Annotated in this window: 99 protein-coding genes, 2 pseudogenes and 1 riboswitch (1 of these 102 running past the window's edge); of the genes and pseudogenes, 69 read left to right on the top strand and 32 right to left on the bottom strand. The window is 68.4% G+C overall.

From position 1 onward, the window contains the following. The 6 genes and pseudogenes from BM394_RS13465 to BM394_RS13490 all read left to right on the top strand — a co-directional run. A pseudogene (locus BM394_RS13465) lies at positions 1-416 on the top strand (RNA-guided endonuclease InsQ/TnpB family protein); the annotation flags it as partial. A 148-nt stretch (positions 417-564) separates the two neighbouring features. Further along, positions 565-1,527 (top strand): FAD-dependent oxidoreductase, encoded by a 963-nt coding sequence (locus BM394_RS13470; RefSeq protein ID WP_092978400.1) that lies wholly within the window; start codon positions 565-567, stop codon positions 1,525-1,527. A 120-nt stretch (positions 1,528-1,647) separates the two neighbouring features. After that, positions 1,648-1,757: riboswitch (TPP riboswitch) on the top strand. Positions 1,758-1,791: 34 nt separating this feature from the next. After that, on the top strand, positions 1,792-2,847 hold the full coding sequence (locus BM394_RS13475; RefSeq protein WP_217643501.1) for a thiamine ABC transporter substrate-binding protein: 1,056 nt from the start codon (positions 1,792-1,794) through the stop codon (positions 2,845-2,847). A gap of 92 nt (positions 2,848-2,939) precedes the next feature. Further along, positions 2,940-4,499, top strand: a complete 1,560-nt coding sequence (locus BM394_RS13480; RefSeq protein WP_092978882.1) for an ABC transporter permease — start codon at positions 2,940-2,942, stop codon at positions 4,497-4,499. After that, positions 4,499-5,635, top strand: a complete 1,137-nt coding sequence (locus BM394_RS13485; RefSeq protein WP_092978406.1) for an ABC transporter ATP-binding protein — start codon at positions 4,499-4,501, stop codon at positions 5,633-5,635. The genes BM394_RS13480 and BM394_RS13485 overlap by 1 nt, the downstream gene beginning before the upstream one ends. A gap of 65 nt (positions 5,636-5,700) precedes the next feature. After that, complete coding sequence (locus tag BM394_RS13490; RefSeq protein WP_092978408.1) at positions 5,701-6,528, top strand: class I SAM-dependent methyltransferase; 828 nt, start codon at positions 5,701-5,703, stop codon at positions 6,526-6,528. Positions 6,529-6,596: 68 nt separating this feature from the next. Here BM394_RS13490 and BM394_RS13495 read toward each other — a convergent pair whose 3' ends face one another. Both BM394_RS13495 and BM394_RS13500 read right to left on the bottom strand, forming a co-directional pair. Next, entirely contained in the window at positions 6,597-8,819 is a 2,223-nt protein-coding gene (locus BM394_RS13495; protein ID WP_092978410.1) for a terpene synthase family protein, read from the bottom strand. A 312-nt stretch (positions 8,820-9,131) separates the two neighbouring features. After that, positions 9,132-12,035 carry a helix-turn-helix transcriptional regulator gene (locus BM394_RS13500; RefSeq protein WP_245780179.1) on the bottom strand — a complete coding sequence of 968 codons (2,904 nt, stop codon included), beginning with the start codon at positions 12,033-12,035 and terminating at the stop codon, positions 9,132-9,134. A gap of 373 nt (positions 12,036-12,408) precedes the next feature. Between BM394_RS13500 and BM394_RS13505 the strand changes: the two genes are divergently transcribed. After that, entirely contained in the window at positions 12,409-13,902 is a 1,494-nt protein-coding gene (locus BM394_RS13505) for a S8 family serine peptidase (protein WP_245780180.1), read from the top strand. 109 nt (positions 13,903-14,011) lie between these two features. Next, entirely contained in the window at positions 14,012-15,877 is a 1,866-nt protein-coding gene (locus BM394_RS13510; protein ID WP_092978414.1) for a M14 family zinc carboxypeptidase, read from the top strand. A 158-nt stretch (positions 15,878-16,035) separates the two neighbouring features. Here the strand turns inward: BM394_RS13510 and BM394_RS13515 are convergent, their stop codons facing one another. Genes BM394_RS13515 through BM394_RS13525 form a run of 3 tightly spaced genes read right to left on the bottom strand, consistent with a single transcriptional unit; the run spans position 16,036 to position 19,021 of the window. Continuing rightward, the gene (locus BM394_RS13515; protein WP_092978416.1) at positions 16,036-16,896 is read right to left on the bottom strand and encodes an ABC transporter permease subunit; all 861 of its coding nucleotides are present in this window, start codon (positions 16,894-16,896) and stop codon (positions 16,036-16,038) included. Next, a complete protein-coding gene (locus BM394_RS13520) occupies positions 16,893-17,873 on the bottom strand; it encodes an ABC transporter ATP-binding protein (RefSeq protein WP_092978418.1) in 981 nt (326 codons plus the stop codon). The genes BM394_RS13515 and BM394_RS13520 overlap by 4 nt, the downstream gene beginning before the upstream one ends. Then, a complete protein-coding gene (locus tag BM394_RS13525) occupies positions 17,873-19,021 on the bottom strand; it encodes a LolA family protein (protein ID WP_092978890.1) in 1,149 nt (382 codons plus the stop codon). The genes BM394_RS13520 and BM394_RS13525 overlap by 1 nt, the downstream gene beginning before the upstream one ends. A 215-nt stretch (positions 19,022-19,236) precedes the next feature. On the opposite strand from BM394_RS13525, the gene BM394_RS13530 reads away from it, so the two are divergent. The 4 genes from BM394_RS13530 to BM394_RS13545 all read left to right on the top strand — a co-directional run bounded on the left by BM394_RS13530 (position 19,237) and on the right by BM394_RS13545 (position 22,778). Beyond that, positions 19,237-19,944: a response regulator gene (locus BM394_RS13530; protein WP_092978892.1), complete on the top strand. Its 708-nt coding sequence runs from the start codon at positions 19,237-19,239 to the stop codon at positions 19,942-19,944. A 120-nt stretch (positions 19,945-20,064) separates the two neighbouring features. After that, the gene (locus tag BM394_RS13535) at positions 20,065-21,396 is read left to right on the top strand and encodes a sensor histidine kinase (protein ID WP_245780182.1); all 1,332 of its coding nucleotides are present in this window, start codon (positions 20,065-20,067) and stop codon (positions 21,394-21,396) included. 98 nt (positions 21,397-21,494) lie between these two features. Beyond that, positions 21,495-22,352 carry a (deoxy)nucleoside triphosphate pyrophosphohydrolase gene (locus BM394_RS23035; protein ID WP_217643502.1) on the top strand — a complete coding sequence of 286 codons (858 nt, stop codon included), beginning with the start codon at positions 21,495-21,497 and terminating at the stop codon, positions 22,350-22,352. Between the two features lie 120 nt (positions 22,353-22,472). After that, positions 22,473-22,778 (top strand): YciI family protein, encoded by a 306-nt coding sequence (locus tag BM394_RS13545; RefSeq protein ID WP_092922188.1) that lies wholly within the window; start codon positions 22,473-22,475, stop codon positions 22,776-22,778. 224 nt (positions 22,779-23,002) lie between these two features. Here BM394_RS13545 and BM394_RS22455 read toward each other — a convergent pair whose 3' ends face one another. Further along, the gene (locus BM394_RS22455) at positions 23,003-23,191 is read right to left on the bottom strand and encodes a hypothetical protein (protein ID WP_130468088.1); all 189 of its coding nucleotides are present in this window, start codon (positions 23,189-23,191) and stop codon (positions 23,003-23,005) included. Positions 23,192-23,479: 288 nt separating this feature from the next. On the opposite strand from BM394_RS22455, the gene typA reads away from it, so the two are divergent. The 8 genes from typA to dapC all read left to right on the top strand — a co-directional run bounded on the left by typA (position 23,480) and on the right by dapC (position 32,599). Further along, positions 23,480-25,387 carry a translational GTPase TypA gene (gene typA, locus BM394_RS13555; RefSeq protein ID WP_092978423.1) on the top strand — a complete coding sequence of 636 codons (1,908 nt, stop codon included), beginning with the start codon at positions 23,480-23,482 and terminating at the stop codon, positions 25,385-25,387. A gap of 282 nt (positions 25,388-25,669) precedes the next feature. After that, on the top strand, positions 25,670-27,385 hold the full coding sequence (locus BM394_RS13560) for an ABC transporter family substrate-binding protein (protein ID WP_245780183.1): 1,716 nt from the start codon (positions 25,670-25,672) through the stop codon (positions 27,383-27,385). Positions 27,386-27,491: 106 nt separating this feature from the next. Then, a complete protein-coding gene (locus tag BM394_RS13565; protein ID WP_217643516.1) occupies positions 27,492-28,712 on the top strand; it encodes a threonine synthase in 1,221 nt (406 codons plus the stop codon). A gap of 56 nt (positions 28,713-28,768) precedes the next feature. Next, entirely contained in the window at positions 28,769-29,704 is a 936-nt protein-coding gene (mshB, locus tag BM394_RS13570) for an N-acetyl-1-D-myo-inositol-2-amino-2-deoxy-alpha-D-glucopyranoside deacetylase (RefSeq protein ID WP_092978425.1), read from the top strand. After that, positions 29,694-30,080, top strand: coding sequence for a hypothetical protein (locus tag BM394_RS13575; RefSeq protein ID WP_092978427.1), 387 nt, complete (start codon positions 29,694-29,696; stop codon positions 30,078-30,080). The genes mshB and BM394_RS13575 overlap by 11 nt, the downstream gene beginning before the upstream one ends. Before the next feature lie 6 nt (positions 30,081-30,086). Continuing rightward, positions 30,087-30,956: a hypothetical protein gene (locus BM394_RS13580; RefSeq protein WP_092978429.1), complete on the top strand. Its 870-nt coding sequence runs from the start codon at positions 30,087-30,089 to the stop codon at positions 30,954-30,956. Positions 30,957-31,136: 180 nt separating this feature from the next. After that, positions 31,137-31,457 (top strand): ferredoxin, encoded by a 321-nt coding sequence (gene fdxA / locus BM394_RS13585; protein WP_092625686.1) that lies wholly within the window; start codon positions 31,137-31,139, stop codon positions 31,455-31,457. Further along, positions 31,454-32,599 (top strand): succinyldiaminopimelate transaminase, encoded by a 1,146-nt coding sequence (dapC, locus tag BM394_RS13590; RefSeq protein WP_092978431.1) that lies wholly within the window; start codon positions 31,454-31,456, stop codon positions 32,597-32,599. Before fdxA ends, dapC begins: the two co-directional genes overlap by 4 nt. A gap of 186 nt (positions 32,600-32,785) precedes the next feature. Here dapC and BM394_RS13595 read toward each other — a convergent pair whose 3' ends face one another. Next, positions 32,786-33,766 (bottom strand): CHAD domain-containing protein, encoded by a 981-nt coding sequence (locus tag BM394_RS13595; protein WP_092978433.1) that lies wholly within the window; start codon positions 33,764-33,766, stop codon positions 32,786-32,788. A gap of 149 nt (positions 33,767-33,915) precedes the next feature. After that, on the bottom strand, positions 33,916-34,905 hold the full coding sequence (gene dapD / locus BM394_RS13600; protein WP_092978435.1) for a 2,3,4,5-tetrahydropyridine-2,6-dicarboxylate N-succinyltransferase: 990 nt from the start codon (positions 34,903-34,905) through the stop codon (positions 33,916-33,918). 139 nt (positions 34,906-35,044) lie between these two features. On the opposite strand from dapD, the gene dapE reads away from it, so the two are divergent. Then, positions 35,045-36,136: a succinyl-diaminopimelate desuccinylase gene (gene dapE, locus BM394_RS13605; protein ID WP_092978900.1), complete on the top strand. Its 1,092-nt coding sequence runs from the start codon at positions 35,045-35,047 to the stop codon at positions 36,134-36,136. Positions 36,137-36,229: 93 nt separating this feature from the next. Here dapE and BM394_RS13610 read toward each other — a convergent pair whose 3' ends face one another. After that, positions 36,230-37,234 carry a slipin family protein gene (locus BM394_RS13610; protein ID WP_175530098.1) on the bottom strand — a complete coding sequence of 335 codons (1,005 nt, stop codon included), beginning with the start codon at positions 37,232-37,234 and terminating at the stop codon, positions 36,230-36,232. Between the two features lie 254 nt (positions 37,235-37,488). Here BM394_RS13610 and BM394_RS13615 point away from each other — a divergent pair, with 254 nt between their 5' ends. The 6 genes and pseudogenes from BM394_RS13615 (at position 37,489) to BM394_RS13640 (ending at position 40,942) form a co-directional block, all read left to right on the top strand. Continuing rightward, positions 37,489-38,358, top strand: coding sequence for an LOG family protein (locus BM394_RS13615; protein ID WP_217643503.1), 870 nt, complete (start codon positions 37,489-37,491; stop codon positions 38,356-38,358). Between the two features lie 23 nt (positions 38,359-38,381). Further along, a complete protein-coding gene (locus tag BM394_RS13620; protein ID WP_092978437.1) occupies positions 38,382-38,951 on the top strand; it encodes an LOG family protein in 570 nt (189 codons plus the stop codon). A gap of 132 nt (positions 38,952-39,083) precedes the next feature. Further along, positions 39,084-39,419, top strand: a complete 336-nt coding sequence (locus BM394_RS13625; RefSeq protein WP_092978439.1) for a PadR family transcriptional regulator — start codon at positions 39,084-39,086, stop codon at positions 39,417-39,419. Between the two features lie 35 nt (positions 39,420-39,454). Then, positions 39,455-39,757 (top strand): annotated as a pseudogene (locus tag BM394_RS23940) (DivIVA domain-containing protein); the annotation flags it as partial. A 157-nt stretch (positions 39,758-39,914) separates the two neighbouring features. Further along, entirely contained in the window at positions 39,915-40,376 is a 462-nt protein-coding gene (locus tag BM394_RS13635; RefSeq protein ID WP_092978444.1) for an SRPBCC family protein, read from the top strand. A gap of 5 nt (positions 40,377-40,381) precedes the next feature. Continuing rightward, positions 40,382-40,942 (top strand): DNA-3-methyladenine glycosylase I, encoded by a 561-nt coding sequence (locus tag BM394_RS13640; protein WP_245780204.1) that lies wholly within the window; start codon positions 40,382-40,384, stop codon positions 40,940-40,942. A gap of 85 nt (positions 40,943-41,027) precedes the next feature. Here the strand turns inward: BM394_RS13640 and BM394_RS13645 are convergent, their stop codons facing one another. Then, the gene (locus BM394_RS13645; RefSeq protein ID WP_092978452.1) at positions 41,028-41,816 is read right to left on the bottom strand and encodes an enoyl-CoA hydratase-related protein; all 789 of its coding nucleotides are present in this window, start codon (positions 41,814-41,816) and stop codon (positions 41,028-41,030) included. Positions 41,817-42,265: 449 nt separating this feature from the next. Here BM394_RS13645 and BM394_RS13650 point away from each other — a divergent pair, with 449 nt between their 5' ends. Both BM394_RS13650 and BM394_RS13655 read left to right on the top strand, forming a co-directional pair. Beyond that, entirely contained in the window at positions 42,266-42,433 is a 168-nt protein-coding gene (locus tag BM394_RS13650) for a DUF3117 domain-containing protein (protein WP_019853228.1), read from the top strand. Positions 42,434-42,628: 195 nt separating this feature from the next. Further along, the gene (locus tag BM394_RS13655) at positions 42,629-44,203 is read left to right on the top strand and encodes a leucyl aminopeptidase (RefSeq protein WP_175530099.1); all 1,575 of its coding nucleotides are present in this window, start codon (positions 42,629-42,631) and stop codon (positions 44,201-44,203) included. A gap of 302 nt (positions 44,204-44,505) precedes the next feature. Here the strand turns inward: BM394_RS13655 and BM394_RS13660 are convergent, their stop codons facing one another. The 4 genes from BM394_RS13660 to sigE form a co-directional block, all read right to left on the bottom strand. Next, positions 44,506-44,913: a sec-independent translocase gene (locus BM394_RS13660; RefSeq protein WP_092922154.1), complete on the bottom strand. Its 408-nt coding sequence runs from the start codon at positions 44,911-44,913 to the stop codon at positions 44,506-44,508. Between the two features lie 90 nt (positions 44,914-45,003). Further along, entirely contained in the window at positions 45,004-46,356 is a 1,353-nt protein-coding gene (locus BM394_RS13665; RefSeq protein ID WP_245780184.1) for a S1C family serine protease, read from the bottom strand. 445 nt (positions 46,357-46,801) lie between these two features. Continuing rightward, positions 46,802-47,545: an anti-sigma factor family protein gene (locus BM394_RS13670; RefSeq protein WP_175530100.1), complete on the bottom strand. Its 744-nt coding sequence runs from the start codon at positions 47,543-47,545 to the stop codon at positions 46,802-46,804. Further along, positions 47,542-48,216 (bottom strand): RNA polymerase sigma factor SigE, encoded by a 675-nt coding sequence (gene sigE / locus BM394_RS13675; RefSeq protein ID WP_092978459.1) that lies wholly within the window; start codon positions 48,214-48,216, stop codon positions 47,542-47,544. The genes BM394_RS13670 and sigE overlap by 4 nt, the downstream gene beginning before the upstream one ends. A gap of 598 nt (positions 48,217-48,814) precedes the next feature. Between sigE and BM394_RS13680 the strand changes: the two genes are divergently transcribed. Continuing rightward, the gene (locus tag BM394_RS13680) at positions 48,815-49,360 is read left to right on the top strand and encodes an O-methyltransferase (protein WP_092978908.1); all 546 of its coding nucleotides are present in this window, start codon (positions 48,815-48,817) and stop codon (positions 49,358-49,360) included. A 320-nt stretch (positions 49,361-49,680) separates the two neighbouring features. On the opposite strand, the gene BM394_RS13685 is transcribed toward BM394_RS13680, so the two are convergent. The 3 genes from BM394_RS13685 to BM394_RS13695 form a co-directional block, all read right to left on the bottom strand. Next, positions 49,681-50,820, bottom strand: coding sequence for an Mrp/NBP35 family ATP-binding protein (locus BM394_RS13685; RefSeq protein ID WP_092978463.1), 1,140 nt, complete (start codon positions 50,818-50,820; stop codon positions 49,681-49,683). Between the two features lie 96 nt (positions 50,821-50,916). After that, complete coding sequence (locus tag BM394_RS13690) at positions 50,917-51,465, bottom strand: DUF1003 domain-containing protein (protein WP_092978465.1); 549 nt, start codon at positions 51,463-51,465, stop codon at positions 50,917-50,919. Further along, positions 51,458-52,756: a magnesium transporter MgtE N-terminal domain-containing protein gene (locus BM394_RS13695; RefSeq protein ID WP_165400682.1), complete on the bottom strand. Its 1,299-nt coding sequence runs from the start codon at positions 52,754-52,756 to the stop codon at positions 51,458-51,460. The genes BM394_RS13690 and BM394_RS13695 overlap by 8 nt, the downstream gene beginning before the upstream one ends. A gap of 247 nt (positions 52,757-53,003) precedes the next feature. On the opposite strand from BM394_RS13695, the gene BM394_RS13700 reads away from it, so the two are divergent. The 6 genes from BM394_RS13700 (at position 53,004) to pstB (ending at position 59,363) form a co-directional block, all read left to right on the top strand. After that, on the top strand, positions 53,004-53,963 hold the full coding sequence (locus BM394_RS13700) for an HpcH/HpaI aldolase/citrate lyase family protein (protein ID WP_092978913.1): 960 nt from the start codon (positions 53,004-53,006) through the stop codon (positions 53,961-53,963). 383 nt (positions 53,964-54,346) lie between these two features. Continuing rightward, a complete protein-coding gene (locus BM394_RS13705) occupies positions 54,347-54,826 on the top strand; it encodes an HAD family hydrolase (RefSeq protein WP_092978467.1) in 480 nt (159 codons plus the stop codon). A 421-nt stretch (positions 54,827-55,247) separates the two neighbouring features. Next, positions 55,248-56,342 (top strand): phosphate ABC transporter substrate-binding protein PstS, encoded by a 1,095-nt coding sequence (locus BM394_RS13710; protein ID WP_092978469.1) that lies wholly within the window; start codon positions 55,248-55,250, stop codon positions 56,340-56,342. A 115-nt stretch (positions 56,343-56,457) separates the two neighbouring features. Further along, the gene (gene pstC, locus BM394_RS13715) at positions 56,458-57,405 is read left to right on the top strand and encodes a phosphate ABC transporter permease subunit PstC (RefSeq protein WP_092978471.1); all 948 of its coding nucleotides are present in this window, start codon (positions 56,458-56,460) and stop codon (positions 57,403-57,405) included. Then, the gene (pstA, locus tag BM394_RS13720; RefSeq protein ID WP_092978473.1) at positions 57,405-58,493 is read left to right on the top strand and encodes a phosphate ABC transporter permease PstA; all 1,089 of its coding nucleotides are present in this window, start codon (positions 57,405-57,407) and stop codon (positions 58,491-58,493) included. The genes pstC and pstA overlap by 1 nt, the downstream gene beginning before the upstream one ends. A 90-nt stretch (positions 58,494-58,583) precedes the next feature. Beyond that, complete coding sequence (pstB, locus tag BM394_RS13725) at positions 58,584-59,363, top strand: phosphate ABC transporter ATP-binding protein PstB (protein WP_092625764.1); 780 nt, start codon at positions 58,584-58,586, stop codon at positions 59,361-59,363. Positions 59,364-59,490: 127 nt separating this feature from the next. Here the strand turns inward: pstB and BM394_RS13730 are convergent, their stop codons facing one another. Next, on the bottom strand, positions 59,491-60,867 hold the full coding sequence (locus tag BM394_RS13730; protein ID WP_092978917.1) for an MFS transporter: 1,377 nt from the start codon (positions 60,865-60,867) through the stop codon (positions 59,491-59,493). 224 nt (positions 60,868-61,091) lie between these two features. Here BM394_RS13730 and BM394_RS13735 point away from each other — a divergent pair, with 224 nt between their 5' ends. From BM394_RS13735 to BM394_RS13755, 5 genes are all read left to right on the top strand, one after another. Beyond that, positions 61,092-62,312, top strand: coding sequence for a cytochrome P450 (locus BM394_RS13735; RefSeq protein ID WP_092978475.1), 1,221 nt, complete (start codon positions 61,092-61,094; stop codon positions 62,310-62,312). A gap of 5 nt (positions 62,313-62,317) precedes the next feature. After that, positions 62,318-62,965, top strand: a complete 648-nt coding sequence (locus BM394_RS13740) for a TetR/AcrR family transcriptional regulator (protein ID WP_092978477.1) — start codon at positions 62,318-62,320, stop codon at positions 62,963-62,965. Positions 62,966-63,027: 62 nt separating this feature from the next. After that, on the top strand, positions 63,028-63,228 hold the full coding sequence (locus BM394_RS13745; RefSeq protein WP_092978479.1) for a ferredoxin: 201 nt from the start codon (positions 63,028-63,030) through the stop codon (positions 63,226-63,228). After that, a complete protein-coding gene (locus tag BM394_RS13750) occupies positions 63,225-64,412 on the top strand; it encodes an NAD(P)/FAD-dependent oxidoreductase (RefSeq protein ID WP_092978481.1) in 1,188 nt (395 codons plus the stop codon). Before BM394_RS13745 ends, BM394_RS13750 begins: the two co-directional genes overlap by 4 nt. 94 nt (positions 64,413-64,506) lie before the next feature. After that, on the top strand, positions 64,507-65,748 hold the full coding sequence (locus BM394_RS13755) for a cytochrome P450 (protein WP_092978919.1): 1,242 nt from the start codon (positions 64,507-64,509) through the stop codon (positions 65,746-65,748). 210 nt (positions 65,749-65,958) lie between these two features. Here the strand turns inward: BM394_RS13755 and BM394_RS13760 are convergent, their stop codons facing one another. Next, positions 65,959-66,621, bottom strand: a complete 663-nt coding sequence (locus BM394_RS13760) for a pentapeptide repeat-containing protein (protein WP_092978484.1) — start codon at positions 66,619-66,621, stop codon at positions 65,959-65,961. Positions 66,622-66,879: 258 nt separating this feature from the next. Here BM394_RS13760 and BM394_RS13765 point away from each other — a divergent pair, with 258 nt between their 5' ends. The 3 genes from BM394_RS13765 (at position 66,880) to BM394_RS13775 (ending at position 72,443) form a co-directional block, all read left to right on the top strand. Next, a complete protein-coding gene (locus BM394_RS13765) occupies positions 66,880-70,455 on the top strand; it encodes a patatin-like protein (protein WP_092978488.1) in 3,576 nt (1,191 codons plus the stop codon). Positions 70,456-70,630: 175 nt separating this feature from the next. Further along, positions 70,631-71,575 (top strand): CPBP family intramembrane glutamic endopeptidase, encoded by a 945-nt coding sequence (locus tag BM394_RS13770; RefSeq protein ID WP_092978490.1) that lies wholly within the window; start codon positions 70,631-70,633, stop codon positions 71,573-71,575. A gap of 343 nt (positions 71,576-71,918) precedes the next feature. After that, positions 71,919-72,443 carry a YflT domain-containing protein gene (locus BM394_RS13775; RefSeq protein ID WP_092922102.1) on the top strand — a complete coding sequence of 175 codons (525 nt, stop codon included), beginning with the start codon at positions 71,919-71,921 and terminating at the stop codon, positions 72,441-72,443. Positions 72,444-72,769: 326 nt separating this feature from the next. On the opposite strand, the gene BM394_RS23040 is transcribed toward BM394_RS13775, so the two are convergent. The 3 genes from BM394_RS23040 to BM394_RS13790 form a co-directional block, all read right to left on the bottom strand. After that, positions 72,770-73,606: a CAP domain-containing protein gene (locus BM394_RS23040; RefSeq protein ID WP_092978493.1), complete on the bottom strand. Its 837-nt coding sequence runs from the start codon at positions 73,604-73,606 to the stop codon at positions 72,770-72,772. 953 nt (positions 73,607-74,559) lie between these two features. Then, entirely contained in the window at positions 74,560-75,645 is a 1,086-nt protein-coding gene (gene corA / locus BM394_RS13785) for a magnesium/cobalt transporter CorA (RefSeq protein ID WP_092978921.1), read from the bottom strand. 569 nt (positions 75,646-76,214) lie between these two features. After that, positions 76,215-76,643 (bottom strand): NUDIX domain-containing protein, encoded by a 429-nt coding sequence (locus BM394_RS13790; RefSeq protein WP_175530101.1) that lies wholly within the window; start codon positions 76,641-76,643, stop codon positions 76,215-76,217. A 145-nt stretch (positions 76,644-76,788) separates the two neighbouring features. Between BM394_RS13790 and BM394_RS22840 the strand changes: the two genes are divergently transcribed. From BM394_RS22840 to BM394_RS13810, 5 genes are all read left to right on the top strand, one after another. Next, on the top strand, positions 76,789-76,950 hold the full coding sequence (locus tag BM394_RS22840) for a hypothetical protein (RefSeq protein ID WP_175530102.1): 162 nt from the start codon (positions 76,789-76,791) through the stop codon (positions 76,948-76,950). 156 nt (positions 76,951-77,106) lie between these two features. Beyond that, a complete protein-coding gene (locus BM394_RS13795; protein WP_092978498.1) occupies positions 77,107-77,679 on the top strand; it encodes a PH domain-containing protein in 573 nt (190 codons plus the stop codon). Between the two features lie 199 nt (positions 77,680-77,878). Continuing rightward, a complete protein-coding gene (locus BM394_RS13800; RefSeq protein WP_092978502.1) occupies positions 77,879-78,757 on the top strand; it encodes a PHP domain-containing protein in 879 nt (292 codons plus the stop codon). Positions 78,758-78,840: 83 nt separating this feature from the next. Then, positions 78,841-79,674, top strand: coding sequence for a RecB family exonuclease (locus BM394_RS13805; protein ID WP_092978925.1), 834 nt, complete (start codon positions 78,841-78,843; stop codon positions 79,672-79,674). Between the two features lie 3 nt (positions 79,675-79,677). Then, complete coding sequence (locus tag BM394_RS13810; protein WP_245780187.1) at positions 79,678-80,115, top strand: hypothetical protein; 438 nt, start codon at positions 79,678-79,680, stop codon at positions 80,113-80,115. Positions 80,116-80,443: 328 nt separating this feature from the next. On the opposite strand, the gene BM394_RS13815 is transcribed toward BM394_RS13810, so the two are convergent. Together BM394_RS13815 and BM394_RS13820 are read right to left on the bottom strand one after the other, a co-directional pair. Then, positions 80,444-81,652 (bottom strand): Rv3212 family protein, encoded by a 1,209-nt coding sequence (locus BM394_RS13815; protein ID WP_092978507.1) that lies wholly within the window; start codon positions 81,650-81,652, stop codon positions 80,444-80,446. 182 nt (positions 81,653-81,834) lie between these two features. Next, a complete protein-coding gene (locus tag BM394_RS13820) occupies positions 81,835-83,463 on the bottom strand; it encodes a DEAD/DEAH box helicase (RefSeq protein ID WP_245780188.1) in 1,629 nt (542 codons plus the stop codon). Between the two features lie 745 nt (positions 83,464-84,208). Between BM394_RS13820 and BM394_RS13825 the strand changes: the two genes are divergently transcribed. Next, positions 84,209-84,928: a ferritin-like fold-containing protein gene (locus tag BM394_RS13825; RefSeq protein WP_092978512.1), complete on the top strand. Its 720-nt coding sequence runs from the start codon at positions 84,209-84,211 to the stop codon at positions 84,926-84,928. 256 nt (positions 84,929-85,184) lie between these two features. Then, entirely contained in the window at positions 85,185-85,409 is a 225-nt protein-coding gene (locus BM394_RS13830; RefSeq protein WP_092922084.1) for a DUF3107 domain-containing protein, read from the top strand. Between the two features lie 147 nt (positions 85,410-85,556). Here the strand turns inward: BM394_RS13830 and BM394_RS13835 are convergent, their stop codons facing one another. Together BM394_RS13835 and BM394_RS13840 are read right to left on the bottom strand one after the other, a co-directional pair. Continuing rightward, on the bottom strand, positions 85,557-85,910 hold the full coding sequence (locus tag BM394_RS13835; RefSeq protein ID WP_092978517.1) for a DUF4873 domain-containing protein: 354 nt from the start codon (positions 85,908-85,910) through the stop codon (positions 85,557-85,559). Positions 85,911-86,122: 212 nt separating this feature from the next. Then, positions 86,123-86,854, bottom strand: a complete 732-nt coding sequence (locus BM394_RS13840; RefSeq protein ID WP_092978521.1) for a TetR/AcrR family transcriptional regulator — start codon at positions 86,852-86,854, stop codon at positions 86,123-86,125. Positions 86,855-86,930: 76 nt separating this feature from the next. Here BM394_RS13840 and BM394_RS13845 point away from each other — a divergent pair, with 76 nt between their 5' ends. The 3 genes from BM394_RS13845 to BM394_RS13855 all read left to right on the top strand — a co-directional run bounded on the left by BM394_RS13845 (position 86,931) and on the right by BM394_RS13855 (position 89,313). Beyond that, complete coding sequence (locus tag BM394_RS13845; RefSeq protein WP_092978526.1) at positions 86,931-87,830, top strand: AurF N-oxygenase family protein; 900 nt, start codon at positions 86,931-86,933, stop codon at positions 87,828-87,830. Next, a complete protein-coding gene (locus BM394_RS13850) occupies positions 87,827-88,738 on the top strand; it encodes an alpha/beta fold hydrolase (protein WP_092978528.1) in 912 nt (303 codons plus the stop codon). The genes BM394_RS13845 and BM394_RS13850 overlap by 4 nt, the downstream gene beginning before the upstream one ends. 215 nt (positions 88,739-88,953) lie before the next feature. After that, positions 88,954-89,313 carry a hypothetical protein gene (locus BM394_RS13855; RefSeq protein ID WP_092978530.1) on the top strand — a complete coding sequence of 120 codons (360 nt, stop codon included), beginning with the start codon at positions 88,954-88,956 and terminating at the stop codon, positions 89,311-89,313. A gap of 84 nt (positions 89,314-89,397) precedes the next feature. On the opposite strand, the gene BM394_RS13860 is transcribed toward BM394_RS13855, so the two are convergent. Next, positions 89,398-90,033: a TetR/AcrR family transcriptional regulator gene (locus BM394_RS13860; protein WP_092922066.1), complete on the bottom strand. Its 636-nt coding sequence runs from the start codon at positions 90,031-90,033 to the stop codon at positions 89,398-89,400. 453 nt (positions 90,034-90,486) lie between these two features. Here BM394_RS13860 and BM394_RS13865 point away from each other — a divergent pair, with 453 nt between their 5' ends. The 4 genes from BM394_RS13865 (at position 90,487) to BM394_RS13880 (ending at position 95,080) form a co-directional block, all read left to right on the top strand. Continuing rightward, on the top strand, positions 90,487-91,467 hold the full coding sequence (locus BM394_RS13865; protein WP_092978533.1) for a DUF3152 domain-containing protein: 981 nt from the start codon (positions 90,487-90,489) through the stop codon (positions 91,465-91,467). A gap of 341 nt (positions 91,468-91,808) precedes the next feature. Beyond that, positions 91,809-93,011, top strand: coding sequence for an adenylyltransferase/sulfurtransferase MoeZ (gene moeZ / locus BM394_RS13870; protein WP_092978535.1), 1,203 nt, complete (start codon positions 91,809-91,811; stop codon positions 93,009-93,011). Positions 93,012-93,401: 390 nt separating this feature from the next. After that, positions 93,402-94,208 carry a TIGR02569 family protein gene (locus BM394_RS13875; protein ID WP_092978538.1) on the top strand — a complete coding sequence of 269 codons (807 nt, stop codon included), beginning with the start codon at positions 93,402-93,404 and terminating at the stop codon, positions 94,206-94,208. A 44-nt stretch (positions 94,209-94,252) separates the two neighbouring features. Beyond that, positions 94,253-95,080, top strand: a complete 828-nt coding sequence (locus BM394_RS13880) for a uroporphyrinogen-III synthase (RefSeq protein ID WP_092978932.1) — start codon at positions 94,253-94,255, stop codon at positions 95,078-95,080. Between the two features lie 95 nt (positions 95,081-95,175). Here the strand turns inward: BM394_RS13880 and BM394_RS13885 are convergent, their stop codons facing one another. Continuing rightward, positions 95,176-95,475 carry an MGMT family protein gene (locus BM394_RS13885; RefSeq protein ID WP_092978541.1) on the bottom strand — a complete coding sequence of 100 codons (300 nt, stop codon included), beginning with the start codon at positions 95,473-95,475 and terminating at the stop codon, positions 95,176-95,178. A 91-nt stretch (positions 95,476-95,566) separates the two neighbouring features. Between BM394_RS13885 and BM394_RS13890 the strand changes: the two genes are divergently transcribed. The 3 genes from BM394_RS13890 to BM394_RS13900 all read left to right on the top strand — a co-directional run bounded on the left by BM394_RS13890 (position 95,567) and on the right by BM394_RS13900 (position 103,046). Beyond that, positions 95,567-98,791 carry an ATP-dependent helicase gene (locus BM394_RS13890; protein ID WP_092978543.1) on the top strand — a complete coding sequence of 1,075 codons (3,225 nt, stop codon included), beginning with the start codon at positions 95,567-95,569 and terminating at the stop codon, positions 98,789-98,791. Between the two features lie 32 nt (positions 98,792-98,823). Continuing rightward, the gene (locus BM394_RS13895; protein WP_342752715.1) at positions 98,824-102,282 is read left to right on the top strand and encodes an ATP-dependent helicase; all 3,459 of its coding nucleotides are present in this window, start codon (positions 98,824-98,826) and stop codon (positions 102,280-102,282) included. 149 nt (positions 102,283-102,431) lie between these two features. Beyond that, positions 102,432-103,046, top strand: coding sequence for a hypothetical protein (locus BM394_RS13900; RefSeq protein WP_092978545.1), 615 nt, complete (start codon positions 102,432-102,434; stop codon positions 103,044-103,046). A 16-nt stretch (positions 103,047-103,062) separates the two neighbouring features. Here BM394_RS13900 and BM394_RS13905 read toward each other — a convergent pair whose 3' ends face one another. The 3 genes from BM394_RS13905 to BM394_RS13915 all read right to left on the bottom strand — a co-directional run bounded on the left by BM394_RS13905 (position 103,063) and on the right by BM394_RS13915 (position 105,438). Then, on the bottom strand, positions 103,063-103,629 hold the full coding sequence (locus tag BM394_RS13905; protein ID WP_092978547.1) for a hypothetical protein: 567 nt from the start codon (positions 103,627-103,629) through the stop codon (positions 103,063-103,065). 64 nt (positions 103,630-103,693) lie between these two features. Further along, the gene (locus tag BM394_RS13910) at positions 103,694-104,065 is read right to left on the bottom strand and encodes a DoxX family protein (RefSeq protein WP_092978551.1); all 372 of its coding nucleotides are present in this window, start codon (positions 104,063-104,065) and stop codon (positions 103,694-103,696) included. A gap of 206 nt (positions 104,066-104,271) precedes the next feature. Further along, positions 104,272-105,438 (bottom strand): glycoside hydrolase family 43 protein, encoded by a 1,167-nt coding sequence (locus BM394_RS13915; RefSeq protein WP_245780189.1) that lies wholly within the window; start codon positions 105,436-105,438, stop codon positions 104,272-104,274. Positions 105,439-105,896: 458 nt separating this feature from the next. On the opposite strand from BM394_RS13915, the gene BM394_RS13920 reads away from it, so the two are divergent. The 3 genes from BM394_RS13920 to BM394_RS13930 all read left to right on the top strand — a co-directional run bounded on the left by BM394_RS13920 (position 105,897) and on the right by BM394_RS13930 (position 107,550). Beyond that, complete coding sequence (locus tag BM394_RS13920) at positions 105,897-106,883, top strand: potassium channel family protein (protein WP_342752716.1); 987 nt, start codon at positions 105,897-105,899, stop codon at positions 106,881-106,883. Positions 106,884-107,056: 173 nt separating this feature from the next. Next, on the top strand, positions 107,057-107,311 hold the full coding sequence (locus BM394_RS13925; RefSeq protein ID WP_092978944.1) for a hypothetical protein: 255 nt from the start codon (positions 107,057-107,059) through the stop codon (positions 107,309-107,311). Between the two features lie 5 nt (positions 107,312-107,316). Beyond that, positions 107,317-107,550, top strand: a complete 234-nt coding sequence (locus BM394_RS13930) for a hypothetical protein (protein WP_245780190.1) — start codon at positions 107,317-107,319, stop codon at positions 107,548-107,550. Between the two features lie 18 nt (positions 107,551-107,568). Here BM394_RS13930 and BM394_RS13935 read toward each other — a convergent pair whose 3' ends face one another. Beyond that, the gene (locus BM394_RS13935) at positions 107,569-108,681 is read right to left on the bottom strand and encodes a neutral zinc metallopeptidase (protein WP_092978553.1); all 1,113 of its coding nucleotides are present in this window, start codon (positions 108,679-108,681) and stop codon (positions 107,569-107,571) included. 361 nt (positions 108,682-109,042) lie between these two features. Between BM394_RS13935 and BM394_RS13940 the strand changes: the two genes are divergently transcribed. The 5 genes from BM394_RS13940 to BM394_RS13960 form a co-directional block, all read left to right on the top strand. Further along, positions 109,043-109,495 carry a hypothetical protein gene (locus BM394_RS13940; RefSeq protein WP_092978556.1) on the top strand — a complete coding sequence of 151 codons (453 nt, stop codon included), beginning with the start codon at positions 109,043-109,045 and terminating at the stop codon, positions 109,493-109,495. A gap of 247 nt (positions 109,496-109,742) precedes the next feature. Continuing rightward, complete coding sequence (locus BM394_RS13945; protein ID WP_092978558.1) at positions 109,743-111,065, top strand: M16 family metallopeptidase; 1,323 nt, start codon at positions 109,743-109,745, stop codon at positions 111,063-111,065. Then, on the top strand, positions 111,062-112,429 hold the full coding sequence (locus BM394_RS13950; RefSeq protein WP_092978560.1) for a M16 family metallopeptidase: 1,368 nt from the start codon (positions 111,062-111,064) through the stop codon (positions 112,427-112,429). Before BM394_RS13945 ends, BM394_RS13950 begins: the two co-directional genes overlap by 4 nt. Continuing rightward, on the top strand, positions 112,426-113,373 hold the full coding sequence (gene nudC / locus BM394_RS13955) for an NAD(+) diphosphatase (protein WP_175530103.1): 948 nt from the start codon (positions 112,426-112,428) through the stop codon (positions 113,371-113,373). The genes BM394_RS13950 and nudC overlap by 4 nt, the downstream gene beginning before the upstream one ends. A gap of 178 nt (positions 113,374-113,551) precedes the next feature. Further along, a protein-coding gene (locus BM394_RS13960) for an ATP-dependent DNA helicase UvrD2 (RefSeq protein ID WP_092978562.1) crosses the window boundary here: on the top strand, positions 113,552-115,343 show its 5' portion. It continues 329 nt past the right edge of the window; only the first 1,792 of its 2,121 coding nucleotides appear in the window; it begins with the start codon at positions 113,552-113,554; its stop codon lies beyond the right edge, outside the window.

Genomic DNA, 115,343 nt, shown 5'->3' on the forward strand with positions numbered 1-115,343 from the left:
CTCAACGTGTCCGGCATGACCAGCAGCGCGAAGGGCACCACCGACAAGCCCGGCCGCAACGTCAAAGCCAAGGCCGGACTGAACCGGGCCGTCATGGACGCCGCGCTGGGCGAGTTCCGGCGCCAGCTGGAATACAAGACCACCCGCGCGGGCAAGACCCTGGCCGTCGTGGACCGGTGGTACCCGTCGTCGAAGACGTGCTCCGCGTGCGGACACCTGCTGCCGAGCTTGACACTCTCCACGCGGGCATGGACGTGCCCCGACTGCGGCACCCGGCACGACCGGGACCACAACGCCGCGAAGAACATCCTTGCCGCTGGTCGAGCGGTAGCCGGGCCATAGTCCGGCGAAGCCTGTGGAGCCGGTGTGAGTCCGCAAGGGTCTCCTCCCTTCGGCAGTCGGCTGTGAAGCAGGAACTATCGGGCGCGAGCCCGATGGGAATCCCCGCCCCCCAGGGCGCGGAGGAAGTCAATTCGTTCGCGTCGCGCGTCCGGCGGGCGAGCGTCGGTATCCGTGCCCGCGCGGAAGGTGTCCCGCCGACTCGCCCGGTGCTATCGTCAGTCAATGAATGGTCGATCGCCGAGGGTTCTGGTCATCGGTGCCGGCGTTTCCGGGCTCACCACGGCCGTGTTGCTCGCCGAACGCGGCTGTCACGTGCGTATCAGAACCACGGAGTATCCCGGCGAGACCACCTCGGCGGTGGCCGGGGCGATTTGGGGACCCATCTCGTCGGGTCCCCGTGAGCGCACCGTCGCCTGGGCGCGACGCTCCCACGGTCGGTTCCTGGAACTGGCGAACGAGCCGGGCACGGGAGTTCACCTGGCCCTCGGCACGGTGGCCAGTCGGGAGCCGATCGCCGCGACACGGCCCGAGGAGACCCGGCTGATGACGGATCTGCGTGCCTGCGAGCCGGGCGAACTGCCGCACGGGTTCACGGCAGGCGCGCGGGCCACGCTCCCGCTGATCGACATGCCCCGCTATCTGGACTACCTCACACGTCGGTTCCGCGAGGCGGGTGGTGAGCTGCTCCGCAGCCAGGTGCCGAGCCTCTCGGACGCCGCCGGGGAGAGCCGGATCGTGGTCAACTGCACCGGGGTGGGAGCACGTGAGCTGGTCGGTGACGCCGGTGTGCTGCCCGTGCTCGGGCAACACGTGGTCGTGGAGAACCCGGGGATCGCGGAGTACTTCGTCGAGCTCTCCGAGAGCGGCCGGTGGGCCAGTTACATGCCGCACGGCGATCGGCTGGTGCTCGGCGGTGTCGCGGTGCCGTACGCCTGGGACCGCGTTCCGGACAGGGAGGTCACGGCGGGAATCCTGCGTCGCTGTGCCGAGATCCGACCCGAGCTGCGCGACACACCCGTCCGGGAGGAGATCGTCGGCCTGCGCCCCAGGAGCGAGAGCGTACGGCTCAAGGTGGAGCACTACGAAGGCGCCCGCATCGTGCACAACTACGGCCACGGCGGCGACGGGGTGGCCGTCTCCTGGGGATGCGCCCACGAGGCGGCCGAGTTGGCCACGGACGAGTAGCGGTGCGATTCTCATCGGGAGCTTCCGCGAGGTGCGTCGCCGGTAAGAGCGGGTCAACGGAGCCCAACCGGAGTGAATCGCTCTCGGGTCCCGGCCGGGATCGTGCGATGCAGTAGACTTCCGGTTCGCCACGGGAGTCCAGTGCGCTGGGCTGAGAGGAGGACACGGGGTCCTCGACCGTCCTACCTGAACCGGGTAATGCCGGCGCAGGGAGGCGTGCGATCAGCTCGGTGTCGCACTCGTGGTGTGACCACGGGAGGATCGTTGAGACGCAGTACCGCACGTCGAACACGTGCAACGCTGGCAGTGGCAGTCACATTACTGGTGGCCGGATGCTCACTCATGGGCACCGGCCGTGACTCGCAGGCCCCCACCGTGACGCTGGTCACGCACGACTCGTTCGTGATCGGCGACGAATTACGGAAGAGGTTCCAGCGGGAGTCCGGCTACCGGCTCCGAGTCCTGCGCAAGGGAGACGCGGGCGAACTCACCAACGAGCTGGTGCTCACCAAGGACGCCCCGATCGGCGACGTCGCCTTCGGCGTCGACTCCACGTACCTCTCGCGCGCCGTCGACAACGGGGTGTTCGCCTCCTACCGCCCCGAGGGGGCGGGCCGCATCCCGATCAAGTACGGCTACGGCGCCAACGACAGCCCGACACCAGTCGACGCGGGCGACGTCTGCGTCAACATCGATCTGCGCTGGTTCGAACAGCACGACCTCGAACCGCCCGCCGAGCTCGCGGATCTGGCCGAGCCGCGCTACGCGGGCTTGTTCGCGGTTCCCGATCCGGCTACCTCCTCGCCCGGTCTGGCTTTCCTGCTCAACACCGTGTCCACGTTCGGTGAGCAGGGGTGGCAGAACTACTGGCGAGAACTGCTGGACAACGACGTTCGCATCTCCTCGGGCTGGCAGCAGGCCTACAAGCAGGACTTCTCCGGCTCGTCCGGCGGTGGGTCCCGTCCGATCGTGCTGTCCTACGCATCCTCACCCGCCGCCGAAGTCGGCCGGAACGGAAAACCGCGCACCAAGGCACTGCTGGACACGTGCTACCGCCAGATCGAGTACGCCGGTGTCATCGACGGGGCCACGAACCCCAAGGGAGCGCGGGAGCTGATGGACTTCCTGCTCTCGTGGAAGTTCCAGCGCCGGATGCCCGAGCAGATGTACGTCTATCCGGTGCTCATGGGAGTTGAACTGCCGGAGAGCTGGCAGGGAGTCGCCCCGCGACCGTCCGGCCCCACCGAGATGAGGCCGCAGCGGGTGGAGCGCGACCGCGCCGAGTGGATACGCCAGTGGCGGTCCCTGACGAACCGGTGACGGGCGACGATGCCTCGGTGAACGGGGCGACGGCGAACAAGGCCGGGCCCGACGGCACCGCGGTTTCCGGTCCGCGCGGGCACGCCGCGTTCATCACCGTGGGCGCCGCGCTGGTGCTGGGGTTTCTCGGCGTCTTCTTCGCGTGGCCGGTGGTGGCGATCCTGCGCCTCGGACTGGGCTCGGGCCTCGGTGCGGTACTGACCGCTCCGGAAACCTGGCGGATCGTCGCCTTCACGCTCGGCCAGGCGGCGGCCTCCACCGTCCTGGCGATCGTGGCCGGGATGCCGCTGGCCTACCTGCTCGCGCGGGTGCCCGTGCCGGGAAAGGCCCTGCTGCGCGCCCTGATCACCGTCCCGTTCGTACTCCCCACCCTGGTGGTGGGAATGGCCTTCCGCGCTCTGCTCGGCACCGCCGAGCCGAACGCTTGGGCGATCGTGCTCGCCAACGCGTTCTTCAACGTCGCCGTGGTCGCCCGGACCGTCAGCGGACTGTGGACCCAGCTCGACCCGAGAGCGACCGACGCGGCCCGCAGCCTCGGGGCGGGGCCCTTCCGCGCTTTCCGCACCGTGACGCTACCCGCGTTGCGCCCCGCGCTGTGGTCGGCCGCGGCGGTGGTCTTCCTGTTCTGCTCCACCAGCTTCGGCGTGGTGCTGGTACTGGGTGGCGGGCGGTACCGGACGCTGGAAACGGAGATCTACCTGCGCACCGTGCGGCTGCTCGACCTGTCCGGCGCGGCCGCGCTGTCGCTGCTGCAGTTCGCGGCGGTGCTGGCCGCGCTGGCCGTCGCCGCGGTCGCCCGAGGCCGCAGGGAGAACGTGCTCGCACTGCGCCGGTCGCGAGCCGCCGTACGACGCCCGAGCGGCGTCGAGTGGGTACCGGTGGGCTGCGGGGTCGTCGTGCTCGGAGCTCTGGCCGCTCCGATCGTCGCCCTGCTCGTGCGTTCGGTGAACGCGCGCGGTGGTTGGAGTCTGGCCGGCTATCGGGCGTTGTCCGGCACCGGGGGAGTACTGGACGTGTCGGGGTGGCAGGCCGCGTGGAACTCGCTGCGCACCGCCACCGACGCGACGTGGATGTCGTTGCTGCTCGGTGTGCTCGCCTGCCTGGTGCTGACGAGTCTGCGCAGCCGGTGGGCGGCGGAGCTCATGGACGCCGCCCTGATGCTCCCGCTGGGAGTCTCCGCCGTCACGGTCGGGTTCGGCTACCTCGTCACGCTACACGTGCTGCCCGGCGATCTGCGGACCTCGCCGCTGCTGGTGCCGTTCGCCCAGGCCCTGGTGATCACGCCGCTGGTGATCAGGACGATACTGCCGGTCCTGCGCTCGGTGGACCGACGGGTGCGTGCTGCCGCCGCGACGCTGGGGGCCGGACCGTGGCGGATCCGTCGCGAGGTGGACCTGCCACTGGCGGGACGGGCGGTGGTCACCGCAGCGGGCTTCGGTTTCGTCGTCGCACTGGGCGAGTTCGGCGCCACCGGTTTCCTGGCCCGCCCGGAGGCGCCGACACTTCCGGTGGCGATCAGCACGCTGCTCAGCCGGCCCGGCGAGCTGAACACCCAGATGGCCTACGCGGCCTGTGCATTGCTGATGCTGGTCACCGCCGGGGCGGTGCTGGTCATCGAAACCCTGCGTTCCGATTCGTCGGGGGAGTTCTGATGCGTTCCGCACTCGGGTCCCGGAAAACAGCGGCGGTGCCGGAAAACCGCCGTGAACCGGACGACGGCCTGCGACTGGAAGGACTGACGGTGCGCTACGGCGGCACCACGGCACTGTCCGGTGTGCACCTTCACGTGCCACGCGGCGAGGTGCTGGCCGTGCTGGGGCCCTCCGGCTGTGGCAAGACCACCCTGCTGCGGAGCGTGGCCGGACTGGAGCGTCCTTCGGAAGGACGGATCGCCTTCGACGGTGTCGAGCTGTCCGGGGTGCCGGTGCATCGCCGCGGTTTCGGCATGGTCTTCCAGGACGGCCAGCTCTTCGGACACCGCGACGTGGCGGGCAATGTGGACTTCGCGCTGCGGATGCGATCGGTCGGCAGGCGCGAGCGCCGCGAGACGGTGGCGCGGCTTCTCGAACTGGTCGGGCTGGCCGGTTACCAGGATCGACGAGTCACCGAGTTGTCCGGTGGGCAGGCGCAACGGGTCGCGCTGGCTCGGGCGCTGGCCGCCGAACCCCGGTTGCTGCTGCTCGACGAACCGCTCTCCGGGCTGGACCGGATGCTGCGGGAACGGCTGGCCGTGGATCTGGCACGTGTGCTCGACCGGAATCGGATGACCGGGGTGCTGGTGACCCACGACCACGACGAGGCATTCACGCTCGCCGACCGGATAGCGGTACTCGTGGCGGGGCGGATCGAACAGCTCGACACCCCGTGGCGCCTCTGGCACCGGCCCGCCACCGAGGGGGTGGCACGCTTCCTGGGCTGCGGCACCATTCTGTCCGGTCTCGCCGATGAGGAGACGATCCGCTGTGAGATCGGTACGCTGCCCCGTCCCTCGGACTGCCCCGTGGGGACAGTCCGAATCGGACTTCGTTCTGCGGGACTGCGGGCCGCTCCCGCCGGAGAGGAAGCCCCGGCCGGGCAGTCCCGTGCTGTGGTGCGGGAGCGGGTCCATCGGCACGACCACGTGCGCTTGACGGTGACCGTGCCGGACGCGCCGCGGCTCGAACCGCTGGAAGCCGTCACCTCGCTCGACGACGTCCCCCACCTCGACGAGGAGGTGACGCTGACCCTCGAACCGAACGGGACGGCCCTGATCACCGAAGAGTTCCGGCATGAGGGGAAGATCCGTTGAGTGCGGACGAAACGTCGTCGAAAACGGCTTGCCCGGAAGGCGCGATTCGCACGTATGATCCCGCTATGCGCGAGGCCCGTAACACTGCCGATCTGATCGACGAGAACAGACGCCACTGGGAAGAGCGGGTTCCGCTTCACACCGCGAGCACGTTCTACGACCTTGACGGCTTTCGCGCGGGAGATGAGGTCCTCGACCGGTTTCAACTCGAGGAAGTAGGTGACGTCGCCGGTCTGGAGCTGGCCCATCTGCAGTGTCACATCGGATTGGACACACTGGGATGGGCGCGTCACGGGGCTCGCGTCACCGGTCTGGATTTCTCCGCCTCGGCGATCAGCACCGCGACCGACCTCGCCACCCAGGTAGGACTCTCCCACCGGGCGCGTTTCGTAGCCGCCGATCTCTACCAAGCGGTGGACGAGCTCGGGGCTGGGGAGTTCGACATCGTCTACACCGGCAGTGGTGCCCTGATGTGGTTGCCCGACATCGCTCGGTGGGCGCGCATCGTGGCAGGGTTGCTGCGTCCCGGCGGTCGACTCCATCTGGCCGAGTTCCATCCGTTGACCGAGATTCTCGACGACGAACAGGGCCTTACCGTCAACCGCGACTACTTCACGCGTCATCCCCGTACCTACGACTCACCGGGCTCTTATGCCGACTGGGAAGCCGAGACCGCGCACAACACCGTGACCGAGTGGCACCACACCCTCGGTGACGTCGTCAGTGCCCTCGCGGGTGCCGGGTTGCGGATCGAGTTCCTGCACGAGCACGACACGATTCCGTTCCAGCGCTACGCGACGCTGGTCCACGACGGTTCGCACTTCCGCTACCCCGGGCGATCGGCACGCTCGCCGCTGATGTACTCGCTGGCCGCCGCCAAACCCGCACGGTAGTCCGTTCCTGTGCGAGGATCTGCCGTCCCGGCGCTTCGGGGACCGGGACGAACAGTCCTCCCGGCCTGTCAGGCGATCCGGGCGGCGGCGGTTCCCAGGCCGGTGGGTCCGAAGCCGAAACCGAAGGGGTTCGCGACACGTCGCAGTTCGGCCTCGGTGTAGCGCACACAACGGCGGTGCCACTCCAGGATGCCCGACATCCAGTCCTGCAGCTCCGCCACGTGACGCTCCAGCTGGCGCCGCACGTCCTCGTCCAGATCGAACTGTTCGTACAGCCCGGGCAGCTCGTTGGCGATGATGTGCTGGAACTGGGCCATCCGGGAGTTGGCCAGCTCTCCCACGACATCGCGTGCACGTTGCTGGTCGACTCCCAGGAAGTTACGCACCACCAGCACCATGTTGTGCAGTTCGCCCTCGAACTCGATCTCCTTCTGGTAGGAGAACAGATCGTTGACGAAACAGGCGAAGTCCTGTGCGGCGGTGTCCAGTTCCCGCAGCGTGCGGGTGCGGTAGATCTCCGGCGGGACCGAGTTCTCCGCCGAGAGACGGGACAGACTCATGGTCATGTCCGAACCGAACGTCCTACGACGCATCTCGATGTAGTCCACCGGGTCCGGTATCCGGTTGGCGGTCTGGTTGTCCAGTTCCCAGACCCAACTGGACGTCATGTTCAACACGGCCTCGCGGAACTCGCCACGGGCGGCGGGGGACAGCGGTGTGGCGGTGCGTTGCCACAGGTCGGCCAGGCCGCGTTCGACCGGATTGTTCGGTTCCGGTGTGCCGCTCATGTCCAACGGCATGAAGGCAGGGAGCCGTGCGTCCTGGTGCTTGGCGGCCGCCACGTTGCGGGTGGTCCCGAACACCAGCGGGTAGTAGTCGTCACCGTAGGTTCCCCAGGCCAACCAGTCCGAGGACAGCTCGAGCTGGTCCAGCTCCGCGTCGGCGTGGATCATCGAGGCGCAGTGCGGCAGATCCAGATTCACGAAACGTTCTTCGTCCCAGACGCCGCCGAGTTCCACGCCGGGCACCGAGTCGAACATTCCCATACGGCGCGCCCAGTCGACCGCGTAGACGCGTGCCGTGTCGATGTGTCGACTGGTGCGGAAGGCGTAGGGCATGTCCAGCTCGGGGAGGGGAAGCGGTCCCACTCGCTCGAACGGTTGGTGGGAGTGCTGCCGCGAGCGGTGCGCCATCCCGATCGTCGCGGTGGAAGTGTGCAGCCTGCTCGCCGAGGTTCCCAGCCCGTTCGGGCCTCCCAGTACCCCCAGCACCGGGCTGTCCCGGGTTTCGAGCTGTTCGTTGGTGTAGCGACTGGACGTGGCGTGCCATTCGTGGCCGCCGGACTGCCAGTCCTGCAGTCCTTTGACGTAGGCCGCCACTCGGGCCTGCTCCTCGACGGGGAGACCGTTGTCGGCGAACAGCGCGGGAACGTCGTGCAGCGCAGAGTTCTCGAACCGCTGCAGCCGGGAGGTCAGCAGGTCGTTGACCAGCTCGGCCGCCTGCTGGGTGGAGCAGTCCAGGAATCGTTCGAACACCAGCACCGCGTTGGAGTTCTCGCCTTCCTCGGCGACCTCCCGCTGGTAGGAGAACAGGTCGTTGCGCAGGTGCACCGCGTCCGAGAAGCTGTCGGACAGCACCTCGATCGGGCGAAGAGCGGTGATGTGGTCCGGTAGCTCCGCCTTGACGGCGCACTCCACCAGGTTGGCCGACCACGGCGCGCCACCCACCCTGCGCCGCATCTGCATGTACTCGATCGGATTCGCGATCCTGCCCCGGGTTATGTTGTCCAGTTCCCACATCGACTCGACCATCAGATTGTGGGTGCTGCGGGTGAATCGCCTGCGCCAACCGCCCGACATCGACGGTGCGGTGCGCTGCCAGAGATCGTGCAGGCCCGCCTCAGCGGCGTTGGCGGGTTCCGGTGCCTGCTGGTCGTCCTCGGGCATGAACAGGTCCAGCCGGTCCAGGTACCGCTGTGCGCCGCGCAGGTCCCGGGAGTACTTGAACTGCTCGAGGAAGTCGTCGTCGAAGAAGAACACCCACACGTACCAGTCGGTGATCAGATCCAGCATCGGTCCGTCACAGTCGGGGTGGGTGTAGGCGCACATCAGCGCGTAGTCCATCTTCTCCAGCGCCTGCCGGTCCCAGATCACACCACCTCCCGGTTTGGGAGCTTCCAACATGCCCATCCGCTCCGCCCACTCGGCGCTGTGCCTTCGGGAACGTTCCAGGTGCGGATTCAGCCGGGCGGGGTGGGGCAGGTAGAACTCCGGGTAGGTGAAAGCGACCATCGGTACGCCTACTCTGTCGACTGCGGGATGCCGAGGAGCAGGTTGGCAATTCGGAGTAGTGCGTTGCTACGGCCATCCGAGCGATGCTCATGTTCTATCGGGTGATGTTCATCAGCCGATCGAACCAATCGAACAGTGCCCGTCGGCGGCCGTTCCCCGAAGTCCTGCTGGCTGCCACCTCGATCGCCACGACAGCCGCCCCTCGTCGGCGCGTTTGATGGGAAAGACCGGTGCTCGTTCCGTACCGCCGCGGAAACCGATCGCCCGACACCGGCGATCCGGTCCGCCGGGAAGAACGGCGGGGCGGAGGAGTCAGACTCGGCGGTGGTCCGGCGAGCGGTGTCGAAGTTGCTCGCGGGAACCGAGCTTGAGCTTGCGCAGCACGTTGGCGACGTGCTGCTCGACCGTGCGCGTCGAAAGGAACATGACCCGCGCGATCTCGCGATTGGTGTTTCCGTCCCGGACGAATCGACACACCTCTTCTTCCCGAGGCGACAGCTGCTCGCCGTATCCACGTCTGCCGCGCCGCGAGGACTGCGTGACACCGTGCTCCCGCAACGCGTACCGGCAGCGGGCGGCGTCATGGGTGGCCCCGAGCGCGTCGAACTCCTCGGCCAACGCTCCGAACGCCGCGGGATCCGCACAGCCGTCCGCCGATTCCGCGGTCCTGTCCCGGTCAGTTCGGGCACGCTCGACGCGCCATCGGCACAATCGCTCCGCCGCGAGCGCGGCGAAGTACGGCGCGGGTAGGTTGACAGCACGATCACGTGCCTCTTCCAACAACCGGCCTGCTCGTTCGTCCCCGCACCGCGCCGCCAGCAGACCACGGCACATCGGACGCGCGGCCCTCGCGGCCGGAGCGTCGAGGCCGGCCACCGCCGTGTCGAACGTTTCGGCCACCCGCTCGGCCGCCGCCACGCGTCCGACCCGCAGTTGAGCCGCGACGGCTCCGGGAACCAGTTCGGCGGCCCAAACCCACGCCTCTTTGCGGCGCACCAGTCGGATACCGATATCCGCGATCTCCGCGGCCCTGTCGTGCTCCCGCTGCGCCGACAGCATACGTAACGTGGCCGCATAGGCGTTGACGACCACGGGGGCGTAGGCGTTGTTCGGCTCGTCCATACCGGTGTCACGCAGATGTCGTTCGGCACGCTGCCACTGTCCGGTCGCCACGGCCAGGCATCCCATGATCAGGGAGAGTTCGCTGGCCACGGGCAGCAGGTCGCGGTACTCCTCGTGCAACGTCGCCGCGCGTTCGGCCAGGCCGTGCCAATGGCCGGTCACCCAGTCCAGATGTGCTCGTGTCGCGCGTGCCGTACTGACTATGAACGGTGCTCCGCAGTCGTTGGCCAGGCGGATCCCGCTGTTCAGATAACCTCGCGCCGTTTCGAAGTGGCCGACCCAGGAACAGGAATCCGCGATGTTGCAGTGCGCCCTCGCGAGATCGCGTTGTTCGTGTGAGGTGTCCGTGCTCGTGGGCAGCCGTTCGATCGCCCGCCACGCCGAGGGCTCTCCGATCATGAGTTGGGCCGGCGCGTTGTTGGCGAGCATGCTCAGTCGAAACGACGCATCGGGCTCGTCCTCGACGGCCCTGTCGACTTCACCCATCCAAGCCCGATGTTCGCCGAGTGCGACGGCACCGATGTAGGGCTGCGCGAGCACCGACATCGCCTTCACCCACAGTTGGGGGCGCCCGGTCAGCTCGTCGATAGCGTTGGTGATCGCGGTGCGGCCGGATTCGAGTCCACCGGACTGTCTGCTGAGCAGCAACCCCAGTGCCAGCCGTACCTCACCGCGTACCGAGGCGGGCAGGCGAGAGTCGGAGAGCAGCCGCTCCAACGCCGCCGTGACCTCGTGCTGATTGAGGCCGGTGTAGGCCACCCGGCTCAGTTTGCCCGCGAGCCTGCCCACGTCCGACGGGGCGAGGTCTGCTTCGTCGAGCAGCGCCTGTAGCGAGCTCGTCGCCGTGGCCGCGTCACCGACTTCACCCGCCTGGTCGGAGGCGGCTTCGGCGTAGTACAGCCAATCCTCGTGTGCGCCCGCGTATCGACTGTGCTCGGCGAGCCGCACCAGCGGTTGTGGGACGGCACGAGCGAGCTCGGTCGCCGCGCGCGCGTGCAGCCGCTCCCGATCGGGGCCGGGTAGCGTCCAGTACACGGCCTGGCGTGCCAACGCGTGTCGGAACCCGTAGCGCGCTCGACCGCATTCGAACAGGATTCCGGCTTCGATCGCTTCGGTCAGGGCGGCACGTACGTGCTCAGCGGAAAACGCCGTCATATCGCCGAGCAGCCGCGTCGAGGCCGGGATTCCCAGTACGGCGGCTGTCTGGGTGGTACGTCTGGCGGAGTCCGAGAGTCGGGACAGCCGCTCCAGCGCGGCTTCGCGGAGCAGCGCTGGCACCTCGGCCTCCTCCAGCAGGCGGCGTGCCCGAACACCGTCCGTTCGCACCGCTCCCGCCGGATCACGCAGTGCCCGAAGTGTTTCCTCCAGCACGAACGGGATGCCCGCGGTTCGTTCGTGGAGCCGTGCGGCGAAGTCGGGTGAGACGAAGCAGTCACCGAGGATGGCGGCGGTCAGCCGCTGCACGCCGGACACGTCGAGCGGTCCGACGACGACCGTGGCGGTTTTGTCCGAAGCGGATGAACGGCAAGCGGGACCGAGCGGCATGCCGCCCGCTACTTCCTCGCGTCGATAGGTGACCAGCAGCGTGAAGTGACTCGGCAGTTCGGCCAGCAGGAAGCGGAGCAGATCGCGCGAATCCTCGTCGGCCCAGTGCAGGTCCTCGACGATCAGCACGGTGTGACCGAACGCGTCGAGCAACTCGCGAACCGCACGGAAGAGGCGGTGCCGTTCGGCACGTGTGTCGTGGAGTTGTTCCGGGGCCGGTGGCAGTATCCCGGCCAGTTCCGGAAGGTAGCTCCGCAGTACCCCCGTCACCGGACTCAGCTCGGTGACGGGGGTGATTCGGTTGCCCGCCGCGCGCAGTGCGTCCAGTAGGACACCGTAGGGGAACGGTTCGCGCATGGGTTGGCAGTGCGCGGTCAGGAATCGTTTTCCCGCCAGTCGGGAGTGCTCGATCAGTTCGTGCACGATGCGGGTCTTTCCGACACCCGCTTCACCTTCCACGAAAATCGCCGAGGGTGAGTCGGTCGCGTAATCGAGCAGCGTGTTCAGTTCCGCCGTTCGGCCGACCAGTACCGGTGAGGTCGTGCGCACCGTCGTGTGGTGAGAAGTGTGCCCAGCGGAAGAACGTACCGCGTTCGCCATACAGCCTCCGGTGACTACGCCGAACGGTGCATGAAGTGTGTCACCAACCATAGCCACACCTTCGTGTGAAGGTAACCCACTTTAGATTGATATCCGCCCCGGAATTCTCGCCTTAAATACGTATCGGTACGTAGTAGTCCCCGGATTGTTCCTAGCGGTTTCACCTCCAAGAGTGATCTATCGCGTGGCACTGAGTAAGCGTTAATCGGTTGCCGCGCCGTATCGCACACCAGATCGATGGCTATTGGAGCACCCGATGAAGGAACACCGTCGGTCCCTGAGACGCACCGCGGGGGCGTGCGCGTTGTCAGGAGCCACTGCCGTGGCCGCATTCGCGGCGGGTGGCACCGCTGTCGCTCAACAGTCCGCGGCGGACGGCCAGATCCGAGGTCTCGACGACCCCGCTGCCATCTCGGAGAACTACATCGTCGTATTCGAGGACGGAGCCGGGACGCGGTCGGTCGGCGCCAGGGCACGCTCGCTTTCCGACGAACACCGCGGGCAGTTGCTGGCGACGTACGACACGGCACTGAACGGTTTCTCGGCGCGGATGAGCGAGCAGCAGGCGCGTGATCTCGCCGGTGAGCCCGGAGTCGCCTACGTCGAGCAGGACTCCGCCGTCCACACGATGGACAACCAGAACAATCCCACGTGGGGACTCGACCGTAGCGACCAGTCGGAACTGCCGCTCGACGACACCTACTCCTACCCGACGAGCGCGGGCAGCGGTGTCACCAGCTACATCATCGATACCGGGGTGCGAACCAGCCACGACGAGTTCGAGGACCGTGCCCGAAGCGGGTACGACTTCGTCGACGACGACCCCGACGCAGGGGACTGCAACGGACACGGAACCCACGTGGCGGGCACTATCGGCGGCGAGACCTACGGAATGGCGAAGGAGACGACGCTGGTCGGGGTTCGGGTTCTCGGTTGTGACGGCCGGGGAGCCTGGTCGCAGGTCATCTCCGGTATCGACTGGGTCGCCGAGAACGCGGACGGGCCCGCCGTGGCCAACATGAGCATCGGCGGCAGCCCGAACGAGTCGGTGGACGACGCGGTCGCGGGCGCTGTGGAATCGGGAGTGACGGTTGCCGTGGCGGCAGGCAACTCCGGAAAGGACGCTTGCGACGTGACACCTGCCCGGACCCCGAACGCGATCACCGTCGGAGCCTCCAACGGCAGCGACGAGCGCTCCACGTGGCCCGCGATCCCGGGTGCCGAATCCAATTACGGTAGCTGCCTGGACATCTTCGCCCCCGGAACCGACATCACCTCCGCGTCGAATTCGGGTGACTCCGCCACGGAGTCCAAGAACGGCACGTCGATGGCCTCGCCGCACGTCGCGGGTGCCGCCGCCCTGCATCTCGGGGAGAATCCGAACGCGACACCTCGGCAGGTCAGCGAAGCGCTGGTGAACAACGCGTCCGCCGGCCGACTCACCGGCATCGGGCAGGGTTCGCCGAACAGACTGCTCAAAGTCTCCTATCTGAGCGACGGCGGAGGCGAGCCGGACCCCGATCCCGGCGAGGGCCGTGCCCCCAGCGCGTCCTTCACCGTGAACTGTGGATGGAGCGAGTGCGCTTTCGACGCGAGTGAAAGCACCGATGCCGACGGCGACATCACCGGATACGCCTGGAACTTCGGTGACGGCGAAACCGCCACCGGCGCGACGGTCGACCACGCTTTCCCCGCCGCCAACGGCTCCTACACCGTCGAGCTGACCGTGACCGACAGCAAGGACAACTCCGATTCGGCCACGCGAGAGGTGGACTGCTGGAACTTCAGCGGCAGCGCCTACTGCTTCGCGGGCTGACGCCGCTCACCGATGACACCCCGGTGCCGGTCGCATCCGGGGACGGGTCGGGTGGTGCCGCCGCGCGGTACCACCCGACCACCTGTTCAACCGTATACGGGAGAACTCGATGATCAAAAGAATAGTGGCCGCCGGTATCGGCCTCGCCCTGCTGACCCCCGCCGCCGCGCAAGCGGAACAGCGAGCCGCTGATGTTCCGAACCCGAGCGGCACGGCCGTGGCGACGGAGTCCGGTGCCGGTTCCCCCTCCGGAAACGCGCCGACGTCGGACATCTACCGCGTGCTCGGGGTGGACACCAAGGAAGAACGCACCAGTATCGCCCGTACGGGCTCCTCCATCGAGGGCGTCGACGAGCACACGGTCACCATCACCGCTTTACCGAGGGAGCTGAGCTCGGTACGGCGACTCGGATTCGAAACCGAGCGACTCGCTCGAACCCAGGACTTCCCCCCGGAGGACTCCGGATATCACGACTACGGCGAGATCGTGGCCGAACTGGACCGGATCGCCTCCGAACACCCGGATCTGTCCGACCGCTTCACGGTGGGGCAGACCTACGAGGGCCGGGACATTCCGGGAATCAAGATCAGCGACAACGCCGAGGCCGACGAGAACGAACCCGAAGTGCTCTTCACCGCGAACCAGCACGCTCGCGAGCATCTCACTCCCGAGATGGCGCTCTACATCGCCGATATGCTCACCGAGTCCTACGGTTCGGACAGCCGCGTCACCGAGCTGGTGGATTCCAGGGAGGTCTGGATTCTGCCCATGGTCAATCCGGACGGTGTCGAATACGACATCGACGGCAGTCGGTACCGTTCCTGGCGCAAGAACCGTCAGCCGAACGAGGGGGCCGTCGGTACCGATCTGAACCGGAACTGGGCCTACCAGTGGGGCTGCTGCGGAGGTTCCTCGGGGAACCCGAGCAGCAACACATACCGGGGCCCGAGCCCCGAATCCGCTCCCGAAGTCAGCGCGGTGGCAGACTTCGTGCGCGGTCGTGTGGTCGACGGTGAGCAACAAATCGAGGCCCACATCGACTTCCACACCTACAGCGAGCTGGTGCTGTGGCCGATGGGCTACACCTATGACGACACCGGTTCGGACATGTCGCGGGACGCGCACGAGACGTTCGTGACGATAGGTGAGGAGATGGCGGCGACGAACGACTACACGCCGCAGCAGTCCAGTGATCTCTACATCACCGACGGTTCGGTCAACGATTGGATGTGGGCCGAGCAGGGTATCTTCTCGTTCACCTTCGAGATGTATCCGGAATCCAGCAGTCCCGGCTTCTACCCACCGGACGAGGTGATCGATCGCGAGACCGAACGCAATCGTGAAGCCGTGTTGTCGCTGCTCGACTACTCCGACTGCCCTTACAGCGCCATCGGCGAGGAGGAGAAGTACTGCGGCGGTGGGAACGGCGCTCCCACGGCCCGGTTCTCGGCTGAATGCTCCGACTCCGAAGCCGTCTGCTCCTTCGACGCCTCGGCGACGAGGGACCCGGACGGTTCGGTGCGCTCCTACGAGTGGACCTTCGGTGACGGTGCCACCGGAACCGGCGTGCGCCCCTCGCACAGTTACGCCGAGGCCGGTGAGTATCGGGTGACACTCACGGTCACCGATGACGCGGGCAACACCGACGAGGTGACGAAGACGGTCGATGTCGGGACACCGCCCGGTGCCGGTGAGCCGCCCTCGGCCTCGTTCATCGTCAACTGCGACTACGGTGAATGCTCGTTCGACGCGGGCGAGAGCACCGATCCGGACGGTGACATCGTCGAGTACGGCTGGAACTTCGGTGACGGGGACAGCGGCAGTGGAGTGACGACGGACCACGCCTATCCGGCCGCGACCGACAGCTACACCGTCGAGTTGACCGTGACCGACGGCAATGGCCACTCGGATTCCGCGACGCGAGGGGTGGACTGCTGGAACTTCGGCGGTAGCGCCTACTGCTTCGCGAGCTGACTCCGGGAGGCGAGACGGGTCATCCCGAGACCGCCCCGTTCGTAACCTTCGACCGGGGCGGTCGTGCGTCCTCGGTGGCTTTCGGCGAGGTCATCCGGAACACCGCAACGACCGATGGACGGTCGTGGTGGGATTCGCAGCTCGTCCGGTTCGAGCGATCAGGTGTCCTTGGTGGCCATCCGTGTCACGGCCGCCGAAAAGCCCACCAGCATGTAGCAACCGGCGCGCCACAGTCCGTCCACCAGATTGTTCCAGCGGATCGGATCGCTCAGTACATCGCTGATGGAGTACCAGTCGGCGGTTATGAAGATCGGCTTGAGCCACTCCAGGGAAGGAATGGCCTCCAGCACCCCGAACACGATCAACCCCCCCACCGTGGCGATGAGTACCAGCAGCGAGTGCTCCGTCGTCGCGGATATCGCCAGCGCGACCGCGCCGACCGCGGCCATCTGCACCGCGCACCAGCCCGTCGCCAGTGCGACCCTGCCCAGTGCTTCCCCCAGCGGGAGAGTGGTGCCGGACAGAGTGACGAGACCGTCGCTTCCGACGATCAGCAGTCCGGTCAGCACTCCGCTCAACGCGACGACACCGACGGCGAGCACCACCATCAGCAGCACGCCCAGCGCCTTGACCACCACCAGCCGCACCCTGCCGACCGGTGCCAGCAGCAGTCCGCGCAGCGTGCCGTTGGCCGCCTCGCCCGCCAGCCCGTCGGCGGCCACCATCGCGGTGATCAGCGGCAGCAGCAGGTTCTGCGTCAGCATCAGGGCCAGTACCGGCAGGACCAGTCCGTTGCCCGCCACCGCCGAGAACAGTCCCGTGCCGCCGGAAGGCCCTCCGGTTATGGCGAGCACCGTTCCGATCAGGACGGGAATCACCGCCAGCCCGAGCAGCGCGAGCAGATTGCGCGGCCGGTGCAGTATCCAACTCAGTTCGGAGCCGACCACTCGCCCGAACGGCGCCGAAGCACGCTGCCGGACGCCGGACGGCAGCTCGACTCGTGAGGCCGTTCCCGTCATGACTCCCCCTCGGTGAGTCGGGCGAAGATCTCCTCCAGGCCGGCACGGTCCCGGCGTGCCTCGTGTACCCCGATCCCGGCGTGCACCAGTGCCGCGATCACTTCGGGTGCGTCCGTTTCGGACAACTCCACTCGTAGCTCTCCCCGCTCCACGCGAGCCGGTATGCCGCTCTGCCGCAGCGCTTCCAGCCCCGAGTCGTTGTCGGAGACCCGGAGCAGCAGATTGGGTCCGCCGGACTCCAGCAGGGTCGCCAACTCGCCCTGGGCGATCAGCGAGCCCGCCTGCAGCACGGCCGCATGGGTGCAGGTCGCCTCCACCTCGGACAGCAGGTGTGAGGAGACCACCACCGTTGTCCCGTTCGCGTGCAGCTCCGCGATGATTCGACGTATTTCCCTGGTGCCGGCCGGATCCAGACCGTTCGTGGGTTCGTCGAGCACCACGAGGTCGCGCGGCACGAGCAACGCCGCGGCCAGCCCGAGCCGCTGCTTCATGCCCAGCGAGTAGGAGCGGTACTTGCGCTCCGCGGCCTCGACGAGCCCCACTCGCTCCAGTGCCTGCCGCACCGCCGTGGCGATGTCCGAGCCGTACAGCGCGGGCTCCATTGCGGCACAGCGGAGCAGGTTCCGCCTACCCGACATGAAGGGGTGAAACCCCGGTCCTTCCACCAGGGCTCCCACCGAAGGCAGTGCACGACCGCTCTGGTCCGGCATGCGGTGCCCGAGCAGTTCGACCGATCCGGAGGACGGCTCGGTCAGCCCCAGCAGCATCCGGATCGTGGTGGTCTTGCCCGATCCGTTCGGACCGAGCATGCCGACCACCGCACCGCGAGGTACCCACAGGTCCACATCGGCGACCGCCACTGTCCCGCCGTAGGTCTTGCGTAGCGAGCTGGTGCGCAGTGCGGGTTCCGGTTCGTCCCGCCCGGAGGCGGGGGCGCTCGTGGCCCCCGCCTCGGCGGTGTCAGCGGGTCCTGTCATCAGGCGTCCCGCAGTGCCTCGATCAGTACCTGTTGCGGAACCGCACCGGCGACTACCCGGCCGTCGGAGGTCAGTATCGCCGAGCCGACCGAGGTGTTGATCACCCAGCCGTGACCCCACGATCCGCTGACCGGCGATCCCATGCGTTCGGCCATGGCGCGAACACCGGTTTCCCCGGATTCGGCCGCACCGGCTCCGGACTGTTCACCGTCACCGGCGGACGAACGCATCGCGTTCTCCGGCAGGCGGCTCAGCACCACCGTGTCCCAGCCGGTTCCCTCGGTCCTGAGGCGGTTGCCGTCGCCGGAGTCGGGGTCCTCCTCCCGGGAGGGAACGGAACTCCGCTCCTCGGGCTTTTCGGGCGTGCGCACCTTCGCGTTCTCCGGCGGGGTGAACTGGAACAGCTCCGCGTCCTGCTCGCCCGTGCTCAGTTCGGAGAACCCGGCCCGCAGCGCTGGATCGCTCGAACCGTTGGTGTTGACCTCCACCCGCAGCGGGATCCGATTCTCGGCTCCCACGGCGATCCGGACCTCCCGCAGCTTGGTGCGCTCGTTCGGTTTCGGTGTCAGCACCAGCTCGTAGGCGTTCCGTCCCGCGACGCTCGCGGTGCCGTCCACCTGCACGGTGCTGGTCTCCCGCAGTTTGCCGACGAGCCGCTGGGCGATCTCCGAGGGCTGGGTGAGCTCCGAGGGGTCCGCCGGAGTGCCCGCGTCCGGACGTTCCGTCCCGGACTCCCCCCGGGAGGAATCCCCGTGGGAGTACTTGACCACGGTGCGCTCGGCGGAGTCCCACTTCCACACCGTGTTGCCGTCGTCGACCACGGTGGTCTCGTCGCTGCCGTTGGACATCGAGATCCGTTGCCGCTGCTGACCGTCGTACCAGACCCGCATCGACTTGTCGCCACCCGAGAGCAGCTCGCCCGCCTCGCCCGCTCCGGGGAGAGCGGGTAACCCGAGCTCGTTGTGCACGGTGATCCTGCCCGCGAGCGCCGGTGGATCCGATTCCATCACCGAAGCGACCAGCTCGTCGGCGGACACCTGGGGAAGCTGGGGGCTCTGCGCGCCGGCGGGAAGCGTCATGGAGGTGAGTCCGAGCGCTCCGGCGGCGACTCCGGCCGAGGCGGTAAGCGCGATGTTCCTGCGTCTCATCCGAGTCCCTTCGAATTCCTTGCGGTCGACACCCACCTTGCACCCGTCCCGCTGAGATGATCCTGAGAATACGGCCGGGGCTTTCGTTCGGGCTCGTGTGCGGGCATCCGCGCCCCGGTGGGCGGGGCGGACGCCGACGACCCGTCAATGGTGGACCGTGCCGTCCACCGCGATGGAAACCGGGCGTGCGATGCGTTGTCGACGGTGTCGCGGGCATGCTGAGAGTCGTGAACCATGAGAACACTCCCGTCCGAGTACTGGTGGTCGACGACGAAGCGGGTGTCCGGACCGCCCTGCGTCGCGGCTTGTCCGCCGAAGGTATGGAGGTCACCGTTTGCGCGGAGGGGCACGAAGCGCTCCGGCTGGGCGCGACGGGATCGTTCGACGTCATTCTGCTGGACGTGCTGCTTCCCGGCCTGTCCGGTTACCGGGTGCTGGAGCGGTTACGGCATCGCGGGATACACACACCGGTGCTGCTGGTATCGGCCAAGGACGGTGAGTTCGACCAGGCCGACGGGCTGGATCTGGGAGCCGACGGCTACGTGGTCAAGCCGTTCTCGTTCGTGGTGCTGGCCGCGCAGGTGCGGGCGCTCGTTCGCAGGGGTGACATCCCCGCCAGGCAGGAAAGCCTCCGGGTCGGTGAACTCGAGATCGACCGCTCCGGACGCAAGGTCAGCTGGGCCGGTGATCCCATCGCGTTGTCCCCCAGGGAGTACAAACTGCTGGTGGCGTTGGCGAGTCGCCCGGGCACGGTGCTGACCAAGGAGGACCTGCTGCAGGCGGTGTGGGGCAACGACCAGGAGGTCACCCGCAACGTGGTGGAGGTCTACGTCGGTTATCTGCGGCGCAAGCTCGACGCGGTCGGTGCGGGAGAACTGGTGGAGACGGTGCGCGGCCACGGGTACCGGATGAACGATGCGTGAAGCACGGCGTCGGTTCGGCCCCGCTGTTCCAGCCCGGCACGAAGGGCGTGCCACCTCATGAGACGCCGTTTCCGGTTCGTGGCCGGTCGCGGTCCCCGTGCCTGGTGGAGGCGGCGGACCGTGCAGTTCCGCACCAGCGTCGCCGCCGTGTTCGCCTCGCTGCTCGGGCTGGCCGTGATCGTGTCCATCAGCGGTGCGTTCATCGGGCTGCTCTCGCTGGAGTCGGTGGACACGAGGCTTCGCACCGAGTCGCGTGCCGCCGCGGCGAACCTGACCGGGGGTTCCGCTCCCGGGCGGGTCGCCGGAGACGGCATCCGGGTGCTGGACACCGCGGGCAACCCGGTGGACGGACGGGGGGCCACCGCGCTGCGGCCGTGGGAGATCAACAGTCTGAAAGCGGGCAAGGGCGTCACCAGAGCCGGTGGAAGTGGTGGTTCCGGTGCGGGAGTGCGCTGGGTGGGTCGTGTGGTGGCCGCGCCGAGCGGCAAACCCCTGCTGGTGCTGGCCCGGACGGACCTCTCGGCCTATCGCGACGTTCGCACCACCGCGAACCGGGTGCTCGGGCTCGGATCACTGGTGGTCGCGCTGATGGTGGGCACGGCGACCTGGTCGGCCGTACGCGGGGCGCTTCGCCCGGTGCGCCGGATGCGGTTGGCCGCGGCGCGACTGCCGGTGGGGGAGCGACTGCCGCTGCCGGAGGCCGACGACGAGCTGCGCTCGCTCGCGCGGGCGACCAACGACATGCTCGCCCGGCGTGACGCGGACACCGAGCGACTGAGCAGGTTCACCGGGGACGCGGCGCACGAACTGCGCAATCCGGTGGGCTCGATCCGGGCACAGGCGGAGGTCGCGGTGGTTCACCCCGATCCGGAACTGGCCCAGGAGACGCTGCGGCAGATCGAGCAGGAGGCCCGACGCCTGTCCGAGCTGGTGGAGGGGCTGCTGGCGCTGGCGCGCTCGGACACCGCGACACCTCCTGAAGGGGAACCGGTGGAACTCGTGGCGGCCGCACGCCTGGTGGTGGACCGGTCGAACACGGCGGGCACCGGAACCAGGGTGCGACTGGCCACACCACTGTCCGCCGTCACCGTGTGGTCCACGCCCGCCGAGGTCGCCACCGTGCTGGACAACCTCATCGCGAACGCGCTGCGCTACGCACGGGCCATCGTGCGTGTCTCCGTGCTGCCGACCTCGCGGGGCGCGCGGCTGCTCGTGGACGACGACGGGCCGGGCATAGCACCGGAGCATCGCCCCCACGTGTTCGAGCGGTTCTACCGTGCCGAACCCGATCGCGCACGCGACGGTGGTGGCTCGGGGCTGGGACTGGCGCTGGTCGCCGAAGTGGTCCGACGACGCGGCGGATCGACACAGGTGGGGACTTCTCCGGAAGGGGGCGCGCGGTTCGAGGTTCGCCTTCCCGACCGGGGCGGTGACCGGACTCGGGGGTTGTGACCGGAGCGGGGAGTGGCGGACTGCCCGAACCGTCGGTGTTCCGGCGTGTTCTCGCCCCGGGGAAATCGCCCCGCACCGGGGCGGGCACGATTCCTGTCGTGCTGGAATCCGCTTTCGCCGTCGACGCTCCCGTCCACGTGGTCGCCGCGGCGCTGCGGCACACCCGTACCGTGACCGGATTTCTCGGCGCGACAGCGGAACGAGCGCCCGAAGCGGTGGGGGAGCTGTTGCTGGCCGGCGATCGGTTTCCAGTCGCCGTCGGTGCGGGTGACGCGGCGGACCCCGATGACGCGGGCGGTGAAAGTGTCGGGGTGGGAACCGTGCTGCGTGCCGACGAGACGGGGCTGCGGTTGCGCCTCGACTCGCCCGCGGTCGATGGTTCGGCGCTGCTGGAGTTCAGGCCGGAGGAGCGTACGACGGGTAACCGGTCCCGTTGCGAGGTTCACCTGGCGGGGGATGGCCTCCCCGAGTGGTTGTGCGGGCGAGTGAGCGCCTGTCTCGCAGCGGTGCGGGAGCTCGTCTCGGAGTGGGCGCCCCGGCCGGTCGTGGTGGGTACCGCGCTCGTCGAGGACGGGATGTTGCTCGCGCAGCAGCGGCGTTATCCCGCTCACCACGCGGGCAGCTGGGAACTACCCGGCGGCAGGGTCGAACCGGGTGAGGGCGAGCCGGAGGCGGTGGTGCGGGAGTGCCGCGAGGAGCTCGCCACCGAGGTGGTTCCGCTGGGGAGAGTGGGAACCGACATTCCGCTGTCAGCGGGGTCCGGCATGTCGCTGCGGGTTTGGCGGGCACGGCTGGCGGCGGGTGCGCGCCCGCCCGTTCCGGTGGAACACCGGGCGCTGCGCTGGATCGAACTCTCCCAGTTGGTGGGATTGGAATGGCTGGAGGCCGACCGGCTGTTGCTCGACTCGCTGCGGAGGATCATGGTTGCCGAAAGCGGAAAACATGATCCAAAATAGCCCGAAGCGGATTCGCGACTAAATTTCGGATTTGTCTGAAATGTTCTTCCGGTTGGTCGAATAGTGTGGCGTTGTACGACGTTGCTCGCCTCGATTGTCGATCGGCGCTATCGTGAAAGAATGTACGTAGTTCTGGTGCATTACACGGCCCCGTTGGCGGATGTGGACGCGCTGTTGCCGGATCATTCCGAATGGCTGTCCCATCATCAAGACTCCGGAGACTTCGTGGCTTCGGGAAGGCGGCACCCCCGAACCGGCGGAGTCATCATCGCGCGGTCCATGTCGCGTGGGCAGCTGGACGCCATCCTGGCGACCGACCCGTTCGTCGTGCACAAGGTGGCCAGTCAGGAGGTGATCGAGTTCCAGGCGCTTCGAACCATCCCGGAACTGGCCGATTACGCCGATCATCTGACCCCGGCGGAGTAGCGAGCGGGCCGCCTCGGTTCGCGGCACCGTTCGCACGGTGTCGGGTTCCGGGGTGCTCGCGGGGCGGACAGCCCTGGTGCGCGTTCCTGGGGTGGACGGTTCGGGTGTCCCGGAGCCGGATGTCCTGGGGGCGGACGCTTCGGATCCGGATGCCGGAATTCGGGTTCCGGGTTTCGGGGGCCGGATGCGGGGTGCTCCGCGTAGTGACGTCCTCGGTTGGGGTGTTATTGCTCGGTCGTTTCGAGGGCCGCTTTCTTCTCCTTCTTTTTCCGCTTCTTGCGGGCTTTTTCGGCTTCCGCCGCCTTGGACTCCCGGAGTGCTTCGCGTAGTACCACGATCGGGCAGGTTTTGCACGCTGATTTCGAGTGGCAGCACTTTCGTTTCACCTTGATGGTGTCTTTCTTCTTTCCCACGTGGTCCTCCTGCGGGGAGCGGCGGTCAAGGGTGAGGATAGGCGAACCTAACCCTGGTGGGTCAACCGTTGGCCGATGGTGTCGAGCCACACGACCGAATGACCGCCTCGGTGCACTACCCTGGGGGAGAAGAAGCAGGCCGCCGGAAGGGGAGCACGCCGCTGGCGTGTGATCACGAATTCGATTCCGCGGTGGCCACACCCGCCGGTTCCGTCGCGGGCGAACCATCCGGGTGGTTTCCGAAACGAAGCCGTTACCACGACCCGTACGACAGCCAGGAGTTCCTGCGTGTCCGCCACCAGTGTCGCCAGCCCGAACCAGCGCACCCGTACCGATCTGCGCAACATCGCGCTCGTCGCGCACGTCGACCACGGCAAGACCACCCTGGTGGATGCCATGCTCCGGCAGTCCGGCGCGTTCTCCGAGCGCACCGAGCCCGTTGACCGCGTGATGGACTCCAATGACCTGGAGCGGGAGAAGGGCATCACGATCCTGTCCAAGAACACCGCGATCCGGCGGGTGACTCCGGAGGGGTCGACGACCATCAACGTCATCGACACCCCGGGCCACGCCGACTTCGGCGGTGAGGTGGAACGTGGCCTGTCGATGGTCGACGGCGTCATGCTGCTGGTCGACGCCAGCGAGGGGCCGCTGCCACAGACCAGGTTCGTGCTGCGCAAGACCCTCGCGGCCGAGCTTCCGGTGATCCTGGTCGTCAACAAGGTGGACCGGCCGGACTCCAGGGTCGCCGAGGTGGTCGACGAGACCCACGAACTGCTGCTCGAACTCGCGGCCGAGGTCGGTGCCGACGAGTCGGTGCTGGACATCCCCGTCGTCTACGCCTCCGCGAAGGCCGGGCGCTCCGACATGACCGCCCCGGCGCTGGGTGAGGTCCCCGAGAGCGACCTCACACCGCTGTTCAACACCCTGCTCGAGCACGTGCCCGCTCCGAAGGGGGATCCGCAGGCTCCGCTGCGCGCGTTGGTCACCAACCTCGACGCGTCCTCGTTCCTGGGCAGGATCGGCATGTGCCGGATCCACGCCGGTGAGCTGCGCAAGGGGCAGACCGTCGGGTTGTGCCGCGAGGACGGCAGCGTGGAGAAGGTGCGGCTGACCGAGCTGATGGTCACCGAGAACCTGGAGCGGGTCAACGCCGACTACGCCTCGGCCGGTGACCTGGTCGCCATCGCGGGGATTCCCGACATCAACATCGGTGACACCCTCACGGATCCGGAGCAGCCGGATCCGTTGCCGCGCATCACGGTCGACGCCCCCGCCATCTCGTTGACGATCGGTACCAACACCTCGCCCACCGCGGGGCGCAACGGCGGTAGCAAGGTCACCGCCCGGCTGGTCAAGAACCGCCTGGACTCCGAGCTCGTCGGCAACGTCAGCCTGCGTGTCGTGGACACCGAACGCCCGGACACCTGGGAGGTGCAGGGCCGTGGCGAGCTGGCCCTGGCCGTGCTGGTGGAGACCATGCGCAGGGAGGGATTCGAACTCACCGTGGGTAAGCCCGAGGTGGTCACCAAGACCATCGACGGCAAACTGCACGAGCCCTTCGAGCGCCTCTCCCTGGACATCCCGGAGGACCACCTGGGCGCGGTGACCCAGTTGCTGGCCAGTCGCAAGGGCAAGATGGAGACCATGGACGGGCACGGCACCGGCCGGATCAAGCTCGACTACGTGGTTCCCGCGCGCGGACTGATCGGTTTCCGCACCGAGTTCCTCACCGAGACCAGGGGAGCGGGAATCGCCAACCACGTCTTCGAGGGCTACTACCCGTGGGCGGGTGAACTGCGCACCCGCAACAGCGGATCGCTCGTGGCCGACCGCACCGGTCCGGTCACCAACTACGCCCTGATGCAGCTGTCCGACCGGGGGACCTTCTTCGTCGAGCCCGGTGACGAGGTCTACGAGGGAATGGTTGTCGGGGAGAATCCCAGGGCCGAGGACCTGGACCTCAACGTCACCAAGGAGAAGAAGCTCACCAATATGCGCTCGGCCGGTTCCGAGGAGCTGGAACGGCTCGCTCGCCCGCGCAAGCTGGGCCTGGAGGAGGCGCTGGAGTTCTGCTCCGCGGACGAGTGCGTCGAGGTGGGACCCAAGGCGTTGCGCATTCGCAAGGTCACCCTGGACGGCACCCAGCGCGGCAGGGAACGCTCCCGGGCCAAGTCCAGGGACTCGCAGGGCTGACCGAACGTTGCCGCCGGCCCGAACCGGTTCCGGTCCGACCCCGGGGTTTCGGGGGTGGTCGGCAGGGGACTCCGCTCCCGCGCCGACCGTCTCGCGGAGTCGCCGGGTGGAACCGGTTCGGAATGTGGCATGGTCGTGTCCGTTCGGAACCATGTGACGGCAGGGCGGCGGGTAGAACGACGTCGCCCGTGTGGGGGCGTCCGTGAGGGTCGTGGTTCCGGCCGGATCCGCAACGGAGGTTCGTCCAGCGTGTACCGAACTCGGCGTCGTGTGCTTCCCGTCGTGTCACTGCTGTTGGTCTCGTTGACCGTGCTCGCGGGTTGCACGAACGCGCCGCCACCACCGCTGGTCGAGTCGACCTCGCCGAGCCCCAGCTCCGAACCCCCGAGCGAACCACCCAAACCCAAGGTCGTCGTGGCGAGCGTCGACGAACTGCGCGGTGGTTTCAACCCGCACGTGCTGGCCGACCAGTCACCGGTCACCGACGCGCTGGCCGAACTCATGCTTCCCTCGGCGTTCGTGCCCGGCAAGAACGGTGAACGGGTGCTCAACGAGACGTTGCTGGAATCGGCCGAGGTGGTCGAGGACGCCGAGAAGTTCACCGTGCGCTACCGGATTCGCACCGCGGCGGGCTGGTCGGACGGCGCGCCGATCGCGGCGGAGGACTTCGTCTACCTCTGGGAGCAGCTCCGCAGCCAGCCCGGGGTGATCAATCCGGTGGGCTACCGGCTGATCTCGAACGTGGAGTCCCGTCAGGGCGGAAAAACCGCGCGGGTCACCTTCGACAAGCCGTATCCGGGCTGGAAATCGCTGTTCGACCACCTGCTGCCCGCGCATCTGCTCAAGGACGCTCCCGGTGGGTGGGTGGACAACCTGGACTACGGATACCCCGCTTCCGGCGGACCGTTCGCCATACGCACGTTCGACCTCGACCGTGGCGAGGTCGTGCTGATGCGCAACGAGCGCTACTGGGGCGACCCCGCCCAGTCCAACCGCATCGTGCTGCGCAAGGCGGCACGTGCCGAGAACATAACCGCGCTGCGCAGCGGGAACGTGCAGGTGGGGATGTTCTCGGCCGATGCCGCCACGATGGATGCGCTGCGCGGTCTCGGTGAGGACGTCCAGCTGACCACGATGCCCCGTCCGGTGAGCAGCACACTGTTGCTGCGGCCGAACAGTCCACAGCTCGGCGACGTTCGGGTACGCCGAGCCGTGCTGGCCGCGCTGGACCGGCAGGAGCTGATCGACACCGGGACCGGTGGCGGCCCGGCCGCGAACCTTCCCGCCCACGCCCAGGTGCTGGCCCCCTCCCAGCCCGGCTACGTTCCCACCGAGCCCTCCGGCGACTACACGGAAGATCCCTCGCCGAAACGCGTCGAGCAGCTGCTCACCAAGGCGGGATACCAGCACAGCGGTGGTAGCTGGGTGCGGAACGGCTCACCGCTGAACCTGGTCATCGCCGCCCAGTTCCGGGAGGACTCCCACGAGGCGATCGCCAACTCCGTGGCGGAACAGCTCAACGAACAGGACATCCAGACCACCGTTGTCACCCCCAAGGGTGATGAGCTCTACCGCACCATGCTCACTACGGACCCCGATGTGCAGGACCCACCGAGTTCCGCCGGTATCGACCTCGCGGTCGTCTCCCGGCCGGTGAGCACCGATCCCGCCGCCACCTTGGCCGCACAGTGGGGTTGTCCTGCGGTCGATCCCGACACGGGACGGACGCGCCGGTTCAACATGGTCGGTTTCTGCGATCAGCTACTGCAGCCGACGATCGAGGCGGCCACGACCGGAGAGGCTCCCTTCCGACGCGCCTCCGAGCGGGTCGAGCCCGCCCTGTGGTCCGAGGCGGTCGCACTGCCGCTCTACCAGGAGGCGCAGGTGCTCGCCGTGCGGCGGGAGGTCAGCGGAGTGCACGACGGTCCCGGGTTCGCGGGTCCGTTCAGCAGTGCGGGTGAGTGGGTGGGAACACCCGGTGAGAGCTACGACTGGTGATCCGTTCAGGTCCGGCGTCGCTCGGAAATCAGGTGGTCCCGCACGGCCTGGTCGGTTAGGTTGACCGGGGTCGGCACACCGAAGGGAGCGAACCGTCTTGACCGCAGTGATCCCGGGTTCGGATCCGCACGACGCCGCCGGGAACTCCTCCGGCACTCCCTTGCTCCTAGGGCTGCGCTGCGTCCGGTGCGGCGCGCGTGGCGAACCGCGCGAGGACACCGCGGGCTGTCCGGACTGCCGGGCCGAGGGCGTGCCCGCCGCGATGCTTGCCGAGCACGATCTCACCGGAACGGACGGTGTGGAACTGGCACGGCGCTGGGCGGCGAGGCGCGAGGGCATGTGGTCCTACCGCGAATTGCTGCCGGTGGCTCGCGAACACGCGGTTACCCTGCGTGAGGGCGGCACCCCGCTCGTCCCGCTGGCGGTGGGAGCGCACGAGGGCAGCCACCGGATGCTGCTCAAGGACGAGCGCCGCAACCCCACCGGCAGCTTCAAGGACCGGTTCTACAGCGCCGCCGTCTCCCGAGCCGCACAACACGGTTACGGCACGGTGGCGCTGGCCTCCAGCGGCAACGCCGGGGTCTCTGCCGCGGCCTATGCCGCGCTGGCGGGGCTGGACTGCGTCGTGGTCACCGCGCCCGGAATTCCCGACGTGTGGCGCGGCCTCATCGAGCTGCACGGCGGCCGAGTGCTCCGGGCCGCCGACGTCGACCAGCGGTGGGAGCTGCTTCGTGACAGGGCAGCGGTGGAAGGCTGGGCGGTGCTCACCAACACCTCGACGATCCCGGTGGCCAGCCACTGGGCAGGCATCGAAGGTTACAAGACGATGGCCTACGAGATCGTCGAGGAACTCGGTGATTCTCCCGAGGCGGTGGTCGTGCCCGTGTCCCGGGGCGACGGTTTCGCCGGACTGTGGCTGGGGTTCCGGGAGCTGCACACGCTCGGCATCGTGCGGCGCACGCCCCGCATGATCGCCGCGGAGCGCTACCCCTCGTTGTCCACCGCGTCGCGGCTGGATCTGGAACTGCCGCCCGAACAGCCGGTCGACCCCGACAGCTTCGCATCGTCGATCGGCAACCCGCAGGGCACGGTCATGTCGCTGCGAGTGCTGCGCGAGTCCGGAGGAACGGCGGTCGTCTGTTCCGAGGCGGAGCTCCGCGCGGCCACCGATCGACTCGCCGCGGCCGGTGTGGCGGCCGAACTCAGCTCCGCTGCTCCGCTGGTGGCCGCCGATCGCCTGTGGCGCGAGGGCGAGTTCTCACCCGAGGACCGGGTGGTGAGCCTGATCACTTCGCACGCTTCGCACCAGCCCGCCACCCTGCCGTGACCGGTTCGGTGACCGGTTGCCTCCGGTGAACCGCCACGGAGTCCTAACCTGGACCAGTGACATCGACGACTGAACCGAGCTTGCTGCTGGTGCACGCGCACCCGGACGACGAGACGCTCTGGACCGGCGGCACCATCGCCCGCTACGCCGCCGCCGGAGTGCGGGTGACCCTGGTCACCTGCACGCTGGGTGAGGAGGGCGAGGTCATTCCCGACGAACTTCGCGGGTTGGATTCCGAGGGGGCCGACCAGCTGGGCGGCTACCGCATCGGCGAACTGCGTCGTGCCTGCGCCTCGCTGGGAGTCACCGAGCAGCGCTTCCTCGGCGGCATCGGGTGTTGGCGCGATTCCGGGATGGTGTGGCAGGAGCACGGCAAGACCGCCACCGCGGCACCGCGAAGCCACCCCCGCTCACTGGTCGCGGGCGATCCCGCCGAGCAGACCGCCCAGCTGGAAGCCGCGCTGCGCGAGGTCCGCCCCCAGGTGGTGGTCACCTACGCCTCGGACGGCGGGTACGGCCACCCGGACCACGTTCGGGCGCACGAGCTGACCGTGGCGGCCACCCAACGGGTGCCCGAGGTGCGCAGGTTGTTCTACGCGGTCCGGTCCGTGGCCGATCTCCGGGCGGGACTGGAACGGCTCGGTGAGTCCTCCGACGTGCCGTTCCCGCTGCCCGACGCCGCGGAACTACCGGCCGTCGAACCCGACGAGATCACCACCTCTGTCGATGTCGCGGAACAGCTACCCGCCAAACTCGCCGCATTGCGGGAGCACCGCACCCAGGTGCGAGTCTGGACCGGCGACTCGTCCGGGGGCGTCGGAACGGCTGCCTACGCGTTGTCCAACGGGATCGGCCAGCCGGTGTCGACCACCGAGTACTACGCACTGGGCAGCGGCGACGAGCCGGCACCGAGCACGGACCTGTTCGCCGGGCTGAACACGACCTCGGAGCGGGCCGCGACTTCTGAACAGGCGGGAAGCCATGACGAGTGAGCACACCACGAAACAGCCGGAGCACGGCCTGATCGCGCTGCTGGCGCTGGACGCGCTGCTGCTCGCGATCCTCGAACTGTTCTTCCTGCCCTCGTACCTGGGCCCGGTGCAGTTCCCGATAACCGCTGCCGTGGCGGCCGTGACCAACCCCCTGCTGGTGGCGGTGACGGCCAAGAGCACCCCGAACGGTGCGGCCTGTTGGGTGCCGGTGCTGGTGTGGTTTCTCACCGTGTTCGTGCTGGGGGTGTTCGGCCCGGGTGGCGACGTGCTGCTGCCCGCGCAGGACTGGCGCACTTATCTGCTGATCGCGGCCGGGGTGCTGCCCGCGGCGGCCATGATCGGCATCGTGCGGAACGCTCCGCCGGGTGCGAGGTGAGCCACCGTGGCCGAGGTGATCACCGACGAACGACTCGCCGAGGTGCTGCGGCCGTTCGTGCGTGCCTGCGATCCGGTGCTGCGCGCGCTGCGGGAGTCCGACCCGTTCCGGCTGCGCGGCAGGTTCGATCCACAACCCACCGGGGACGACCTCCGCGCCGGTGCGGACGGCGCGAGCGGCCGAGCCACCGGCGAACTCGAATCGGTGACGGATCACCGAACGGATGCGGCGGACGGTTCCCGGCGGAAGAACGTCGCGGGGTTGCTGCGCAGGCTCGACGGTATGCGGGTTCCCGGCAGCTCGGCCTGGGACGCGATGACCGTCTCGCAGCGCTGCGACTGGTGGTCGCTGCGGGTGGGCAGATTCCTCGCCGCGATCGTCGGGCTGCCCCGTTTCGGTGGGGTCATCACTTCCAAACTGCCCCTGCGCAACGCGCTGGGAACGGTCGCGCAGGTACTCGTCCTCGTCGCCGTCGCAGGTGAACACGGACTGCACGACCGGACGGAGCAGGTCAGGATGATCGCGCACGTGATGCTCGGTCGCGATATTTCCCGCGAGGTCGCGGCGGGCGGCGGTACCGAGCAGCAGCGGGCCGAAGAGCGGCGGGCGGCCGAGCTCACCGGTGAACTGACGGACGGGCGGCGCTCCCGCCCCAGGGCGCTCGCACGGGCGGTGTGGCGAATGGCACGTGCGCTCTGGGAGGTGCACGCCGCGCTGGACGCGCGCCCGCAGGGAAGGCTGCACCACGAGGTGCTCGGCTCGCTGCCCGTGGTCGGTGTCGTAGGCGGTTACCTGGGAGAACGAGCCGCGCTGCGGGGTATCGCGCGGAAGGCGAGCAAATGGATCAACAAGCGAGGTAGGTTGTCAACCGACTGAGTACTCACGGTGTCGCCACGGCGCGTGGCCGTTTACCGGCGAGTGCGGGGCCGAGTACCCTCATCGTGGCTCCCGCGCTGTGGAACCATCTATGTGTACGGGGCGCTTCCGAGGGATACTGGCGTCAGCCGCGCGGAAACCGGCGCGGGACGAGAAAACGTACCAAGCAGGAGAGCAATCGTGACCTACGTGATCGCCGAGCCCTGCGTCGACGTGCTCGACAAGGGATGCATCGAGGAATGCCCCGTCGACTGCATCTACGAGGGCGGGCGGATGCTCTACATCCATCCGGACGAGTGCGTCGACTGCGGTGCCTGTGAACCGGTCTGCCCGGTGGAGGCCATCTACTACGAGGACGACGTTCCCGACGAGTGGGCCGCCTACACGCAGGCCAACGTGGACTTCTTCGACGACCTGGGCTCACCGGGCGGTGCAGCCAAGGTGGGCAAGGTCAACAAGGACGTCGAGCCCGTGTCCAGCCTGCCCCCACAGGGCGAATGAGTGTCGACGGTTTGTCCGGCGGTGTCGCGGTAACCGGGCAGTCATCGCCCGAGCCGCGGGGCCCCCGGCTGCCCGAGTTCCCGTGGGACTCGCTCGCCTCGGCCGGTGAGCTGGCGCGTTCGCATCCCGACGGTGTGGTCAACCTGTCGGTGGGCACCCCCGTCGACTCGGTGCCGCCCGTGTTGCGTGAAGCCCTCGCCGCCGGGGCGGACTCGCCCGGTTATCCGGCGACGCACGGTACGGCGGAACTCCGTTCCACCGCCGTCGAGGCCCTGCGGCGCAGGCACGGCGTGACCGGGCTCGACACGGAAGCCGTGCTGCCCACGGTCGGCTCCAAGGAGTTCGTCGCCTGGCTGCCCACCCTGTTGGGAGTCCGTCCCGGGGACGTGGTGGCGATTCCCGAACTGGCCTATCCCACCTACGAGGTGGGGGCCCGCCTGGCCGGTGCCGAGATCGTTCGGCTGGCTCCCGGACAGGCCCCGCCCACCGGGACCGCCCTGGTGTGGCTGAACTCGCCGTCCAATCCCACCGGGCGGGTCGACAGTGCCGCCACGATGGCCGAATCGGTGCGCGCGGCACACGAGGTCGGTGCCGTGGTCGCCTCCGATGAGTGCTACCTGGACCTGGGGTGGCGGAACCGGCCGGTGTCCGTACTGGACCGCGCGGTGTCCGGGGAGTCGCCGGACGGGGTGCTGGCGGTTCACTCGCTGTCGAAGACCTCCAACTTCGCGGGCTACCGAGCGGGCTTCGTCACCGGTGATCCGCGGCTGGTAGGCAACCTGCTGGAAGTGCGCAAGCACGCCGGAATGATCATGCCCCGGCCCGTGCAGGAGGCCATGACCGCCGCGCTCGGCGACGACGAGCACGTGCGGCAGCAGTACGAGCGCTACCGCGCGCGGCGCGAGCGGCTGTGGAGCGCGCTGGAGGGCGCCGGGTTCCGGATCGACCACTCCGAGGCCGGGCTCTACCTGTGGGCGAGCGGCGGCACGGGCGCCTGGAGCACGGTGGACTGGCTGGCTCGGCGCGGGATCCTGGTGGCCCCCGGCACGTTCTACGGCCCCTCCGGTGAGCAGCACGTGCGGGTGGCGCTGACCGCTTCCGACGAGCGGGTCGAAGCCGCCACGCGACGTCTCGCCGAATAGTGGCTGTTCCGGGGCGGGGACGGTTCGGCGCGGCGATTTCGCGAGAAATTGACGCGCCGTCGGGATGCCGGTTCACGTCCCCTTCCCGAGTGCGTCGAATCGGCACGGTACCGCGAACCGGCGAGAACTCCGCACGGAATCCCGGTTCTGGCGAACCGGTCCGCGCCCCATCGCCGTAAGGACCCGCTAAAGCTCCAACCGCCGCAGCTTCCGCCAGGCGGGCCACCACGCCTCGCGCTGTTTCACCCTGCGAGCCCGCGCTCGCTCGGCCAGTCGCCCCGCCACGAACACGACCTCGGGATCCCGGACGGGAGCCGGTCCCGAGCCGTCCTCATCGCCGTGGGTCAACCACCACAGCCACTCCTCGGTCACCACCGCGTCCTGGTGCACCCCGAGCACGTCCTGCAACTTCTCGGCGGCGGCGAGCACCTCCCCGACGACGCCGTCGAACACCGGCACCGCCAGTTCCGCGCAGTAGCGGAGCCGTTTGGTCTCGATCCGCAGCGCGTGCAGCCGCTCGTCCGTCGGCGGATCACCCAGCCGACCGACAGCGCGCTCGACGGTCCGCACGCCGTCACGCACCAACTCGTACAGCGCGTCGGACTCGGCGGGCGGATCCGAGGCGATCGGCGGGCCGCCGTGCACCGCCTCGCCCAGCGACCACAGCAACCGCCGGTAGCGCTCGGCCCGCATCATCTCCAGCAGGTCCGCGCGAGCGGACTCGCGCCGCTCGGTCAGCTCGTCGACAAGACGATCAGCGGGTACCCGCTCGGCCTCGTCCAGCTCCTCGCGTTCCTCGCGAAGTCCTGCCAGCTGGACGTCCAGGTCCCGAACCGGCCCCAGTCCGCGTCCCAGCCAGCCGAGCTCGGCCCGCAGCGCTCGGCACCAGTCCTGTTCGAGCCAGCTCCGCCCGGCCTTGAGCACCGCCCGCATCCGGCGAACCGACACCCGCATCCGGTGCAGGTCCTCGGGATCCGAGCCGGAACGCGTCCCCGGGTCATGTGCCAGCAGCGCCCTGGTCCTGGTGTCCAGCGCGGCGCGGATGTGCTCGACGACCGACGCGCCGTGCGCGGCGCGCACCGGCTCGACGGGCAGACCGATGTCGATCGGATCGGTCCCCGTCGAGGTCCGGTTGCGCGCGTCGTTCCGAGCGTCGTCCGAGGACATGCCGTCATGGTAGTGCCGACACGACCTTCCCGGCCCGGTTTCCGGGGCGTGTTCGCGGCAGGACGACTCACCCACCCGATGTCGGGCCGCCCGGAGCGGGAACCCGCGTGAGGTTCCGTCGAGCGAGCAACCCGACCGGAAAGCCTCGATCAGTCGTTGGCGTGCAGCGCGGCGTTGAGCTCCACCTTGCCGCCGGTGCGTGCCATGACCTCGACGGCGCCGGTGTTCGAGTTGCGCCGGAACAGCAACCCGTCCGCGCCGGACAGCTCCGCGGCCTTGGTCAGCTTGCCGTCCTCCAGGGCGACCTTGGTGCCCGCCGTGAGGTACAGTCCCGCCTCCACGACACAGTCGTCGCCCAGCGAGATGCCGCAGCCGCCGTTCGCGCCGATCAGGCAGCGCTCGCCGACCGAGATCACCTCACGACCGCCACCGGACAGCGTGCCCATGATCGAGGCGCCGCCCCCGACGTCCGAGCCGTCACCGACGACCACGCCCGCCGAGATACGCCCCTCCACCATGGAGGCACCCAGTGTGCCCGCGTTGAAGTTGACGAAACCCTCGTGCATCACGGTGGTGCCGCTGGCCAGGTGGGCACCCAGCCGAACCCGGTCGGCATCGCCGATACGGACCCCCGACGGGATGACGTAGTCCACCATGCGGGGGAACTTGTCGACGCTGTAGACCGTCACCGGGCCACGCGCGCTGAGTCGCAGCCTGGTGGCCTCGAAGCCCTCCACCGGGCACGGGCCGTGGTTGGTCCAGACCGCGTTGGACAGCAGGCCGAACATGCCCTCCAGGTTCTGTCCGTGCGGGCGCACCAACCGGTGCGAGAGCAGGTGCAGCCGCAGGTAGAGATCGTGGGTGTCGGCGGGGGCGTCGGCGAGCTTGCCGATGCCCGTGCGCACGGCCACCACCTCCACACCGCGCGCCTCGTCGCGGCCGAGCAGTTCCGCTCCGGCGTCCCCCAGCGACTCGGCCGCCTCGGCAGTGGTCAGTCGGCTGCTGCCGACCTGCTCGGGTTCACCGAGCCGGACGGTCGGGAACCAGGTGTCGAGCACTGTTCCGTCGTCGGTGATCGTGGCGATTCCCACACCGTGGGCGCCGGTAACCTGCGGGTCCGGAGTGTTCGGGCTGCTCATCGTTCTCCAATCGGCTTTGAACTCGGCATTCGAGCCGAGCGGGAGAGTCTTCCCGGGACTCGTGCGGCCACACCCGGGGCCGTGAAAACGGTAATCGCCGCGCCGGTACCGTCTCGCAGTGGGCGGTAGGGTGCCGGACGTGACGCCGCGATTGGATCTCACCACCGACCCGGTCGAACTCACCGCCGCCCTGGTCGACATCCAGAGTGTTTCCGGTTCCGAGGACGAGCTGGCCGACGCCGTGGAACGGGCGCTGCGTACGGACGCCCCGGGGCTGGAGGTCGTACGCAGTGGAAACGCCGTGCTGGCCCGCACGAACCTCGGTCTGGAGTCCAGGGTGGTCCTCGCCGGACACCTGGACACCGTTCCCGTCAACGACAACCTGCCGCTGCGCCGTTCCGGTAGCGCGGACGAGGAGATACTGCACGGCTGCGGGACGGTGGACATGAAGGGCGGCGACGCGGTGATGCTGCACCTCGCCGCGACGCTCGACCGGCCGAAGCACGACCTGACCTTCGTGTTCTACGACTGCGAGGAGGTCTCCGCCGACCGCAACGGGCTCAACCGGATCGAGCGTGACCTGCCCGACTGGATGGACGGTGGGCTCGCGGTGGTGTGCGAGCCGTCCAACGCGGCCGTCGAGGCGGGGTGCCAGGGGACGCTGCGGGTCGAGGTGCGAACCCGCGGGGTTCGGGCGCACTCGGCACGCGCCTGGATGGGGGAGAACGCCATCCACGCGGCCGAGCCGGTGCTGCGCAGACTCACCGAGTACACCCCGCGTGAACCCGAGATCGACGGGTTGCGTTTCCACGAGGGGCTGCAGGCGGTCGGCATCAGCGGCGGTGTGGCGGGCAACGTGGTGCCGGACGAGTGCGTGGTCACCGTCAACCACCGGTTCGCCCCGGACACCTCGTTGGCCGAGGCGGAACAGCGGGTCCGGGAGGTGTTCGAGGGGTTCGAGGTGACCGTGGTCGACGCCGCCAGGGCAGCGCACCCCGGTCTGGCCGAGGATGCGACCAGCGAGTTGGTGCGCGCCTCCGGAGCCTCGCCGGTCGCCAAACTCGGCTGGACCGATGTGGCGCGGTTCGCCGCGCGCGGCATGCCCGCCGTGAACTTCGGTCCCGGTTCGCCGACCCTGGCCCACACTCAGCAGGAGAACGTCGCCGCGGCCGACGTTCGGCACTGCGCCGAGGTGCTGCGTCGGGCGCTGGGGGACGGCGTGCGGGACTGAACCCGCCACGCGAGGTGCCTTTTTCCCACGGGGCGGGGTGCCGAGGCACGGGACGGCCACCCGACCAAACGAGCACGGTTCGTGGGCGGATTCCTACCCGGTGGGGCCGGCGCGTGGGGAGTCCGATTCCTCGGCCCGCTCGTGGGTGTCCCGCTGTTCCGGCACGTGCGGTGGTGACTCCGCTTCGACTCCGCTGGTTCGAACGGACACACCACCTCCGGCGTCGTCCGGCAGTTCGTACCATTCCTCGGCCGTGGAACGGCGCTGTTCGGTCTCTCCGCCGTCCTCGGCCCTGGAGTGGCCGTTGCCCGAGGTGTCCATCGCCGCGGGGGCCGCTTCGGTGGCACCGTCCCGCGTGCGGTCCACGAAGCGCAACAGCTCGACCGGGAACGGCAGCACGAGGGTGGAGTTCTTCTCGGCGGCCACCTCGACCACGGTCTCCAGCAGTCGCAGCTGCAGCGCGGCCGGGGTCTGCCCCATCACCGCCGCGGCCTCCGAGAGCTTGCGGGAGGCCTGGAACTCGCCGTCGGCGGAGATGATCCGCGAACGGCGTTCCCGTTCCGCCTCGGCCTGTCGCGCGATCGAGCGTTTCATCGCCTCGGGCAGTGAGACGTCCTTGATCTCGACCCTGTCGATGTGCACGCCCCAGTTCAACGCGGGGCTGTCGATCATGACCTCCAGCCCCTGATTGAGCTTCTCCCGGTCCGACAGCAGGTCGTCGAGATCGCTCTTGCCGATGATCGAGCGGAGCGAGGCCTGGGCCACCTGGCCCATGGCGAACAGGTAGTCCTCCACGTTGATGACGGCCCTGGCGGGGTCGGTGACGTTGAAGTAGACCACCGCGTCCACCTTCACAGTCACGTTGTCCCTGGTTATCCCCTCCTGGCCCGGTACGGGCATCGTGATGATCTGCATGTTGACCTTGCGCAGTCGATCGACCCCGGGCATGATCGCCGTCAGCCCAGGAGGTCTGACGGTGCGTTGCAGCCGCCCGAAGCGCAGCACCACACCGCGCTCGTACTGCCTGATGATCCGCACACTGGAAGCAGCGACGAGCGCGAGAACGACCAGTACGCCGATGAGTACTTCGATGATCATTTCCGGCTCCCTGCGGCGGCGAGATTCCGTCCCGGCCCTTCCGCCGCTCGTCGGGACGGGGAGACCACGCCGACGACTCGTGCGCGCCACCGCCGTGCGGTGGCGGTACGGATCGCTTGCCCAGGATGTTACTCCGCTCACGGCTTTCGGGGGCGCCGAACGCGTCCGGAAGCGGTAGTGGGTTGAGCCGATCGCCCGTCGTCTGTTCCGGGGACATCATCTCGGGTTCACGCGGAGTGCATAAGCTCGGCGGCATGACGATCGACGGTCAGCGACACCACGGTCCGGAAGGCAACGGAGCACATCACCCGGAAAGCGAGGAACAGCAATCGGTGGGAGAGGTTCTCGGCGGTGACGGTGAGTATCCGAACGGGGACGAACACCCCCACGAAAAGCAGCGCGGTCCCGTAGTGCTGCGCCGCTCCAGGATGGGTGAGCCGACGACCACCGACCAACGGCTGCTCGATTCCAGGGGTCCCGCCGACTGGGTGCACACCGACCCCTGGCGGGTGATGCGGATCCAGGCCGAGTTCGTCGAGGGATTCGGCGCGTTGGCCGAGGTTCCCCGTGCCACCACCGTGTTCGGTTCTGCCCGCACGCCACGGGAGCACGAGGAGTACCGGGAGGGAGTGCGGCTGGGATCGGCCCTGGCGGGAACCGGATCCGCCGTGATCACCGGTGGTGGGCCCGGCACCATGGAGGCGGTCAACCGAGGGGCCTCCGAGGCGGGCGGGCTGTCCATCGGACTGGGGATCGAGCTCCCCTTCGAGCAGGGGCTGAACCCGTGGGTCGACCTCGGGGTGAACTTCCGGTACTTCTTCACGCGTAAGACGATGTTCGTCAAGTACGCCCAGGCGTTCGTGTGCCTGCCCGGTGGGTTCGGGACGATGGACGAACTGTTCGAGTCGCTGACCCTGGTGCAGACGAAGAAGGTCACCAAGTTCCCCGTGGTGATGTTCGGCCGTTCGTACTGGCGCGGGCTCTACGAGTGGATCCGCGACACCATGCACTCCAGCGGTAAGATCGGTGATCAGGAACTGGGGCTGCTCCACCTGACCGATGACGTCGACGACGCGGTGCGGGTGGTGGAGGAGGCGTACGCCGCCTGGGACGCGACCCACTGAAAGGCTTCGCAGCCGGAGGCAGCATGACACAGCACATCGAGGGACAAGGGGCGAGCGGACAGGTCACCGTGTGCGTCTACTGCGCCTCGCGTCCGGTCCCGGAACGCTACGTACGCCTCGCGGGAGAGGTGGGTTCCGGGATCGCCGAACGTGGCTGGAGGCTGGTTTCCGGCGGCGGGCGGGTGTCCATGATGGGCGAAGTCGCCCGGGCCGCCCGCTCGGGCGGAGCCCGTACCGTCGGCGTCATCCCCCGCGAGCTGGTCGACCGCGAAGTGGCCGACACCGAGGCGGACGAGCTGCTGGTGGTCGACACGATGCGGGAACGCAAGGGGCTCATGGACGCGCACGCCACGGCCTTTCTCGCGCTGCCGGGCGGTATCGGTACCTGCGAGGAGCTGTTCGAGGTGTGGACATCGCGCTACATCGGCATGCACACCAAACCCGTGGTGCTGCTGGATCCGGACGGGCACTACCGCGGCCTGCTGGACTGGACCCGTGAACTCGCGGAATCCGGCTTCGCCTCGCGGGAGTCGCTGGACGCGCTGACAGTGGTCGGGGACGTGGACTCGGCGTTGCGGGCCTGTTCGGGCTGACTCCCGGTGCCCCGATCGGGGTTCGAGAGTTCGCTGTGACGCGACTCATCCTCACCGGGGTGTGGACGGGACCTAAGTCTCTTGCGGGAAATTCGGTGACAGTGTCCATCCGGGAACGTAGAGTGGCTACCTGTGAAAGCTGATGCGCTCCGCGGTCATTTGGACGGACTGCTGCTGGCCACACTGGACGGCAAACGGCTGCACGGCTACGCGATCATCGAGGCACTGCAACAGCGCAGTGGTGGCGCCGTGTCGTTGCCGACCGGGACCGTGTACCCGGCGCTGCGGCGACTCGAACGAGCGGGTTACGTGCGCAGCGAGTGGAGCACCGTCGGTGGCAGGCAGCGGCGGACGTACAGCCTGACCCCTTCCGGGATGCGAACGCTCAACGACGAACGGCGTGCCTGGCGCGAGTTCACGGCGGCCATCGACGGTGTGCTCGGGTCGCCCGCCGCATCGGTCCGATAACGCCGCGCGGGAAGTCACGTGCCACGATCTGTGCTGTGGCAAGTGCACTCATCTACGTCGTGATCGTGCTCGCGGTGGCGGCGGTGGTCTATCTGCTGGCCGTGCTCGTGTTCGGACGCGGTGAGGAACTGGAACCGTTGCCGCCGGGGGCCACCCCGACCCGGTTGCCGCCCCCGCCGGTGACCGGGGAAGATGTCCGATCGCTGCGTTTCCAGCAGGTCTTCCGCGGCTACAAGGCCTCCGAGGTCGACTGGGCGTTGGATCGGTTGGCCGACGAGCTCGACGACACGCGGCAGCGCGTCGCGTTGCTCGAACAGTCACTTCGCGAGGTCGAGAGCCGCGCGACGCGCGGCGAAGGGCCCGAACGGTCACACGGCGAAGCGGACCGGCCACACGCGGAAGAGGATCGGTCCGACGGCGGTGAGGGCCAGTCCGACGGCGGTGAGGAGCAGCCGCACGGGGGAGAGGACCCGGCAGGCCGGGAAGGTGACAACCATGATCGAACGTGAACTGCGGTCCACGATATCGGTTCCCCACGCTCCCGAGGTGGTCTGGGCCGCGGTGACCGACTGGTCCAGGCAGGGCGAGTGGATGTTGGGAACCCGGGTGTGGATCGCGGGAGGTGGTGGGGACCGCCCCGGTTCGGAACTGGCGGCCTTCACCGGGGTCGGTTCGCTGGGGGTGCTCGACACGATGCGGATCGAGGTCTGGCAACCACCCGAGAAGTGCTCCGTGCGGCACACCGGGGCGCTGGTGCGGGGCACCGGTGGTTTCGTGGTGGAGCCCGACGCTGCGGGTGGTAGCCGGTTCCGCTGGTGGGAACGCTTCGAGCTTCCCACGGTGTTCGCGGTCGGTTGGCCGCTGGCCGCACCCGCCGTCGAGTGGGGCCTGCGTCGTTCGCTGCGCTCCTTCGTCGCGTTCTGCCGGAACTACGAGACCGAGTGGGGAGAACGGTGAGTGCGATCGTCGGCGAGGACGGCAAACCGCGTTGTTCGTGGGGTGCGGACCCGCCGGACTACCGGGAATACCACGACACCGAGTGGGGCAAGCCCGTGCACGGGCAGCACGCGTTGTTCGAGCGACTTTGTCTGGAGTCCTTCCAGTCCGGGCTTTCCTGGTTGACCATTCTGCGGAAACGCCCGGCCTTTCGGGCGGCCTTCGCGGACTTCGATCCCCGGCGGGTCGCCGAGTTCGACGAACGAGACCGGCAGCGACTGCTCTCCGACCGCGGGATCGTGCGGAACAGGGCCAAGATCGACGCCGCTATCGGCAATGCCCGTGCCGTGCTCGAACTGGACCTACCGTTGGACGAGCTGCTCTGGTCCTTCGCACCTGACCCGGCCACGAGGACACGCCCGGCCACCACGGCGGAGGTGCCTGCCAGCACCCCGGAGTCCGCCGCGATGGCCACTCGACTGCGCGGCCGTGGTTTTCGGTTTCTCGGCCCCGTCACCTGCTACGCGTTGATGCAGGCGACAGGAATGATCGACGATCACGTCGCCGGGTGCTGGCTCGCCCGGTGAGCACCACGTGGCTCTCGGCGCGTGCGTCGGGAGCCAGGCAGCCGCGTGGGCGTTGTCGCGCGAGCCCGGGGCGACGCCGGGTCGCTCACTGACCGGTGAACTCCGGGGAGCGTTTCGCCACGAAGGCGTCCACGGCCTCCCGGTGATCCCTGGTGCCGCCGCACTGGTTCTGCGCCCCCGCTTCCACGGCGAGGGCCTCGTCCAGCCCCTCGGCGGCCGCCGCCAGCATCGTTTCCTTGATCCTGGCATAGGCGCTGGTGGGGCCGGTGGCCATGCGTCCCGCCAGTTCCGTGGCGTTGTCCACCGCCTCGTCGCGGGGCACCACGCGGTTGACCATGCCCATCCGCTCCGCCGCTTCGGCGGTTACGGCCTCTCCCAGCAGCAGCAGTTCCATCGCGCGTCCGTAGCCGATGAGCCGGGGCAGGGTCCAGGAGGCCCCCGAGTCGGTGGAGAGCCCCACGTCGGCGAACGACATCACGAACTTGGCGTTCTCCGCCGCGATGCGAAGGTCGCAGGCGTACGCGATCGAGGCGCCCGCTCCGGCCGCGACACCGTTGACCGCCGCGATCACCGGTTTGGGCAGTGTGGTTATCGCACGGATCAGTGGGTTGTAGTGCTCCTCCACGGTGTGCATCGGTGTGCTGTCGCCGGAGTCCAGCTGACTGATGTGCTCCTTGAGGTCCTGACCGGCGCAGAACGCCTTGCCCGCACCGGTGATCACCACCGCCCGGACCGAGTCGTCGGCCGCCGCCGCTCGGAAGGCTTCGATCAACCGTTCCTTGAGCTCCACGGTGAGCGAGTTGTACGAGTCGGGCCGATTGAGTGTGATTCGGCGCACACCATCGATGTTTTCGGTCAGCAGTACCTCGGTCACGCCACATCTCCCTAGTCATCGGCGTGGACGGTGGCCCGTCCCCGGTTCGTTGTGATACTCACCACGGTGGAGTCGTTCGCCTCTCGCTCCACAGTAGACCTGGTTTCGTTCGGTGAGTAGCCGTGCGTACCCGTCCGCCCCCGTCACCTCGGCAGTGTGCACCGCGGGAACACGGGCGGTGATTCGTGGTTGTGGTGGGATGTCCGCTGTGGTGCCCACCCGTCGTGGATGTGGCCGACCGGAACGGCGACGCGCCCGAAAGGTCTTCGACTCGCCGATCGGCGGGACAGGATGATGGAGTTCGCAGCCTGGGCGCATCGTTCGAGCAGCGCAGCACGGACGGAAGTTGATCGGTTCGGTTTCGCGGGTGCGTCCGGATGGGGGAGAATGTAGGACAAAGGCTGGTCCGGTGACCAGTCGGTGGGATGAGTTCACGGAGGGAGCACGCTATGGCGGCCATGAAGCCCCGGACCGGTGACGGTCCCCTCGAGGTGACCAAGGAGGGACGCGGAGTCGTGATGCGCATCCCGCTCGAGGGTGGTGGGCGTCTTGTCGTCGAAATGACGATGGAGGAGGCCACGAATCTGAGCGAGGCTCTAAACTCGGTCACCGGTTGAGGCCGCCGTGAGGTGACCGGCGAGCGTCCGCTCGCCCCGCCATGCGAGCGATCCCGGCGCCGGTGGGTGCCGGGGTCACTTTCCGGCGCGCCGGTACGGGCCGGGACGATACCCGGTTATGGTCTCGATCGAGTGATCGTTTTGGTCCCACGACAGCACGAACCAACCGAACAACCAGGTCAGGAAGGTGCCGCAGTGCCCGGTTCCGCTCCCGCGGCTTCGAACCCGGAAGCCGTTCTTCCCGTGATTCCGACCGCTTTGGTCGAGGTCGACGTCGTCGAACGATGGGGTGAGGGAATCCCGGCCGCGGTACCGGTGGCCGACATCGACGGCGAACCGGATCTGGAAACCGCCGCCGAGAACCTCGGTGTCGACACCGCGACCCTGCGAGCACTGGACGTCAGTGGCAAGGCGGGTGAAGTCCGCGCGGTTCCGCTTTCCGAGGGGCGACTCGGCTGGGCTGTGGGCATCGGTGACGGTGAGCCGTTCCGCTGGCGCACCGCTGGTGGTGAACTGGCCAGGGCGATTCGCGCCCGTATCGGTGACTCCGGTGGTGAGGGAGCCGATCCCCGCGATCTGGGTGAGGCGCTGGACGTGGAGTACGTGCAGTTCCGGCTGCCCTCCGGGGTCACCCCGGAGCTCGTCAGCGCCCTCACGCTGGGTGTGGCACTGGGGGAATACCACTTCAGGGTGAGTGCGCGTCCGACACCGCCCCGCGTGCGCAAGGTTCTGCTGGTGGCTCAGCCGGGTGAGGACGTCACGCGGCTGCGCGAGACCGCCCGACGCGCCCGGGAATGGGCCTCGGCGACCTCGGTCGCACGCGACCTCGCCAACGCGCCTTCCAACGTCAAGAGCCCGGCATGGCTGGCCGAGACCGCCGCTGCCATGAGCGGCTCCGTAACCGGGCTCAACGCGACGGTGCGGGACGAGAAATGGCTGGCCGGGCAGGGATTCGGTGGTGTGCTCGCGGTCGGTGGTGGCTCTTCCAGGCCGCCGCGGCTCCTCGAACTCACCTGGCAGGGTTCCGGTAACGGCGATTCCGGGACCCGCCATGTCGTGCTGGTGGGCAAAGGGATCACTTTCGACACCGGCGGGATCTCGTTGAAACCCGCCGAGGGCATGGAAATGATGCGCACCGACATGGCGGGTGGCGGTGCCGTGATCGGCGCCATGCTGGCCATAGCCAGGCTGGAGCTTCCCGTCCGGGTGACCGCGTTGGTCCCGATGGCCGAGAACCACGTCTCCGGGTCCGCCTACCGCCCCGGTGACGTGGTGCGTCACTACGACGGGACCACGACCGAGGTAGCCAACACCGACGCCGAGGGGCGCATGGTGATGGCTGACGCGCTCGGCTACGCCGTTCGCAACCACGAGCCCGATCTGATCGTGGACGTCGCCACGTTGACCGGTGCGATGAAGGTCGCGCTCGGGCTGCGAACCGGTGGTGTGTTCAGCAGCGACGAGAAACTCGGTGAACGGGTGCGTGACGCCGGGCGGCGTGCCGGTGAGAACTGGTGGCCCATGCCGCTGTCCGAGGACCACGCCACCGACGTCCGCGGCACCACGGCCGACGTCAAGCAGGCAGCACAGGGCCCTGGTGCGCTGATGGCGGCACTGTTCCTCCGCGAGTTCACCGGCGAGTTGCCGTGGGCGCACCTCGACATCGCCGGTCCCGCGCGCGCCGACAAACCCTACGACGAGGTGGTCGCGGGGGCCACCGGGTTCGCCGCCCGAACCCTCGTCGAATTCGTCGCCGGGCTGCAGGAGTAGCTCGGGGGATCGGTTTTCGTAGCTGGTCGCTTGGCGGAACCTCTGACACGGCTCTCGCTGCGGGGAGGCCCGACATCGGGTAGCGATCTACACAACGTCGGGCCTTCCTCGCGAGAGCCGCACCGGAGAACCCGCGGCGGTGCCGATTTCGAGGGTGGTGGGAGTTCGGCCTGCCTCGAAGCCGCGCGTCGATTTCGCGAGAAATCGACGCCGCGAATCGACGCCGCGAATCGACGCCGCGCTACGTCCGGTGCTCGCTCGGGGTGGGGCTGTTCCGGCCGTAAGGTGGTGTAGCCGCTCGGTCAGGTGGCGTCGGAGTCGAACGGTGGGCGTTCGCCCGGATCCAGCGGCTTTTCCCGACGGAACGACGGGGGAGCGTCCGATCTCGGTTTGTGCCCGTTCGTACCCGAACCCCGATCGTTGGTGACCCCGTCCAGCGGGTTCTCGTCGTCGAACAGATGCTTGCTCACCGCCCGCTTGGGGTCGAAATCGCGGATGCCGCGCAGATCCTCCAACGGCTTGCGCAGATCGTCGAACTCCGGTCCCAGCTCGGAACGCAGTTGGTCCCGTGCTCCGGTGGCGTACTCGCGGACCTGACGAACCGTCTTACCCAGCCAGGCCGCCGCGGAAGGCAGCCGTTCGGGTCCGAGGATGAACAGACCGGCGACGATGAGAACCAGGATCTCACCCCAGCCGATGCTATCGAACACCTCGACTCCTTCCGGGGCGTCGCGTCGGTGCCCGCACTGTGGGGTGAGCGGGAACCGCTGTCCGGACTCAGCCTATCCAAACTCGGCGCGCTATTGGAGGGTGACGTCCAGGACGAGTTCGTTGCCATCGCGAACCACGGTCACCGGAACGACCGCACCCACGTCGTGCTCGTCCACCGCGACCTGCAACTCGTCGGCCCCGGTGATCTCACGGTCGTCCACCTTGGTGATCACGTCGCCCTCGACGACCCCGGCCTTCTCTGCGGCGCTGCCCTGCTTCACGTTCTGGACCTGGGCGCCGTCGGCGATGCCGTCGGTGACCGACTTGGTGTTCACGCCGAGCTCGGCGTGCTGTACCTCACCGGTGCGGATGAGCTGTTGGGCTATCTGGCGAACCTTGTCGATCGGTACCGCGAACCCGAGACCGATCGATCCGCTGCTGCCGCCCGCGCCTAACGTCCTGATGGCCGTGTTGATGCCCACCACGGCTCCGTTCCCCGACACCAATGCTCCACCCGAGTTGCCCGGGTTCACGGCCGCGTCGGTCTGAATGGCGTCGATCACGGCGTTGGTGTCGGTGCCCTCACCGGCGAGTCGCATCGGCCGATCGAGCGAACTGACGATGCCGCTGGTGACGGTGTTGTCCAGCCCCAGCGGGGAACCGATGGCCAGCACCTCGTCCCCGACGCGCAGATCCTCCGAGGACCCCAGCCGCGCGACGGTCGGATTGCTGACCTCCACCTTGAGCACCGCGAGGTCGGTTTGCGGATCGCGTCCGACGATTCGAGCCGATGTCCTGGTGCCGTCCGAGAAAACCGTGAATATCTTCGCGTTCGGTGTATCCGCGGCCATCGAGACCACGTGGTTGTTCGTCACGACGTAGCCGTTGCCGTCGATCACGACACCCGAACCGGTGCCCCCCTCGGAACCTATCCTCACCTCGACAGAGACCACAGCGGGCACCACGCGAGAGGCGACTCCCGAAACAGAACCCGCGGGGCGGTCGTTGCCCGGCTCCACACTGGCCAGCGTCACGTCCGGATTGGTGAGCGGATTGCCCTCCTCGGCGGTGATACGCCCCACGAATCCCCCGGCCGCTCCGAGCAGCAACACCACCAGCCCAAGGGTGAGCAGGGAACGGGGACGAACCCTGCGTCCGAACAGCACTTCCCGCGCACTGAGCAGCGGACCCTCACCGGGGGTCGTCCCCGACTCCGAGCGGTTCTCCTCCAGCGCGGGGCCACCGAGTACCGCTCCGGAGGTGGGATCGCGCCAGGGGTCCCGTTCGCCCTGCTCGTTCCAGAAGACCGGTTCGTCGGTGCCGTCCTCGCCCGACTGTCGCGCTCCCGTTTCCCACGGTGCGCGTTGTAATGGTTCCGAGGCGCCCGCCGGACGACCGAACGCGTGCGCCAGTGATTCCGGGGTCGGTGGCGCGTGATTCATCCGGGGAGTGCTGTCGGTATCCCGGTGGTCGAAGCTGCCTCGAACTCCCTCGGGCCTGCCGAAGACGACGGCCTCGGGCGGATGCTCTTCCGAGCCGTTCCCGGCCGAGGAGTACCGAGGCGCTGTGTCCCGGTGTGTCGTCGGCTCATCGTGCTCGACGCTCGCAGCGGGTCCATCCGTGCCCGAATGCTCTCCCGGATCCCCCTGATGCGCGGATGTCCTCGGCTGCTCGCTCATCGCTCCCCGGTTTTACGCACGTGTCGGTTCTCGGCCGGCTGCCCTGAGTGCATCACACGAAGGAGACATCGCGCTCACCGGAGTGGGATAGCCGTTCGGCGAATCCTCCGGCCGTCTCCCGCGCTCGACACTTCGGTGCACGTGCCATGTTGCCCGAGCGGGAGTGAAGTCCTCGTTGGCTTCGGCGCGTGAACTCGGTGCGTGGCGGTTACGAAGCCGGGTCGGGAGCGGGGACGGAACTCCTGTCCGGCGCGTTCGGCCGCACGGAGACACTGGCGGCCGGGGCTGTCGTCGACTCGGCCGTGGGAATCGTCGCCGCGGTGCTCGGGGCGTCCTCGCTCGGCGTGGTCGAGCTGCCCGCCTCCTCGACGGCTCCGCCCGGTGACATCGGATCGGGCACCGTGTTCACCGGGTTACGTGCTCCGTCCGTCGGGGTGTTCATGAATGCCAGCGCCCCCAGCACGAGGCCGGAGAACACCACGCCCGCACTCTGTTTGGCGCGACGTCCGCCGAGCCTCGACTGCTGCGTCCCCGTGTCGGTCGGGAGCGAGCCGCCCTCGGAGACGGATCCGACTCGACCGGAACCTTTTCCCAACGGGGTACTCGTCCCTAATGGCGCGGATTTCGAGCTCCCCGGACGCCGGTTGAGCGTGACGAGCTGTCCGTCCTCGCTCAGCGCCAGGTTGTCCGGCTGCTCGGGTAGCTCGGCGGTCGCGGGGATCGACTGCAACGACTGCAGTAGTTGTGGGGAGATCGAAGGTGTCGACGCGGTTCGTACGGCCGAACGTGCCTGCCGCTGTGCGTCCGCCTCCGTGGCACAACTCGGGCAGGTGGCCAGGTGCGCGGCGGCGCGGTCGTGCGCCCCCGGACTGAGCTCGCCGTCCACGAAAGCCACCAGTGCGTCCAGCGCCAGATGCTGCTCAGGCAGCCCCCACCCTCGAAGACCGGTCATGCTGTTTCCTCCCGAGTGAGCTCACGACGAGCCTCCAGGGCCGACTTCAGCAACTGCCGCCCGCGGTGGATGCGGCTACGTACGGTTCCCAGCTTGATGCCCAGCGTGGCACCGATCTCCTCGTAGGAGAGACCTTCGACGTCGCACAGCACGATCGCCGCACGGAACTCCGGAGAGAGCTCCTCCAGGGCAGCCTGCAGGTCCGGATCCAGATGGGTGTCCTGGAAAACCTGCTCCGGGCTCGGGCCCCGTCCCGGGATGCGATCGGTGTCCTCCGGCAGTCCCTCCATGCGCAGCCTGGAGCGCCTGCGTGCCATGTCCAGGAAGAGGTTGGTCGTGATGCGGTGCAGCCATCCCTCGAAAGTGCCGGGACGGTACGACGCCAGCGACCGGAACACCCGGATGAAGGTCTCCTGAGTGAGATCCTCCGCGTCGTGCTTGTTGCCGGAGAGCCGGAATGCCAACCGGTACACGCGGTCAGCGTGTTCCCGGACCACTTCCTCCCACGAGGGGGGCGTCCAGTTGGCGGCGGTCTCCTCGGGGGAAACCACGGGTTGTTCGCCGTGCTCTTCCGAATCCACCGACCGGGGGGCCGTGGCTCCGCTGTCGGAACGTGCCGTCCCCGCGGTGTTCGGTGGAATCGGGCTCGGTGCTGCCGTGTGGGTGGCCATGTGGCGAGAAGGCACCTCCTGCGGGCGGTTGCGCCCGGTAGAACGATCGCCTCGGCCGGTTTGTTCCCGACACCGCGGCTTCGTGGGGACGTAGCGGCGATGCGTCGCAAATCCTGCCGACTGTCACCCTTCGAGTGTGCTTCCCGGGGATTAGGTGACCGTGATAAGAGCCTGAGAAGCTCCTGAGAACTTGTTCTCACCCGTCGGTCCGCCTTCCGGTGAGCACCGGGGTTCCCCGCGAACGGTCCGGCCCGCCGGGGCCGCGGTCGGGTTCCGCGCGTAACCGATCCCTTCCGAACTCGTTTCGCTCTGTTGTGGGTGGAATTCGGAAATTCGTGGGTCGGGAGCTGCCGGAGCGGTGCGTACGCGGACTCCCGGAGCGTTACCCGGCGGTGGGCAGAGGTTACGCGATCGTTGTACCCCACCTCGCCGAGTAGCCACTCCCACAACGATAACCTGTGCAATTGTGCAACCCGAGATTTCCTCCTCCGTGCCGATGGGTAGTGGCCCTCCGCCACCCCGCGACCGCGGCGGGGGTATACCCGGCCGCGTCCGGAACTCCGCTCGCGCTCCCGTGGAGCTGGTCGGGGAGCCGCCGATGACCGACGGGGTCGTGGCGGAACGGTTCGGGTCGCCCGAGGCGATGTTGCGTTTCCTGGCATCGGCGTTGCGCGCCAGGGCGGCGGTCGAGGTCGCCGGTTCGTCGTCCACGGCGCTCGCCCTGTGCGAGGGAATGATCCCGGAAGGCACCCTGACGTGTATCACACTCGACACCGAGGCGCAGCGGACGACCCGCGAGGCGGTCGCCGAAGCCGGACTGTCGGGCAACAAGCTCCGGATGATCACCGGTGTGGGGGCCGAGGTGCTGCCCAGGCTGGCCGAGGACGCCTACGACCTGGTGCACATCGTGGTCGGGAACTCGCCCCTGGCGGAGCTGTTGGAACTGGCCACGCCGTTGCTGCGCCCCGGTGCGACGTTGCTTCTCAACGGGGCGTTTCGGTACGCCGCTGGTGACAGGGTGTTCGATCCCGACGGCGGTCCGCAGATGCCCCGCGACATCCTGAACGCGATTCACGCCGATCCCAGGCTGGTCCCGGTCGCCCTGCCCATCGGCAGTGGGCTGCTGGCCATCGCCCGCACCTGAGCGTGACCTTGCTCCACCCGGTCCGCACAGCGGTGCGGGTGGCGGAACCTCGCGCACGGCTCTCGCTCCGGCGAGGCCCGACATCGAGTAGCCACCTACGCCACGTCGGGCCTTCCTCGCGAGAACCGCACGCGAGAACCCGCGGCGGTGCCGACTACGAGGGCGGCGGGAGTTCGGCCTGCGGGAGTGGTGGGAGTTCGGTGCCGCGCCGTCCCACCGCCGGGCCATCGACGCAGGTCGAACCCCGACCACTTACGTCGGCACCGCCGCGAGGTTCCGCCACGAAACCAGCCACGCGAACCGGTCGGACTCCCGCTGTCTCATGCGGGGGAGACGGAGAGCAACTGCCCCGCCAGTCCCCGTGCCCTGGTCGACAGCTTCTTGGCGACGTCGGCCAGCACCTGGCTCGCGGGCGAGTCGGGATCCTCCAGCACCAGGGGGGAGCCGCTGTCCCCGGCCTCGCGAAGGCGGGTGTCCAGCGGTACCTGTCCGAGCAGCGGGACGTCCGAACCGACGGAGCGGGTCAGCGAGTCCGAGACGATCTGACCGCCGCCGGTGCCGAAGACCTCCACGCGCTGGCCGTCGGGCAGTTCCATCCACGACATGTTCTCCACGACACCGGCGATGCGCTGTCGGGTCTGCATCGCGATGGCGCCCGCCCGCTCGGCCACCTCGGCCGCGGCCTGCTGTGGCGTGGTGACCACCAGGATCTCCGCGTTCGGGATCAGCTGGGCGGTGGACAGTGCGACGTCGCCCGTACCCGGTGGCAGGTCCAGCAGCAGCACGTCCAGGTCCCCCCAGAAGACGTCCGAGAGGAACTGCTGCAACGCGCGGTGCAGCATCGGGCCACGCCAGACCACCGGCGTGTTTCCCGGGGTGAACATGCCGATCGAGATCAGCTTGACCCCGTGCGCCTGCGGCGGCATGATCATGTTCTCGACCTGGGTGGGCTTGCTCTCGGTCCCCAGCATTCGTGGCACCGAGTGGCCGTAGATGTCGGCGTCGACGACACCGACGGACAGGCCGCGCTCGGCCATCGAGGCCGCGAGGTTGACGGTCACGCTGGACTTGCCGACGCCGCCCTTGCCGGAGGCGACGCAGTAAACCCGGGTGAGCGACCCCGGTTCGGCGAAGGGAATGCGGGGTTCCTCGGAGTCACCGCGCAGCTGCTTGCGCAGCTCGGTGCGCTGCTCATCACTCATCACGTCGAGTTCCACCTCGACTGAGCTGACCCCGGTGACCTCGGAAACGGCTGAGTCGACCCGCTGGGTGATGGTCTCCCGCATCGGACAGCCCTGCACCGTCAGGTACACGCCGACCTTGACGTCACCCTCGGAGCCGATGGTCACGTCCTTGACCATGCCGAGATCGGTGATCGGCTTGTGGATCTCCGGGTCCTCCACCTGGGTGAGGGCCTGCCGCACCGCGTCCTCGGTGGGAGTGGGCTGCGTAGTGGTCACGGTTACGCGACACCGACCTTTCCTGAGCTGGTGTGCCGACACTTATGTTACGGACGAGTACCCGAGGATTCACAGCCCGACCGGAAATCGTTCCGTTCAACCCTGCTCCACGGCTCCGGAGTTGTCGGGTCCCTCACCCCGTGCGCTGCTTCGTCGTCGCCTGCTTTCCGGGCTTTCCGTGCCGGGGAGGTCGTCACGCAACCGATCCAGTTCGCCGCGCAGGTAGTCCCGTGTGGCGACCTCGCCGACAGCCAGTCTAAGGGCGGCGAGTTCCCGAGCGAGGTACTCGGTGTCGGCTTTGGTCCGCTCGGCCCGCGCGCGGTCCTCCTCGAGCGATACCCGGTCCCGGTCGTCCTGTCGGTTCTGCGCCAGCAGGATCAACGGTGCCGCGTAGGCGGCCTGCGTGGAGAACGCCAGGTTGAGCAGGATGAACGGGTAGGGGTCCCAGGCCAGCCGTACCGCCACGAGGTTGACCGTGATCCAGCTTATGACGAGCACGGTCTGCCAGAACAGGAACTTGCCGGTGCCGAGGAACCTCGCGATCCGTTCGGAGAACTTGCCGAACAGCTCCGGGTCGACCTCGAAGGCCGGGCGGTGGCGTCTGCGTGGCTGGTCGAGCCGTCTGCGCGGGAAGAGCTCAGGCATGCTCACCGTCCGTCCCCGGCTCGAACTCCGGGGTCCCGGCGTCGGGAAGACCTCCCTCGCGCCAGTTCTCCGGGAGCAGGTGGTCCAGCACGTCGTCGACGGTGACGGCACCGAGCAGATGTTCCTGGTCGTCCAGCACCGGTCCGCAGACCAGGTTGTAGGCGGCGAAGTAGCGGGTGATCTCGGCCAGTTTGGCTCCGGTGGTCAGGCTGGCGAGGTCGGTGTCCACCGCCCCGGCGACGAGGTTGGAGGGGGGTTCGCGCAGCAGCCGCTGGATGTGGACGCATCCGAGATACGGGCCCGTCGGGGTCTCCGAGGGCGGGCGGCAGACGAAGACCATGCTCGCCAGCGCGACCGGCAGTTCCGCGTTGCGCACGCGGGCGAGGGCCTCCGCGACGGTGGCGTCCGGTGCCAGCACCACCGGATCGGGGGTCATCAGACCGCCCGCGGTGTCGGCCGAGTACGCCAGCAGTCGTTTGACGGGCTCGGACTCCTCGGGGGCCATCAGGTTGAGCAGCCGTTCCTTGTCCGGTTCGGTCAGCTCGGCCAGCAGGTCGGCGGCGTCGTCCGGGTTCATCGCCTCGAGCAGGTCGGCCACCCGGTCCTCGTCGAGGTGGGCCACCAGGTCCTTCTGGTCCTCCTCGGGGAGTTCCTCGACGACGTCGGCCAACCGCTCGTCGTCCAACGCCTCCGCGACCTCGTACCGCCGCTTCTCCGGCAGGTCGTGCAGCGCGCTGGCCACGTCGACCGCGCGCATCTCGTCGAGGACGCCGAGCAGCTCGTTGACCTCCTGCGGTTGCTCCGTCAGCTGTGCCGTGGCCGGTCCGGCGACCTGGTCCCAGGCCAGCACCTGTATCGGCCCCTTGCGCCCCAGCGGCCCGCTGCGCACGTGCACGGCTACCTTGCCGAGCTGCCACTCCCGGTTGCGCTGCTGTTCCAGCGCCGCGTCGACGAGCACGGCCGACCTGCCCGAGGGGAGCAGCGTCACCCGCGCGTCCAGCAGTTGGCCGAGCACCAGCACCTCGTTCGGACGCTGGTGGAACCGACGCATGTTCACGCTGCCGGTGGAAAGCAGCACCGCATTGGACTCGATACCGGTGACCCGCAGCATGGGGACGAAGATGCGGCGGTGGGTGGCGACCTCGACCACGATCCCCAGCACGCGTGGTGGGTGCCGGTCCTTGCGCAGCCCCGCCACGACGTCGCGCACCTTGCCGATGGACTGCCCGTCGGGTCCGAAGACGACAAGGCCGGACATGCGCGCCGCGAATACTCTGCTGCTGCCAGCCACGCCGATCAGGTTAGTTGTTCCGACCGGGCTGAGCAGCGGCGAAACGCGGCGCGGACCGCGTGCCGGTCGCCTCGTGGTAGACAAAACCCGGTTCGCGGCGGTTCGTGGTGACACCTCGCCCGGAATCGCCGACGTGACCACTCGATGCCTTCGCCCGTCCGCATGGTGGGACCGGCCCGCTTCCGCCCGGCGACCCCGGCGGGCGGAGGATCGGACAGCAGTGTTCCCGCGCGAAGGAGTGCCCGACGTGGCCGATCCGCAACGTTCCCGCCGCAGCTGTCTCGCGGTGCCCGGCTCCAGCCCGAAGATGATCGACAAGGCCAGGGGGCTGGGGTCGGACCAGTTCTTCCTCGATCTGGAGGACGCGGTCGCCCCGTTGGCCAAGGCCCAGGCACGCGAGAACGTCGTCGCCGCGCTGAACGAGGGAGGCTGGGGAGACCGGATCCGCACCGTCCGGATCAACGATCCGGAAAGCCAGTGGGCCTATCGTGACGTGGTGGACGTGGTGGAGGGGGCGGGCCGGTCGCTGGACACCGTCATGCTCCCCAAGGTCACCGGTCCCGAGCAGGTGAGTTGGCTCGACCTCACGATCACCCAGATCGAACGGGCACTGGGACTCGCCGCGGGGTCGATCGGTATCGAGGCGCAGATCGAGGACGCCAAGGGGCTGACCTCGGTCGACTCGATAGCCGCCGCCTCGGGTCGGTTGCGTGCGCTGGTGTTCGGCCCGGCCGACTTCATGGCCTCCATCAACATGCCCTCGCTCGTGGTCGGTGAGCAGCCTCCCGGATACGACGTGGGTGACGCCTACCACCACGTGCTGATGCGGTTGCTCACCGCGGCCCGTGCCAACGGTCTGCAGGCCATCGACGGGCCGTACCTGCAGATCAAGGACATCGAGGGTCTCCGCCGGGTGGCGGGTCGTTCCGCCGCGCTCGGTCTGGACGGCAAGTGGGTGCTGCACCCCGACCAGGTCGAACCCGTCAACGAGGTGTTCTCGCCGCGACAGCGGGACTACGAGCGGGCGGAGAACATCCTCGACGCCTACGCCTGGTACACCTCGGAAGCCGGTGGCAGGCGTGGTGCCGCCATGCTGGGTGACGAGATGATCGACGAGGCCTCCCGCAAGATGGCGCTCGTGGTGGCCGCCAAGGGGCGTGCCGCCGGGCTCCCCAGACAAGAACCCTGGCAACCTCCTGAGAGCTGAGTTCATCCGGCTCGGTTGTCGTAGGTGATCGCGTGGCGGAACCTCTGGCACGGCTCTCGCTCCGGGAGGCCCGACATCGGGTAGTTACTACACAACGTCGGGCCTTCCTCGCGAGAGCCGCACCGGAGAACCCGCAGCGGTGCCGACTGCGGGCGTGGTCGGGGCTCGGTCTGTGAGGGTGGTCGGGGCTCGGCACTGCGTCGTACCGGCGCGGCGATTTCGCGAGAAATTGACGCCCGCCCGGTCCGGGGTCGCACCGCGTCCGCCGTTCCAGGGTGTGTAATCGAGTGTTGGGGATTCGTTAATCCGGTGTGGGTGGCTCTCCTTCCCGCCGGTGAAGCAGGGTGTGCGCATCTGCTCATCGGGACCGGGAGCCCTTTGCCGTGTACGACGATCCGAATCGTGCCGTGGTGCTGGGTTGGAGCGGCACCCTCGTCCAGTACCACTGTGGCCGCGCCCGGCTGGTTCCCGGCGCCGATACCGCGCTGTTGGGGGCGCGCCTCGCCTCGATCCCGGTGATCGTGCTCACCGAACAGCCGTTGCGAGAAGTCGCGTCCCAGGCACGCGGACTACGCGTCGCCGACCGGTTGTCCATTGTGATCCCGGGTAGTCGCGACAGGGTGACCGAACTGGCGAAGCTGCGCGTGGAGTACCCTCGGCTGGCTTTCGTGGGAAGCACCGAGGAGGAGATCGTCGCTGCCCGCAGTGCGGGCGTGCTCGCGTTCGGGTTCTCCGGCGGGGGTCGCGCGGGCAGACTGCTGCGCGCGGCAGGCGCGGAAGCGGTTTTGTCCAAAATGGACCGCTCGTTGGCGCTGCGGGTCACCGAGCAGCGCTTGTTCACCGCTTCGGGAGATGCCGGGTAACCGTCGCCGCGCCCGAGGCGAAGTCCGCGGCACGAACCGTCGCACGGGTGCCGTTCCCCTGACGAGCCGGTGTGTCGGTTCTCGTCCCCCCGGGGCGCGAGTTTTTCGGCTCTCCCGGGGGTGCGTGTTTCCCGGTTTTCGGTTACGCTTTGTGTCGCGTTGAAAACAGGGTGTCCCGAAAAGGGATCATCGTGCTGTCCGGATCGGGGTCGCGGAAAACCACTGGGTGCGGTGTTACCGCGGTTTTCGCTTCGTGGTTGTTTCGTGATTCATCCGTGATGAGTGATTTCTGTGGTTCGCTATTCCCCTGCTGTTCATCTGAGTTGATTCGGCACGTCACCTTTTCGCTCTAGTGTCATTCCCGCCAGTGCAGAAGACGGCCGGTGCCCATCGGCCGCAGCAGCGTGAAAAGGGGCTACCTGTGCAGCGCAGTATTGTCAGACGTACTGCCGCCGGTGCGGCGGCAGCAGCGCTGACCGTGGTTCTCGGAGCGTGCGGCGCCGCCAACGAGTCCTCGGGCAACTCGGACCAGGGGTCGGGACTCTCCGGAACGCTCGACGGGGCGGGAGCCAGCTCCCAGGAGGCCGCACAGCAAGCCTGGCGCGCGGCCTTTTCCGAGCAGAATCCCGATTTGACGATCAACTACTCGCCGATCGGTTCCGGCGGTGGCCGGGAGCGTTTCGTCAACGGGGCGAGCGATTTCGGTGGCACCGACGCCGCGCTGGAGGGTGAGGAACTCGAGGGCGCCAAGCAGCGTTGCGGCACCCTCGTCGAGGTGCCCGCCTACGTTTCGCCGGTCGCCGTGTCGTTCAATCTCGACGGCATCGACGAACTGAAACTGACTCCGCAGACGATCGCCAAAATCTTCAACCAGAAGATCACCAAGTGGAACGCCGAGGAGATCAGGAAAACCAACCCGAACGCCGATCTTCCCGATCTGCCCATCACGCCGGTGAACCGTTCCGACGAGTCGGGCACGACAGAGAACTTCGTGGACTACCTGTCCACCGCCGCCCCGAACGCCTGGCCGCACGAGGTCAGCGGTAACTGGCCGGTTTCCGGCGGTGAGGCCGCCAAGGGAACCTCCGGTGTGAAGAGCGCCATCGAAGCCGGGCAGGGAACCATCGGTTACCTCGACGCCAGCCAGGCCGGTGACCTCGGCAAGGTCGCGGTCGGTGTCGGTGAGGAGTTCGTCTCCTACTCGCCCGAGGCCGCTGCCAAGGTGCTGGAGGTCTCGGAGCGCAAGACCGGCCAGGGCGAGCACGTCTACGCCTACGACCTGGCGCGGGACACCACCGAATCCGGTACTTACCCGATCGTGCTGGTTTCCTACGCCATGGCCTGCGGCAGCTACGACGACGCGAACACCGGTGAGCTCGTCCGCAACTACTTCCAGTACGTCATCAGCGAGGAAGGGCAGCAGGCCGCCGCCGACGCTGCCGGCTCGGCCCCGATCTCGGCCGGACTGCGCGAGAAGCTGCAGCCCGCGATCGAGGCGATCGGCGCGAACAGCTGAACCACGCCAACCACGGTTCCGGGGATCACCGCGAGGGTGACCCCGGAATCTTGGTCGTCGGCGATCGAGGAATTTTCGCCCGCCCCACCACAGGTCAACCCCGAAGGGATCGCTCGTGAGCAATACCGGGCAAGGTGCCGCGACCGCCCGTCGAGTACGTAAGCGGCCCGCCGACCAGGCGTTTCGTGGGATAACCACCGGTGCCGGTGTGCTGATCCTGGTGGTGCTGGCCGGAGTCGCGGCGTTCCTGCTGATCGAGGCCTGGCCTTCCTTCGTGGCGCCCGCCGAGGAGATTCCGGGTGAAGGTGGACTCGTCCTCTACATATGGCCGCTGGTGTTCGGCACGCTGCTGGCCTCCGTGCTGGCACTGGTGATAGCCGCCCCCTCGGCGGTGCTCATCGCCCTGTTCATCACGCACTACGCGCCGCGCAAGCTCGCGCAGTTCCTCGGTTACGTCGTGGATCTGCTCGCCGCGGTGCCGAGCATCATCTACGGCCTGTGGGGATTCACCGTGCTGGCACCCGCTACCCGAGGACCCGCGGAGTGGCTGCACGAGTACCTCGGTTTCGTCCCGCTGTTCGCCGGACCCCCCTCGACCACCGGCAGAACCATGCTCACCACGGCACTGGTGCTCGCGGTGATGATCCTTCCCATCGTCACGGCCGTGATCCGCGAGGCGTTCCTGCAGACCCCCAAACTGCACGAGGAGGCCTCGCTGGCGCTGGGAGCCACCAGGATGGAGATGATCCGCATGGCGGTGCTGCCGTTCGGCAGCTCCAGCATCATCAGTGGCTCCATGCTCGGACTCGGGCGCGCGCTGGGGGAGACGATGGCGGTGGCGATCGTGCTCTCCGCCTCCGGCGGGGTCACGTTCAACCTGATCAGCTCCGGTAACCCGGCCACGATCGCCGCCAACATCGCCCTGGAGTTCCCCGAGTCCTCCGGTGTCGCCATCGACACCCTCATCGCGTCCGGCCTGGTGCTGTTCGCCATCACGCTGGTCGTGAACATGATCGCCCGCGCGGTCATCAACCGCCGCACCGACTTCTCCGGAGCCAGTTGATGAGCACCACCACTTCTCCGCCCACCCCAACGGAAAGCGTCGAACCGTCGAACGGGACGAAGTCGCTGGTCCGGGGCACCCTACCGAGATGGGCCTCCTGGGGCGTTCTCGGCGCGGCGGCCGTGCTCGCGGCCCTGATCGCCCGGCTGCTGGGTTTCGGTGTCGCCCCGTTCGTGCTGTTGACCGCGGTGCTCTACGCGGTCGGGATCTCCGGCTGGTCGCGCTGGATCGAGGGCGGCAGGAAAGCAACCGACCGCGCGTTCACCGCCGTTGTCACCTCGGCGTTCCTGCTGGCGCTCACTCCGCTGGTCTCGGTGGTCGTCACCGTCATCTCGAAGGGGATGGAACGCTTCGACGGGCGGTTCTTCACCTATTCGATGCGCGGCGTGGTGGGCGACGGCGGCGGCGCGTACCACGCGATCATGGGAACGCTGATCACCAGCGGTCTCGCCACGCTGATGTCGGTGCCGATCGGGTTGGCCACCGCGATCTACCTGGTGGAGTACGGACACGGCAGGCTCGCCCGTGCGATCACCTTCTTCGTCGACGTCATGACCGGTATTCCCTCCATCGTCGCCGGGTTGTTCGCCTACGCGTTGTTCGCGCTGGTTTTCGGGCCGGGCACCGTCAACGGGTTCGCCGGTGCCGTCGCGCTGAGCGTGCTGATGATCCCGATCGTGGTGCGTTCCAGCGAGGAAATGCTCAAGATCGTTCCGGACGATCTGCGAGAGGCCGCCTTCGCGCTGGGGACTCCGAAGTGGAAGGTGATCCTGCGTGTCGTGCTGCCGACCGCCGTGGCCGGTATCAGCACCGGAGTCACCCTGGCCATCGCACGCGTGGTGGGGGAAACCGCGCCGCTGCTCATCGCGACGGGTGCCACCGGCAGCACCAATCTCAACCCGTTCTCGGGGCAGATGGCGACCCTTTCGGTGTTCTCCTACTACGAGTACGCCAGCCCGGGGGTCCCGTTCGAGCCGTCGCTGGACCGCGCGTGGACGGCCGCGCTGACGCTCATGCTCATCGTGATGGTGCTCAATCTGGTGGCCCGATCGATATCGCTGTTGTTCGCACCGAAAGCGGGGCGCTGAGTCGCCACCGCCGCGCCGCGAGGTACAGCGGCGCGGCGAACAGCCGCACCGACGCTTTCCCGCCGTGTTACTGATAGGAGCCGAGGGGCTATGGCAAAACGCATCGACGTCAAGGATCTGGACATCTACTATGGCTCCTTCCGCGCGGTGCGCAGCGTGTCCATGACGATCCAACCGCGCGCCGTGACCGCCCTGATCGGTCCTTCCGGCTGTGGCAAGTCGACCTACCTGCGGGCGCTGAACCGGATGCACGAGTTGATCCCCTCGGCCCGGGTGGAGGGAAAGGTCGTAATGGACGACCAGGACCTCTACGCCCCGGGGATGGACCCCGTGGACGTGCGCAAGCACGTCGGCATGGTGTTCCAGCGTCCCAACCCGTTCCCCACCATGTCGATCTACGACAACGTAGCCGCGGGACTGCGGTTGAACAACAAGCGGCTGCGCAAGTCCGAGACGGACGAGGTGGTCGAGGAGTCGCTGCGCGGTGCCAACCTCTGGGAGGAGGTGAAGGACCGGCTGCGCAAGCCCGGATCCGGCCTGTCCGGTGGGCAGCAGCAGCGGTTGTGCATCGCGCGTGCCATCGCCGTGCGGCCGGACGTGCTGCTGATGGACGAGCCCTGCTCCGCGCTGGACCCCATCTCCACGCACGCCGTGGAGGATCTGATGGCCCAGCTCAAGGAGAACTACACGATCGTCATCGTCACGCACAACATGCAGCAGGCCGCCCGGGTCAGCAACTACACCGGTTTCTTCAACATCGCCGGGACCGGTCAGCCCGGTGAGCTGGTGGAGATCGACGAGACCCCCACCATCTTCTCGACCCCGACGCACACGGCCACCGAGGAGTACATCTCCGGCCGGTTCGGCTGATCGAACCGTGCCGATCACCTCGGCGGATGGTTCTTCGGCGCTCACGGCGCCGAAGAACCATCCGCCGCTCGGCGGGCACCTGCTCGGCGGGCACCCAACGCGGTGAATCCCGTTCGGCGAACTCCGCTCAGGTCGTGGCCTCGCCGACGGGTGCCTTCTCCTCGGCCGCTCGCGTCCCCGAGCCTTCCGAGACCGAACGCTGCCTCGGCAGGAAGGCCGCGATGAGCAGGGCGACGAGGGCCGCGCCCGCGCCGATGCCCATCACCAGCCGGAATCCGGTCTGCGAGGGGAAACTCACCGGTCCGAACGAAACGGTCATCTGGGCGAGGATCACGCCCGCGATAGCGCTGGCGCTCGAGGTTCCGATCGAGCGCATCAGGGTGTTGAGGCTGTTCGCGGCACCCGTCTCGGAGACCGGCACCGCGGCCATGATCAAGGCGGGCATGGCGCCGTAGGCCAGTCCCACCCCGACACCGATCACGCTGGAGATCAGCACCAGGTGCCAGATGGCCGACATGAGCACGATGTTGAGCGCGTATCCGAGCGCGACCACCACCGCGCCGATCATCAGGGTGACCTTCGGGCCGTACGACTTCGAGATCCGTGCGGAAACCGGCGCCATGGCCATCATCACCAGGCCGGACGGCGCCATGACCAGGCCCACGACCACCATGCTCCGGCCCATGCCGTAACCGGCGGCCTCCGGCAGCTGCAACAGCTGCGGGATCACCAGCGACATCGCGAACATCGCGAAGCCGAACACCGTGGAAGCCAGGTTGGTCAGCAGCACCTGACGACGCGCGCTCACGCGCAGGTCCACCAGCGGTCGCGTGGAGCGGGTCTCCCACAGGCCCCACAGCAGCAGCACGATCACCGCGGCGACGAACAGGCCGACGACAGAGCCGCTGCCCCAGCCCCAGTCGCCTCCCTTGGAGATCGGCAGCAGCAGGCAGATCAGCCCGATCGAGAGTCCCACCGCCCCCAGCAGGTCGAACCGCCCGCCGGTGCGGACCGAGGACTCGGGCACCACCGCTAGTACCACGAGGGCGGCCACGGCACCGAGCGCACCGGAGGTCCAGAACAGCACGTGCCAGTCGGTGTACTCGGCCAGGAACGCCGCGGCGGGCAGTCCGAGCGCGCCGCCGATTCCGAGCGAGGCGCTCATCAGGGCGATCGCCGAGCCGAGCCGTTCGGACGGCAGTTCGTCGCGCATGATGCTGATGCCCAGCGGGATGACACCGGCGGACAGGCCCTGCAGCGCACGCCCGACGATCATCGGTGCCAGCGAGTCGCTCAGCGCCGCGATCACGGAACCGACGGTCAGCAACACCAGGCTGGCCAGTAGTACTCGCCGCTTGCCGTACATGTCGCCGAGTCGTCCGGCGGACGGGGTGGCCACGGCGGAGCCGAGCAGCGTGACGGTGACGACCCAGGCGGTTCCCGTGGCCGGGGCGTCCAGCAGCCGGGGGAGTTCGGGAACCAGCGGGATCACCAGGGTCTGCATCAGCGAGACCACGATCCCGCCGAACGCCAGCACCACCACGACGAGGTTCGTCGGTGGTGCGGCGGCGCCCCGTTCGGGGGCGGTTTCGGCATGCGACACGGTTCGTCCTTTCGGTTTGTCGTGAATGGGGGCTACGAGAAATTCTAAATCAATCGATTGACTTAAGTTAGCATCTGCGGTTGACTGGTCGGCAACAGAGACACGAATCACCCGGAGGGAGCGCGATGGTCAACAGCGAGGGCGAGCGGACGCTGAGCTACCCGATTCCGAATCCGGCGCCGCTGGATCCGCCGGAGGAGTGGGAGCGGCTCCGCGGTGGATGCCCGGTGGCGGGCGTGCGGCTGCCCAGCGGGGACGAGGCCAAGCTGGTGACCCGCTACGAGGACGTCAAGCAGGTGCTGTCCGACCCCCGGTTCACCCGCCAGCTCGACGCCGACGACGCGGCGCGGGTCGCCGACAACGAATCCGGCGGCGTTTTCAACACCTCGATGTCCTCCGCGCTGCCGCAGACCGGTGAGGGACACCTGCGCTGGCGGCGGATGGTCGGCAAGTGGTTCACCGCCAAGCGCATGATGGCGCTGCGGCCGGGCATCGAGGAAATGGCCGAGCGGCTGATCGACGAGATGGTCGAGCAGGGGCAGCCCGCCGATCTCAAGGCGAGCCTCGGCTTCCCGCTGCCGGTCTACGTGATCTGCGATCTGCTGGGCGTGCCCGCCGCCGACCGCGACAGGTTCTCCCACTGGTCGGACACGCTGCTGAACATGACCCGCTACGGCGAGCAGGAGATCGCCGCGGCGCAGCGCGAGTTCGTCGAGTACATGGCGGCCCACGTCGAGAGCAAGCGTGCCGAACCCGGTGACGATCTGATCAGCTCACTGCTCGTCGAGACGGATTCCGAGGGGCGGGGGATGTCGAACGAGGAGCTGGTGGCAACCGGTCAGGGACTGCTGGTCGCCGGACACGAGACCACGGCCAACATGATCGGCAAGATGGTTTGCATGCTGCTGGCCGACCGGCGGCGCTGGGAACGCCTGCTGGATGATCGATCGCTCGTACGCGGCACCGTCGAGGAGGCGCTGCGGTTCGACGCCAACCCGGGGTTCGGGATGCCCCGCTACATCACCGAGGAGTCCGAGATCGGTGACACCTCCCTGCCCAGGGGGACGACCGTGGTGTGCAGCATGGCCTCGGCCAACCGCGACGAGTCCGTCTTCGAGGGCGCCGACGACATGGTGCTGGACCGCGGCCCCAATCCGCACCTGGCCTTCGGCGCGGGAGCGCACTCCTGCCTGGGGCAGTCGCTGGCCCGCACCGAGCTGCAAGGAGTGCTGGAGGTGCTGCTCCGCAGGCTTCCCTCGCTCGAACTCGCCGTTCCCGCCGAGGAACTGCGGCAGGTCGAAGGGCTGGTCGTCGGCGGGCTGCGTGAAGTACCGGTGCGATGGTGAGAGCCATGACTGGCAGAACCGTACGGGAAGAACGCATCAACGCCACGCGGCAGGCGATCCTGCTCGCGGCGGAACGACTGTTCGCCGAGCACGGCGTACTGGCCGTGTCCAACCGGCAGATCAGCGAGGCCGCCGAACAGGGCAACAACACCGCGGTCAGCTACCACTTCGGGACCAAGGCGGACCTGGTCCGGGCCATCGTGCGCAAGCGCAACGAACCGGTCGAGGGGCTGCGCATCGAGTGGCTGAAGGAGATCGGCGACAGTCCGCGGGTCCGGGACTGGGTCACCTGCCTGGTGCGTCCCAGCGCCGACAACCTGGCGGCGCTGGACAGCCCCACCTGGTTCGCCAGGTTCAGCGCGCAGGTGATGACCGAGCCCTCGCTGCGGAACATCGCCGTCGAGGAGTCGCTGAGCTCTCCGGCCATGCACCGCATCCTCGACGGACTGCACCGGTGCCTTCCCGAACTGCCGGACGAGGTACGGGCCGAGCGCTCCGACATGGCCAGGCAGCTGATCGTGCACACCTACGCCGAACGGGAACGTGCCCTCGCGGAGGGAACCCCCACCCCACGGGCCAGCTGGCAGGAGGCGGCCACCGGGCTGATCGACGCCATCACCGGACTGTGGTTGGCACACGTCACCGAGTCCTGAGCACCTGCCGGGCTCCACGGTCGCGTGGCGGGCGAGACCGATACGACGAGAAGGGAGTACCAGTGAAGATCGCTGTCGACGAGGAGAAGTGCTGCGGTGCCGGGCAGTGTGTGCTGCTCGCTCCGGAGGTGTTCGACCAGCGCGACGACGACGGAGTGGTGATCCTGCTGGACGAGCGGCCTCCCGAGAACCTGTACGGCCCGGTCCGGGAGGCCGCGGCCGTCTGCCCGGCCGCCGCCATCGAAGTGGGCGAGGGCGCATGAGCGAGCCGAGCAGTGTGCTGGTGGTCGGTGCCTCGGCAGCCGGGCTCGCCACGGTGGAGTCCCTGCGACGCGGCGGGTACTCGGGAACGGTCACGGTGGTGGGTGAAGAGGAACACGCGCCCTATGACCGACCACCCCTGTCCAAACAGGTCCTCTCCGGCAGCTGGAACCCCGAGCGCAGCAGGCTGCGCACGGAGTCCGCGCTGGTCGAAACCGGCGCCGAGTTCGTCCTCGCCGACCCGGCGGTCCGGCTGGACCCGGCCGACCGCACCGTCCACACCGCATCCGGTCGCACGCTGCGCGCCGAGGCCGTCGTGCTCGCCACGGGACTTCGGCCGAAGCGGCTACCCGGTTGGGACGCGGCGGGTGTTCACGTGCTGCGCACCCTCGACGACTCGCTGCGGCTGCGGGCAGAGCTGGCGCGGGCGCGACGTGTCGTGGTCGTCGGCGACGGCGTGCTCGGATCGGAGATCGCCGCCACCGCCCGCGGCACGGACTCGGGCGTCACCCTGGTGGGGCCGCAGGCCGCACCCATGACCGACCAGCTCGGTCCGCGTGTCGCCGGGATGCTGGGCGAGCTGCACGCCGAACGGGGCGTTCGACTCCGCCCCCGTGCCGGTGTCGAGGCGCTGGAGGCGGACCACGGCCGGGTGACGGGGGTTCGGCTGGAAACCGGCGAGACGCTGCCCGCCGACGCCGTGGTGGTGGCGATCGGCGCCGCCCCCGCCACGGACTGGCTCGCCGACAGCGGACTTCGACTCGACGACGGGGTGGTGTGCGACTCGCGTTGCCGCGCGGCGGCGGGAATCTACGCGGTCGGTGACGTGGCGCGCTGGCACCACGAGGGACTCGACGAGTCGATGCGGCTGGAGAACCGGACCAACGCCACCGAACAGGCCGCTGCCGTGGCCCGCAATCTGCTCGGCGCCGATCGCCCCTACGCGCCGGTTCCGCACTTCTGGACAGACCAGTTCGACGCCAAGATCCAGGTGCACGGCGTGCCGCACGCCGAATCCGAAGTGACCGTCGTGGAGGGCGATCCGGCCGAGCGCCGTTTCGTCGTGCGCTACACCAGGCAAGGAACTCCGGTCGCCGTGCTCGGCTGGAACAGGCCCAAACAGGTCCGTGCGCATCGCCAGGAGGTCGTCGACACCTTCGGCGTGCCCGCCCTCGAACCGAACTGATCGTGCTCACCCCGTTCGCACCGTAAGGACGGGACGGGGCTCCGTGCCGCCCCACCACCGGGAATCCGTGTCCCGGATCTCATTGGAGGAGTTGATGACCAGCACGTTGGATTCGGCCGACCAGCACGCGGCCGAGGTCCCCGAATACCCCATGAACCGGGCCGAGGGATGCCCGTTCGACCCGCCGCCGCACCTGCGGACCATGCAGCGGGAGGCTCCGTTGCGTCGGGTCCGGTTGTGGGACGGCAGCACACCCTGGCTGGTGACCCGTTACGGCGAGCAGCGGGCACTGCTGGCCGATTCCAGGATCAGTTCCGACCCGACCAACCCCGGCTATCCGGCTCCGGCACCGGTCAGTGACGAGCACAGCGAGGGCTCCCCCGTCAGCTTCATCCTGATGGACGATCCCGAGCACGCGCGGCTGCGCCGCATGGTCACGGCCCCCTTCACCATCAAACGGGTGGAGGCGATGCGCCCGTTCGTGCAGCGGATCGTCGACGAGCGGATCGACGAGATGCTGACCGCCGACGAACCGGTGGACCTGGTGGATGCCTTCGCGCTGCCGGTCCCGTCACTGGTGATCTGCGAGTTGCTCGGTGTGCCCTACTCCGACCACGATTTCTTCCAGCGCAACAGCAAGGTCATCGTCCACCGGGACTCGACCACCGAGCAGCGTTCCGCCGCCCTCGGCACACTGGCCGAGTACCTGGACGGGTTGGTGGGCGAAAAACTCACCGATCCGGGGGAGGACCTGCTCTCCGACCTGGCGGCGCGCGTCGAGTCCGGCGAGCTGCCGAGGCGGGAGGCCTCCCGCATGGGCGTGCTGCTGCTGATCGCCGGGCACGAGACCACCGCGAACATGATCGCCCTCGGCACGCTGGCCCTGCTGGAGAGCCCCGAGCAGCTGGCGGAGCTGCGCGAGCGCAGCGACGACTCCGAACTGGTCGCCTCGACCGTGGAGGAGTTGCTGCGCTACCTGCACATCACCCACAACGGTCGGCGTCGGGTGGCCCTGGAGGACATCGAGATCGCCGGTGAGGTCATCCGTGCCGGTGAAGGGGTGATCGTGCCCAACGACATCGGTAACCGCGATCCCGACGCCTTCGCCGAGCCCGACCGGCTCGACATCCGGCGCGATGCCCGGCACCACATGGCTTTCGGGTTCGGGGTTCACCAGTGCCTGGGGCAGCCACTGGCCAGGATGGAGCTGCGGGTCGTCTACAGCACGCTCTACCGGCGGATCCCCACCCTGCGGTTGGCCACCGAGCGGGAGAACATCTCGTTCAAGCACGACGGTTCGGTCTACGGGGTATACGAGCTGCCGGTCACCTGGTGACCCACTCCGATCGTCGCCCATGGGGCGGGCCTCGGCCTGTCGTCGTTCCGGCCGGGGCGGGTCACCTTGCCAGGGGTGTCGATCTCTCGCGAAATCGTCGCGCCGCTAGGACGTGGTGCCGAACTCCCACCACTCGCGCGGTCGGCACCGTCACCAGCACCTCCAGGCGAACCGGGCAGGCATCCGAGTCCCGTTGTGGCTCCCCGCGTCTCAGTCCCGGATCCACAGCCCGACCTCGGTGGCCAGCAGCACCGCCGTCGAGGCGGCCTGGTCCACCGAGATCCGTGCCCCGTTCATCCGGGACAGCCCACGCGTGTTGTCCAGTGTCGATCCGCGCAGGTCGCAGCCGTTCGCCCCACTGGGATCGAACTCGGCGTCGTCCAACGCGCAATTCCGGAGAACCACGTTCGACAGATCGCCGGTGAACACGGTCTCGCGCAAGTCGCACTCGTCGAACACGAGCAGACCCTTGACTTTGTTCACGTGGATCATCGCGTAGTCGAACCGGCATTCCGCGGCGTAGACGTCCAGCGCCGATTCCAACGAGATTCGCAGTCCGATGGCCCGACTGCGTTCGAACTCGACCCGTCTCGCGTGAACCGCCTGCCAGGAGGCGTTGGACAGATCCGTGTTGCCGAACCGGACGTCGGAAAGCACCAGCCGTGCGAACCGGGATCCGGAAAGGTCGGTGTCGCGGACCAGCGCACGCGCCAGCTGTCCGCTCCCCTCGGCACCGGCGCACTCGCCGGAGGAAACCCTGATCTCCTCCTCCTCGAACTCGCCCCGGAACGTCACTTCCCTCGGGTAGAGTCGTTCGACGTCGAACTCGGGACGTCGCATCCGTTGCTCGTCCGACAGCTCGCGGAACTCCACGGCAGGATGCTATTAGGGCTTCCGCCGCCCGGTTTCCCCGGCGCTCGCTCGGCGGGGCCGCTCATGGCTCTCGCCGTGGTCGTCCCCGGACTCGGGCAGCGCCGCACACCTCGTCGGGCTGTCCTCGCGAAGTCACCGTGGTTGGCGGAAACGGCGGAACACGCCATGCTCGGTTCGGCCGTTCCCGCCGGCGCCTTCCGGGGGTAGATTTCGGGAGGTGCCAATCAATCGGCCGGTCGATCGAGAGGCGAGTCCGAAGTGTCCAGTGGTGAACCCAACTCGCATTCCTCGCGGCAGTTGCGACTCGCGCTGGCGTTGCGTGGTGGCGCCAGCATGGCTGTCTGGATCGGGGGAGCGGTAGCCGAGATCGACCGGTTGCGCCGCTGGGCCCCGGTGGAAAGCGCCGGAGCGAAGCGGGCGGAGGAGCGCCACCCCTGGGCCGAGCTGGCCGAGCTGGCCGGTTACGAGTCCGTCGAGGTGGACGTGCTCGCCGGTACTTCGGCGGGAGGTCTCAACGCGACACTGCTCTCGGCATCGTTGGTCTACGGCATGCCGTTCACGACCACGCGCCGCGCCTGGATCCGCCTGGCCGACCTGGAGGCGATGGCGCGCACGGTTCCCCGGCCCTGGCAGCCCAAACCGGAATCGCTGCTGGAGGGCGACGAGTACTTCCGTTCGGAGCTGACCGAACTGCTCACCGAGCAGATCGGCCGCGAACGGCGGACCGAACCGGTCGAACGCGTCGAACTCCTGCTGACCGCGACACTGCTGGACCCCGTGGCCGAGCGGCATTTCGACGCGGTGGGCAGTGAGTTCGGCAAAGCACGCAGGCGAGCGATGTTCCGGTTCCGGCACCGCGGGCGGCCGGGCGAACCGCTCAGCGACTTCGGTCCTGCCGAGCGGGCCCGAACCACCGCGCGGCTGCTCGCACAGGCCGCCAGAGCCACCTCCTCGTTCCCGATGGCCTTCGAACCCGCCGTGTTCCGCGCCGACGATTCCGGCGACACGCCGGGCCACCGGAACAGTGATTCCCGGGACGGTTCGGTGCCCAACCTGTACGGTCGGTTCTCCGAGATCGCCGCCTCCGAGGAGCAGCGTTTCCGGGTGATCGACGGTGGAGTGCTGGACAACATCCCCGTCACCGCTGCGGTCGATGCCATCCGGCGCGTCGAGGCCGACGCGCCGACCGAACGCTGGTTGCTCTACCTCAATCCGGAGCCGGACTCGCCCGGTGCCGAGACCCGTGGCGAACGGTTCGCCCGAGCCGTCACCGCGACGGCGCTGCGGGCGAAACTCGGCCAGGAGAGTCTGCTGACCGACATCGACAGCATCGGCAGGCACAACGACTCGGTACGCCGGGCCGTCGGCCGCAGGGACGCCGTGCTCACCGAACTAGCCGTGACACCGCGATCCCGCCGCGCTCGCTTGCTCGGCGACCGGGTGCGGGCGGTTTCCGCCGAGTACGCCTCACGGCTCGCCGAGAGCAGGGCCTTCCGGGTGCACGAGCTGCTCACCGCCCCCGAGGACACCACCGGCACCCCGTTGCTGGACCCGATCCCGAAACAGCCGCTGCTGGAGTGGCCCGCGACCGCGTGCACCGGGCTGCGCGATCGACTGACCGAGCAGTACCGCTCGCGCGCCCTGCGGCGTCCCGGTGAGGTCTTCGACGACGTGCGCACGCTGCTGTCCGCCGTGGACGAATGCCTGCGCTGGGTCCGCGAACTGGAGGCGCACCGGCGGTCCCCGCGGATCGCCGCCGTGAAGGCTTCGCTGTACCGACTGCGCACCGTCGCCGAGACCGTGTGCGGGCACACCGACCGTTGCTGGATCCACGCGGCCGGTACCGAACCCGTTTTCGTGCGGGCCGAGCTGGACGGCTGGATCGAGTGCGTGCTCGATCGGCACCACAGGTTGCAGCACGCGCTGCCCTCCCCGGTGGGGGCGCTGCTCGCGCCGCTGCTGGACAGCGTCCTCGACGAGAGGGGGCTCGACGAGCGGAACCCCGATGGCGGGAGTGCCGAGCCCGGGGAGCACGGCGAGGGGAACCTCGACACCGCCTCGCTCGACAGTGGGGCCGAGCTCGGATCGCTGTTTCGGCATCGACTGGCGGAGTTCAACGCCGAACTGTCCGCCATAGTGAACTCCTCGGGTGTGGAAGCCGCCGAGAACGACGTCGGCGTGGACGCGGTCGCCGAGAGCTGGGCCATTCTGGAGCGCCTGGTGGGTGACCTGATGGCGGCCCTCTCCCCGGGCGATCTCGTCGAGATCGACGGGGTGACGCGCTCGCTGCTCGAACTCGCCGCCGACGTCGACCCGATGCGGCTGCTCCGCGATCTGGTCGTACTCACCACGCCCATGCAGGTCGACACCGGCGCGGATTCACACATCCTGCTGCACCGCCTGGCCGGTGACAACTCGAGCCCGTTGCCGTTCACCGCGTTACGTGACTCGGCGGGTGAGATCCCGCTGGCGGACAAGGTGCGCGGCTCCGGTCTGGGCAACTTCGGTGCCTTCCTGTCCGCCAAGTGGCGTGCCAACGACTGGATGTGGGGCAGGCTGGACGCGGTGGCCGGTCTGGTCCCCATGCTGATCGAACCGGACCGATTGGTCCGGCACAACGAGCAGTTGGGAGCCGACGGTCTGGGGGACGCGCTGCGGCGAATCCTCAGCCGGCCGACCGAGGCGGAACTGGGAGAACTCGACGAGACCAGCGCGAGAAAGTGGCACGAGTTCCTCGCTGAGCGCTGGGCGGAGCACTCCGGCGCGGTGCGGACCGAGCTCGAGGCCCTGTTCGCCAACCCCACCGATGAGCACCCGCTGACCGTGACCCGCCGTGCGGTGGTGGAGCGGTTGCAGTGGACGGTTGTCGCCGAGGAGATCCCGTTCGTGGCCGCCGTCGGCTCCGGGGCCGACCCGAACGCGGGCGACGCCCGGGCGGTACGGGATCCCGAATTGCTGGACCAGCAGGTACGTGCCTACGACGTGGGCAAACAGCGTCCGAGTGACCTGGAAGAACGGCGGATGGCTTCCCTGGCCACCCGTTGCGCGCTGCTCGCCCACCGAGCGCTGCTGCCCGGCTGGCGGGGGTTCCGCCGGTCCCTCGCCACCGCGAGCATGATCGTGCTCAAACCGCTCTCGATGCTGCTCGCCTTCGCGCTCGCCGCTCCCCGCCGTGCCGCGCTCGGCACGGCGCTGAGCGGCACGGCCGTCGCGTTGACCGAATTCATGCGTTCCCCGGTGATCGGCTCCCTGTCCAGTGGCGAACTGTCCAATGACGAGTCAGCCTCGCCAGGCGCGAACGAGTTCGCGTTCATCACGATGAGCGAGGCGCGACGGATCGAGGAACTCCAAACCTGGCGCTGGCTGCACGTGGTCGAGATGTCCGACTCGTGGCCCGGGGCGGTGGGGTGGATCGCCGCGCTGCTCGCGGTGGTAGCCGCGCTGCGCTGGGGATGGTTGAAGACCTCCGGTACGGCCGCCCTCACCCGAGCGTTGTCCGGGCTGGCGGCAGCCGGTCTGCTGGCCGCCGTCGGCTGCTGGTTGTTCGGTCTCGGAGTGCGGTTGGGACCGTTGGGGCTGACGCTGGTCGGGGCCGCGGTCACCTGGTACGCCGCCTTCGCCCTGCGCACGGCCGGCAGAGTGGGCGCGACTGTGCTCAGCGCGGTGATCCCCGGCCTGCTGTTGATTCCCGCGCTGCTGCAGAACTGGTCGGTTTCGTTCTGGCTCCTGGCTGCGCTGCTCCTCACGGCCTGGGGGCAGACGATGTTGTTGAGCATCGCCGATGTGCTCGAACCGCGACCGCGTGGTTCGCTGGACACACCCTCGCGCACCTGACCGGGGAGGCGCTTGGCTGAGAGTGCCGCCCGCGCGCGTCGTCATGGGACGGTGAACCGAGTTCTCCTAGGATGCTGTTGTGGCCGACCCCGCTGCTTACCCCTCCCACAACAGTGGTGACTCCCGACCGGTGTCCCCAAGACGCCCTCCGCCGAAGCCAGGCTTTCCGGCCCCGGTGCCGGAGGGAACGCCCTTTCACCTGCTCGCGCGCAACTCGGCCCATCGCTGGTGGCGCCCCGTCGTGGCGCTGCTGGTGTTGCTCGGCCTGACCCTGGCGGCCTCGGTGTTGGCCGCCGTGCTGCTGGTCGGGATGATCGTTTTCGCCGGGCCGTTGGGGACGCTTAACGTCGTGCTGCCCCCGGGGCATCTCGTGGAAGTGCTCTCGTCACCGTTGCCGACGCTGTTCCTGAGCTTCGCCGTGCTGATCGCGCTCATCCCCCCGGTGGCGCTGACGGCACGATGGGTGCAGCGGCGTGGCTTCGGCAGCGTGGTCGGGGTCCTCGGAACGCCCCGGGTTCGTTGGTTCGGCGAGACGATGCTCTGGGCGCTGCTGGTGTTCGGCGTGCTGTTCGCCGCGATCATCACACTGCAGCTGATGTCCGGGGCGCCGATGCCCGCTTTCCCCGGTTGGCGACGCTATCTGGCGGTGGCGCTGCTGGCCGTGCTCGTGGTGCCGGCGCAGAGTGCCGCGGAGGAACTGTTCTTCCGCGGTCTGCTGCTGCAGACGCTGACGGCCTGGTTCCGCACCCCCTGGCCGGGGATTCTGCTGTCCTCGCTGGTGTTTCTGCTGGGCCACGGCTACACCGACCCGCTCGTGTGGGTCGAGCTCTTCCTGATGGCCACGATCATGTGCTGGCTGAGCATCCGCACCGGAGGTCTGGAGGCGGCGGTGGCCATGCACACCGCCAACAACGCGCTGAGTCTGCTCGTCGCCGGACTGAGCGGGGTTCCCAGTACCGAGCAGTCGGGGGACTACCCGGTGATCCAGGTGATTCCGATGATCGTCGCGGTGCTGCTCTTCGCCTGGGTGGTCGATCGCCGAGCGGCACGTCGTGGAGTCGGGACCGTGGTCGGCGGCCGGGTCCGGATCGATCCGGTCACCCTCGCGCCGCGTCACTGATCCGTTCGGGGCTCTCGCGGTCCCGTACCGTCCCGCTCGCATCGGGGGAGGGGCATATCAGGGGCCGGCCATGTCAGGGACCGGCCATATCGGGGCCGGCCGATTCATTACCGATCGTTCCCGAACGGCGGGGCGATCATCATGGACGCTGCCCGCCGCGGCGGGCGAGGTAGACTGGTGGTGAAGGGACATTCGGCAGGTTTCGGGCCGTGCCGCGGTGCGAACCCGGCTCGTACGAGCCGGGGAGCAACGTGGTCCGGTCACCGGAGCAACCGGTTGTGCCTCGTGAACAACACTGACGACGCTCCTGCGCGGGACGTCGGTCTCTACGGAGGTGTCTACGGTGAGCAGCCTGTTTCCCGGCTCCGCCCGGTCGGCTCCGGGGCTTCCCAGCTTGCCCACGCCGCCGACCGGTTGGCCGATAGGTTCCTACGGCACGTACGAGGAGGCGCAGCGTGCCGTCGATCACCTCGCCGACAACAATTTTCCGGTGCAGGAAGTAACGATCGTCGGGGTCGACCTCATGCTGGTCGAACGTGTCACGGGACGGTTGAACTGGGCAAGGGTGCTCGGCAGCGGAGCGCTCTCCGGGGGTTGGTTCGGACTGTTCATCGGGTTGGTGATCAGTATCCTGACGGTGCAGGACCCCTGGTTCGGTCCGGTGCTGGTGGTGCTGGCGGCGGGGATCGTTTTCGGTATGGTCTCGGCCGCGATCACGTACGCCTCCATGCGCGGTCGCCGTGACTTCTCCTCGTCCAGTCAGGTCGTGGCCGGACGGTACGACGTACTGAGTCAACCCAGCCACGCCGAACAGGCCCGGGACATGTTGGCTCGACTCGCCATGGGCGGCCAGGCTTCGCAGCAGTGACCCATCTACTCGATGTCGGGCCTCGCCGGAGCGAGAGCCCGCGAGAGGTTCCGCCACGGGAACGACTACGAGAACCGGGTCGACGAAGTACTACTACCGACTGTGCGTGAGTTTCGCACAGCTGTCGGGGAGCCGGCGGATGTGTCGGCGCGGCAGTCGACACATCCGTAGCTTCGCCCGCCGGGACGACATTCGGCGGGCCGCCACCTTCCGGTTCCCGCGACGAGTCTGTCCTTGATCGTGCCGGGCCGCGTCCCGCTGTGGCCCCTGGAGCGCTGGGAGATCGGAGTGCTGGGGTATCGGAGTGCTGTGACACCGGACCGATGTCATTCCGTTGAGTCGGTCTTACCGAACATCTGGGTCCAGTAGTGGGTCCACCGGCTTTCCCGATCGCTGGCGTATCCCACACCGAGTTCGGTGAACGAGCAGTTCAGGATGTTCTGCCGGTGTTCCGGGCTGCTGAGCCACTGCCGGAACGTCTTCACCGCGTCGGCGTTGCCCGCCGCCACGTTCTCTCCCACGTAGACCGAGGGATAGCCGGCTCGGTTGGCACGATTGATGTGATCGGCACCGTCGGCGCTCCGGTGACCGAGATAGTCCTGCCGGGCCATCTGTGCGCTGTGCCGCTCCGCGGCATCGTTCAGCGTCTCGTTCAACCGCAGGTCCGGACAATCGGCCCGGCCGCGCGCCTCGTTGGTCAACCGGAGTATCCGCTCGGCCTTGCTGAGACGGTCCGCCTCACCGGGCTCGGCAGTATCGTCTGGTTTGGCAGTGTTCCCGGGCCGCTCGATCTCGCCGGAAGAGTCGGCCTCGCCGGACGAACCCGGCTCGTCGGGCCTGTCGGTCTCACTCGGCTCGTGGGTGCTCCCGGTATCGTCGGGCCGTTCATTCCCGCTCGCGCTCTCGGTTGTTCCGGCAGCGGCGGACTCCCCGGTACCGTCCGGTCGTTCGAGCTGGTCGATCTCGTGTGGATCGTGGAACTCGTCGTCGCTGTCGGTCCTGTCGGTCCGCTCCGGCTCGGTGACCTCCTTGGTGTGGGCGATCTCCTCGGCCTGTTTGGTCGTTTCGGCGTCGTGTTGCTCGGCCGGGGCCAACTGCCACGCACCGAGCAGCAGTGTCAGTGGTGCGGCGGCGAGCAACAACCGTGGCGGTGTCCTGACCATATACAACTTCCGTCGTTCACCTGTGCTGACAACGGAATTTGTACCGCATCCGGGCGCACGCACGTACTCAATCGGCTCCGCCGGGGGATAACCGACGCCGTATTTTCACCCGTCGGGGGAATGGTTGCCTTCCCGGACCGGCATACACGCGAGGCGTGTTCGCACGGCTCGGCGAGCACCCGGACCGGCGGAGCAGTGGCTTCCTCGCGGAGTTCGCGTTTCCGCGGAATTCTTCGGCGGTGTGGCCGCGGTTCACACCGGAACGCGTCCCCGAGGAAGTTTCAGAGTTGACTCGCGATGATCACGAACAGCGTGAGAATCCAACCGTTGATCAGTGTGAACAACAGGGCGAGTTTGTTGGTGACCAGACGGGGCATGACGGTACTCCCATTGTGCAGATCGAAACGATTTCCGCGTCCGGTATGAACCGCCGGACGAACGGGATTCGCCGCACGATGTGGCCCGTGGTGTCTCCCGGATGAATCAGTACGTCACGGATTCCCCGCGCGCGGGTGTGGGAGTCACGTGCCACATCGCGCCGGGTTTTCGTTCGTGCCGGACGTTTCGCCGCTCTCGTGGCCCTGACGACGTCGCTGCCCGCGCCGTCGCCGGCCGGGTCGGTCCCGAGATCCGTCCACACCGAATGTGTCGCACGATTCCCTCCCAACCACGATCTTCGAGTCCGTGGAACTCCACGGAACGGTTTCCCTGGGTCAGCGACGATCCCCTCGACTCGCCGCACGCGGTGCCGTCCGCCCGGAGCCGGCGGCACCACCACTCGTCCGATACGAGCCGTCCGGGGTCTTTCAGCGGAGTACCCACCGGTGAATTACCCGCCCGCGGTCGTTCGTCGTGGCTTTCCGCTTTCGCCGGCCGGGTCCGATCGGCCCCGGCCTCCGGGATTGGCCCCGCCCGGTGTGTCGTTGTCGATTCGCGATTCGTTACCGCACTGGTCACAGCCAGTCGTTCTTGCGGAATATCTTGAACAGCACCACGCAGCACACCATCATCACCAGCAGTGTCACGGGATAGCCGAACGCCCAATTCGTCTCCGGCATTCTGTCGAAGTTCATCCCGTATATGCCGGCGATCATGGTGGGGGTGGAGATGATCGCCACCCACGCGGAGATCTTGCGCATGTCGGTGTTCTGCTGCAGCGTGATCTTGGCGAGTGTCGCGTCGACCAGGGTCGTCAGCAGCTCGTCGAAGGATGCCACCCGTTCCGAGACGGTGGCGAGGTGGTCCTCGACGTCGCGGAAGTAGGACCGAACCTGATCGGCGACGTGCGGGGTGTACCCGCCCGCGAGCCGTTGCAGCGGCTGCGAAAGCGGCATGACCGCACGACGCAGCTGCATGACCTCGCGCTTCATCAGATAGATCTGTTCCGCGTCGATGCTGGTGCGCGGTGCGAAGACCTCGGTCTCGATCGAATCGATGTCGTCCTGGATCGACTCGGTGACCTCGAGGTAGCTGTCCACCACGTGGTCCGCGATACCGTGCACCACGGCCGACGGTCCCAGGGCCAACTGCTCGGGTGACTCTTCGAGCTCGGTCCGCACCCGGGTGAGCGCGGCCTGGCTGCCGTGTCGCACGGTGATCACGAAGTCCCGGCCGAGGAAGATCATGAGCTCGCCGCTCTTGACGATCTCACTGTTGGTGGCCCTGGCCCGGTCCGGTACGTACCGCACCGTTTTGAGCACCATGAACAGTGTCTCGTCGTAGCGTTCCAGCTTGGGGCGCTGGTGCGCGTGCACCGCGTCCTCCACGGCGAGCTCGTGCAGCCCGAAGGTGTCCGCGACTCCGTTGATGCGATCCTGCTCCGGCTCGTGCAGTCCGATCCAGACGAAGCCGTTCCGTCTGCTGCGGACCTCGGCCATCGCGTCCTCGTAGGACCATTCACCGGGCAATCGCTTGCCCTCGACATAAACGGCGCAGTCCACGACAGAGGCTGGGCGAGCCGTGACGGCCGAGACGTTTCGGGAACCGCGTTCACCGCGGCTGACGCGGTTACGCAACCCCAGATTGGGCAGACTTGGCACGGTGGACCTCCGGGCGGGATTTCGTGGCTGTTCCGTGACACCCGGATCCGGTGTCACGTCTGCGCATCCCCGCCCGTTCCGGTGGATCACCGGAGTCGGCCCGGTGGATCACCCGCGAACCGCGGCACGCCCCGAGCCGTGCCGACCGAATCGCTCGGCGGGGATGCGGCCGATACTGCACGGCAGTGCGCTGTCCGCACTGCTTGAGCCGCCGGCAGCGTCTGGCACGTATCCTCACCTCCGTTCGGTTCGACTACGAGTCCTGGGTCGGTGGCCGACCACCCGTGTATCCTACTCGCCGGTCGGCGGAGTGCCCGAACCGGTGTGCTCCGCGTGTTCACTTGACCGCCGGGCGCGCAACCGCTTCGGGCGGAGCGACGGTTCGACGCCGGTCCTCCCGGTTCCCGCCCGTATTGCATAGTGCGACGACCCGTCTTTTCGAGTGAAATTTGGAGGTTTCAGGGACGAGTGTCGATCAATGTGGTTACCCCCGTTGTTGGGCCGTGGTCGACAACATGTGTGCGCCAGCATCGCAACGTCCCCCGATAAGGGGTTTCTCAGGATTCGGGTCAGGCTTCGCGGGGCAGGCAGTTCCACTGCTCCAACAGCTCCGCCAGCCCCTCGGTGAGCGCATCGGATCGGTGCAGTGTGGCGAATGTCGCATGATCCGTCCACATCGCATCACTAGCGTCGTCACCTGGGGTGATGTTCGATTCTGTCACACGACAGGAGTAATCGACTATGTCGTACGTGCAGTGTGATCCCGCTCGCGTCAGTCGTCCCACCGCCGGGCCGATCGTCACCGACAGCCCCGTCTCCTCCGCGAGCTCACGCCGCAGGGCCGACTCGTCGTCCTCGCTCTCCTCGACCTTGCCGCCTGGAAGCGACCATTTCCCCTGACCAGGATCGTTGGCTCGTTTGATCAACAACAACCGGCCGTGCCGATCGTGTACCACCGCCCCCACGCAGCGGATCACCACGTTCCCGAAGTCCGTCATGGACACACAGGGTAGTGAATTCGATGCCGGTTCCCGCCCACTGACCCAAGTGCGCTAAAAACCTGCCGTACAGGCGATGAGTGCGGTACAACGGATCAGCAGGTGCCAGCACTAATACAGGTCAGATCAGACGGGGTGCGTGACAGTGAACATCAAGAAGATCCTCACCTGGGCCGGGATCGCGTTCCTGCTGTTTTTCCTCATCTCCGCGCCGAACGAGGCCAGTGATGTCGTCGACGGCATCCTCGACAGCCTGCGTCAGTCCGCGGAGGCGGTGATCACGTTCATGCGCAATCTGTTCCGCTGAGTGAGACGTTCTTCTCCGGGCGGGGCATCGGCCGAACGGCCACGCGACCGGTGAAGAGCCGCACAAGGGCACAGCCCGGCTCGGGGCCGTGACTGGCACTGTGAACACCGTGATCGGTCCCGGGCGGGAAAGTCGAACCACGCGAGGGTGGTGGCTATGTTCGCACCACGGGATCCGGACGAGTACCTACTGGAGACCGAGCGACGGGTTATCAGAGTGCGCAGGCACTGGGCCTGTCTCGTGTGGGACATCTTCGAGGCCGCCGGTTTGCTCGCGGGCTTCATGATGATCTCCTACCTGTTCCCCGGAGAGAACTGGCTGCTGCAGAACATCCTGTGGTACGCGGGTCTCTTCGTGCTGCTGCGATTCATCTACCAGGTGCTGGACTGGTACGTGGAGCGCATCGTGGTAACGGACAAACGATTCATGATCACCGAAGGCATCCTGATGACCTCGGTGCAGATGATGCCCGTGACCAAGGTCACCGATCTGACCTATTCCCGTAGCGTTCCCGGCCGGGTGTTCGGATACGGCACGCTGATCGTGGAGTCCGCCGGACAGATTCAGGCCCTCAACCGCATCGAGTACCTGCCCAACCCGGAAGATGTGTTCGACGCGATCTCCTCGCTCGTGTTCGGCGAGAAGAAGGCGCAGCAGGATCGTTTCTCGATGCTCAAGGCCCGGCGTGCCGCCGTCGGCAGGGGAAGGACCAAGGTCAAGACCGAGTAGCGCGGAACGCGGGGTGGTCCTTTCGGGGCTCCGCTGAGCCGGTTTCCGGGGCGACGGACGTCTGCCCCCGCGGCCGGGCTCGACAGCGCGGGCGACGCTCCAACAGTCCGAACCGTTCCGGTGCGACGTTGCCGCTCACGCTCCCGGGCCGGGAGAGTGATCGGACGGACCGTGTCGAACGGAACCCGTATCGGTCACACTGGGGGGCGTGCGAATCGACATGCACGTCCACTCCAGTGAATCCGACGGCACCGACACGCCCGCCGGTGTCGTGCGAACGGCGGTGGCGGCTGGACTGGACGTCGTTGCCCTGACCGATCACGACACCTCGGCGGGTTGGGCGGAAGCCGAGCAGGCGGTGCGCGAGTCCGACCCACCGGCGCTACGGCTGGTGCCCGGAGCGGAGCTCTCCTGCGAGAGCTCCGACGGGCGGGGCGGTACCGTCACCGTTCATCTGCTGGCGTATCTGTTCGACCCCGATTCGCCCGCGTTGCGGGACGAGCAGCTGCGATTGCGGGCGGAGCGTCGCGGACGCCTCGAACAGATGGCCCGGCGCATGGCCGACGACGGGTTCCCGGTCGATCCCGAGGCGCTGATGGCGGGGCTGCCGCCGGACTCACCGGGGGGACGCCCCCATCTGGCGCGGGCGCTCGTCGAGGGGGGCACCGTAAGCACCGTCAGCGAGGCCTTCGACAGGTACCTGGGTACCCACGCGCCTTACTACATGCCACGCACCGACACACCGGTCGAACGCGCCATCCGCATGATCGCCGATGCGGGCGGCACCACCGTGCTGGCACACCCCTTCGCGGTCACCCGGGGGCAGACGGTCACCGCCGAAGTGATCACCGAACTCGCGGGCCACGGCCTGCGTGGTGTGGAGGTCGAGCACCCCGACCACGACGAACCGGCCAGGCACCGGCTGCGCGAGCTCGTCGCCGAACTCGATCTGGTCCCCACCGGGGGCAGCGACTACCACGGTACGAACAAGAACATCCGGATAGGTAGCGAGAACACTCCGCCCGACTCGCTGGACCGACTGCTCGGCGACTGCACCGGAAGCAAGATCATCGGCTAGTAACGCTTCGTCGATCCACTTTCCCCACCGGCACGCGACCCGCCCAGGTCGTGGCGGCGGAGCGGCTGCGTAGTGTGGAACTCGTGCAGGAGCAACTCGCTTTCGACGGGATTCCGGAACGGCTCGTGCGGGTCACGCCTGCCAAGCTGACCACTTGGTCGTCCTGCCCCCGGCGGTACCGGTTCAACTACGTGGACCGTCCCCAACCGTCGCGGGGACCCGCGATGGCGCACACCACGCTGGGGGCGGTGCTGCACAACGCGCTGCGCGCCTACTACGAGCTGCCCTCCGAACAACGCACGGCCGCCCGCCTGCGCGAACTGATCAACCGGTACTGGAAATCCGACGGATTCGCCGGAGCGGAACAGTCGGCGGATTACCTGGCACGAGCCCTGGACTGGCTGAGCGACTACGTCGAGCGGGACCGCCTCCGGGGGGAGCCCGTGGGAGTCGAGAAGTGGGTCAGCGCTACGGTCGGTACGATCATCGTGCAGGGGCGAGTGGATCGCATCGACGAGCGCGACGGTGAACTGGTGATCGTCGACTACAAGGCGGGCAGGAAGCCTCCCGACGTCGACGCCGCGCGGAACTCGTTACCGCTCGCGCTGTACGCCCTGGCTACCCAGCGCATGCTGCACGCACCCTGCCCGCAGGTCGAGTTGCACCACCTCCGAACCTCGGAGATCGTGACATGGCGACACACCGCCGACTCGCTGGCCGAACACCGGCAACGAGCCGAACGGCTGGCCCGCGAATCCCGTGACGCGGCCACGTCGATCGCGGAAGGGGCCGATCCGGACCGGGTCTTTCCGGCACGGCCAGGTGCGCAGTGCGCGGGGTGTGAGTTCCGGCGGCATTGTCCGGAGGGAACGCGTGCCGTTCCCGAAACAGAGCCCTGGGCCCTGCTGGGGGAGTGAATCGTGCGACCGACCGGAGCCGACGAGGACGGAGCGATGCGGGCATCGGCTGACCGAGGTGCCGACGAAGTGACCACACGCCCGCGAATCGCCGCCGGACGCTACCGGGAAAACGCGGACCGAGCGACGGACGCCTTCCACATCGTCGACGGAGCCCGCCGACCAGGAGCTGTCGGCAGGGCGTTCCGTGGTTTGACGGGAGCGCTGACCGCTGGGCTGCTGGTGCTCGCGGTCGCTCTCGTCGGCGTGCAGCTCTGGGGGAGTGGCCTGGGAGGGGTTGGCCCCGGATGGCGGATGCTGTTGGGGCACGGTCTCGCCTCCGTCGCCGCGTTGCTGCTGCAGTTCGCGGCCGACAGGGGGAGCCGACCGGTGGCGGGGTGGTGCTCCCTCGCGGCCATGCTGGTAGTACTCGGAACCCTCACCTACTGGTGGTGGCTTTAGAACCCGCGGTACGGCTTGCCGGGGTGGTTGCGTAGCCGGCACGTGAGTCGGCGCCTTGCTTCGTTGGGCCGGCTCTTGAGTAGCGACCTACGCGGCGAGCGGTCCGGCCTCGCAATGCATCCGACTCACGCACCGGAGACACTCGCGCTGCTTACGCGGCATGATGGGAGGTCTGCGGCTTGGTTCACGTAACTGGCCGCTTGGCGGAACCTCTCGCACGGCTCTCGCTGCGGGTCCGGCGACATCGGGTAGGTACCTACACAACGTCGGCGGCGCGGCGATTTCGCGAGAAATTGACGGCGGCGTCGCCGCGCCGAAGAACACGGCGTCATCGGTAGGCGAAGACGGTGTCCCCGCGCTGTTCCAACACCACGTTTCCCACGGTCGCGACCCGGACGGGGGCCGTCGTGCTCTTCCGGTCGATCGGGATCTCGCCGAGCTTCTCACCCGCAGCGGAGTCGTGCACCGCCAGGCCACCCTCTACCGGAACCAGTAGATCCTCGGCCATCGCGGCGGGAGTTCCCAGGGTCTCGCGCACGGTCCAGCGCGGGCGCAGCGTGCTCTCGTCGAGCGCTATCGTATCCCGACCGGTGTACCAGTAGGTTCCCGCCGAGCCCGAGGTCGCTTCCACCCGCACGGCAGACCCCCGATCCGGGGTGGCGCCGAGACGGACGTCGTAACTCGCGCGGCGCTTTCCCGACATGTCGTAGATCACCAGCGTCGCGCTGTCCCGCAGCACCACGGCGACCCGCTCCCGGTTCACCGCCACCACGCCCGCTCGCTCACCGCCGAGCAGGGTGGTCATCACTTCCTCGGGCTGTTCGCCGTCCTCGGGATTGGCCCTGAGCACGGTCAACCGGTCCCTGGCCGAACCCGCGCACTCGGCGATGACCGCGACCCTGCGATCACCGACCGCGGTTGCCGAGTAATCGCAGTTCGGGCGGCTCAGGTTGTTGTCGGGGTTCTTGATGTCGGTGGGGGTGCCGTACTGCTGTGTACGGACCATGTCCGAGCGCCACGTCTCGAACAGTCGCTGTCCGGTGGCGGTCACGTAGCTTCCGTCGGACAGCAGCCGGGTTCCGAAGCCCACGTCGGAGTTGCGTTGCGGACCGCGTTCCCCGTCGGAACCGTGCAGTGTGGTCACGGCACTGCAGTGGTGTGCCGTGCGGTAAACCGCGATCGCGTTACCCCATTCGGACCCCACCGTGCACAGTTCCCGTTCCCGGCTGTAACGCCACCGGATCTCACCGGTGGCGGGGTCACGGCCAACCACAGCACCGTCGTTCCCCGTCACCACGGCCGGTCCCGCGACCACGGGGTGAGGGGTCGCCGAACTCGGCGCCCGCCATACCGGGTTCAGATCCTCCGGCACGGTTCTCGCGCTCGGCACCGGCTCGATCGGTCGGTCGGCGGTGTGCAGCTCGGTCGCGCGGGCCGAGCTGAACCACCAGAGCGTTCCGGCGCCGCTCAGTACCGCGACGGTGAGCAACAGCGTCACGGCGATGTCGCTCTTCGTGCGCCGTTCGGGCCGTACCACGTCGCTCCCGGTTGCTCGCTGTTACGACAGTTCCGTCCCCTCGAGACTAGTAGGACGTCGCCGGTTCGGTTCTCGCGGTGCACGATCGCCCGCGAGACCGCCAGTGGGCACCCGCCGCCGAGTTGATTCCCGCGGTTGTGGGCCCCGGGATCCCCGCGGCGGGTTCGTGGTGCGCAGCGGGCTCAGTGCCCTGAGGAACCCGCCACCTCCTCGGTGCGGCTCTTCGCCGGGGAACCGCGTCGCGTCCGGTTGCGCCTGCGCGCCGGTCGCTGCGAGTTCTGCTGTCCACCGTCCGCGTCGGAGGTGGACTCGGACTGGTTCACCGTCTCGTCGACCGGCTTGCCTCCCCGCGTACGACGCCGCTTCCGCCGTGCGGGCCGGTTCCCGGCATCGTCGTTGCTCTCGGCGCGGGCCGCTTGCTTCTCGGGCCGTCCCGAGCCGCGCTTCCTGCTCTTGCCCCGGTTGCCCTTGCCGCCGTCGTTCTCCTCCTCCTCGGACCCCAGACCGGTCCTGGTGCGCATCGACAGCGGCAGCCTGCCGCCCGCGTCGGAGGGAATGTCGAGATCCTCGAACAGGTGGGCCGAGGTGGAGTAGGTCTCCACGGGCTGGGGCATGTTCAACCCGAGCTCAGTGTTGATCAGCTGCCAGCGGCTCTCCTCGTCCCAGTCCACCAGCGTTACGGCCACCCCGGTGCGTCCGGCACGGCCGGTACGCCCGATCCGGTGCACGTAGGTCTTCTCGTCCTCGGGGCACTGCAGGTTGATCACGTGGGTCACGCCCGCGACGTCGATCCCGCGCGCGGCGACGTCGGTCGCCACCAGGATGTCGATCTTTCCGCTCCGGAACGCACGCAGTGCCTTCTCCCTGGCGGTCTGCCCGAGATCACCATGTACCGAACCCGCGGCGAAACCCCGTTCGACGAGCTCGTCCGTCAGTTTCTGGGCCGAGCGCTTGGTGCGGCTGAAGATCATCGTCAGTCCGCGGTCGCGGGCCTGCAGCGTGCGAGCCAGCAGCTCCGGTTTGTCCATCGCGTGCGCTCGGTAGACGAACTGGTGGGTCCGTTCGTGTACCGCGCTCTCGTCGGCCTGCTCGGCCCGGATCTGGGTCGGCTGGTGCAGGAAGTCGCGAGCGAGTTTGATGATCGCGTCGGGCATCGTTGCGGAGAACAGCATCGTCTGACGCTGCTCGGGGACCATGCTCAGAATCCGCTCGATGTCGGGCAGAAAACCCAGGTCGAGCATCTCGTCGGCCTCGTCGAGCACCAGGGTCTCGACCTTGCCGAGAACGAGATGTTTCTGCTCGGCGAGGTCCAGCAGTCTGCCCGGGGTGCCGATGACCACGTCCACGCCCGCTCGCAGCCCTTCGATCTGCGGTTCGTAGGGCCTGCCGCCGTAGACCGCGAGACTGCGCACCCCCAGATAGCTCGCTGCCGCTTCCAGGTCACGTGTGACCTGCATGCACAGTTCCCTGGTGGGAACCACGACCAGTGCCTGCGGTGTTCCGTCGCCGGGCAGCCGCATCCGTTGCAGCAGGGGAACGCCGAACCCGAGGGTCTTGCCCATACCCGTTCGGGCCTGCCCGATCAGGTCCGCTCCACGCAGCGCCAGCGGCAGGGTCATCTCCTGGATCGTGAAGGTGCGTTCGATACCCGCTTCGCGCAGCGCACGCGTGATCTCCTCGTTCGCCCCCAACTCGGCGAAAGTGGGGCTGTTCGCGTTGACCGCCGCTTCCGGTTGCGTCGCTTCCCGCTGTTCGGTTGACCCCTGCTGCTCAGCAGCGGCCCCCGCACCGGAGTGATCGGGTTCGGTCACCTCGTCGCTGTTTGTCAGAATAATCGCCTCTCTCGTTCTCGCTCACACCGTGTTTCCGCAGGCTGTCGTTCCGATGCCTCGGCGTACCGACGGGTGGCGATATCGGTTTGTGACCACACTCGGGCTCGGGGGTCGGGACGAGGGCCGTCTTCGACCGCACGATTCCCGGCTCCTGCCCTGCCGAGGTGGCGAACTGTGTCGGCGCCCGGTCCGCCTCGGCCCGTCGACCCGTACGCGCCGCGCGTGTCACGGAGTGCGAGCGATCTCCGCTCGCTCTCACGTGGCCGCGTTCGCCGAGCCGTGATCGGGCCGTGTGCCCGGTGTCCCACCGGCACATCGGGCGGTGGCTGCCCACTTCGGTCCTGTAGCGAGGTGGTGGTGTCCGTGCGCGAAGTGCTCCGTCGGTCGGGCCGATAACCTCGGACCCCTGCCACCGGTGTACTGCCAACCGGGGTGGTCCACCGACGAGCGCCGTCCTCGGTCGCTCGCGGGATCGGCTGCCGCCGTCACGGTCTCCGCCTGACGCCAATAAACCTCCCTTCCCGGGAGCCTACCCGTTTTCCCATACCCTGCGGGCTCCGGATGGCGAACGCCACCTCTTGCGTAATCGGCGTGGATGCGTTAAAGGACGTTGGAGTTCTCTTGTCGTCCCAGGTCAGGAGGGGGTCGGGATCGGCGCTGCTCCCGACACGGCGGAAACCGTTCCGTAATCCCGCGTCCCGGGTGGGAGCGGTACGCTCGCGGCATGAGCGAGGCTGAGCACAGCGTTGTGGCTTCCGGAGTGGCGGACTCCGAGGATGCGGCGGAGTCCGAAGAGCCGCATGCCGAGTACAACGAAGGGGTGAAGGATCTGCTCGGCGCGTTGGCCTACGGTGAGCTCTCCGCCTTCGACAGGCTGGCCGAGGACTCCAGGGAGGCGCCCACCCTGACGGGTCGAGCGGCGCTGGCGAGCATGGCCGCCGCCGAGATGGGGCACTTCCGGTTGCTGGAGGAACGGCTCGCGGACAGGGGCGTCGCGGTCGAGGACGCGATGCGTCCGTTCGCGAGTTCCTTCGACGCGTTCAACGCCTCGACCGCACCGCACTCCTGGTTGGAGTCGTTGGTGAAGGCCTATGTCGGGGACGGGCTGGCAGCCGATTTCTACCGCGAGGTCGCCAACTGGCTCGACGAGGAGACCCGTGATCTGGTGCTGACGGTGTTGTCGGACACCGGGCACTCGGCCTTCGCGGAGCGCGAGGTCTCGGCCGCCTGCGCCGAGGACGAGACGTTGCGGGACAAACTGACCCTCTGGGGCCGCAGGCTGCTGGGGGAAGCGGTGACGAACGCGCAGTGGGTCGTGGCCGAGCGGGACGCGCTCGCCGAACTGATCATCAGGGGGTCGGGGGACCTCGCGGGGATCGGCTCGTTGTTCCGCAGGTTGCAGAACAACCACAACAAGCGGATGTCCCGGCTCGGGTTGGGTTGATCGTCCGACCGGGTGCGGAGGCTGACTGGCTGCGGGGTCTGACCGGGTGCGGGGATAGCGGAGCCGGTCTCCGGCACCGTGCCGTGTTCGTTCGGAACCCTCCGGTGGTGCCGGTGCCCGCATACCGTGCGGTTCCGCCGCGCGTCCGAGACGATCCGCGCCGGGGATCGTTCCGCCTCGTGCCCGGTCGAGCAGATAGTCTGTGGTCAACGCGGTAGACAGCTATGAGTGCACAGCTACGACAGGAGGCAGTGACGTGGAGGTCAAGGTCGGCGTCGAGGGCTCGCGCGAGCTCACGCTGAACAGTGGTCAGTCCCAGGAGGAAGTCGAGAAGCTGGTTTCCGAGGCGCTGGGCAGCACCGAGGGGAACCTGCGGATCGACGACGAGAAGGGCACGCGCTACATCGTGCCCAGCGCCAAGATCACGTACGTCGAGATCGGTGCTTCGGAGACCCACCGCGTCGGTTTCGGAGTGGGTTGATCCGGCCAGTGCCGGTGTGAACGTCGACAGCCGGTGCGTCGCGGTCGCGACGCACCGGCGTGCTCGAATGCTCTCCCGGTCTCCCGACGAGCCGTGCCGTCCCGGTCGGACCGCTTCCCGACGGGCCCCGTCGGGAAGCGGCGCCGTTCAGTCCGTCTCGCCGAGCTCGACCAGCTCCGAGTCGATCGGGAACGGTGGGCGTCCCAGTCCGGTGATGCGATAGCGGTTCCACGGGTCCGGGTCGGAAAGCGTGGCCACGGCATCGCCGTGCGGGGTGCGCAGCACGACCTCTGCCTTGCGGCCGTCCACGAGCTCGTCCAGCTCGCTGCCAGCCGTCGCGCGGCCGTACCAGTGGAACCTTCCGTCGATGGGCTGGAAGTTGCCCCGCAGCACCACCTCCACGTCGGCCTCTCGTTCGGCGGTGAAGACCACGGCGGAGCCGTGGTAGTCGTCGTCACCGTGTTCGTCGTCGCGCGGTGGTTCGTCGACCCGCTGTGCCATCTGATCGCCCTTCGTTCCCTTGGCTCGAACCGGTGGTTGGGCCTGTCCGGTTCCCGTGTCGCCCTCCGATGACGGTCGCGCCGTCCACCGGGCGGTGGCCGTTCGATCCCGCGGCCGCCACGGGGGCGGTCGGTGGGAGTTTTCGCCCGTGGAGTTCCGCCAGGTGATTTCCGCTCGGTGAGCACCCGTCGAGTGCGCGCGGGAGATCCCGGTCAGTCCGCGTCGTCCTCGACGACCCGCAGGTGCGGGACGATCTCCAGTGGTTCGTCCGGGTCGATGACGATGCCCCCCGCGCGCAGCACCCCGTCGATGGCGAACCAGATGATCTTCGTCAGGTACTCGGTGAGGTCGTCCCTGCTCATCGAGTGTCGGTCCAGCCACCAGTCACCGCTGGCCTGCACCATTCCGACGAGACCGTGACTCCATGCCTCCACGCCGCCCGAATCCAGTTCCAGGCTGCGCATGTACTCGCCCAGTAGCCGGGAGAGCGAGTTGGCTATCACCGTCTTCTCGGTGGTGACGGGATCGGTCTGTACCGGCCTGTCGGCGAAGTTGCGTCGTACGACGAAGCGGTACAGCTCCGGGTACTCCTCGATGACCCCCAGATAGGTGCCGATGATTCGGCGGATCCGTTCGCGGGCGCTGCCCTCCTGTCGCAGGGTCGGGCTGATCCGCTCCATGAGCAGGTTCGTTCCCCACTCGCCGACGGCGAGGTACAGATCGCTCTTGTCGCTGAAGTGTCGGTACAGCACGGGCTTGCTCACCCCCGCCTCGGCGGCGATGTCGTCCATGCCGACTTCAGCCCCGCAGCTGCCGATGGCCCGCACGGCTGCCTCGACGAACTCGGCTCGCCTGGCCTGCCGGTGTCCGCGCCAGCGTTCCCTGCGGGCGTCGCCGTGTCCCGTTGACTGCTTGGCCTTGACAGGCCGGGAGATCTGGCTCACGCTACCCAAGGTAGCTGTTACTTGCCGTAACACGCAATTGTCCGCAGGGTTTCCCTCCGAAAGGTGACCAGCGATCATGACCAAGGCTCTCCAGGTCAACGACAGGGAAAAGACGGCTTCCCGATTACTCAAGTCATCGGCCAAGAACAGCTACGACCCCGAGGTCGACATCGACTGGGACGCGCCACTGGCGCAGGATCAGCCCTACATCCCCTTCCACCGCAGCACGCTCTACGGCACTCGGCTCTGGGATCGGCTCACCGAGCAGCAGCGCGTCGAACTCACCAAGCACGAGTTCGCCAGCATCGCCTCGAACGGTCTCTGGTTCGAGGTGCTGCTGATGCAGATGCTGCTCAAGGACTTCTACAACCGGGACCCGCGCACCAATCACGCCCAGTACGCGTTGACCGAGGTGGCCGACGAGTGCAGGCACTCCACCATGTTCGCCAAGGCCTGCGACCGCATCGGCGCCCCCGCGTACGGGCCGGTCCGGATCCTGCACGCCGGGGGGCGGGTGCTGCCCGCCATTCTGAAGGGCCCTTCGGCCTATGCCTCCATCCTGGTCGCGGAGGAGATCCTGGACCGGGTGCAGCGCGACCAGATGTACGACGAGGCGGTGCAGCCGTTGGTGCGGATGGTCAACCGTATCCACGTGATGGAGGAGGCGCGGCACGTCACCTTCGCCCGGGAGGAGGTCACCCGAGGGATGCGGGAGTGCAACGCCGCCCAGCGCGCCTACCACCAGTTCATGACGGCGCTGGTCGGGTTCTGCATCGTCAAGGCGCTGATCAATCCCAGGATCTACAAGTCGGTCGGGCTGCGCCCCAGGGACGCCTACGCGGCTGCCATGGCCAACCCGAACTGGCGCGAGACCGTGCGCTGGAGCGGTGAGAAGATCATGTCGTTTCTGGACGAGGTCGGCCTGATCGGCAAACCCGGGATGGCCCTGTGGCGGAAGGCTGGACTGATCCGTTGACAGCACAACAACTCGAACAGGGAACACGGCTGCTGCGTACTTCCGACGGTACGCGCCTCGCGGTCGACGAGAGCGGCAGCCCGGACGCGCCGGTCACGGTTGTGCTGATACACGGCTGGACACTCACCCGGCACACCTGGGACCGGGTGACCGACCGGTTGCCCGCGGCTCTCGGGAGCCCGGTCCGGATCGTGCGGTTCGACCACCGTGGGCACGGTGACTCGGATCCCTCGCCCGAGGGAACGGCGACCATCGCGCAGTGCGCCGACGACCTCGCCGAGGTGATAGCTGATCGGGTTCCGGAGGGACCGATCGTGCTGGCCGGTCACTCCATGGGAGGCATGACCATCATGGCGCTCGCGGAGCGGCATCCGCGGCTGTTGGCGGAGCGTGTCACCGGTGTGGCGCTGGTGGCCACTTCCAGCGGTGGGCTCTCGGCCCCAGGGCTGCGGCTGCCGGACCCGCTCGCCAGGGTGTTCAACGCGGGGGAGCGAAAGCTGCGAGCCGTGCTGGCTCGTTCGTCCGCGCGCAGGGTCAGCCCACGTTCGGGGTGGATGCGCCCCGGGTTGCGCTGGTTGCTGTTCGGCAGCGGTCCCGCCGCGGCCGATGTCGCCGAGAGCGCGGAGTGGGTGGCCGGTTGTCATCCGGCCAGTTTCGCCGGTTTCCGGCAGTCCCTGGCCGAACACGAACGGGGAGCCGCGCTGGCAGGACTGCCCGCGGTGCCGACCGTGATCCTGGCCGGGCTGTCCGACAGGCTGTGTCCGCTGCCGCACGCTCGTCGCATGTCGGAGCGACTGCCCGAAGCGGGGTTCTACCTCTACGGCGGTGCCGGGCACATGCTCCCGATGGAGCGGGCCGACGAGGTCACCGACCGCATCGCCGACGTCACGCGATCCGTGCCGGGCTGATCCGCACCGGACGGTTCCCACGGTTTCCCGCCCGCCCGAGAGCACCGAGAAGCCGGGCGGTTCACCGCCCCGCCGCGGTCGTGATCGGGTGATTCCGGTCCGACGTTCGGTACGGTGGCCAACGGCGGTACCCGTCGGTGGGGCGACCCGTCCCTCGGTTCGAGCAGCGGGTCGCCCCACCGTTCGGACGGAACCAACCGGCTGAAAGGACTTCCGTGGGACAGCACACCAGCGGTACTCATCATCACGGCTACGTCGAGGACGCACCGTTGAACCAGGCGATGTCCGCTCACGAGCGGTTGTCCCGGCTCGACGCCGTGGAGATCCTGCACACTCCGGACGAGGTGGCGCAGTGGTTGGCCAGCACGCTGCGCGCCGCGATGGGTAAATCCGAGGAGGAGGTCGCGTTCAAGGACGAGTGGGACCAGTGGGTCAAATACGCCCATTCGGGCGAGACCATCACCACCGGCCTGCTGCGCGGCCCCACCATCAGCGCCGTGTCCGTTCCCGAGGCGGAGTGTCGTTGCGCGTCCACCCCGTTGGTGCCGGTCGGGGGTAAGAAGCGCAGTCGGTGACAACGGCCGTGGTGTGTGGGGAGCCACCGGGCGCTGTTCCGCTGACCCGGTACCCCACCACACGCTCCCGGCGGCGGACCTCGGTCACCCCTGTTGCAGCGGGAAGCCCGCCAGCCCCTTCCACGCCAGGGTGGACATCAGGTGCACGGCCTCTTCCCTGGAGATGGAGCTGTTCGAGTCCAGCCAGTCGCGGGCCGTCACCTGGCTGAGGCCGACCAGCCCGACGGCCAGCAGCCGCGCCCGTTCGTTGTCCAGTCCCGCGTCGGCGGTGACTGCCTCGGCCACCGCGTCTATGCACCCGGAGGAGGCCTTCTCGACCGCCCGTTCCACCGCGGGTTCACCGCGCAGGTCCGATTCGAAGACCAGTCTGAAAGCCTGATCGTCCCGGTCGACGAACTCGTAGAGCGCCGCTACCGAGGCGCGCACCCGCTGCTTGTTCTCGGAGTTGGACTCGATGGCTTCCCTGACCCGATTGACCAGCTCGGCACCGTGGGTCTCCAGCAGCGCGAGGTAGAGCTCCAGCTTGCCGGGGAAGTGCTGGTACAACACCGGTTTGCTCACGCCCGCGCGTTCGGCGATGTCGTCCATCGCCGCCGCGTGGTAGCCGTTGTTGACGAACACTTCCTGAGCCGCGGAGAGCAGCTGGGCCCGCCGCGCGTCGCGCGGAAGCCGCACCCCCCGAGCGGGCTGATCGGTGCTCTGCTGCGCGGTCTCGGTCATTTGAAAGCCTCCACCGAAGGATGTCGACCCGGCGGTCGTGTGCGTGTCGGGCTCCCCAACTTTACTTGTCGGTAGAGCGATTGTGCCGGTTACCTGATCGGCTTACCCGTGCTACGGGCCCCTCGAATCCACGAGGGAAAGCGTAGGTTCCCGCTGTTGAGCAGTGAATCATCGCGGGCAACCTGGCACGGCGACCGCGTCGCCGTGCCAACGGTTCGTCACTCTCCGGGCCCGGAACACGCCGAGGCACGCCGAATGTCCCGGCTTCGCAGGTCAACTCGCATAGTGTGGCAACCTGAACGGGGCAAGTACGAGTCCGGGATCCGGTGGTGGTCCGGCCACGTCGGAACGGGTGATCGTGGCTGTTCGATACCCGGTCCCGCGGCGGAGGCCGAAGGGATCACCGAGTGGTCACCTCGACGAACGAGGTAACGAAGTTCTACTAGGAGTTCATTGAGATCCGGGAAAGGTGGGCGGCACAGGGGGGACCCCCTGGCGGCGTCCTGGCAACCGCGGCCGGAAGAGGACACCGCGGGCGATGGGTCCCGCCGCAGGGGAGGCAGCCGCCGCGCTCGTCGCGGATGGTCTCGCTACGGCTGGGGGGTCTACGCGATTCCCGTACTGCTGGTGCTGACCGTTTTCGCGGTGCTGCGGGTTCCCGGAGACGATTCGGATCAGGACCGGCGAGCGGAGTCGGCGGGGAGCTCTTCCTCCGACGACAAGGCCGCCGTCGTCACCGAGGGGAACAAGAGCCGGGAGTACCCCGACGACATTCACTCCGCGAAGTTGCCACCGGGAGCGCCGGTACCGAAACAGGGAAGTGGAACGTTCCGGGTCGTGCCGGGCAGCACCGGTCCGGCCGGTTCGGGCGAGTTGTACCGCTACGCCGTCGAGATCGAGCAGGGAGTCCGGCTCACCGAGGGCAGCGACTCCTTCGGACGGCTGGTGCAGCAGACCATGTCCGATCCGCGTGGCTGGACCAACCCCAGCGGCGGCGACATCTCGGTGCAGCGGGTCGGACCGGACGGTCCCGAGCCCGATTTCCGGGTGACCCTGGTCAGCCGGAACACCGCGCGCGAGGTGTGTGGCTACGGGAACGGGCTGCCCTACGACTCCTCCTGCCACATCGAGGGTCGGGCCTACATCAGCGCCGCGCGCTGGGTCCGGGGCGCGATCGCGTTCGACGGGGACATCGGCAGTTACCGGCGCTACGTCATCAACCACGAGGTCGGTCACTTCTTCGGCAACGGTCACGTCCCCTGCGGCGCGCAGGGCGAACTCGCCCCGGTGATGATGCAGCAGACCTTCAGTGTCTCCAACGACGTGCTGCACCGGCTCAACGAACGGGTTTCGCAGGGCACCGAGATTCCCGCCAACGGCTTCGTGTGCAAACCGAACGCGTGGCCCTTCCCGCTGGGGAACAATTCGAATTGAGCCCGCGTTGGTATCCCGGGCGGGAGCTCGGTCGTGGGCGCTTCCGTGGTCCGCCGCGGTGTGTGAATCCCGGCGTGAATCCCGACGTGAATCCCGACGTGAATCTGGCGTGATTCCGGCGTGGGTACCGGGAGCCATCGGTCCCGGAATCGTCCGTCGACGCCCCGAGTCGTCCCAATTCCTGGGAACGGTTTGGGGGCGGGAAGACCATCGGCCAGGCTTGCGTTACACGGAGCGGTGGCGCGGTTGGTACCGGCCGGGAGCTTCCGGGACGAGACAACCGCCGAACGGACACGGCCGTACGGCACCGTACATCCAGGCAACGGAGGAGGAGCTGGGAGATGACCGGCAACACATCCCCACAGGGCTCCGACGGCGGCGGGACCACGCTCCCGCCGTTGGTGGAGCCCGCCGCGGAACTGACGAAGGACGAGGTGGCGCGCTACAGCCGTCATCTGATCATCCCGGACGTCGGGATGGTGGGGCAGAAGCGGCTCAAGAACGCCAAGGTGCTGGTTATCGGAGCGGGCGGTCTCGGCAGCCCCGCCCTGCTGTATCTCGCCGCCGCCGGGGTGGGCACGCTGGGCGTCGTGGAGTTCGACGAGGTCGACGAGTCGAACCTGCACCGCCAGATCATCCACGGCCAGTCCGACCTCGGGCGTTCCAAGGCCGAGTCGGCGCGTGACTCCATCGCCGAGGTCAACCCGTTCGTGCGGGTCAACCTGCACCAGACCAACCTGACCTCCGACAACGCGCTCGAGATCTTCGACGACTACGACCTGATCCTGGACGGCACCGACAACTTCGCGACGCGTTACCTGGTCAACGACGCGGCGGTGCTGCAGGGCAAGCCCTACGTGTGGGGCTCGATCTTCCGCTTCGAGGGCCAGGCCAGCGTGTTCTGGGAGGCCTACGGCCCGAACTACCGTGACCTCTACCCCGAACCGCCGCCGCCCGGGATGGTGCCCTCCTGCGCCGAGGGCGGTGTGCTGGGCGTGCTGTGCGCCTCCATCGGCTCGATCATGGTCAACGAGGCCATCAAGCTCATCACCGGTATCGGTGAGACCCTGCTCGGTAGGTTGATGATCTACGACGCGCTGGAGATGAGCTACCGCACGGTCAAGATCCGCAAGGACCCGAACGCGGACAAGGTCACCGAGCTGATCGACTACGAGACCTTCTGCGGAGTGGTCTCCGACGACGCGCAGCAGGCCGCCGCGGACAGCACGATCACGCCCCAGGAGCTCAAGGACAAGTTCGACTCCGAGCAGAAGTTCGAGTTGATCGACGTCCGGGAGCCGCACGAGTATGACATCGTGCACATCGAGGGGTCCAAGCTCATCCCGAAGGACCGGATCATGTCCGGTGAGGCACTGGCCGAGCTGCCGCAGGATCGCCAGATCGTGTTGCACTGCAAGTCCGGCGGACGTTCGGCCGAGGCGCTGTCGGCACTGCACAAGGCGGGCTTCTCCGACGCCGTGCATGTCGGTGGCGGGGTGCTCGGATGGGCCAATCAGGTGGATCAGAGCCTCCCGACGTATTGAGGAGTCCGCGGTACGGCTTGCCGGGGTGCTTCCGTGGCGGAACCTCTCGCACGGCTCTCGCTGCGGGTGCCCCGACATCGGGTAGGTACTACACAACGTCGGGCCTTCCTCGCGAGAGTCGCACGGGAGAACCCGCGGGTTTCTTGGGCTGCGTGCGTGGTGGGAGTTCGGCTCGCGGGAGTGGTGGGAGTGCGGCCCCGTGCCGTCCCACCGCCCGGCGATTTCGCGAGAAATCGACACCGCGCGGACCCCGCTCCGGAAGTGGGGACGGGGCCGGGCTTCCACATCGGGACCGCGGCACCCCGGCGCGTCGGTTTGATCGTGTCGAATCGCGCGGTTGATCGGAGCGTCTGCGACCGTGCGAATTCGAGTACGGGTAGCGTTTGGCGCGTGAGTGCTACGGCCGAGCCACCTCCCACGCACGTGCGTGCCGCCTTCGGCGCGCCGGGGGAGGACGTCGAACTGCTCGAGGGTGGTCTCGCCTGGCGTTGCGGCGCCGACGGGGACGTGCTGATCAAGCCCGCCACGGACACCGCCGAGGCGGCCTGGGTGGCGCAGGCACTGGACACGCTCGATCCGGAGGAGACGCGGGTCGCGCGGCCGCTGCGGTCCACCGACGGCAGGTGGGTCGTTTCCGGCTGGTCGGCGTGCCGTGACATGGCGGGACGACCAGAGCCGCGACACGACGAGGTCATCGCCATGTCGCTGCGGTTGCACAGCGCGAGCAGTGTGCTCGACAGACCCAGGATGGTGGACTCCAGGCAGGACATCTATGCCATCGCCGACCGGATGGCCTGGGGCGAGACCTACGTGTCGTTGTCACCGGAGAAGGGCGGACGGCTGTTCGACGTGCTGGCGGCCTCCCGCCGGAGCGTTTCGCTGCGGCCGCAGGTGGTGCACGGCGACCTATTCGGAAACGTGTTGTTCTCCGGCAACGCGCCCCCGGGGCTGATCGATTTCGTGCCCTACTGGCGTCCCCCGGAGTGGGCCGCCGCCGTGGTGGTGATCGACGCGATGGCCTGGGGAGGCTCCGATCCGGCCATAGTGGAGCGCTGGTCCCATCTGTCCGAGTGGCCGCAGATGCTGTTGCGGGCGTTGCTGTTCCGGCTGGCGCTGCACGCGCTGCATCCGAGGGCGACGACGACCTCCCTCGGGGGGCTGGAAACCGCCTCGCAGACCGTACTGGAAGTGCTCTAGGAGAGCACGGGAAGCCACCGGCAGTGACGTGCGAGGATGTGGGTGTGGACTCGACCGCACCGGAGCCGTTGCGCGGCTTTACCGTGGGTATAACCGCGGAACGCAAGGCTGACGAACTGGCGTCGTTGCTGACCAGGCGGGGTGCGCGGGTGGTGCACGCTCCCGCGATGCACACCGTACCGCTGCCGCAGGACGGCGAGCTGGCCGCTTCCACCCGCGAAGTGCTGGCAGGCGACGTGGATTTCGTGGTCGCCTCCACCGGCATGGGGTTCCGGGGTTGGATGGATGCCGCGGACGAGACGGGCAGCGGCGAGGCGCTCCGTCGTCATCTCGCCACCGCGACGCTGCTGGCACGGGGATCGAAGGCGACCGGAGCCATCCACGGTGCCGGGCTGCGGACCGAGTGGAGTGCGCCTTCGGAGGAGTCCGCCGAGGTGCTGCGGTACCTGCTGGACCACGAGCTCGGCGGCAGACGCGTGGTGGTGCAGGTGCACGGTGATCCCATGCTTTCGTTCCGGCAACGCCTCACCGAAGCGGGTGCCGAGGTGATTCCGGTGATGGTCTACCGCTGGACCGACCCGCTGGAACCGCACAAGCTCGACGACCTGATCGACCGCACCGTCGCCGGTGAAGTGCACGCCCTGACGTTCACCAGCGCTCCGGCCGCCGCCAACCTGCTGACCAGAGCCGAGCGTGACGGCCGCTTCGAATCGCTGCGAACCGCCGTGCTCGACGGTGTGCTGCTGGGATGTGTCGGCCCGGTCACGGCCGCCCCGGTGGAGAAGGCAGGATTGCCCTACGTGACACCGGAACGCTCCAGGACGAGTTCGTTGGTGAGGCTGCTGGCCGAACGCCTGTCCAGCGGTTCCTGACCGTTTCCTCGGGGGTGGCAGTTCCTTCGCCCGTGACGGGGCCTTCGCCCGCGGTGGGGCCTTCGCTCGTGGTTGGCGGGTCGATCGCGACCGGTCTACTGCTCCGACGCGGGTTCCCATCGATAGCGGCGCATGTCGACCCTGCCGTTGTCGGCGAGAACCCCCTCGGCCCGCAGCTCCGCGAGCTGTCGGTGCCGCAACTGCTCGGCCACCGTTCCGTTCGAGCGCAGTACGCGGTGCCAGGGAAGGTCGGCACCGTCCTCGGCCAGGATTCGTCCCACCAGCCGCGCCGAACGTATTCCGGCGTGTCGGGCCACGTCGCCGTAGCCGAGCACTCTCCCGGTGGGGATCCCGGCGACCACCTCCCGCACCCGCTCCCACGTCCGCTCGTCCATCCGGCCAGTCTCGCACGGGAACCGGTGATGTCCGCGACACGCTCGTGACCAGGTTCGCTGGGCGGTAGCTCCCACATGGTTACATCGAAGAGTGGCGACATTCTCCGCACCGACTCTCGTGCGCTCCGCCGCTCCGGCGGTCGAGCAGTGTGACTGGTCCGAGGCGGGACGTCGTGCGTTGCGGCACGAGGACGGTTTCCTGCGTGTTCTCGGCGGTCCCGGAACGGGGAAGACGACCCTACTGGCCGAAGTGGTCGTCGATCGGTTGGCGAGCGGCCGGGCCGACGCCGACAACACCCTCGTGCTGGCATCGAACCGCACCAACGCGGCGTTGCTGCGCAGTGCCATCAACAGTAGGTTGCTGTCCGCCGGAGTCGACATCAGCACCGGCGGGGGGCAGTTGGTACGCACCGTGCACTCCTATGCGTACGGTGTGCTGCGGTTGCTGGCGGCACGCGACGGGAAGCCGCAACCGAAGCTGCTCAACGGCCCCGAGCAGGACCTGTGGATTCGTGAACTCCTCGCCGGTGACATCGAGGACCAGGTCGACCACTGGCCGGATTCGTTGCGTGCCGCGCTGGGTACCGAGGGTTTCGTCGGTGAGCTCAGGGATCTGCTGCTGCGTGCCGCCGAACGCGGTGTCGGGCCGGATCGGTTGGTTCGGCTCGGCAGGCACCACGAACGTCCCGAGTGGGTGGCCGCCGGTGTTTTCGGTGCGCAGTACGAACGTGTGCGGCAACTCGCAGGTGCTTCCGGTGAGACCGCCGCTCCGCTGGACGCGGCGGAACTGGTCTCCACCGCGCTGCTCGCGCTCGACAACGATCCCGACCTGCTGCGTACCGAACGGGCCAGGGTGCGGCACCTGCTGGTCGACGACGCGCAGAACCTGGACCCCCAGCAGTACCGACTCTGCCGCCGTGTCGGTGATACCGCCGCGGAGTTCCTGCTGGTCGGTGACCCGGATCAGGCGGTGTTCTCCTTCCGCGGCGCCGATCCGCGCTGTCTGTCCGAAGCCGACCCCGACGGTGACCGGACCAGCGTGCTCACCACCGGTCACCGCATGTCGCGACGTATCCGCACCGCCGTCCGAAGGCTGTTGACGAGGCTGCCGGGCGCGGGTGAGCAGCGCGGGCTGACGGGGCCGGAATCCGCCGAGACCACCGATGGCGCGGAACCGGACGGTGCCGAGCCCGACTCCGGCGGTTCGGTGCGGGTACGACTGCTGGCGTCCCAGGCGCAGCAGGCCGCGTGGGTGGCGGACCAGCTTCGCCGTGCCCACCTGCTGCGGGGAGTCGCGTGGTCGGACATGGCCGTCATCGTCAAGTCCACCGGACTGTCGCTGCCGGTGCTGCGCAGAGCGCTGCTGGCCGCCGGCGTGCCGCTGGTACTCGACGACGAGGAACTGCCGCTCGCCCAGCGTCCCACCGTGCGGCCGTTGCTCACCCTGCTGCGCTGTGCCGCGCGTCCATCCGATCTGGACTCGGAGACCGCGGAGTACCTGCTGGGCTCGATACTGGGCGGGGCCGATTCGCTCGCGCTGCGCCGGTTGCGCCGGGGTCTGCGCAGGCTGGACCAGGCCGCCGGCAACGACCGTCCCAGCGGGGAGCTGCTGGTCGAGGCGCTGTGGCAACGGGACGCGCTCACCGCGCTGCGGGACGTCGCCGCCGAGCCCGCCCGAAGAGTGGCAGCGTTGCTGGCATCGGCGACCCGCTCCTGCCAGGATCGGCGCAGCGTCGAGGAAACACTCTGGGAGGTGTGGCGCGAGAGCGGAGTGGAACGGACCCTGTTGTCCCGTTCCGAACGCGGCGGGGTGCACGGTGCGCGGGCCGATCGCGACCTCGACGCCGTGGTCGCGCTGTTCGAGGAGGCCGCCCGCTACGTCGACAGGCTGCCCGGTGCGGACGCGGCCGCCTTCGCGGATCATCTGGCCGGCCAGCGGATCTCCGGCGACTCGTTGGCGCCGCGCGCACCGACCGGGGACGGTGTGGCGGTGCTGACCGCGCACGCCTCGGTCGGCAGGGAGTGGGAAGTGGTCGCCGTTCCCGACGTGCAGGAGGGCATCTGGCCGGACCTGCGGCTGCGTGGCTCGCTGTTGGGGACGGAACGGCTCGTCGACGTGCTGTCCGGGCTGGACTCCGACGAGGTGGTTTCCGCCTCGGCGCCACTGCTGGCCGAGGAACGGCGGCTGTTGCTCGTGGCGGCCAGCCGCGCCCGCGGGAGTCTGCTGGTCAGCGCGGTACGCGGTGAGGACGAGCAGCCCTCCCGATTCCTGGACGAGCTGGACGGCCTCGCCGACGAGCCGGAAGCGGCCGAGCGCCCCGTGTCCACTCCGGAACGCGGACTGAGCCTGCCCGAGCTGGTGGGCGAACTGCGCAGGGTGGTCACCGACGGCGGGACGGAGCCCGCGCGACGCGAGCGGGCCGCCGGCCAGCTCGCCAGACTGGCGCGGGCCGGCGTGCCCGGTGCCGACCCCGACACCTGGTACGGCCTGCCCGAACCCTCCAGCACGGCCCCGCTGGTCGACGGCGCCGAACCGGTTCGGGTGACACCGTCCACGGTCGACGTGCTCGCCACCTGCCCGCTACGCTGGATGATCGAGCGCCACGGCGGCAGGGACGCCGCCGAGCTGGCCTCGGTGGCGGGCACCGTGGTGCACGCCCTGGTGCAGGCGGCCGCGGAGGGAGCGGATCGCGAGCACCTGGAACAGGCACTGGACCGGGCGTGGGAATCGGTCGACGCGGGTGCCCCCTGGTACTCCCGCCGCGAACGCGAACGGGTCAGGTCCATGTTGGACTCCTTTCTGAACTGGCTGCGGCAGTCCCGCGCCGAACTCACACAGCTCGGGGTGGAACACGATCTGGACCTGAAGATCCCCGCCCGGGAGGACGGCCCGTGGCTGCGCCTGCGCGGCAGGGTCGACCGGCTCGAGGCCGACGAGCGGGGCAGACCAGTCGTCATCGACGTCAAGACGTCCAAGACCCCGGTCAGCAAGGACAGCGCCGAACAGCACACCCAGCTCGCGGTGTACCAGCTGGCGGCGGCGCTGGGCGCCTTCGGCTCGGACGGGGAGACGCAACCGGGCGGTGCGCGGTTGTTGTACGTGGCCAAACCCGACTCCCGTGACGGTGCGGCCACCGAGCGGGGCCAGAGCGGGCTCGGTGAGGAGGGCTTCCGGGTCTGGCTGGACGTGGTCCACGACGCCGCCGCCGCCAGCACCGGCCCCGGTTTCCTCGCGGTGGAGAACTCCGACTGCGCCCGGTGCCCGGTGCGCACCAGCTGTCCGGTTCGTTCCGAGGGAAGGCAGGTCGGACAGTGATCACGCCGCAGCGCATCGCCCAGGCGCTCGGGATGCCCACACCCACCGAGGAACAGGCGGCAGTGGTCGGAGCGCCCGCCCGGCCCGCGCTGGTCGTGGCCGGGGCGGGGGCGGGCAAGACCGAGACGATGGCCGCCAGGGTGCTCTGGCTCGTCGCCAACCGGATCGTGACGCCCGAGCGGGTACTGGGGTTGACGTTCACCCGCAAGGCGGCACGACAGCTCTCCGACCGGGTGCGGGCCAGGCTGCGGCGGCTGGCGGGCTCCGGGCTGCTGGAGGAGGTGGACCCCTCGGGCACGCTGCGCTCGGTGGTGCTGGCAGAGGAGCCCACGGTGCTCACCTACCACTCCTACGCGGGCAGAATCGTCTCCGAGCACGGGCTGCGTGTTCCCGTGGAGCCGGGTGCCAGGCTGCTTCCCGGCACGGCCTCCTGGCAGCTGGCGCACAGTGTCGTCTCGAACTGGACCGAGGACCTCGACACCGACCGGGTTCCGTCCACCGTGACCGCGAACGTGCTCTCGTTGGCGGGGGAACTGGCCGAGCATCTGGTCGAACCGGAGCGGGTACGCGACCACGCGGAGCTGCTCACCGGAATACTGGACAACGCGCCCCGCGAGAAGGGACAGCGGGCCGATCCGCCGCAGGAACTGCGACGGATCCGCTCCGCCCAGCGGCTGCGCGCCGCGCTGCTGCCGCTGGTCGAGGCTTACACCAGGCGAAAGCGCGCCGACGGCGCCATGGATTTCTCCGACCAGATGTCGCTGGCGGCCCTGTTGGCGCGGCGCCACCCGGAAGTGGCGCTCGGCGAGCGCGAGCGGTTCGCGGCCGTGCTGCTGGACGAGTACCAGGACACCGGGCACTCGCAACGTGTGATGCTGCGCTCGCTGTTCGGCGACTCCGCGAGCACGCCGTCACTGCCGGTCACCGCGGTGGGAGACCCCGCGCAGGCCATCTACGGTTGGCGCGGTGCCAGCGCGGCCAACCTGCCCAGATTCACCACCGATTTCCCCGAGAGGGATGACGCGAAGGGGCACGACGGGGAGCACAGCGGTGTTCACGACGGGGAGCACGGCGGCGACCGGGAGTGGGACCGACAGGACTCCGCCGACTCGGACGCCACGTCCTCCCGGCCGACTCCCGCCGCGCGTTACGGCCTGCTGACGAGCTTCCGCAATCCGGCCGGGATCCTGCGGTTGGCCAACGTCGTCGCCGAACCGTTGCGCGAGTCGGGGTTGGACGTCGAACCACTGCGTGCCAGGGACGACGCGCCACCCGCCGATGTCCGCGCCGCACTGCTCGGCGACGTGCGCGCGGAGCGTCGCTGGGTGGCGGAACGACTGGCGCTGCGTTGGCACGAGGCGGTGGCGCGGGACGGCGAGCCGCCGACCGCCGCCGTGCTGGTGCGGCGCCGGGCCGACATGGCCGAGATGGCCGACGCGTTGCGCGCCGAGGGACTGCCGGTCGAGGTGGTCGGGCTCGGCGGTCTGCTGGACGAGCCGGAGGTGCGGGATCTGGTCAGTGCGCTGCGGGCGCTGGTGGACCCGCTGGCCGGAACCGCGGCCGTGCGGTTGCTGACCGGTTCCCGGTGGCGCATCGGAGCCGCGGACCTGGCCGCGCTGTCGGCGCGGGCGAGCGAGCTCGGGGCGCGTACTGCTCCGGGTGAGGAGGGCGGTGACGTCGACGAAGCGCTCGCCGCCGCCCTTCCCGGCGAACAGTCCGAACAGGCCGGTCTGGTGGACGCGATCGACGATCCGGGCGAGCACACGCGCTACTCGGCCGAGGGGTATCGCCGTATCACCAGACTGGGCGGCGAGCTCGCCTCGCTGCGGCAGCGGCTGGAGCAGCCCCTGCCGGAGTTGGTGGCCGACGTGGAGCGCACCCTGCTGCTGGACATCGAGAGCATGTCCCGGACCGACGGGGTCGGCAGGGCCCACCTGGACGCCTTCTCGCGGGTGGTGACCGAGTTCGCCACCGCGACTCCCACGGCGACGCTTCCGGCACTGCTGGACTATCTCACCACGGCAGAACACGCCGAGGACGGCTTGGAGCCGGGCGAGGTCGAGGTGGTGGAAGGCCGTGTCCAGTTGCTGACCGTCCATTCGGCCAAGGGGCTGGAGTGGCAGTTGGTGGCCCTGCCGCACCTGGTGGCCGATGTGTTTCCCGGTAAACGCAAGTCCTCCTGCTGGTTGCGCTCGGTCTCCGAACTTCCCCCCGAACTGCGCGGTGACGGGGCCGACCTGCCCGCGCTGGACGCGCAGCGGCTCGCCGGTATGACCCGCAAGGAACTGCAGCGGGAGCTGCGCGAGCACGACGAGGAGTTCGAGCAGCGGCGTCTGACCGAGGAGCGCCGGTTGTTCTACGTGGCGCTGACCCGTTCGGAGCGGACGCTGTTGCTCTCCGGGCACTGGTGGGCCGAGATCGGACGCGAACCAAAGGGGCCGTCCACCTTCCTCACCGAGGCGGCACGGCAGCTGGACGGTTCCCCGGCGGAACTCGCGGACAACGAGCTGGGGCACGGCGAGCTGGAGCACGGCGAGCTGGAGCACTGGGAGCCCGAGCCGGACGAGACGGCGGAGAACCCGCTCGCCGAGATCGAGCGCAGTGTGCGATGGCCCGTCGACCCACTGGGGGCCCGCCGGGGTGAGGTCGCCGAAGGAGCCGACCTGGTTCGTCGCGCGATGGTGGAAGCAGCGGCGGAAAGCGCCGCCTCGGCTTCCGAGGCGGGGGAAGCGGGACGACCCGCCGAGGCCGAACCGGACGGCGAGGTTCCGGTGGACGAGTCGTCGGTGGACGAGCAGCGGGTCGATGACGAGGAGACGGCACGGTGGCGGCGCGACGTCGATGTGCTGCTCGCGGAACGCGACCGTGCCGTGCGGGGTGAACGGGTGCTGCTGCCGGAACAGCTCTCGGTGAGTCAGTTGGTGGAGCTCGCCGATTCCCCCGAGGCGTTCGCGCGGAAACTGCGTCGCCCGTTGCCCACCCGTCCCAATCCGGTCACGCGGCGCGGTACCGCCTTTCACACGTGGTTGGAGCGACGGTTCACCTCCGACGCGTTGCTGGAGGTGGACGAGCTGCCCGGTGCGGGGGACGACTCGGCACCGCGGGAGGAGGATCTGGAACGGCTGCGCGCGGCTTTCCTGGACAGCGAATGGGCCGAGCGTACCCCCCACCGGATCGAGGTTCCGTTCGAGACGCGTATCGCCGGGGTGGTCGTACGCGGGCGGATGGACGCCGTGTTCGCGGATGCGGACGGGGGTTGGACCGTGGTCGACTGGAAGACCGGTGCGGTGCCGGACGAGCACCGGATGCCCGCCGCGGCGGTGCAGCTGGCAGCGTACCGACTGGCCTGGTCGGAGATGACCGGTGTTCCGCTGGAGCGGGTTCGCGCGGCCATGCACTACGTGCGCCACGATCGCACGTTGCACCCCGCGGACTCGCACGACGCGGAAGGACTTCGGAAGCTCATCCTGACGGTGCCGTCCGAGAGTTGACCGGGGCCCGCCCCGATGCCGCGAGGAGCGCCACCGGGCCGGGAAGAAACCCCGATCGGGATGGAATCTCCCCGGTCAACGATTCGAAAACCACACTTTCGAGTGGCTCAGCTTGTCTCGGGTGTCGATCACGCAGGAATATGCCCGCGATGGCGCAGAACACGGAGAACAGGCTGGACGCCTCCATGCAGCAAGAGGTGTCCGTGGACGAGGACGTCCTCGCGTTGCGCGCACCGCTGGTGCTGGTGCGGCGGAACGATCAGGGTGAGTGGATCTTCGAGGGGCCGGGCGAGTCCCCCCGCCCCACGGTGCGAACCGTGCTCGGTGCCGTGGTCAACGCATGGCCGCACGTCTCGGCCCTGGCCGAGTTGGAACCGGGGTCCGCCGCGGTGTGGTCCTGGGACAACCACGGCTGGACGAGCGAGTTCGAGTGCACCTGCGGCGAGTGCGAGCAGCCGGTGGCCACGGATCTGGATCGCCGTACCTGGCCCGGTGAACTGGATCCCGAGGATCTCGTCAGCGTGGAGGAGACGGCGCTCTCGGGGCAGGAGGTGCTTACCAACATCCTCTACACCTCCGGCAGGATCGCGATGCTCGGTCCCGGCGAGCAGCACCGCACCAGTGACCAACTGGCCTCGGTGGCGATGGCCAACGTGATTCGCCGTTGGCCCCACACCATGCGTGCGCTGTGCTCGGTGCGCTCCGGCTATCTGCTGCGGTGGAACGCGGAGAGCCTCAACTGGCACGAGTACGAGGCGGTCTGATCACCCGGCGTCGATTTCACGGGAAATCGGCGCCCCCGCCCTCGGTGGTGTTGGAGGTGCTCTCGGTGCTGTGGAACTCCTGTCGCAGCACTCGCTGGTACAGCAGTTCCAACAGCCATCTCTCGAACAGCGAGGTGCCGAACTCGGCTCTTCGGTCCTCCGGGGACAGCACGAGTCTGGCGGGGCCGTCCCGGTAGGTGGTGACGGCGCCGATGCCGTAGTAGTCCAGCTCGGTGAGCGCCCAGGGCCGGTAGGGGTGGTCCCCGGGAAGCACAGCCGCGCACGGGGCGATCGTGAGCAGTGTTCCGCACGCTCTGGTGGCTCGCCGGGCCTTCGAGACGCGCACCATCACACCGATCAGGTCCACGGCGGGCACCGGGACCTGCTCGGGACCGTCGGGTTCGGCCCAGGCGTGCACACCGGAGGGCTCCGCCTGTGGTGGCCAGTCGTGCGCGGTGCGCCACTGGTGCACGTCGGGGCGAAGCCGCGTGACGGCTGTGAAACGGGAGCCGAGAACCTCCACATTCGACACGAGATGACCGTGCCAGCCCAGTACGCGGGCCGCGTGCTCGAACTGCTGCACCTATGAATGGTAAGCAGGAAGGCTCAGCATTCAACAACTCCGCACGTGCGAGATTACGAAAGTGTTACCGACCGGTGTTCCTGCGTACGCGTAGCGACCACTGGATCAGGGGCAGTTGCAGGGGGAGCCTGGCGTAGGCCACGAAGCGTAGCGGAGTGCTCCGATAGCGGTAGTCCAGTGCCATCTTCACGTTGGCCGGGAAAACGGCCGCGAACAGGGCGGTGGTGGCCGAGGCTCCTGCCCGCCGGGTCCGGGGGTGTGCCACGGCGGCGGCGCATCCCAGTTCCGCTGCTCCGGAGAGGTAGGTCCAGCCGCGCGGCGAGCCGGGCAGGCGGCGCGGCACGATCGAGTCGAACGGCCGTGGCAGCAGGAAGTGCAGCGCCCCGGTGAGCGTGAGCGAGCCCGCCAGCACAGTTGCAGAACTTGGGCGTTTCATAACGGCTACCGTGGCACGGAATCGCGTCGTCGGCAATCGACGAGGTGCGGTGATCCGGTTTCGGGTGTCGTGAATCCGCGCGGCCAACTCGTCTCCGATCGCGCGACCGGAGACGAGTTGGCCGCTTGTTCGAGCTGGATCTCAGTGTGGATGTCGGCGGGAGGTTCGCCCGTGCGTCGGCACCACGGAAACCGTGGCAACAGGTGCTACCGATTCCCGTACTCGGTGCGCAGCCGTTGCAACTCGTCGGCGGTGACCGGGAGCACGGTGCCGTGTCGCGGGCTGTCCGGCAGGTCGTAGTTCTCCGGGATGGTCCACTCGCCGGAGTCCAGGTCGGTGGTCTCGAACGGGACGTAGCCACGACCACCGAACTCGTCGATGAACATGTACCACTTGTCCTCGGTGTTGGACTCGAAGACGGTCGGCCCCTCGCCGCGGCTGATTCCCGGTTCGGAACCCGATGGCTTGCCGACGCAGTCCGCTATGAGCTCGTAGTCGGTGCTGCGCAGGTTCGGTGACTTCTCCGCGGTGATGTACTTGCCGCACGGGGCAGCGCCGGAGTTGGTTCGCTCGTCCTTGGTGAACCGGTAGTAGGTGCCGTCCTCCGAGATCACGGTGGAATCGATCACCGAGTGGCCGGGGTCCTGCCACACCCTCGGTTCGCTGAAGGTGTGGAAGTCGCGGGTGGTCGCGTACATCATGCGGTTGTAGCTGTCGCCGGTGTGGTTCGGGTCGTCCGCGTCGTACAGCTTGGACGCCCAGAACACCACGTAGGCGTCGATCGACTCGTCGTAGTAGGCCTCCGGAGCCCAGGTGTTGCCCGCGTTGTCGGGTGCCACCCGGACGTGGCGCTGTTCGGACCAGTGGATCAGGTCGGTCGATTCCCAGACCTCGATGTGCTTGCTGCCGTGCCGTTGTGCCTCGTCCCAGTTCCCGTCGCCGTGCATCCTCAGGTCGGTGGCGATGAGGTAGAACTTGTCACCCTCGGGCGAGCGAATGATGAACGGGTCACGGACCCCGTTCTCGCCCTTGGTGGAAGTCAGCACGGGGTCACCGTTGTTGAGCTCGTCCCAGCGCAGCGCGTCGTTGCCCCGGCTGACGGCGAAGTGCACCTGCTCGCCGTCGGCGCTGCCCGCTCCGGTGAAGTAGGTGAACAGGTAGCCCTTCTTCGGTCTCCGCTCCGGCGGCGGCGGAGCTTTCTCGCGTTCCTCGTCGGGCTCGTGCGCGGTCGGCCCGTGCGCCGGCGATGTCGTCCCCTCGGCCACGCCGGTTCCGAGCGGGGCGAGTGACACTCCACCGAGCAGCGACGACAACGCCAGAGCGGTGTACGCGGACGCCGCTCGTATTCCGGTGCGAAACGAATTTCCTGGCATGCGCGAAATCTCCCCAACCTGAGCCGGTTCGACGGGTGTTTCTGTCGTGCGGTGCGATGCGCGGTCCGAAAACGCCGTGACGATCGGGGTCTGCTCCGGGACGGATTCCTGTCCTCCAACCGGGAGAATCTGTTCGGAATTCCGAACGATGTTCGAAAATGTAATGCGCGGACCGCGTACGAGTCAACGGCGGAGCGTGTCGATATCGATCAAGCTCGTGAGGCCCACGCGAGCGCGTGTTCCGCTCGGGGGAAGGATTCGGCACCGGCGAAAACGCTCCCGGGCGGGAGCGCGAGTACCCCTTCGCCGCCGGGGCGTTACCGTTTCCGCCCGTGGACAAGCACAAGGGCCGACCCGCGCGACTCGGACGTCGTTCGCTGTCCGGACGTCGCTCCGAGGCAGCGCTGACCGACCGTCTGACGGACCGTCCGGACCACGCGCTGGTCGGGGTGGTTCGAATGCCCGCCACCGCCATCGGTCCGGTCAAATCGATCGTGCGCAGGGTGATCGGAGCCAGTCTGGCGCTCGCCGTCACCGTGCTGCTGGTGTATCTCGATCGGGGCGGTTACAGCGACACCGACGGGACCCCGTTGAGCGTGCTGGACGCGTTGTACTACGCGACGGTCTCGCTCTCCACCACCGGCTACGGGGACATCGCCCCGGTGACCCCTTCGGCGCGCCTGGTCAACGTGCTGGTCATCACGCCGCTGCGGGTGCTGTTCCTGATCGTGCTGGTCGGAACCACACTGGAAGTGCTCACCGAACGTTCCCGCCAAGCGTTCAAGATCCAACACTGGAGGTCCAGGGTGCGCGACCACGTCGTCGTGATCGGTTATGGCACCAAGGGCAGGTCCGCGGTGACGGCCCTGCTCGGAGAGGGTGCCGAAGCGGGCAACATCGTCGTGGTGGACACCGAACCCACCGCGTTGGAGGCCGCGTCCTCACTGGGCCTGGTGACCGTCAACGGCTCCGGCACCAGATCGGACGTGCTGCGGGTCGCCGGAATCCCGCGGGCGCGTGCCGTGGTGGTGGCACCACCGCGGGACGACACCGCCGTGCTGGTGACGCTCACCGCCAGGGAGCTGGCTCCCAAGGCGCAGATCGTGGCCGCGGTGCGCGAGGCGGAGAACGTCCACCTGCTGCGGCAGTCGGGTGCCGATTCCGTGGTCATCTCCAGTGAGACCTCGGGCAGACTGCTGGGGATAGCCACTTCCACGCCCTCGGTCGTGGAGATGTTCGAGGACCTGCTCAGCCCGGACCTCGGGCTGGCCATCGCGGAGCGCGAGGTCGAGCGCACCGAAGTGGGAGGATCGCCGCGCCATCTCTCCGACATCGTGCTCGGGTTGGTCCGTGAGGGGCAGCTCTACCGGGTGGACGCTCCGGAGGCCGACGCGATCGAGGAGGGCGACCGGCTGCTCTACGTCAAGAAGGTCGCCACCGCCTGAACGCGCATCCGACGTGGAGCGACGATTCAAACCGACGGCTAACAAGATGCCCACTGTCGTGATCTAGTCACGGTTCGTCGATCTGCCGATACTCATGGTGATATGTGGAACAGGGGGACATCCCCAGGTTCGTTCCGCGTACGCCGTGGCGGAACGTGTCGGGAGGTGAAGCGGTGACCGAGTACTCGACAGAACATCCCAGCATCTACTGGGTGAAACCGGAGGGCGACCCGAATCAGCACGCCACAATGGACATACCTCCGAGTCGGGGTGGTCCGGTGGAGCCCCTCGGCCGGCACGCCTCGGTCGATGCTCCGCCCGCCGTCGACCCCCGGCAGTACCAGATGGCCCACAACCGGCCGTTCTGCGAGGAGTGTTTCACCGCCTATCTGAAGTTGCCCACCGCCCGGCCCACTTGGAAGCACTGATCCCGATGGAGACACACCACTACTGGTTGCCCGTGAGCAGTCGTAGCTCCACTCGCCTGGTCCGTCACGCCTTCCGGGGTAAACGTTGGCAGGGCAGAGCCTCGGACACCTCGGTCTGCGGCGTGCAGTGCGCCATGGCCGAGCCCAGTGAGCTCGACTGGTTCCAGGCGCCGACGTGCTGGGACTGCACGAACATCCTGATCGAGGAGCAGGAAGAGGCCGATGCCGCCCTCGAATGAGCGAAGCCGGTCGTCGGCTCAGGACACTTCGGATTCCTCGGCCCGCCATGTGTCGCACTCGGTGATCCGGTTCGTGCGGAATCCTCGGTGCGCCCAGAGCCTGTTGTGTTCTGTGCTGCCGTGGCTGCGGGCCTCACCTGCCTGGTCGCCCCGGTTGCTCGCGTCGCGCAGCGCGGACATGACGTGGTCGTTGTTCATTCCGCCGTGCTGCAACGCGGCCAGTGCCTGCCCGCCGTAGCAGGTTGCCTGCAGCTCGTTCCTGCGCGAGAGTTCGAGTCCTTCGGGGGTTTCGGCGCCGCCCGCCTCGTGCACCGCTCTGCCGTACGCCTCGCTGATCCCGGTCATTCCCTGGATGGCGTGGCCGAACTCGTGCGCGAACTGCCCCAGGTAAGGGCCTGCGGTTTCACGTCCCTCGACGCGCGAGTAGTGCCTGGCTGTCCAGTAGATCGTGTGGTCGCCGCCGCAGTACATGGCGGTCCGCTCCCAATCCCGATCGCCGCAGGGGCTGTGGATGTCTCCGTTCGTGACGACCACGTCCGGAGTCCTCACCGGAAGGTTCGCCTCGCGCAGTGCCGGGGTCCACATTTCCATCAGGCACGGTGTCAGCGACCGGAGGAAAGCCCGCTGTGCGGCCGTGTCCGTGTCGAAGGCGGGCAGGTCGCACTCGGTGTCGACCGCTCCGTTCCCCGGGATGTTGAACGGGTGCTCACCGAGCGAGGTGACCGGGCGGGGGCGCATCCCGGTGGTGGTGCGTTCGGAACGTCCGGTCCTCGCCGGACCGCGTTGCCGGCGGTCCTCCTCCAGCGCGTGTTCGGGGGCCGGATGACTGTCCGTCGTCGGGTCCGTGGTCGGAAGTGGTGAGGGATCGACCGGGGAGGTTCCGATCTCGTCGTCGCCGTACTGCTCGTAGCCGCGCTCGCTCGCCTCCGTTCCGAAGTCCGGAAGCAGCCCCGCCGACGAGAGGAACAGCAGAACCACGCCACTCAGGACAGCCACGATGACGGCGACGGCGCCGACTCCGTCATTCGCCCGAGAAGTGCGGTACGCCTCCGGGCGGTTCGGGTCGGTTCCGGAGCCGTTCACCGGAACATCGGGCTCGTGCGGCGGCTGTGGGCGCTGTGGTGGAGTCATGGAAGCGTGTTGTCGGTCTGCTCCGGCACTGTCCGTTGTGGACTGAGCTGTGGACTGTTTCGTCGTTCGTGTTCCGGTCCGCTGCTGTGCTTCCGGCGAGCCTAACTCCCGATCGGTGTCGTTCGGTGTCCTGCCGCCGAATCAACAGTGACCGGTCAGCTCGCGGGCCGAGCGGTTTTCCGGTAGGTGACGACTGGTGATCCGGACCACCGCCCTTGCCGGGACCGCTGGAATGACCTGACCGGGACCGCTGGACCTCCGACATGGCACGGGGCCGTCCCGAGGGAACACGTCCCACGCCGCGCGCCGTCGCGGCCGAGTTGCGAGTCGGGGAGCGCGGTTCCTCTGCGAGGATCGCGTCGTGGCGCGAGGGCGTGGTTCCGCATCGGTGTTGCTGATCCTGGTGGTGTTGTTATCGGTCGGGATCGGCGCGGTGGTGATCGCTTGGTGGCCGCTGACCGACGCGTTCGGCGATGACACCACGGTGCGGACGCGCCGCACCACCGCGACGGTGGTCCAATCCGCCTCCTGCGCGGAACGCGGCGCGCACGACCTCGTGGAGCTCACGGCGGACGGAGACGCGACCCGCGTCCCGTTCGACGGCTGCGGTCATTCCGAGGGGACGCGATTACGGGTCCGGGTGCCCGAACCGCTGGGAGACGACGCGCTCGCGCGTCCGGTCGACGCCGAACACGGGACCGGCGGCACCGGACTGAGCGGGCGGCTCGGTCGGGTGCTGCTGGTGCTCGCGGCCCTCTCCGGCGCCGGGTACGTACTGCTGCTGCGTTCCGCCCGCCCTCGGGAGCCGGGTTAGGCCCCTCGATCCCGTTCTCCGTCTCACCCTCCGTTTCCCGACGTGGTCCACCGTGCTCACGGGGCGCCACTGCCCCGGCCGTGTTGCTCCCACCGCCGTATCCCGGCGTCCAGCCTCCGGTGGAATCTCCACGGGAATTCCGCCCATCGATCACGCGACCGGGTGGACGATTCGTCCGATCTCGGACACGCCGAGTGTTCAGCAGGGTGCTCACCGCTAGGGCTTCCCGCGCACGTAGGCTGAGGGCATGGTCGAACCGCAACCGCATCGCGTCACCCTGCCCAACGGGCTGCGCGTGGTGCTCGCACCGGATGCCGAACCGGGCTCCACCGCACCCGGTGGGCCTCCGGTGGTCGGAGTCAGCGTGCACTACGACGTGGGCTTCCGTTCCGAGCCGGAAGGCCGAACCGGCTTCGCCCACCTGTTCGAACACCTGATGTTCCAGGGCAGCGAGAGTCTCGAGAAACTCGCGCACTTCCGTCACGTGCAGGGGTCCGGCGGAATCTTCAACGGTTCGACGCATCAGGACTACACGGACTACTTCCAGGTGCTGCCCTCCAACGCGCTGGAGCGCGCGCTGTTCCTGGAAGCCGACCGGATGCGTGCTCCCCGGCTCACCGAGGAGAACCTCCGCAACCAGGTGGACGTGGTCAAGGAGGAGATCCGGCTCAACGTCCTCAACCGTCCCTACGGCGGGTTCCCGTGGATTCTGCTGCCGCCCGTGCTCTACTCCACGTTCGCCAACGCCCACAACGGATACGGTGACTTCACCGATCTCGAACGAGCCACCGTCGACGACTGCGCCGCGTTCTTCGACACCTACTACGCCCCCGGGAACGCGGTACTGACCATCACCGGCGACATCGACGTCGACCACGCCACCGATCTGGTTCACAAGCACTTCGGGGACGTGCCCGCCCGTTCGGTGCCGCGACGTCCCTCCTTCGCGGAACCCGCCCCCTCGGGCGAGCTGCGGGATCGGCACCAGGACCCGCACGCCCCGCTGCCCGCGGTGGCGCTGGGCTACCGCCTGCCCGATCCGGTCGGCGAGTTGGACGAGTACCTCGCCAACGTCGTGCTCGCCGCCGTGCTCAGCGACGGTGACGCCTCCCGGCTGCAGCAGCGGCTCGTCTACCGCGACTCGCTGGTGGTGGACGTGCACGCGGGCGCGGGGTTGATGGGAGCTCCCCTCGACGCCCGCGACCCGGACACCTTCACCATCACGGCCATCCACAGCCCGGAGGTGGCCACCGACCGCGTCGTCGACGCCGTCGACTCCGAGCTGGAGCGGTTGGCCACCGAAGGGCCCACGGCCGAGGAACTCTCCAGAGTGACCGCGCGGTGGTCCGCCGGACTGCACCGTGATCACGACCGGCTGGTTTCGCGCACCCTGGACCTCGGCAGCACCGAACTGCTGCACGGGCGCGCCGAACTCGTCGGGGAGCTTCCCGCCAGGGTCGGCGCGGTCACCGCCGAGGAGGTGGCCTCCGCGGCCAAGGCGCTCCGGCCGGAAGCCCGCGCCGTCCTGGAAATCGAACCCACCGGCGACGCCGACGGAGGTGCCGCATGACCAGCGCGACCCATCGCAGTGCCGAGCGGATCGGACACACCGAGCAGGGACCGCGGCCGCTGCCGCCGCTGGCCGAGCCGCGTGCGGGCAGGCAGCCCGAGACAGTGGACACCGTGCTGGAGAACGGGCTGCGGGTTATCGCGGCGCGACACGGCGCGGTGCCGATGGTCGAGCTGCGGCTGCGGATTCCCTTCGCCGGTGAGGACGCCGCTCACCCGGCCAGGGCCGAAGTGCTCGCCGAGACCCTGCTCACCGGGACCGAACGTCGGGACCGGGTGCGTATGGACACCGACCTCGCCGCGGTCGGCGGCACGTTGCAGGCCGTGGTCGACCCCGAACGGCTCAGCATCACCGGGGACGCGCTCGCCAGCGGGATGGAAACCCTCCTCGACGTGCTCACCGACGCGCTGACCGAGGCTTCCTACCCGGAGCACGAGGTCTCGGGAGAGCGGGACCGGCTGGTCGAGCGGATCACGGTCGCCCGTTCCCAGCCCCGCACCATCGCCCGCGAGGAGTTGCAGTACCACCGCTACGGTGATCACCCGTTCGCCAGGGAGGTGCCGCAGGCCGCTGACGTGGCCGAGGTGACCCCCGAACAGGTGAGGCAGTTGCACCGGGACGCGGTCCTGCCGCGTGGCTCCACGCTGGTGCTGGTCGGCGACATCGACCCCGAGGCGACCGTGGAGACCGTGCGCCGCATGACGTCCGGCTGGCAGGCGGCCGGGGCGGCTCGTGAGCTCCCGGCGCTGCCCGAGGTGGTCGGCGGCGACGTCCGCCTGGTGCACCGGGAAGGCGCGGTGCAGTCGCAGCTGCGGTTCTCCGCTCAGGCGGTCCCCCGGACCGACGAACGCTACCCGGCGCTGCAGATCGCCAACCTGGTCTTCGGCGGCTACTTCTCCTCACGTCTGGTGGAGAACATCCGCGAGGACAAGGGCTACACCTACGGCGCGCACTCCACGTTCGAGTTCACTCCGGACAACGGCACGATCCTGGTGGACGCCGACACCGCCAGCGAGGTCACCGCGGCGGCGCTGCTGGAGATCCGTTACGAGCTGGGCAAACTCGCCCTGGTTCAGCCGAGTGAGGCCGAGGTCGAGTCCGCGCGGCAGTACGCCATCGGCGGGTTGCTGACCTCGACCTCCTCGCAGTCCGGCCTCGCCTCGATGCTGATGAACGTCGCGGCTCTCGGACTGGGGCAGGACTGGTTGTCCGAACACCCCGATCGGCTGCGTGCGGTCACTCACCAGCAGGTGGCCGAGGCCGCGCGCTGGTACGTCCCGACCGCGTTCACCGGGGTCGTGGTGGGAGACGCCGAACAGCTCGGGGAACAGCTGCGTGGCCTCGGTGGTGTGACGCTGCCGTGACGACCTGCTCGGAGTTCGGTTCGGCATCGGAACGTGCCGCGGCCGAGGCGTTCCAGCTCGACAGCACACCGCTGCTGTCCCGTTCATCCGTGGCGCTGTCCGATCAGCAACGGGACGATCCGGAACACGCGGCGACCCTGTGGTCCGGTGGGCGGGTGCTGCCCGTCGACCAGCGCGGCCGCGCTCCACTGGAGTCGAGCGGGCGACTCGCCTGGCACCGGCCGGACGAGTTCTCCGACCACGGTGGCCACGCCGTACTGCTGGGCACGCACGACGGAGTGGCCCACTGGGGTGTCCGGGTACGCCCCCGCGATTCCGGATCCGACTGGCAGGGGCTGCGCGCGGTGGGCGAGTGGTTGGGCGACGTGGAGGCAGCCCTGCTCACCACCGCGGTGGGGCTGCTCGCCTGGCACGATCGTGCCCGCTACTGCGCGCTGTGCGGTGCCGGAACCGAACGCATCCGCAGCGGTTGGGCCAGACGCTGCACCGGGTGCGGACACGAGGAGTACCCGCGCACCGACCCCTCCATGATCTGTCTGGTGCACGACGGTGCCGATCACGTGCTCCTCGCGCGCCAGGTCGTCTGGCCCGCCGAGCGGTTCTCGGTGCTGGCCGGATTCGTGGAGATGGGCGAGTCCCTGGAAGGGTGCGTGAGCCGCGAGGTCCACGAGGAGGTCGGGGTACCGGTCTCCGACATCAGGTACCTGGGCAGCCAGCCCTGGCCCTTCCCGCGATCACTGATGATGGGCTTCTCGGCCGTCGCGGACCCACGCGAGCCGCTACGGCCGGCACCCGGCGAGATCGCCGAGGCGCACTGGGTATCGCGGGAGCACGTACGCGCGGCGCTGGGGCACGAGGAACCGGTCGACGGTCTGTGGCTGCCCCCGGGCATATCGATCGCGCACCGCATGCTGCGCGGCTGGGCCGACGCCGGTCCGCTGTAGTTCCGGCGTGGCGAACGGGCCCGCGAAGAGTCCGCACCCGTGAAGTGGGTTCCGGGACGGCTTTCCCGGGGAGCTCGGCGGTGTGCGTTCTCCCGGAGGTGTCGGTGGCGAGGCGTGTACCGCGTTCGCGGCGGGTGTGTCGGTCGCCACTCGTCGCGTTTCTGCGAGGATTCCCGGCATGACCGATCAACCGGGCCTGCTGGAAGGTCTCGATCCGCAACAGCGTGCCGCGGTGACGGCTCCGCGCGGTCCGGTCTGCGTGCTGGCGGGCGCGGGGACGGGCAAGACCCGTACGATCACTCACCGCATCGCCTGGCTGGTGCAGCGCGGCCTGGTCGTCCCGCAGCAGGTGTTGGCCGTGACCTTCACCGCGCGCGCGGCGGGCGAGATGCGTACCAGATTGCGCGGTCTCGGTGCCCACGGAGTTCAGGCGCAGACCTTCCACGCGGCCGCTTTCCGGCAACTGCGGTACTTCTGGCCGAGAGTGATCGGCGACGAACTGTGGCCGCTGACCGAGCAGAAGTTCCGATTGGTCACCCAGGCCGCGGGCAGGCTGCGGCTGGCCACCGACCAGGACTCGGTGCGCGATCTGGCCACCGAGATCGAGTGGGCCAAGGCGACGCTGCTCACCCCCGAGCACTATCCCGCGTCCGCCGCTGAGCGGGGACGCGAGTGCCCGGTTCCGCCGGAACACTTCACGAAGGTCTTCGAGGGCTACGAGAAGCTCAAGAACTCGGCGAAGGTGCTGGACTTCGACGATCTGCTGCTGCACATCGCGGCCATCCTGGAGGAGAACACCGAGGTGGCCGAGCAGTTCCGCGCGCAGTACCGCAGCTTCGTGGTGGACGAGTACCAGGACGTCACCCCGTTGCAGCAGCGAGTGCTCGATGCCTGGCTCGGGCAGCGTGACGACCTCACCGTGGTGGGCGATGCCAATCAGACGATCTACTCGTTCGCCGGCGCTTCGCCCCGCTGGCTGGTCGACTTTCCGCTGCGCTACCCGAACGCCGAGGTGGTCAAGCTAGAACGCGACTACCGTTCCACACCGCAGGTGGTCACCCTGGCCAACCGGGTCATCGGCGCCGCGAGTCCGGATCGGGGAGCGGAGGGGGAGAACACCGGGTCGTCGGGAACCGAACTCACCCTGGTGGGGCAGCTGCCCGACGGGCCCGAACCGGAGTTCGCCGCGCACGACGACGAGGCCGAGGAGGCGCGTGCGGTGTCCCGCCGCATCGCCCGGCTGGCGGGCAACGGGGTGCCGTTCTCCGAGATGGTCGTGCTGTACCGCGTGAACGCGCAGTCGGAACTGTACGAGCAGACCCTGTCGGAGGCCGGTATTCCCTACCAGGTTCGCGGCGGCGAGCGGTTCTTCGCGCGCACCGAGGTGCGGCAGGCGATCGCCGCACTGCGCGGCGCGGCGAACCGGGGGAACACCGGGCCCGGTGAGCTTCCCAAGGTGGTGCGTGAGGTCCTTTCCGAGGTCGGCCTGACCGAACGGGCTCCCTCCGGCGGTGCCGCGCTGGAACGGTGGCAGTCGTTGAACGCGCTGGCCGAACTCGCCGACGAGCTGGCGGGACAGGTGGAGCAGGCCGACCTGACGCACTACGTGGCCGAGCTCGACACCCGTGCGTCCGCGCAGCATCCCCCCACGGTCGAAGGGGTCACGCTCGCCTCGCTGCACGCCGCCAAAGGGCTGGAATGGGACACGGTGTTCCTCGTCGGGCTCGTGGAGAAAACGCTGCCGATCCAGTACGCCGACGGGGACGAGGACGCCGTCGAGGAGGAGCGGCGGTTGTTCTACGTGGGAGTGACACGGGCCCGGCAGCGGGTTCGGCTGTCCTGGTCGACCTATCGGGGGCAGGGCGGTGGCCGCAAGCGCCGACGCAGTCGGTTCCTGCGTGAGCTCGACCCCGCCGAGAACTCCGCCCCGGCCCCGAAGTCGAAACGGCGGGAGAAGTCGGCCGGTTCCC

The organism is Actinopolyspora lacussalsi subsp. righensis (genome assembly GCF_900116555.1).
GTDB classification, from domain to species: Bacteria; Actinomycetota; Actinomycetes; order Mycobacteriales; family Pseudonocardiaceae; genus Actinopolyspora; species Actinopolyspora lacussalsi.

Coding starts and splice junctions, on each gene's coding strand:
- BM394_RS13910 (WP_092978551.1), bottom strand. CDS start 104,065: ATGAAACGCCCAAGTTCTGCAACTGTGCTGGCGGGCTCGCTCACGCTC.
- BM394_RS13595 (WP_092978433.1), bottom strand. CDS start 33,766: ATGTCCTCGGACGACGCTCGGAACGACGCGCGCAACCGGACCTCGACG.
- BM394_RS13795 (WP_092978498.1), top strand. CDS start 77,107: ATGTTCGCACCACGGGATCCGGACGAGTACCTACTGGAGACCGAGCGA.
- BM394_RS13755 (WP_092978919.1), top strand. CDS start 64,507: ATGACCAGCACGTTGGATTCGGCCGACCAGCACGCGGCCGAGGTCCCC.
- moeZ (WP_092978535.1), top strand. CDS start 91,809: ATGACCGGCAACACATCCCCACAGGGCTCCGACGGCGGCGGGACCACG.
- BM394_RS13610 (WP_175530098.1), bottom strand. CDS start 37,234: ATGATCATCGAAGTACTCATCGGCGTACTGGTCGTTCTCGCGCTCGTC.
- BM394_RS13730 (WP_092978917.1), bottom strand. CDS start 60,867: ATGCAGACCCTGGTGATCCCGCTGGTTCCCGAACTCCCCCGGCTGCTG.
- BM394_RS13690 (WP_092978465.1), bottom strand. CDS start 51,465: ATGCCTGAGCTCTTCCCGCGCAGACGGCTCGACCAGCCACGCAGACGC.
- pstB (WP_092625764.1), top strand. CDS start 58,584: ATGGCAAAACGCATCGACGTCAAGGATCTGGACATCTACTATGGCTCC.
- BM394_RS13735 (WP_092978475.1), top strand. CDS start 61,092: ATGGTCAACAGCGAGGGCGAGCGGACGCTGAGCTACCCGATTCCGAAT.
- BM394_RS13495 (WP_092978410.1), bottom strand. CDS start 8,819: ATGGTCGCTTTCACCTACCCGGAGTTCTACCTGCCCCACCCCGCCCGG.
- BM394_RS13525 (WP_092978890.1), bottom strand. CDS start 19,021: ATGAGACGCAGGAACATCGCGCTTACCGCCTCGGCCGGAGTCGCCGCC.
- BM394_RS13750 (WP_092978481.1), top strand. CDS start 63,225: ATGAGCGAGCCGAGCAGTGTGCTGGTGGTCGGTGCCTCGGCAGCCGGG.
- BM394_RS13945 (WP_092978558.1), top strand. CDS start 109,743: ATGGTCGAACCGCAACCGCATCGCGTCACCCTGCCCAACGGGCTGCGC.
- BM394_RS13790 (WP_175530101.1), bottom strand. CDS start 76,643: ATGACGGACTTCGGGAACGTGGTGATCCGCTGCGTGGGGGCGGTGGTA.
- BM394_RS13740 (WP_092978477.1), top strand. CDS start 62,318: ATGACTGGCAGAACCGTACGGGAAGAACGCATCAACGCCACGCGGCAG.
- BM394_RS13650 (WP_019853228.1), top strand. CDS start 42,266: ATGGCGGCCATGAAGCCCCGGACCGGTGACGGTCCCCTCGAGGTGACC.
- BM394_RS13835 (WP_092978517.1), bottom strand. CDS start 85,910: ATGGCACAGCGGGTCGACGAACCACCGCGCGACGACGAACACGGTGAC.
- BM394_RS13545 (WP_092922188.1), top strand. CDS start 22,473: ATGTACGTAGTTCTGGTGCATTACACGGCCCCGTTGGCGGATGTGGAC.
- BM394_RS13950 (WP_092978560.1), top strand. CDS start 111,062: ATGACCAGCGCGACCCATCGCAGTGCCGAGCGGATCGGACACACCGAG.
- pstA (WP_092978473.1), top strand. CDS start 57,405: ATGAGCACCACCACTTCTCCGCCCACCCCAACGGAAAGCGTCGAACCG.
- BM394_RS13670 (WP_175530100.1), bottom strand. CDS start 47,545: ATGACCGGTCTTCGAGGGTGGGGGCTGCCTGAGCAGCATCTGGCGCTG.
- BM394_RS13665 (WP_245780184.1), bottom strand. CDS start 46,356: ATGAATCACGCGCCACCGACCCCGGAATCACTGGCGCACGCGTTCGGT.
- BM394_RS13490 (WP_092978408.1), top strand. CDS start 5,701: ATGCGCGAGGCCCGTAACACTGCCGATCTGATCGACGAGAACAGACGC.
- dapD (WP_092978435.1), bottom strand. CDS start 34,905: ATGAGCAGCCCGAACACTCCGGACCCGCAGGTTACCGGCGCCCACGGT.
- BM394_RS13520 (WP_092978418.1), bottom strand. CDS start 17,873: ATGACAGGACCCGCTGACACCGCCGAGGCGGGGGCCACGAGCGCCCCC.
- BM394_RS13485 (WP_092978406.1), top strand. CDS start 4,499: ATGCGTTCCGCACTCGGGTCCCGGAAAACAGCGGCGGTGCCGGAAAAC.
- dapC (WP_092978431.1), top strand. CDS start 31,454: ATGAGTGTCGACGGTTTGTCCGGCGGTGTCGCGGTAACCGGGCAGTCA.
- BM394_RS13915 (WP_245780189.1), bottom strand. CDS start 105,438: ATGCCAGGAAATTCGTTTCGCACCGGAATACGAGCGGCGTCCGCGTAC.
- BM394_RS13900 (WP_092978545.1), top strand. CDS start 102,432: ATGGCGCAGAACACGGAGAACAGGCTGGACGCCTCCATGCAGCAAGAG.
- BM394_RS13895 (WP_342752715.1), top strand. CDS start 98,824: ATGCCCACACCCACCGAGGAACAGGCGGCAGTGGTCGGAGCGCCCGCC.
- BM394_RS13575 (WP_092978427.1), top strand. CDS start 29,694: ATGACGAGTGAGCACACCACGAAACAGCCGGAGCACGGCCTGATCGCG.
- BM394_RS13930 (WP_245780190.1), top strand. CDS start 107,317: ATGGAGACACACCACTACTGGTTGCCCGTGAGCAGTCGTAGCTCCACT.
- BM394_RS13620 (WP_092978437.1), top strand. CDS start 38,382: ATGACACAGCACATCGAGGGACAAGGGGCGAGCGGACAGGTCACCGTG.
- BM394_RS13615 (WP_217643503.1), top strand. CDS start 37,489: ATGACGATCGACGGTCAGCGACACCACGGTCCGGAAGGCAACGGAGCA.
- sigE (WP_092978459.1), bottom strand. CDS start 48,216: ATGGCCACCCACACGGCAGCACCGAGCCCGATTCCACCGAACACCGCG.
- BM394_RS13885 (WP_092978541.1), bottom strand. CDS start 95,475: ATGGACGAGCGGACGTGGGAGCGGGTGCGGGAGGTGGTCGCCGGGATC.
- BM394_RS13825 (WP_092978512.1), top strand. CDS start 84,209: ATGAGCGAGGCTGAGCACAGCGTTGTGGCTTCCGGAGTGGCGGACTCC.
- BM394_RS13845 (WP_092978526.1), top strand. CDS start 86,931: ATGACCAAGGCTCTCCAGGTCAACGACAGGGAAAAGACGGCTTCCCGA.
- BM394_RS13935 (WP_092978553.1), bottom strand. CDS start 108,681: ATGACTCCACCACAGCGCCCACAGCCGCCGCACGAGCCCGATGTTCCG.
- BM394_RS13530 (WP_092978892.1), top strand. CDS start 19,237: ATGCTGAGAGTCGTGAACCATGAGAACACTCCCGTCCGAGTACTGGTG.
- BM394_RS13920 (WP_342752716.1), top strand. CDS start 105,897: ATGCCCGCCACCGCCATCGGTCCGGTCAAATCGATCGTGCGCAGGGTG.
- BM394_RS13635 (WP_092978444.1), top strand. CDS start 39,915: ATGATCGAACGTGAACTGCGGTCCACGATATCGGTTCCCCACGCTCCC.
- BM394_RS13470 (WP_092978400.1), top strand. CDS start 565: ATGAATGGTCGATCGCCGAGGGTTCTGGTCATCGGTGCCGGCGTTTCC.
- BM394_RS13515 (WP_092978416.1), bottom strand. CDS start 16,896: ATGACGGGAACGGCCTCACGAGTCGAGCTGCCGTCCGGCGTCCGGCAG.
- BM394_RS13680 (WP_092978908.1), top strand. CDS start 48,815: ATGACCGACGGGGTCGTGGCGGAACGGTTCGGGTCGCCCGAGGCGATG.
- BM394_RS13510 (WP_092978414.1), top strand. CDS start 14,012: ATGATCAAAAGAATAGTGGCCGCCGGTATCGGCCTCGCCCTGCTGACC.
- BM394_RS23040 (WP_092978493.1), bottom strand. CDS start 73,606: ATGGTCAGGACACCGCCACGGTTGTTGCTCGCCGCCGCACCACTGACA.
- BM394_RS13860 (WP_092922066.1), bottom strand. CDS start 90,033: ATGACCGAGACCGCGCAGCAGAGCACCGATCAGCCCGCTCGGGGGGTG.